The following is a 115343-nucleotide window of genomic DNA, read 5'->3' as shown; positions in this document are numbered from 1 at the left end:
CCAGGTTGCTGGACGTGTTCAACAGTTCGCCCGCCTTGTAGCCGTAGCCACGCATCAGGAAGTCGGCTTGATACAGCCGATGCTCACGCAGCAACGGCGGCGCGGCGAGCGGCACACTGGCGGGGCTGTCGGGAATCGGACTGAAGGCGGAATAGTAGACCCGCCGCAAACCATAGCCCTGGTAGAGCGACTCGGCGTTGCTCAGGATGGCATGGTCGTCGGTGGCATCCGCTCCCACGATCACCTGGGTACTCTGCCCGGCCGGCGCAAAGCGCGGCGCCCGCGGCTCGCCAGCCACCGCCTGCTGACCGTCATGGATGGTGCCCATGGCCTGACGAATCGTGATCAATTGCTTTTCCGGCGCGAGGCGCTTGAGGCTCACCTCGGAGGACAGTTCGATGTTCACACTCAGGCGATCCGCTAGCCGACCCGCCTCCTCGATCAATAGCGGATCGGCATCGGGAATGGTCTTGAGGTGAATATAGCCTCGGAATTGATGCTCCTCCCGCAGCAAGCGCGCCACGCGAACCAGTTGCTCCATGGTGTAATCGGCCGAGCGAATGATGCCGGAACTCAGGAACAGCCCGCTGATACAATTGCGACGATAGAAATCCAGCGTCAACCGCACCACTTCCTCCGGCGTAAAGCGCGCCCTCGGCACGTTGCTGGAACGACGGTTGACGCAATACTGGCAGTCGTACAGACAGAAATTGGTCAGCAGCACTTTGAGCAGCGAGACACAGCGCCCATCCGGCGTGTAGCTATGGCAGATCCCCATGCCATCCGTGGCCCCAAGCCCGTCGCGACCACGCGAACTGCGCTTGGGCGCCCCACTGCTGGCACACGACGCGTCATATTTGGCGGCGTCTGCAAGAATGCCGAGCTTGGCGATGAGCTGCATGGAGAATTCCCGAATACTGGATGCATGAACAGTATTTGGAGATACGCCGATATGCAAGCCCCGTTGGTCAATCCGTTTGCCGATGGAAGACTGAGCCCGACCGCGACATAGGCCTTGCCGGGGCGATGGGCTATAATTCGCCAACCAACGCGATTCGAGGTCCACCCCGATGGGCACTGTCAGCCTGGAAACAAAAAAGGCCTACGCGGCCAGGACTCGCCGGTCCAACTACGCGGCCAGCCTGCGCCTGGAAGGGTTCAAGGTGTCTGCGCAAGACAGCGAAGACAAGCTGCCTTCCCGTGAGGAAGTCCTGAAGACCTTCACCAAGACTCGAGCCTGATGCCCGACAAATACGGCGTCGGCGAAGACGCCTATTGTTATCCGGGCTCCACGGTCCTGCGCAATAAACTCGATATCCGCGATGAACAGACCTTGAGCGAAGCCGAACAACAGCTCTCGGCCATCGCTGCGAGCCATGTCGAATTCAACCCTCCTCCTTACAGCCTGCCTTATTTGCAGAATATTCATCGAGCGCTGTTCTCGGACCTGTTCGAATGGGCCGGAGCGCTGCGGACCGTTGGCATGGCCAAGCAAGCCACGCGTTTTTGCCAACCTGAATACATGGAAAAGGAAGCCAACAAGATATTCGCCAACCTGGCGGCGTCGAACTGGTTCGAGGGATTGAGCAGAACAGAGCTGATCATCGCCGTGGCAGATGCCTATTCCGATATCAACATCATCCACCCATTCCGCGAAGGCAACGGCCGCGCCCAGCGCATCCTGTTTGAACACCTCATCATGAATGCCGGATTCGAGATCAGTTGGTGGGGGATCGATAAGGACGAATGGATCGACGCCAATATCGCGGCTTATAACTGTGTGCTGGCCCCCATGGAGGCGGTTTTTGAGAAGTGCATTGGGGAAATGATTCAGACCTGAGCCGCGGACAGTTGCACTTCATCACTGATAAACTGCGCCGATCCGCCCTTCTGATCCAAATTCCCCAATGCCTTTACACGCCGCTCCGCTGTCCCGCCGCTTTTCTGTTGCACCCATGATGGACTGGACTGACCCCCATTGCCGCTACTTCCTGCGCATCCTCTCCAAACACGCCCTGCTCTACACCGAGATGGTCACCACCGGCGCCCTGCTCAACGGTGATCACGAGCGTTTCCTGCGTCACCACGAAACCGAGCACCCGCTGGCCCTGCAATTGGGCGGCAGCGTTCCCGCCGACTTGGCCGCCTGCGCCCGAATGGCCGAGGAACATGGCTACGATGAGGTCAACCTCAATGTAGGTTGTCCGAGCGACCGGGTGCAGAACAACATGATTGGCGCCTGCCTGATGGGCCATCCGGGGCTGGTGGCCGATTGTGTGAAAGCCATGCGTGATGCGGTGTCGATTCCAGTGACGGTGAAGCATCGGATTGGAATAAATGGTCGAGACAGCTACGAACAATTGTGCGATTTCGTCGGGACAGTGCGTGAGGCCGGGTGCGGCAGTTTTACCGTGCATGCGCGAATCGCCATTCTGGAGGGGTTGTCGCCCAAGGAAAACCGCGACATTCCACCGCTACGTTATGACGTGGTGGCGCAGCTGAAGGCTGACTTCCCTGAGCTGGAAATCGTCCTCAACGGCGGGATCAAGACGCTGGAGGCGTGTCATGAACACCTGCGGACGTTCGACGGGGTGATGCTCGGACGCGAGGCATACCACAACCCTTATCTGCTGGCCGAAGTGGACCAGCAATTGTTCGGCAGCACTGCGCCGGTCATCAGCCGCGCCGAGGCCTTGGCGCAATTGCGGCCTTATATCGCCGCCCACTTGGCGGCTGGCGGCGCCATGCATCACATCACCCGGCATGTGCTGGGGCTGGGCACGGGGTTTCCGGGGGCGCGGCGGTTCCGGCAGTTGTTGTCGGTGGACATTCACAAGACCAAGGATCCGTTGGCGCTGCTGGATCAGGCCGGGCAGTTGCTTGAAGGGCGTTAACCATCACTTGCTTTGAACCTGCGCGCTGTTTTGGCATCGTATCTACCGATAGTTGCCCCGGCCTTTCAAACAGCCGTTTCCGGGTTGTTGCCGCTGGGGCCATCGATACCTCTTCACGCCCTTGAGTGGCTGCCGGCCCTCGGGTAATGTCAACGGACCCATAGGACAGAGCACGCTCATGACTTCCAAGCTGGAACAACTCAAGCAGTTCACTACCGTCGTGGCCGATACCGGCGACTTCGAAGCCATCGCCCGCATCAAACCGGTGGACGCCACCACCAACCCTTCCCTGCTGCTCAAGGCTTCGGCCATTCACGGTTATGCCGAGCTGCTGAACGCCTGCGTGGCGGATTGCAAGGGTGACGTGGGCCTGGCCAGCGACCGTTTTGGTGTAGCGGTCGGGCAAGAAATCCTCAAGGTGATTCCGGGGCGCATCTCCACCGAAGTGGATGCACGCCTGTCGTTCGACACCGAGGCCATGTTGAAGCGCGCCCATCGCTTGGTCGACCTGTACGAAAAGGCCGGTGTGGGCCGGGATCGCGTGCTGATCAAGATCGCCTCCACCTGGGAAGGCATCCGCGCCGCCGAGCAACTGGAGCGCGAAGGCATCCAGTGCAACCTGACGCTGCTGTTCTCCTTCGCCCAGGCCGCGGCCTGCGCCGACGCCGGTGTGTTCCTGATTTCGCCATTCGTGGGCCGTATCTATGACTGGTACAAAAAGGCCAACGGCAATGACTACACCGGGGCCGACGATCCCGGCGTGCAGTCGGTGACGCGCATCTACAACTACTACAAGGCCAATGACTACAAGACCGTGGTCATGGGCGCCAGCTTCCGTAATCTCAACCAGATCGAGCAACTGGCCGGCTGCGACCGCTTGACCGTCAGCCCCGAACTGCTGGAAAAACTGGCCGCCGACGAGGGCAAGCTGGAACGCAAGCTGGCGCCTGGCCAGGCCGGGGAAGCGCGCCTGAGCCTCAATGAGGCGCAGTTCCGCTGGTTGTCCAACGAGGATGCCATGGCAACCGAGAAACTGGCTGAAGGCATTCGTCAGTTCGCTCGGGACCAGGAGAAGCTGGAAGCGTTGCTGCAAGCCAAGCTTTGAGCTGAACCGGCGGCATGCAAAAGGGCGAACCTGGATGGGTTCGCCCTTTTTTGTTCTGTTTGGCTCAAGAGATATGGCGGATCGATAAACGCCATTGCGAGCAAGCTCGCTCCCACAGTTTCTGACCGAGTCCAACCTTGATCCCTGTGGGAGCGAGCCTGCTCGCGAAGGCCTCAGCTCGGTCTACAACACCCAGGAATCAGGGCCGCTCCAACGCACTCACCAGGTCATGGAACGCTTCACGATTGGAGTCGTTCAGCCCCATGAGGATCTTGTGCGCTTCAAGCACCTTGATCCGCACGTCCTCTTCGGACTGGTCCTGATCAGGGAGATCATCCAGGCATTCCGGGCATGGCACCGGATCGCCGACGATGTTGAACACCTGATCGAAGCCCATCGACTGCAGCAAACGGGTAATGTCGTTGTGGGTGGTGACAACGGTCGGCAGCAGGCCGACCTTTTGCCGCGACAGGATCGACAATTTGGCCAGCAGGCCCAGGGTGGTGCTGTCGATGCTGCGGGTTTCGGTCAGGTCGATCACGATGGCGTTGAAGTTCAACGCGGTGAAGATCTTCTCGATTGTCGCATCCAGCGCCGAACACAAGGTCAGGCGCACTTCACCGACAAACTTCAGGACGAAGGTGCCGTCCTGCTCGGCGAACTGGATTCTACCGGTACTCATCAAAGATTCCTGCTCAACACTAACAGGGCGATATCATCCGGCATCTCCCCTAGCGTGGCTAATCCAAACACTTGCCGCAGGCCTTCCAGGCTGCCGCCCGCCGCACTTACCCGTTCAGGCAAGGCCGCTTCTTTCTCTTTGAGTGTAGGTTCCGACAAAAGGTCCAGAATGCCATCAGACATCAGCGTCAAGCTGAAAGCCGGAGGCAGTTCCAGCACGTGATCTTCATAGGTGGCCTCGTTGAACAGGCCTACCGGCAAGCCACGCCCTTCCAGGTAACGAACACTGTCAGGTGTGTACAAAACGGGCAACGGCAGGTGACCGCCGATGCTATACGTCAACAAACCAGTCTCCTCGTCGATGACTCCACCGACCATCGTGACGTGTTTGCCCAGCTTACAACTGATCAGGCCTCGGTTGATATGCCCAAGGACCTCCGAGGGCTTGAATTCGGGCAACGTACCATTGCGCTTGGATTCGAACAGCAGGCGCGTGGTCATGAACTTCAGCAGTACGGTCACGAATGCCGACGAAGCACCGTGTCCGGAAACATCCGCCAGGTAGAAAGCCACTCGGCGCTCATCGACCCGGAAATAATCGACAAAATCACCCGACAGGTACAACGACGGGATGATCTGGTGGGCAAAACGGAAACCGTCGACGGTCCAAGGGCTGACCGGCAGCATGTTCATCTGCACCTGACGCCCGGCGTTCTGGTCTTCCTGCAACAGGTTCAGGCTGGCTTCCAGCTCACGGTTGGCCGTTTCCAGCTTCTCGCGATAGCGCTGGTTCTCGACCAACAGGCGCGAGCGGTCCAGGGCTCGACGCACCGAATGCTCGAGCACGGCAAGGTCTTCGAGGGGCTTGATCAGGTAATCCGCCGCGCCCAGGCGCAATGCCTCGACCGCGTCGTTCATCACCCCCGCGCCCGACACCACGATCACCGGAGTCTGTGACGACAGCTCGGTGACCTGGCGAATGAGTTCGAGTCCGCCCATCTGCGGCATGCGCAGGTCGCAGATGACCAGGTCGGGCTTGTCCTGCTCGAATACCTGAAGACCCTGCTGGCCGTTGCTGGCCTGCAGGACGCTGAAACCACTGTCTTCCAAGTAGGCTGCGAGGCTGGCTCGCACCACTTCGTCATCATCGATTATCAGCAGCGTGGCACTGGTTTTTGGCATGTGGGCAAACGGCGCCAGAATTAGGTTGGCGTAGGGGGCTGGGCAACTGGGCCTGGCACGCACTACTGGATTCGCTTTCTAGCCTCTCTGTCGTACAGGTTTCAGGCGTTTGCCCTACACGCATATACATCAGAGGTGCCCTTCTAAGGCGCAGACGGTACTCCCATCCGCGGGGCGTTTCAAGCTCATGCAGATAGCCCGCTCGAGCTCTTTATTTGTCAAAGCACAGAGAGTTATAAGAACCGAGCGAAGCGTAACTCAATGGAAGGTTGATTCCGGCTCTGGACAAAAGCCAAAGCACGAAAGGCGGCCTTTCGGGCCGCCTTTCACATTCAACCGGCCGAAATCAGAAATCGTCTTCGACCTGACCATCCTTGACCTTGAATTCACGGTTCTGCAGGAAGGCGTTGCGCAGGAACACATACTTGTCGCCACTGACCATTTTTTCGGCCGACAACAGGCTGGCGCGGGTGTCGACGATGTTCAGGCCCCAGATCGAATTACGCACCGAGACGTTGTCGATGTAGGGGTATGGGGTGGCGTAGCTGTCGACCAGCTTGGCCGGCGCATCACGCAGAGTGCTCGGCCCCAGCAGCGGCAGCATCAGGTAGGGTCCGCTGCCCAGCCCCCAGTATCCCAGGGTCTGGCCGAAATCTTCGTCGTTGCGCTGCAGCCCCATCTGGGTGCCGACATCGAAGAAGCCCAGCAGGCCGAACGTCGTGTTGAAGATCAACCGGGCAGTATCGACCCCGGCGGCAGCCGGCTTGGCTTGCAGCACATCGTTGGCCAGGTTGCCGACGTCACCGATGTTGCGAAACACGTTGTGGATGCCGTCTTCGAGGAACTGCGGCGTCACATACTGGTACCCCTGGGCCAGCGGCTTCAGCGCGTAGGTGTCGATGGTGTCATTGAAGGTGAATATCGGACGGTTGACGCTTTCCCAAGGATCTTCTTCCGTGGCGGCGTGAGCGGCGAACGGCACCAGCAGAACGCTGGCAGATAGACACAGCTGAGCTAGACGATGGCTCCAGCGCATAGGGAAAAACTCCTTGGATTATTCAGGCAAGGGCGCCGAGCCCAGGCGGTAAGGTGGCTAGTATAAGGCGGAACGCGTGGATAGGCAGCACAGAAAAAGGAAGCTCTCCGTAGGAATTTTCCATACGGGTCGCCTTCATCCCACTGTAACCGGACTGTCATCGTGCCTCGTTAGGCTGCGGGTTATTTCAAGGACGTCCACATGCCCCGCGCCGAAACCAAGCCCCTCCCCGCCCCCAGCCTGACGGCCGTCCTGTTTGGCCTCAGCGGATGCCTGGTTGATTTCGGCTCGCGTGCTCGTCAGCCAGGGATTATGCCGGCCGAGCACACGCAACTTACACCCGGGGCGTTGGAAAGCCTGCAACGCCTGCGGCAGCTCGACATCCCCTGCGCCTGGCTTGACGAATTGCCACCCGCCATCAGCCGCGGGTTGGCGGCCTCACTGCCGGCATGGGTGAAATCTCCGCAACTTCCTGCAACAAATAATCCGTGGCCAGCGCCCCATGCCTGTTGGCAAGCCCTTATGGCGCTGGATGTCAGGCAACTGGATGGCTGCGTATTGGTCAGCGGCGAACCGAAGCTGTTGCAGTCGGGGCTAAACGCCGGTCTATGGACCATCGGGCTGGCATCCTGCGGCTCGCTGTGCGGCCTTACGCCCGCCGAATGGCAAGCCTTGAGCCAGCAGGAACGGGAAATCAAACGGGCCAAGGCCACCGTGGAGTTGTTCGGCCTGGGCGTGCATTCGGTGATCGATCACCTGGGCGAACTCGATACCTGCCTGGCCGATATCAGCCTGCGTCGCCTCAAAGGCGAGAAGCCGTGACCAGGATCATGCAGGGCGCTTGAGTGTGGATTACTCTTAAGGCAAGCCACGGACTTTTGACGCAGCGTCGCGGTCCATGGCAGTGCCTATCAATAAAGGGAGTACGCCAATGCCTGCCCGCGAATTGCAAGAACAGCTCAACAAACTGCGCGAGCAATTGGAACAGAACCCGCCGCTGTCCGAAGCCGAACGTACTGATCTGCACGCATTAATGCAGCAGATCGAGCTTGAGCTTGAACTGGAAACCAGAACACAGGACTCCAACATCGCTGACACCGTCAACCTCGCCGTCGACCGCTTCGAGCTGGAGCATCCAACGATCGCCGGAACACTGCGCAATATCGTTAACACCTTGGGCAGCATGGGGATCTAAGCCCGTCAAACGCCAAAAGCCCTGCTATCGCCAGCAGGGCTTTTTAGTATCTGCATATTGAAATGCAATCCACTGTGGGAGCGAGCCTGCTCGCGAAAGCGGTGTGAAAGTCAGCAAATGTGTTGAATGTACGGCCGCCTTCGCGAGCAGGCTCGCTCCCACAAAAGTCCTTCCACAAGAACTCTTCAGCAAGAAATTTTATTGCCGAACCAGACGCTGGTTCGGCAGTTGCACATCCTCGGTGCTGCGATACGGATTGATATCCAACCCACCCCGGCGCACATACCGCGCATATACCGTCAATTTCTCCGGCTTGAGCAAGCGTTGCAGGTCTAGGAAGATCCGCTCGACGCACTGCTCATGGAAGTCCGAATGCTGGCGGAAGCTGACGATGTAAGCCAGCAGACTGGCGTGGTCCAGCGCCGCGCCGCGATACTCCACCGCCACGCTGCCCCAGTCCGGCTGGCTGGTTACCGGGCAGTTGGACTTGAGCAGATGGCTGTGCAGGCTTTCCTCGACGATACGCGATGCATCGCAACGCAGCAGCTCCGGACGCGGGTGCTCGTAGGAGTCGACAGTGATGTCCAGGTCGTCAACGCAGACACCGGGTAATGCAACGATGCCTTCGCTCTCGACATCCTTGAGGCTGCGAATCCGCACACCTACCGGCTTGCCCGCCGCGGCGGAAAGGTCCTGGCGCAGCGTGGCTTCCAGGCTCGCGCTGTCGTTGAACGAGGTCTGGTTCAAGGAGTTCAGGTACAACTTGAAGGACTTGGATTCGATGATATTTGGCGAATCCGCCGGGATCGCGAATTCACCGATGGCGACAACCGGCTTGCCGGACGGCAGCAGCCATGACAGCTCGAAACAGTTCCAGAAATCCACGCCCTTGTACGGCAGGGTCTCGGCCGTCAGGCCCAGTTCCGCCCATTTCGCGGTTCGCGGGATCGGAAACAGCAGTGACGGCGTGTACGTGGCGATGTATTCGCTGGATTTGCCCAGCGGCGAGTGTTCGGCTGCGGGATGCATGACGGAAACCTGACTGAAGAATCAGCGGATTCTACCAGCCTTTACGGTTTCCTTGAGCGCTTGCTCCCCCAACTGGCTTGCAGTTGCATTACAACTTTGTCAGCTTGCCCCATGACACCATGCGCCACGGTATAACGCCCACGTTCAAACACAGCCTTGAGCCCGACCATGAAACTGCTGATCGTCGAAGACCAACTGAAAACCGGCCAATACTTGCGCCAAGGCTTGAGCGAAGCCGGGTTCAACGCCGATCTGGTGGCTGATGGCAGCACCGGCCAGCAACTGGCCGTGAGCGGTGAATACGCGCTGTTGATTCTTGACGTGATGCTACCCGGCCGCGATGGCTGGCAGATTCTGCAAGCGGTGCGCGGCGCCGGGCTGGACACGCCGGTGCTGTTTCTCACCGCGCGGGATGCGATAGAGGATCGTGTGCATGGCCTGGAACTGGGTGCCGATGATTACCTGATCAAGCCCTTCGCCTTTTCCGAACTGCTGGCCCGGGTGCGCAGCCTGCTGCGCCGAGGCAGTTCGGCGGCCCAGGAAACCAGCCTGCAACTGGCGGACCTGCGGCTGGACTTGATCCGGCGCCGGGTAGAACGCGGCGGCAAACGCATCGACCTGACCGCCAAGGAATTCGCCCTGCTGGAGATGCTGCTGCGGCGCCAAGGCGAGGTATTGCCAAAGTCGTTGATTGCCTCACAAGTCTGGGACATGAATTTTGACAGTGACACCAATGTCATCGAGGTGGCGATCCGGCGTCTGCGGATCAAGATCGACGACGAGTTTCCCGACAAGCTGATCCACACCGTGCGCGGCATGGGCTATGTCCTTGAAGAGCGCAACCTGTGAGTCGCCGATGGTCGCTGAGCAATCGGCTGGCGCTGCTTTTCGCCGCCTGCACCGCCATCGTGTCGTTGTTTGCCGGCGTGCTGTTCAGCCGCGGCAGCGAGGCGCACTTCATCGAACTAGACCAGCAGTTGCTCGAGGCCAAATTGACCGGCGTGCGCCGCGCCCTGCAAGATGGCCCCAACCCCGAGGCGCGCCTGGCGGACGAGTTGAGCCGCCAGCCGGACCTTGCCTTGCGCATCAAGGACCGCGATGGCGTGCGCTGGCATGACAGCTCGATCCGCCTGCCGGTCCAGGTGCCCGAACGGCCCGGCCTGTCGACCCTCAACGACACCGACAATGACTACCGCGTATTAAACGCGCCGCTGGATCCCAATCGTGCGGATTCGCCCCAACTGACACTGCTGCTGGACATCACCCACCACCAGCATTTCCTGCAACGCATGCAGCGTCTGATCTGGCTGACCGTCGGCCTCTCGGCGCTGGCGACCGCCCTGCTTGGCGCCTGGGCCGCCCGGCGTGGCTTGCGCCCCCTGCGCCGTATGGGCGCCATTGCCAGCAGCGTCTCGGCACGTTCGCTCAATGCTCGACTGCCAGAAGAACACATGCCCGCCGAACTGGCGGAACTGGCCCACAGCATCAACGACATGCTTGGACGCCTCGACGATGCCTTCCAGCGCCTCTCCGCCTTCTCCGCCGACATCGCCCATGAGCTGCGTACGCCGTTGTCGAATCTGCTGACCCATACCCAGGTCACTCTCACCCGCGAACGCTCGCTGGACGACTATCGCGAAGCCCTGCACAGCAATCTCGAAGAGCTGCAATGGATGGCACAACTGGTCAACGACATGCTTTACCTGGCCAAGGCCGACCATGGCTTGCTGGCCGTCCAGCGCGAACCGCTGGAGCTGGCGCTGGAAACGGACCTGCTGCTGGAGTTTTTCGCGCCACTGGCCGAAGACGCCGAGGTAAAGCTGAGCCGCGAAGGGAACGGACGTATCGAGGGCGACCGCAGCATGCTGCGCCGCGCGCTGTCCAATCTGCTGGACAACGCCCTGCGCTTCAGCCCCGGTGGTGGCGAGGTGCGGATACGGATTGTCGACGGGCCGCAGACTGTGCGCATCGATGTGGAAAACAGTGGCGGGGAAATTCCGGCGGCGCTGCTGCCGCGCCTGTTCGACCGTTTTTACCGCGCCGACCCGGCTCGCCAGGAAGGCAGCAGTGAACACGCCGGGCTGGGGCTGGCCATTACCCGCTCGATTATCCGCGCCCATGGCGGGGATATCCGCTGTGAATCGGCCGATGGCTGGACGCGGTTCGTGATCGAGTTGCCCAAGGATAATTAGGCCGGACTCAACCCCTGTGGCGAGGGAGCTTGCTCCCGCTGGGCTGCGCAGCAGCCCCAATCTCACTAGTGATAGGAGGAGTTTAGATTTTTGGGAGCGCTGCGCACTCCAGCGGGAGCAAGCTCCCTCGCCACGGGGGCTTCCCGCGTTATCAGGAATACCGCAACGCCTGCGCAGGTTCGATCTTCGCCGCGCGCCAGGCCGGGTATACGGTGGCGAGGAAGCTGAGGATGAACCCGGCGGAGCAGATCAGCAGCACGTCGCCACGCTGCAGTTCCGACGGCAGGTTGCTGACGAAGTACACATCGGAACTGAAAATGTGCTGGCCGCTGACCCTTTCCAGCCAACCCACCAGCGCGCTGACATTCAACGCCGCAATCACCCCCAGCACCCCGCCGATCAACGTGCCCACCACGCCGATCACCGTGCCCTGGACCATGAAAATCGCCATGATCTGCCGCGGCGTGGCGCCGATGGTACGCAGGATCGCGATGTCCGCGCCCTTGTCGTTCACCACCATGATCAACGTGGCGATGATGTTGAACGCCGCCACCGCGACGATCATCAATAGCAACAGGCCGATCATGGTTTTTTCCATTTTCATCGCACTGAACAGACTGCCCTGGGTGTGGGTCCAGTCGTCAGCCTTGTAGGCCGCGCCAAGCCCGCTGGCGATGTCACCGGAGACTTTCGGCGCTGCGTACAAATCTTTCACCGCCAGACGCACGCTCTGTACCTGGTTCGGTTGCCAATGCTGCATCTGCGCGGCGTCGGCCAAGTGAATCAGCGCCATGGAACCGTCCAGCTCGGCGCCGACCTTGAACACCCCCACCACATTCAGTCGTTGCATCCGCGGGGTGATGCCCCCCGGCGCGGTGCTGACTTCCGGCACGATCAGGGTCACCTTGTCGCCGACATTCAAGCGAAAGCGCCGCGCGGTGATCTCACCGATCACCACGCCGAACTCGCCGGGCTTCAAGGCATCGAGACGCCCCTGGACGATGTGCTGGGCGACAATCGAGACCTTGCCTTCCTGGGCCGGATCGACGCCGCTGATCTGGATCGGCTGCATCGAACCTTTATGGCTCAACATCCCTTCCATCTCGGTGAACGGCACCGCAGCCGTCACTTCAGGATTTTTTAATGCCGCGGCGGCCACCGGTTGCCAATCGTCGATCGGGTTGACGCCGACGATAGTGGCGTGAGGCACCATGCCGAGGATGCGCGAGCTCATTTCGCGCTGGAAGCCGTTCATCACCGACAACACGACAATCATCGCCAACACGCCAAGGGCGAGGCCGATCATCGAGGTCATGGAAATGAACGAGACAAAACGATTGCGGCGCTTGGCGCGGGTATAGCGCGTGCCGATGAAAATCGATAACGGTCTGAACATTCGCTGGGCACCGTATGAAATAAAAGACCCGGCGCCGTATCAGCTACCGGGTTTTGGTCGGTCAGATCGGCGTCAGGCAACCTTCCTGCAAATGCAGGACGCGGTCCATCTGTCGAGCCAGGTTCATGTCGTGGGTCACCACCAGGAACGCCGTGCGCATCGAGGTGCTGAGTTCCAGCATCAAGTCCTGGATGCCTTGCGCGGTATGGGAGTCGAGGTTGCCGGTCGGCTCGTCGAGCATCACCAGCCCAGGCTTGTTGACCAGGGCCCGGGCAATCGCCACGCGCTGGCGCTCGCCGCCGGACAGCTCGGCCGGCTTGTGCTCCAGGCGATGGCCCAGTCCCACCCGCTCCAGCAACGCCGTAGCTCGCTGGCGGGCTTCAGGAATTGCGGTGCGGCCGATCAACAGGGGCATGCAGACGTTTTCCAGCGCGGTGAACTCGGGCAGCAGATGGTGGAACTGATAGACGAAGCCCAGGGAGCGGTTACGCAACAGGCCGCGGGCCTTTTCGTTCAGCGCCGAAAGCTCTTCGCCCGCCAGCCAGACACTGCCAGCGGTCGGCGTATCGAGGCCACCGAGCAAATTCAACAAGGTACTTTTGCCCGAGCCGGAAGTCCCGACGATCGCCACGCGCTCACCGGGGTGCAGCTCCAGTTGCAGGCCCGACAACACCACCACCGATTCCGGGCCTTCCTCGTAGGACTTGCCCAGGTTGCGGCAGCTCAAGATTGCTTTTTCACTCATGCCCGACTCACTCATAACGTAACGCCTCCGCCGGCTGGGTGCGCGCGGCACGCCAGGCTGGATACAGGGTGGCGAGGAAACTCAGGATCAACGCGGCGCCGCAGACCATCAACACGTCATCGGCCTGCAACTGCGAGGGCAGGTAGTCGATGAAGTACACGTCGGCGTTGAGAAACTTGTGCCCGATCAGCCCTTCGAGGGCGGCAATCGCGGCGCTGACATTCAGTGCGGCGAACATCCCTACCAAGGCGCCTACAAACGTGCCGATGACGCCGATGACGGTGCCCTGGACCATGAAGATCCGCATGATCTGCCCCGGCGTGGCGCCGAGGGTGCGCAGGATGGCGATGTCGCCTTTCTTGTCGTTCACCACCATCACCAGCGTGGAGATAATGTTGAACGCCGCCACGGCGACGATCAGCAACAGGAGCAGGCCGATCATGGCTTTTTCCATACGGATCGCCTGATACAGGTTGCCATGGGTGCGGGTCCAGTCGCGGGCGTAATAACGGTCTTCGCCGAGCTGCTGGGCGATGTTCCACGCCACGCGCGGCGCCTGGAACAGATCATCGAACTTCAACCGCAGGCCCTGGACCTGATCCGGCTTCCAGCGATGCAGACGCGCGAGATCCTGGAGGTTGGTCACCCCCAGGTAACCGTCCAGCTCGCCGGCGCCGACATGAAAGATGCCGACCACGGTGAAGCGCTTCATGCGCGGGAACATGCCGCCTGGAGTGACAGTGACTTCCGGCGCGACAAACGTCAGCTTGTCACCGATGGCCACGCCGAGCTTGGTCGCCGCCTTGTCGCCGATCACGATACCGAAGCTGCCCGGCGCGAGGTCGTCGAGTTTGCCCTGCCGCATGAAGTTGTCGATGATCGACACCTGCCGCTCCAGCCCGGGATCGATGCCATTGAGCAAGACCTTGGAGACCTTGCCGTCGTTGGTCAGCAACCCCTGCATCTGGGTGAAAGGCGCAACGGCCAACACCTGCGGGTTCTGCTTGACCTTGGCGGCCAGGCTTGGCCAGTCGCTGATGGCTTCGCCGGTTTCGAGGGTCGCGTGGGGCACCATGCCGAGCACGCGGGTGCGCATTTCATGGTCGAAGCCGTTCATGACCGACAGCACGACGATCATCACGACCACGCCAAGGGCAAGGCCGATGATGGACGTCAGGGAAATGAACGATACGAAATGATTGCGACGCTTTGCACGGGTATAACGCGTGCCGATGAATACGAAGAGAGGTCTGAACATGTCGGGGCTTGTTCGGAGGGAAAAGGAACGTCCTTGTGGCGGGGGTCACAAACCAGCTTTACACTCAGACCACCGCCGCTACCATGGGTTCGCCATGTCGACATTAGATGAAGAAGATCGCCGCGAATACTACCGTATCGAGGACACGATCGCACTGGAAATTCGGCCCCTGTCCATTCCTGAAGCAGCCAGCCAGGAAGTGTTGCAGGATGAGTCCCCACTGTTCAACCTGCTCAGCGAGCTGCACCTGAGCGAGTTCGAATCACAACACCTGTTACGCCAGATCAGCGAGCGCGAGCGCAGCATCGCGGCCTACCTCAAGGCCATGAACAAACGCATCGACCTGCTCAGCCAGGTCATCGCCGTAACGGTGCTCGGCGAAATCGGCGATCCCCAGCCGGTGATCATTTCCGAAGGCGGCATCGATTTCCAGTACCCCAGCGCCATTGCCGTCGGCGCGCACCTTTCGGTCAAGCTGGTGCTGATGCCCCAGGCCCTGGGGCTGTTATTGCGTGCCCGCGTCACCCATTGCGACCCCAAGGGCAACGGTTATGACGTAGGCACCGAGTTTGAGCACCCGACCGACGCCCAGCGCCAATTGCTGGCCCGCTACATCCTGCAGAAGCAGGCGCAGGAACGGCGCCTGGCCCGGGAACTGAATGAATCTGGCATCGATAAGGAATAACCGTGACCCTCATTTATGGCCACCGCGGCGCCAAGGGCGAAGCACCGGAAAACACCCTCACCGGTTTCCAGGAATGCCTCAAGCACGGCGTACGCCGTTGCGAGCTGGACCTGCACCTGTCCATGGACGGCGAGTTGATGGTGATCCATGACCCGACCCTCAAGCGCACCACCGATCGCCGGGGCAAGGTGGTCGAACACACCGCTGCTGAACTGGTGACTTATGACGCGCGCAAGGGTGGCCCGGGCTGGATCAAGCCGTGCCCGATTCCACGCCTGGAAGAGTTGTTCGAGAAGTGTGATTTCGAGCACTGGCAACTGGAGGTGAAAAGCGCCTCACGCACCCGCGCCGCCGCCACCGTGCTGGGCATCCGTGAAATGGCCCAGCGCTTCGGCCTGCTGGACAAGATCACCATCACTTCCAGTTCCCGGGAAGTGCTCAAGGCCGCGCTGGATCTGACGCCGGACATTTCCCGTGGACTGGTCGCCGAATACGCCTGGCTCGACCCGTTGAAGGTCGCCCAGAGCTATGGCTGTGAGATTCTGGCGCTGAACTGGACCCTGTGCACGCCGGAACGCCTGATCAAGGCGCAGCGCCAGGGGCTGCATGTGTCGGTATGGACCGTCAACGAGCCCGCGCTCATGCGCAGGCTCGCCGACTTTGGCGCTGACAGCCTGATTACAGACTTTCCCGGTTTGGCCACCGCCACCCTCGAGAATTGCTGAAATCGGTCTCCCCGGCCGGCTCAGGCCACCGGCCGGAGCCGCTCAAAAAAGCCGGTTGAGCCCGTCGTAGGCCGCTACCCGATAGGCTTCGGCCATGGTCGGGTAGTTGAACGTGGTGTTGACGAAGTACTTCAACGTGTTCAGCTCGCCCGGCTGGTTCATGATCGCCTGGCCGATGTGGACGATTTCCGAGGCCTGGTAGCCGAAGCAGTGCACGCCCAGCACTTCCAGGGTCTCGCGGTGGAACAGGATTTTCAGCATGCCTTGCGGCTCGCCGGCGATCTGCGCCCGCGCCATGCTCTTGAAGAAGGCCTTGCCGACCTCGTAAGGCACCTTGGCCTGGGTCAGCTCCTGCTCGTTCTTGCCGATCGAGCTGATCTCCGGAATGGTGTAGATGCCGGTCGGCACGTCATTGACGAAACGCCAGCTGCCGTTGTCGACGATGCTGCCGGCGGCCGAACGGCCCTGGTCGTGGGCGGCACTGGCCAGGCTCGGCCAGCCGATCACGTCACCGGCGCCATAGATGTTCGGCACGCAGGTGCGGTAGTTCTCGTCGACCTCGATCTGGCCGCGGCTGTTGACCTTCACGCCGATGTTTTCCAGGCCCAGGGTGTCGGTGTTGCCGGTGCGGCCGTTGCACCAGAGCAAGGCGTCGGCCTTGATCTTCTTGCCGGACTTGAGGTGCAGGATCACACCGTTGTCCACGCCTTCGACGCGCTCGTAATCCTCGTTGTGGCGCACGGTGATGTTGTTGTTGCTGAAGTGGTAGCTCAGGGCCTGGGAAATTTCCGAGTCCAGGAAGCTCAGCAACTGCCCACGGTTGTCCACCAGTTCCACCAGCACGCCCAGGCCGCTGAAGATCGAGGCGTATTCGCAACCGATCACGCCGGCACCGTAGACGATAAGTTTGCGCGGGGTATGCCCCAGGCTCAGGATCGTGTCGCTATCGTAGATACGTGCGTGGTTGAAATCGATGTCCGCCGGGCGATACGGACGCGAGCCGGTGGCGATGATGATGTGCTTGGCCACCAGTTTCTCGACTACGCCATTGCCGCAGACCACTTCGACCGTTTGCTCGTCGGCGAAGCTGCCAGTGCCGAAAAACACGTCCACACGGTTACGGGCGTAGTAGCCGGTACGCGAGGCCACTTGCTTGGAAATCACCTTCTCGGCGCTCTTGAGCACGTCCGGGAAGGAGAACCAGCGCGGCTCGCCGATTGCCCGGAACATCGGGTTGGTGTTGAACTGCATGATCTGCCGGACCGAGTGACGCAAGGCCTTGGACGGGATGGTACCCAAGTGGGTGCAGTTGCCGCCAACCTGCCGACGGCTGTCGACCATCGCCACCTTGCGCCCTGCCTTGGCGGCGTTCATTGCCGCACCTTCCCCCGCCGGGCCGGAACCCAGTACCACCACGTCGTAGTTGTAGACAGCCATGCGTACTCCTCAGAACAGGCCGCGATGCCACAGTTGGCACCGACGGCTAAATCATGCCGGCCGGCGGCATGAAGGAACAATTTGGGACCGGTTCACGCGCCCGGCCACAGTCTATAGAAGCGTCAACGCCGCGCACATTACCCCTTGGTCGCGTCGTAGGCTAGTTTTGCCTGCGCTATTTCGCCACAGGTGGGCTTTCATAACCCTGTCAGCATTGCGTGACAATCATCTCAAGTTCAACTGAATCATCGTGGCGAGGGAGCTTGCTCCCGCTGGGCTGCGCAGCGGCCCCTTTTGTGAGCGCTTCGCACTCAAGCGGGAGCAAGCTCCCTCGCCACGAGTACAGCGCTGAACAAGCTCATCGTCATCATTGGGTTTTTTCGCCGGCCATCCGTTCAAACGCATCGTTTGTACGTACGACGAAACGCTCCCCATCCCGCAGCACAAAAAATACTCCGATGCCGTGCTCCTGGGCATAATCCCAACCCTCTTCGGGACCGAGAATCAGCAGCAGCGTCGATAGTCCATCGGCCAACATCGCTGAAGGATGAATTACCGTGACTGACGCCAGGTTGTGTAGGACCGGCGCCCCGGTGCGCGCATCAAAGGTGTGGGAGTAACGCTTGCCGCCCTGCTCGAAATATTTACGATAGTCGCCCGACGTTGAAACCCCGTAGCCGTTGACCTTGATGACACGCTCAGCCATTTGCCGATCGTTCCGAGGCTCTTCCAGGGCGATGCGCCAGGCCGACCCATCCGGCTTGTGCCCGACAGCCTTGAGCTCCCCGGTGGCTTCGGCCAGGTAGCTGTCGATGCCCAAAGCCTGGAGCTTCGCGGCGATGCGGTCGACGGCATAACCCGCCGCGATGCTGTTGAAATCGACTTCCACCGCGGCGTCCTTGCATAACCGGTCGCCTTCGATCCGCAAGTAGCCATGGCCAACCTGTCGTCGCGCCAGGGCCAGGGCCTCGGCGCTGGGCACCGCCTCTCGCCGGGATTGCGGGCCGAAGCCCCACAGGTTCAGCAAAGGCTCCACCGTCAGATCGAATGCGCCATGGCTTTGCGAAGATAGCTGCTCACCCACCCGGACAAGTTCAAGCACAGGTCCCGGCATGGTCAGGCAACTGCCGCCAGGCAGCGCATTGAAGCGCTCGATTTCCGAATCGCTGCGATAGGTGGAAAACAGCCGATCCACTTCAGCGAGAATTTTTTCCACCTCGGCCTGCACCACGTTCGGACCGGGCGTGGCGGCATGCCTGACGTACTGGACGGAATAACGGCTGCCCATGGTAGGGCCATTGAAGCGTTCCAGGGTATCGCCCTGGCCGCAGCCGGACACAACGCCGGCCAGCATCACAAGCCCAATCCATCGTCCAGTTAACAAATCTTCATCTCCCCACAAAACCACGCCGGCCATTATGGGCTACAGCGCATGCAAAAAACCTGTGGGAGCGAGCCTGCTCGCGAAAGCAATGGACCGATCAACGTCAAGGGGCCTGACACACCACCTTCGCGAGCAGGCTCGCTCCCACATGGATTGCAGCGCTTTCATACGAGATTGCCAGAGTGAGTACCTACACATGCCTTCCAACACGAGCAACGGCAAGGCGATTTTTCGCGTTGTCAGCGGCAACTTCCTGGAGATGTTCGACTTCATGGTCTATGGCTTCTACGCCACGGCCATCGCCAAGACGTTCTTCCCGACCGACAGTGCCTTCGCCTCGCTGATGCTGTCCCTGGCCACGTTCGGCGCCGGGTTCCTGATGCGTCCGCTGGGCGCGATCTTCCTTGGCGCCTACATCGACCGTCACGGCCGGCGCAAAGGCCTGATCATCACCCTCGCGATGATGGCCGCCGGCACGGTGCTGATCGCCTGTGTACCGGGTTACGCCACGTTGGGCGTGGCGGCGCCGCTGCTGGTATTGCTGGGCCGATTGCTGCAGGGCTTTTCCGCAGGCGTGGAACTCGGTGGGGTCTCGGTGTACCTGGCGGAAATCTCTACGCCGGGGCGCAAGGGCTTTTTTGTCAGTTGGCAGTCCGCGAGCCAACAGGCCGCCGTGGTCTTTGCCGGTCTGCTGGGGGTTGGCCTCAATCACTGGCTGAACCCGCAAGAAATGGGCGAATGGGGCTGGCGCGTGCCGTTCCTGATCGGTTGCCTGATCGTACCGGTCATTTTTGTAATTCGCCGCTCGCTGGAAGAAACGCCGGAATTCCAGGCGAGAAAACACCGCCCTACCCTGTCGGAAATCGTCCGCTCCATTGGCCAGAACTTCGGCATTGTCCTGGCCGGCATGGCACTGGTGGTGATGACTACGGTGTCGTTCTACCTGATCACGGCCTACACGCCGACATTTGGCAAGGCTGAGCTCAACCTGTCGGAGCTGGATGCGTTGCTGGTCACGGTGTGTATCGGCTTGTCGAATTTCTTCTGGCTGCCAGTCATGGGCGCGCTTTCCGACAAGATCGGGCGCAAACCCCTGCTGCTGGCTGCGACAATCCTGGCGATCCTGACCGCCTACCCGGCGCTGTCCTGGCTGGTGGCGAACCCCAGCTTCAGCCATTTACTGATCGTCGAGCTGTGGTTGTCGTTCCTGTATGGATCGTACAACGGCGCCATGGTGGTCGCCCTGACGGAAATCATGCCGGTTGAAGTGCGTACTACTGGCTTTTCCCTGGCCTATAGCCTCGCGACGGCAACGTTCGGCGGGTTCACGCCGGCGGCCTGTACCTATCTGATCCATGTGCTGGATAACAAAGCGGCGCCGGGGATCTGGCTCAGTGGTGCGGCGGTGTTGGGGTTGATTGCGACGTTGGTACTGTTCAAGGGTAATCGGCATGAACTGCGCACGGCGCAGGCCTCTGTAGTGGGCGGTGCCTGATAAATCGTCATCGTCGGATCGCCGCCCGGAGCAAGCTCGCTCCCACAGTTGACCGAGTTGTTGCTGATGTATGCGGTCCAATGTGGGAGCGAGCTTGCTCGCGATGAGGCCCGCCCAAACACAGCAAAACCCAGACAAAAAAACGCCCCGACAAGTCGGGGCGTTTTTTCACCAGCAGCTAAAGCTTTAAGGCTTAGCGCGGAAACGCAGGCGGATTCACATCAGCCATGTCTTCCATTACGCGAACTACCTGGCAGCTGTAGCCGAACTCGTTGTCATACCAGACGTACAGGACAACACGATTGTCCTGGACGATGGTCGCTTCGGCGTCGACAACGCCAGCGTGGCGCGAACCGACGAAGTCAGTGGACACCACTTCCTGCGAGTTGACGAAGTCGATCTGCTTGTGCAGGTCGGAGTGCAGCGCCATGTAGCGCAGGTACTCGTTCATCTCTTCACGGGTGGCGGCTTTCTCAAGGTTCAGGTTGAGAATGGCCATCGACACGTTCGGCGTCGGCACACGGATCGCGTTGCCGGTCAACTTGCCAGCGAGCTCAGGCAAGGCCTTGGCGGCAGCAGTGGCGGCACCGGTTTCGGTGATGACCATGTTCAACGCGGCGCTACGGCCCCGGCGATCGCCCTTGTGGAAGTTGTCGATCAGGTTCTGGTCGTTGGTGTACGAGTGAACGGTTTCGACGTGACCGTTGATGATGCCGAACTTGTCATTCACGGCTTTGAGCACCGGCACGATGGCGTTGGTGGTGCAGGAAGCGGCAGAGATGATCTTGTCGTCAGCGGTGATTTCGGTGTGGTTGATACCGTGAACGATGTTCTTCAGCTTGCCCTTGCCAGGTGCGGTCAGGACAACGCGGTCGATACCCGGGCAGGCCAGGTGCTGGCCAAGGCCATCGGCATCGCGCCATACACCGGTGTTATCCACCAGCAGGGCGTCCTTGATGCCGTACTGGGTGTAGTCCACCTCGGTCGGGTTCTTCGCGTAGATCACCTGGATCAGGTTACCGTTGGCGGTGATGGTGTTGTTTTCTTCGTCGATGGTAATGGTGCCGTTGAAGGAACCATGCACCGAGTCGCGGCGCAGCAGGCTGGCACGCTTGGTCAGGTCGTTCTCGGCGCCCTTGCGCACGACGATGGCGCGCAGGCGCAGGCCGTCGCCACCACCGGTTTTCTCGATCAGGATACGCGCCAGCAGACGGCCGATACGACCGAAGCCGTACAGGACCACGTCGGTACCTTTACGAGCCGAAGCGTTCTGCTGACCAACCACGTCAGCCATTTCTTCGCGCACGAACTGTTCGGCGCTACGGCCATTGGCTTCGTTACGGAATTTGAACGCCAGCTTGCCCAGGTCCACCGAGGCCGCGCCGAGCTTGAGCTCGCTCATCGCCTTGAGCAGGGGGAATGTTTCGTGGACGGAGAGTTCGCTGTCGTCGGAAGAACGGTGGCGAGCAAAGCGGTGGGCCTTGAGGATCGCGATGACAGACTGGTTGATCAGGCTGCGGCCATAGATCGAGCTCACCACGTTGTTATTGCGGTAGAGCTGACCGATGAGAGGGATCATCGCTTCTGCGAGTGCTTCACGATCAATCCATTCACCAAGACACTGGTCGGGCTTCTGAGTCACGGTAACCTTCCACATGTAGGGGCTGAAAAAAGGGGCTACATTATGCCGCCGAGTCATCGGCGGAGCAATGCGCGCCCGTCGCGCCGTGGTTTTGCGTTCCTGCAGCATAGTCCGCGACTGACAGAAGCCCCCTTCCCCCGCTACAATTGTCGACTTTGTCGCAACGCTGGAGCTCAACCTTCCGTGCCCGTTCTGCGTCTTCCGCTTCTCCCTGCCGCGGCAGGTAAACAGCACTGGGGCAACCTGCCCGGTGCCGCCCTGAGCCTGGCCATCGCCGAGGCTGCCAGCGCTGCAAAGCGCTTTACCCTGCTGCTGACCGCCGACAGCCAAAGCGCCGAGCGGCTGGAACAGGAGCTGGCTTTCTTCGCCCCGGATTTGCCAGTGCTGCATTTCCCGGACTGGGAAACCCTGCCCTACGACCTTTTTTCGCCGCACCAGGACATCATTTCCCAGCGCATCGCCAGCCTTTACCGGCTGCCGGAGCTCAGTCATGGCGTTTTGGTAGTGCCGATCACCACAGCCCTACATCGCCTGGCGCCGACCCAGTTCCTGCTAGGCAGCAGCCTGGTGCTGGACATCGGCCAGAAGCTCGACGTCGAGCAAATGCGCACCCGGCTTGAGGCCAGCGGCTACCGCTACGTCGATACCGTGTACGAGCACGGCGAGTTCACGGTCCGCGGCGCGTTGATCGACCTGTTCCCGATGGGCAGCAAACTGCCCTATCGCATCGACCTGTTCGATGACGAGATCGAGACCTTGCGCACCTTTGATCCGGAAAACCAGCGTTCCATCGACAAAGTGCAGTCGATCCGCCTGTTGCCGGCCAAGGAATTCCCTCTGCAAAAAGACGCGGTGACGCGTTTCAAGGCGCGGTTTCGCGAGCGCTTCGACGTAGACTTCCGGCGCTGCCCGATTTTCCAGGACCTGAGCAGCGGCATTACCCCCGCCGGCATCGAGTACTACCTGCCGCTGTTCTTCGAAGAAACCTCCACCCTGTTCGATTACCTGCCCCAGGATACCCAGGTATTTTCCCTGCCCGGCATCGAGCAAGCGGCGGAAAATTTCTGGAATGACGTGCGCAACCGCTACGAAGAGCGGCGTGTCGACCCGTCCCGTCCTCTATTGCCACCCGCCGAGTTGTTCCTGCCGGTTGAAGACTGCTTCGCCCGCCTCAAGAACTGGCCGCGCGTGGTGGCGAGCCAACAGGATGTGGAAACCGGCGTCGGTCGCGAACGCTTCCCCGCCAGAGCGCTGCCGGACCTGGCGATCGAAGCCAAGGCCACGCAACCGTTGGCGGCCCTGGCCGGTTTCCTCGACCAATTCCCTGGCCGCGTGCTGTTCACCGCCGAGTCCGCCGGCCGTCGCGAAGTATTGCTGGAGCTGCTCGAACGCCTGAAGCTGCGACCGAAGACTGTCGACAGCTGGCCGGATTTCGTCGCCGGCAAGGAGCGCCTGGCAATCACCATCGCGCCGCTCAATGACGGGCTGGTCCTGGATGATCCCGCCCTGGCGCTGGTCGCCGAGAGCCCGTTGTTCGGCCAGCGGGTGATGCAGCGTCGCCGTCGCGAGAAGCGCGCCGACGCTGCCAACGACGCGGTCATCAAGAACCTCACCGAGTTGCGCGAGGGCGCGCCGGTGGTGCACATCGACCATGGCGTGGGCCGCTACCTGGGCCTGGCGACCCTGGAGATCGAAAACCAGGTCGCCGAATTCCTCACTCTGGAATACGCCGAGGGCGCCAAACTTTATGTGCCGGTGGCGAACCTGCACCTGATCGCCCGTTACACCGGCAGCGACGATGCGCTGGCGCCGCTGCATCGCCTGGGCTCGGAAACCTGGCAGAAAGCCAAGCGCAAGGCCGCCGAACAAGTGCGCGACGTGGCCGCCGAATTGCTTGACATCTACGCCCGTCGCGCCGCGCGCGAAGGCTACGCGTTCGCCGACCCGAAAGCCGATTACGAAACCTTCAGCGCCGGCTTCCCGTTCGAGGAAACCGTCGACCAGCAGACCACCATCGAAGCCGTGCGCGCCGACATGCTCGCGCCCAAACCGATGGACCGACTGGTCTGCGGCGACGTCGGCTTCGGCAAGACCGAAGTGGCGATGCGCGCCGCGTTCATCGCCGTGCATGGCGGCAAGCAGGTGGCAATCCTGGTGCCGACCACCCTGCTCGCCCAGCAGCACTACAACAGTTTCCGCGACCGCTTCGCCGACTGGCCGGTGACTGTGGAAGTGATGAGCCGATTCAAGTCGACCAAGGAAGTGAATGCCGCCGTGGCCGACCTGGCCGAGGGCAAGATCGACATCGTCATCGGCACGCACAAACTGCTCCAGGACGACGTGAAATTCAAAAGCCTCGGGCTGGTGATCATCGACGAAGAACACCGTTTCGGCGTGCGCCAGAAAGAACAGCTCAAGGCCCTGCGCAGCGAAGTCGACATCCTGACCCTCACCGCCACGCCGATCCCGCGTACGCTGAACATGGCAGTGTCGGGCATGCGTGATCTGTCGATCATCGCCACGCCGCCGGCCCGCCGCCTGTCGGTGCGTACGTTCGTGATGGAGCAGAACAAGAGCACGGTCAAGGAAGCGCTGCTGCGGGAGTTGCTGCGCGGCGGCCAGGTCTATTACTTGCACAACGACGTGAAGACCATCGAGAAATGTGCCGCCGACCTCGCCGAGCTGGTGCCGGAAGCCCGTATCGGCATCGGCCATGGACAAATGCGCGAGCGCGAACTCGAACAGGTGATGAGCGACTTCTATCACAAGCGTTTCAACGTGCTGATCGCCTCGACCATCATCGAGACCGGCATCGACGTGCCGAGCGCCAACACCATCATCATCGAGCGCGCCGACAAGTTCGGCCTGGCCCAGTTGCACCAGTTGCGCGGCCGGGTCGGCCGTAGCCACCACCAGGCCTATGCCTACCTGCTGACGCCGCCGCGCCAGCAGATCACCCCAGACGCGGAAAAGCGCCTGGAGGCCATCGCCAACACCCAGGACCTCGGCGCCGGCTTCGTGCTGGCCACCAATGACCTGGAAATCCGTGGTGCCGGCGAATTGCTCGGCGACGGCCAGAGCGGCCAGATCCAGGCCGTCGGCTTTACGCTGTACATGGAAATGCTCGAACGCGCGGTCAAGTCGATTCGCAAGGGCGAGCAACCGAACCTCGACCAGCCTCTGGGCGGCGGGCCGGAGATCAATCTGCGGGTGCCGGCACTGATCCCGGAAGACTACCTGCCAGACGTCCATGCGCGGCTGATCCTCTACAAACGCATCGCCTCGGCCGCCGACGAGGAAGGCCTGAAGGACTTGCAGGTAGAGATGATCGACCGCTTCGGGCTGCTGCCGGAGCCGACCAAGAACCTGGTGCGCACCACGCTGCTCAAGCTCAAGGCCGAGCAACTGGGCATCAAGAAAGTCGACGGTGGGCCCAACGGCGGCCGCATCGAATTCGAAGCCCAGACGCCGGTCGATCCGCTGGTATTGATCAAGCTGATCCAGGGCCAGCCCAAACGCTACAAGTTCGAAGGCGCCACGATGTTCAAGTTCATGGTGCCCATGGAACGCCCGGAAGAGCGTTTTAATACCGTGGAGGCGCTGTTCGAGCGCCTCACTCCGACCACTGCTTGAAGGACGCCCAATGCGCCTGTTTCGCTCCTTGACGTTGTTGATGACCCTGGTCGCCCCCCTGGCCTTCGCCGACGACCTGTATCAGGTGGAAATGATCCTGGTTCGCCAGAATGCCGAGCCGGCGATTCTCAGTCGCGCCGCGCCGGAAGACTGGGACGCCGGCGCACAACGCCTGCCCCCGGACAGCCAGCGCACGCCAGCATTGGGCAATATCGTCGAAAAACTCAACGCCAGCGGCCAATACAGCGTGCTGATGCACAAGGCCTGGCAACAGAACCTGGGCGAACAGGGCAGCAAGGTCGCCGTCAGCGACGGCACCGAACAGTTCGGCCAGTTTCCCATCGAGGGCACCCTGGAACTGAAACTGGGACGCTTTACCGACGTCGACGCCGACTTCTGGGTCAACCAGATCGACGCCAATGGCCTGGTCACCGCCAGCGAACGCCTCAAGCAACAGAGCCACACCAAGAACGGCCAGCTGAATTTCCTCGATAACGGTCACCTCGGTCTGCTGATCAAGATCACCTCGCTGACCGCGCCCGCGCCACGGCAGGCGCCCGAAGCGATTCCGGACTGACCGGCGCGCCTATGCCCTCGCCCCTGAGCAAACCCCTGGCACCCTCCTGGGTCAATCGATTCAAGGAACAAAGCCTGGAGCGCGGACGCCGATACGCGCTGGAAAATCGTGTCAGGATCGTCGAGACCGGAGACAGCACCATCATCGCCAGTTGCGAAGGCTCTGGCGGCAGCGTCTATCGTCAGACCATTCGCCTCAAGGAGTCAGCCAAGGGCACGCTGATCCTGCTCGAAGCGGCCTGCTCCTGCCCGGTGCGCATCAACTGCAAACATTGCGCGGCGGTGTTGTTGCAGGTCCAGGAAACCCTGGCCTACCCAGCCGCCGAGAAAGACGCGCATCTGCTGGAAAAACTCCAGACCGTGCTCGACAACCGCAGTCCCAAGGCCCCGCCGCAGGTGCTCGTGGAAAACGTGCAACCGATGCCGCGCCTGTGGCTGGCGAGTATCGAGTTCAGCGCCTTCGAGCCGCGCAACGGCAAGATGCAGCGCTACATCCAGCACCGCGCTGCCCTGTCCTTCAGCTATCTGGACGAATACGTCAGCGGCCAGCGCAACACCGACGTACTGATTCGCCAGGAAACCCAGACGCTGCGAATCAAACGCCAGACCGATGTGGAACAGTCCTACCGCGAACAACTGCGAATCCTCGGTTTCAAGGTCGCCACCCGGCAAAGCAAGGCGCTGCCGGAAAGCGCCGGCGAGCTTTACGAGATGGTGAACGACAGTGCCTGGTTGACCTTTACCCTCAATGACCTGCCAAAACTGCGCAACCAAGGCTGGGAGCTGCAGATCGACGAAGACTTCGGCTTCGACCTGACGGCCGTGGACGAGTGGTACGCCACCGTCGAGGAAACTCCGGAGCGAGACTGGTTCGATCTGGAACTGGGGATCATCGTCAACGGCGAGCGCTTGAGCCTGCTGCCGATCCTGCTGAACCTGATGCGCTCGCACATCGAGCTGTTCAACCCGGAACGCCTGGCCCGGCGCCGCGACGACGAACTCATCCTGGTCAACCTGCCGCACCGTCCCAATTCGGAATTCGGCCCGCAGCAAGTCGCCCTGCCCTATGGACGCCTGAAGCCGGTGCTGGCGACCCTCGGCGAGTTTTACCTGCAAGAACCCGGCACCAGCAAACTGCGCCTGAACAGCGCGGACGCCCTGCGCCTGAACCCGCTGCAAGACATGCCGCTGCGCTGGGAAGGGGGCGAACACATCCGTGGCCTGGCCCAGCGGCTGCGCGACATCAAGGACTACACCGCGGCGGCACCGGAAGGCTTGAACGCAACGCTGCGGCCCTATCAGCTCGAAGGCCTGAGCTGGATGCAATCGCTACGACAACTGGAGGTTGGCGGCATTCTCGCGGATGACATGGGCCTGGGCAAAACCCTACAGACCCTGGCGCACATTCTTAGCGAAAAAAACGCCGGCCGCCTCGACAGGCCGTGCATGGTGGTGATGCCGACGAGCCTGATTCCCAACTGGCTCGATGAAGCCAGCCACTTCACCCCGCAGCTCAAGGTATTGGCCTTGTACGGTGCCGGACGCAAGAAACATTTCGAGCGGTTGGCCGATTACGACCTGATCCTGACCACCTATGCATTGCTGCCCAAGGATGTCGAGCGCCTTAAAGCGCAACCGCTGCACGTATTGATCCTGGATGAAGCCCAGTACATCAAGAACCCCACCAGCAAGGCCGCCCAGGCCGCCCGTGAGCTCGATGCCCGACAGCGGTTGTGCCTGTCCGGGACACCGCTGGAAAATCACCTGGGTGAATTGTGGTCGCTGTTTCATTTCCTGTTGCCGGGCTGGCTCGGCGACATTAAGGATTTCAACCGCGACTACCGCGTGCCGATCGAAAAACGCGGGAGCGCCGTACGATTGCAGCACCTTAACGGTCGGATAAAACCGTTTCTGCTGCGCAGGACCAAGGAACAGGTCGCAACCGAATTGCCGCCCAAGACCGAGATCATCCATTGGGTCGAACTCAGCGACGCCCAACGGGATGTCTATGAAACCATGCGCCTGGCGATGGACAAGAAGGTGCGTGACGAAATCACCCGCAAAGGCGTGGCGCGCAGCCAGATCATCATCCTCGAAGCGCTGCTCAAGCTGCGCCAGGTGTGCTGCGACCTGCGCCTGATCAGCGACGCCGCCCTGCCAGCCCGCGGCAGTGCTTCGGGCAAGCTCGACAGCCTGATGGAGATGCTCGAGGAGTTGTTTGAAGAAGGTCGGCGGGTGCTGCTGTTTTCCCAGTTCACGTCCATGCTGGCGCTGATCGAAGACGAACTGAAAAAGCGCGGTGTGGAATACGCCATCCTGACCGGCCAGACCCGGGACCGACGCACTCCGGTGAAGGAATTCCAGAGCGGCAAGCGTCAGATCTTCCTGATCAGCCTGAAGGCCGGCGGCGTGGGTCTGAACCTGACGGAAGCGGACACGGTGATTCACTACGACCCGTGGTGGAACCCGGCCACCGAAAACCAGGCGACCGACCGCGCTTATCGCATCGGCCAGGAAAAGCCGGTGTTCGTCTACAAGCTGATAGCCCGGGGAACCGTGGAAGAAAAGATTCAACTGCTGCAGAAGGAAAAATCCGACCTCGCGGCCGGCGTGCTGGATGGGCGCGTGGCCGGGGACTGGAAACTGCAGAACGAAGACATCGATGCGTTGTTCGCACCGCTGCCGGATAAGCTGGAGAAGCGCTGAGGTTCGTTTATGCCTGTGGGAGCGAGCCTGCTCGCGATGGCTACTTCACAGCCACCCTCGTAACAACGGTTAACCGCTTCGCGAGCAGGCTCGCTCCCACCCTGCGTCAAGATGGCCGGATCAGCCTGTCGCCAACACTCGCGCCAGGGTCGACTTCACCTTCCCCATCCCGTCATGCAGCGCTTGCTCGATCTCGGCCATGGTGATCACCGCCGTGGATTTGCCTGCCGCGGGATTAACCACTAGGGCCAGGCACGCATAGTCCAAATCCAGCTCGCGAGCCAATGCCGCTTCCGGCATACCTGTCATGCCGACGATGTCGCAGCCATCGCGTTCCAGGCGGGCGATTTCAGCCACCGTTTCCAGGCGCGGCCCCTGCGTGCAGGCATAGACGCCATGGCTGCTGTAGCCGCAGCGCTCGGCGGCCAGGGCGGCAATCAATTTCTGGCGCAGCGTCTCCGTGTAGGGATAGCTGAAATCGATATGGGTAACCGCTTCCAGCTCATCGGCAAAATACGTGTGCTGGCGGCCACTGGTGTAATCGATCAACTGATGGGGCACGCAGAAATGTCCGGTGCCCATCGCCGCGTGGATCCCGCCCACGGCGTTGACCGCCAGGATGGCCTCGGCACCCGCCTGCTTCAGTGCCCAGAGATTGGCGCGATAGTTGACCTGGTGCGGCGGAAAACGATGAGGATGGCCATGACGGGCCAGGAACAGCACCTCACGCCCGGCATATTCGCCAATCTGCACGTCGGCCGATGGCGCGCCATAGGGCGTTTCCACCGCCAGGGATTGGCGAATGGTCAGGCCTTCCAGCTGGGTCAGGCCAGTGCCGCCGATAATTGCGTAAACGGTCATAACAAACGTCCTTAATCGATCAGTTGGGCAGCTTTTAACGCGCCGATCGCTGTCAGCCAGCGTGGATCCTGGCGATACTCGGTACTGGCGAAGGCTTGGCCACGCATGCGGGCGATCCGCGCCGACGGCTTGATCTTCAAGCGTTGGGCGGCGCTCAATGCCAACTCTGCGGCCGCGCGATCGTTGCACACCAGGCCCATGTCGCAACCCGCCGTCAATGCGGCCTCGATACGACTCGCGGCATCACCCACCACATGGGCACCGGCCATTGACAGGTCATCACTGAAAATCACCCCGTCGAACTGCAACTCGCCCCGCAGGATGTCCTGCAGCCAACGTCGGGAAAACCCGGCCGGGCTGGCATCGACCTGCGGATAGATCACATGAGCCGGCATCACGGCGGCAAGCTGCTTGCTCAGCCTGGCAAACGGCAGCAGATCGTTGGCGCGGATCTGTTCCAGGCTGCGCTCATCATTGGGAATGGCCACATGGGAATCCGCCTCGGCCCAGCCGTGCCCAGGAAAATGCTTGCCCGTGGCGGCCATGCCCGCGGCGTTCATGCCCCGAATGAAAGCACCGGCCAACAATGCGGCGCGTTCGGGATCGCCCTCGAATGAGCGGCTGCCAACCACGGCACTGCGCTGATAATCGAGATCCAGCACCGGGGCGAAACTCAGATCGAGGCCGACCGCCAGCACCTCGGTGGCCATGATCCAGCCGCATTGTTCGGCCAGGTATTCGGCATTCGGGTTATCGGCAATGGCCCGCATCGCCGGCAGACGCACGAACCCTTGGCGCAGGCGCTGGACACGCCCCCCTTCCTGATCGACCGCCAGCAACAGGTCGGGACGAATGGCGCGGATCGCCGCACTCAGCTCGCGCACCTGGCGCGGATGCTCGATGTTGCGAGCGAAGATGATCAAGCCGCCCACTTCGGGCTGACGCAACAGATGGCGATCCTCGGCCGTCAGCCAGGTACCGGCGACGTCTACCATCAACGAGCCTTGCAGGCCAGCAGTCATAGCAATTCCTTAATAACGATGGATGCGCACGGCGACGCATGCACGATGACGCCGCCAGGCTCCAGGCCTGGCAGGTCGCGCATCGGCGATGAAATTTGATACGAACTCAAAGGCAGAATCGGCATGGGCGGCTAGCTTAGCGGATGTAAGCAGCCGCGCCCACCCGTGGCCTTACGCCTTGGCGAGCGCCGGGGCGGATTTGCTGCGAGGACGCAACTGCGCTGTCGCCATTGCCTCATCGGTGACGCCGCTTTCGGCACGCATGCCAGCAGCCAGAAACGGCACCATCAGACGCATGACCTGTTCGATGGATGTATTCACGCCGAAATCGGTTTCGGCGATGGCCCGCAGCGCCTTGATCCCAGACATGCTGAACGCAGCGGCGCCCAGCATGAAGTGCACGCGCCAGAACAGTTCGATCGGTGGTATGCGTGGCGCGGCTTCATTGACCAGCAGCATGTAGCGACGGAACACCTTGCCGTACATGTCTTCCAGATAACGCCGCAGGTGACCCTGGCTTTGACTGAATGCCAGGCCCAAAAGGCGCATGAAAATGGAAAGATCATTGCCGCTGCGGGGCTGGACCACAAGGGCCTGCTCGACCAGAATCTCGAGCAGCTCTTCCAGGGTGGGCTTGACGTCAGGCTTGGCCTGGCGACGTTCCAGTTCACGGTCGAGGCTGATACAGAACGGCCCCAGGAAACGTGAGAACACCGCCTGGATCAGCGCCTTCTTGGAACCGAAGTGATAGTTCACCGCAGCCAGGTTTACCCCGGCCTTGCTGGTGATCAGACGCAAAGAGGTTTCGGCAAAACCTTTTTCCGCGAACAACTGCTCGGCAGCATCGAGAATGCGTTCAACGGTTTCCGACTGGGCCATGGCTACTCCGCCTGACAAACACTTGTTTGAAACATACGTTTCAGCCCTGGGCTTGTCAAGCCTGCCGGGACGTTTTGCGAACGCTCGGTCAGCTATTTAACCACACCTTCATCCGGGCTGTAGCCCTGCCCTTCATAGCGGCCGAAACGACCATCGAGCGGCGCAGGAAAAAAGGGGCATTGCCAAGCGGCTCGCACTGTATATAATTCCAGTCACTGTATAAAAAGACAGAGCGATCGATATGCTAAAGCTGACGCCACGCCAAGCAGAGATTCTGGCCTTCATCAAACGTTGCCTCGAAGACAATGGCTACCCGCCAACCCGCGCGGAAATCGCTCAGGAATTGGGCTTCAAGTCGCCCAACGCGGCGGAAGAACACCTCAAGGCATTGGCCCGCAAGGGCGCGATTGAGATGACGCCCGGTGCCTCGCGAGGCATTCGCATCCCCGGCTTCGAAGCCAAGGCTGACGAAACCACCCTGCCGATCATCGGTCGTGTAGCCGCTGGTGCCCCGATCCTCGCCCAGCAGCACGTTGAGGAATCCTGCAACATCAACCCTTCGTTCTTCCACCCGCGGGCTGATTACCTTCTTCGCGTGCACGGTATGAGCATGAAGGATATCGGCATTTTCGACGGCGATCTGCTGGCTGTCCACACCACCCGCGAGGCTCGCAACGGGCAGATCGTGGTGGCGCGCATCGGCGACGAAGTCACCGTCAAGCGGTTCAAACGCGATGGCAGCAAGGTCTGGCTGATAGCCGAAAATCCCGAGTTCGCCCCCATCGAAGTGGACCTGAAAGATCAGGACCTGGTCATCGAAGGCTTGAGTGTCGGCGTCATTCGCCGCTAAAGGAGGCTTTATGCAATTCCCTCACACACCACAGCACACGCAACTTCCGCTGTTCGAGGCATTCATGGCCCAACCGCTGGTTCCAGTCCTGAAAGAGGTCATCGAATCGCCTTGGGGCATCGAGCCCGAGGCCTTCAGCGAATTGTCGTTGCGTGGTGCGGCCGGGAATTGCCTGAACCTGCTGGCACCTATTCTGCGGGAGTTGAGCCAGGACCAGGACGCTCGGTGGCTGACGCTGATCGCGCCACCCGCCAGCGTTACCCAGGCCTGGTTGCGGGATGCCGGTCTCAATCGCGAGCGGATCCTGTTATTGCAACCGCGCGGCACACAGAGCGCTCAACAATTGACGTGCGAAGCGTTGCGCCTGGGCCGCAGTCATACGGTGGTCAGCTGGCTCAACCCCCTGACCGCGACAGCTCGCCAACAGTTGATCAGCGCCGCACGCACCGGGGACGCACAAAGCCTGAATATTCGATTGGGTTAAGACAAACGCAGGGCTTCTCCAGGGCAGAGAAGCCAGAACAGCTACCAGATCTCAAAAGTCGCCGAACGGGATCAATGAAGAACCCGTGGCCCCTCTTCCTTGTTGAATTCGCCTTCAACCAGGCGGCCGGCCATCTGGACACCCACGCTCAGCATCGCCTTGGCGACCTCAACGTGTTGACCTTGCAGGAATACCTTGGCGTCCTCAGAGAAGTTCAGGGTAACCAGAGACCCCTCGTCTTCGGCCCGGCGCAGCTCGATGCGGCCATCAGGAAGCTCGACAATTTCTAGAAAGGACGTAGGCATAAAAGTCTGTTCTCCACGAAAGGCGGGAATTATATAGTCATCGGCCAGGCTTCGCTCGGGATCTTGACCAAGCGTCGTTAGCGAACGTTACGGGACGAACTGAACTCAGCACTCGTTCAACCCTTCGCGAAAGCGAATGGCCAGGTTCTTGAGATTCTGCCGCCAGCTCTCCAACTCTTCCCGATTCAGCTCTTGCTCTGGCTCTTCTTCGTCAAGATTGACCGCCACGATCAGCGGCTGGGTCACGTCGCCCTTGGGCTTGCGCGGAGCCCGTGGTGGCTGGAACAGCGCCTGGTGGGCCGCCAGCAATCTGGCCAGCCAGGTTTCCGGGTTCTGCGCCAGCTCGACCATTTCGGCCAGCTCCGGAATTGCGATGGTTTCCAGCACCTCACGAGTCAACACCAGCTCGGCCCGTGACGCATTCGCCTGGGGCAAGCGATAAAAACCGGCGATTTCGTGGCACAGGCCCAACAACGCACCGTACAGATGAAACAACGCTGATTCGCGCCCCGCCTGGACCAGCGCAGGGGAATTCATTGCACGCCCATCCTCCGCCCGCGCAAGCGCTTCAAGCGAAAGGCCGGCGAAGTAAATTTTCTGATTGGTGCGGGTATAGAGTTCGTGGGCCATGGCGGCATCTCCCCAACGAAATAAAAGCGTCACGCAGGTGCGACAGTGTCGTGGATCAACCGAGGCCACTGCAAGCCAAAAACAGCAAGGCCGCATGAAAACCCATAGGTTGTCATGCGGCCTTTTTTTGCCTGAAGTGCAGGAGGACGACCACGTCGGCGAATGAGAGCAAGCTCCTTCGCCATCAAGGCCCTTACGCCATCCCGATCAGCGCTTGTCTTCGACGGTCCACTTACCGCCGTCGTAAAACGCCTTCCAACCGGTAGGCTTGCCGTCAACCTCGGTCTGCACGTATTGCTCTTTGGTCTTGCGGCTATAGCGAATCACCGCCGGGCGGCCGTCCGGATCTTTCTGCGGTGCGTCGCAAAGGAAGTGATACTTCGGATCGATTTCGTCCTTGTGCGGAACGATCTCCATGACCAACGGCGCACGAGTTTCACGATTTTTCGGGAACTGGCTCGCCGCCAGGAACAGGCCAGAAGCACCGTCGCGCAAGATGTAGGTGTCATTGACCTTCTCGCACTTGAGCTCGGGCATCTTCACCGGGTCCATTTTTGGCGGTGCCGCATCGCCGCTCTTGAGTAGCTTGCGGGTGTTCTTGCAGGTCGGGTTCGTACAACCGAAGAACTTGCCGAAACGCCCGGTCTTCAGCTGCATCTCGCTGCCGCACTTGTCGCATTCCAGACTCGGACCTTCATAGCCCTTGATACGGTAGCTGCCCTCTTCGATCTCGTAACCGGCGCAATCCGGGTTGTTACCGCAGATGTGCAGCTTGCGCTTTTCATCCAGCAGATAAGCGTCCATTGCCGTGCTGCAGATCGGGCAACGATGCTTGCCGCGCAGCACCAGGGATTCCGATTCACCTTCGTCGTCCGCGGCGATTTCATCACCTGGCACCAGGTTGACCGTTGCCTTGCAGCGTTCCTTTGGCGGCAGGCTGTAGCCCGAGCAACCCAGGAATACACCGGTCGAAGCCGTGCGGATCTGCATCGGCCGCCCGCAAGTCAGGCACGGAATATCGGTCATTACCGGCTGGTTGGCGCGCATGCCACTGTCAGGGCTTTCGGCTACTTCGAGCTTCTTCTTGAAGTCGCCGTAGAACTCGTCGAGCACGTTTTTCCAGTCCCGCTCACCCTGGGCCACGTCATCGAGGTTCTCTTCCATGCCGGCGGTGAAGCCGTAGTCCATCAGGTTCGAGAAGCTCTCGGACAGGCGCTCGGTCACGATGTCGCCCATCTTCTCCGAATAGAAACGTCGGTTATGCAGCGCCACGTAGCCGCGATCCTGGATCGTCGAAATGATAGCCGCATAAGTCGAAGGGCGACCGATGCCACGCTTTTCCATTTCCTTGACCAGGCTGGCTTCCGAATACCGGGCCGGCGGCTTGGTGAAGTGCTGGGTCGGATCCAGCTTGAGCAGCTTCATCACGTCGCCCTGGGCCATGTCGGGCAGGACGTCGTCATCCCCTGGCTTGGCGATCTGCGGCATGACACGGGTGTAGCCGTCGAACTTCAGGATACGGCCCTTGGCACGCAGCTCGAAGTCGCCAGCACCGACGCTGACGGTGGTCGACAGGTATTGGGCCGGCAGCATCTGGCAAGCCAGGAACTGGCGCCAGATCAGCTCGTAGAGACGCTCGGCGTCGCGCTCCATGCCAGACAGCTTGCTTGGCGTGGTGTTGGCGTCGGATGGACGAATCGCTTCGTGAGCTTCCTGGGCGCCTTCCTTGCTGCTGTAGACGTTTGGCGTTTCCGGCAGGTATTTCTTGCCGAACTCGCTTTCTATATAAGTGCGCGCCATCGCCACGGCATCGACCGAGAGGTTGGTCGAGTCGGTACGCATGTAGGTGATGTAGCCCGCTTCGTACAGACGCTGGGCCATCATCATGGTTTTTTTCACGCCGAAGCCCAGGCGGTTACTCGCGGCCTGCTGCAGCGTGGACGTGATGAACGGCGCCGAAGGCTTGCTGCTGGTGGGCTTGTCTTCACGCTTGACGATGCTGTAGCTGGAAGCCTTGAGCTTTTCCAGCGCGGCCATGGCCTGCGCTTCATTGAGCGGCTTGAAGGCCTCGCCTTTCTCGCGGGCCACTTCGAAGCGCACGGTGGCGCCCTTGGCGGTACCCAGATCAGCGTGGACTTCCCAATATTCTTCAGGGATGAACGCGCGGATTTCCCGCTCGCGCTCCACTACCAGTTTCACCGCGACCGATTGCACACGTCCGGCGGACAGGCCGCGAGCGATCTTGGCCCACAGCAATGGCGAGACCATGTAGCCCACCACGCGGTCAAGGAAACGTCGCGCCTGTTGGGCGTTGACCCGATCGATATCCAGCTCGCCCGGCTGGGAGAAGGCTTCCTGGATGGCCTTCTTGGTGATTTCGTTGAACACCACACGCTTGTAGCGGCTGTCATCACCACCGATGGCTTCGCGCAGGTGCCAGGCAATGGCTTCCCCTTCGCGGTCCAAGTCCGTCGCGAGATAGATGGTGTCGGCATCCTTGGCGAGCCGGCGCAGCTCTTCGATGACCTTTTCCTTGCCCGGGAGGATCTCGTACTTGGCTTTCCAGCCGTGTTCCGGATCAACCCCCATGCGCGAGACCAACTGCTTGCGCGCCTTTTCCTTCGGCGACAACGCTGGCGCTTCGCCGGCGGCAGCCTTGCCGCGCTTGGCAGCAGGCTCTTTGCTGGCGCTAGCCGAACCGCTGGTGGGCAGGTCTCGGATATGGCCGATACTCGACTTCACCACGTATTGGTTACCCAGATACTTGTTGATGGTCTTGGCCTTAGCCGGGGATTCCACAATGACCAGCGATTTGCCCATGGATCAGAAAATTCCTGAATTCTAAAAAGTGAAAGGCGGTTGGCGCCTGACGCGGCACCGCTATATATAGTGGCTGCAAGGTGAGGTCAAGGGCAGGCTCGCCCTCATGTTGGCCTCAAGGCCTGGAAAAAATGCTCTCCTCGGCCTGCACCAAAGCAAAGCGTGGCACCTGTTCGCCGTCAACCTCGACGGACTCCTGGAACATGCTCAACGGACGCACCCAGAAACCGTAATCGCCATACAGGGCTTGATAGAAGACCACTTCTTCCTCGGTCTCGGAATGCCGCGCAATACTGAATACGCGGTACTGCGGGCCTTTGTAATGTTGGTAGAGCCCAGGTTGTATCGGCATGCTTTGGCCCTCGCTGAATCTTTCCAAAATAAAAACAAAATTTTTCTTGTTGAAAACCCAGAAAAACAAAAACCGGGGCACTTGGCCCCGGCTTCCATCGACGTGACGCTTAGATGCGCTCGAAGACGGTGGCGATGCCTTGGCCGAGGCCAATGCACATGGTGGACACCCCAAAAGTGCCGCCGTTCTGCTTCATGACGTTGAGCAGCGTGCCGGAGATACGCGCACCGGAGCAGCCAAACGGATGACCCAGGGCGATGGCGCCGCCGTGCAGGTTAACCTTCTCGTTCATCTTGTCGAGTATTTTCAGATCTTTCAGCACTGGCAGGGCCTGTGCGGCGAAAGCTTCGTTGAGCTCGAAGAAGTCGATGTCGGAGATGCTCAGGCCCGCGCGCTTCAAGGCTTTCTGCGTGGCCGGTACTGGACCATAGCCCATGATTGCGGGATCCACACCGGCGACGGCCATCGAACGAATCACCGCCATCGGCTGGATGCCCAGGTCCTGGGCACGCTGGGCCGACATCACGATCATGCACGAAGCACCATCAGTGATCTGCGATGAGGTACCGGCTGTCACGGTGCCGCCCTTTGGATTGAAGGCCGGCTTCAACGTCGCCAGGCTTTCCAGGGTGGTTTCCGGACGAATGGTCTCGTCATAGTCGAACAGCTTCAGGAAGCCGTTCTCGTCGTAACCCTGCATCGGGATGATTTCATCCTTGAACTTGCCGTCCACCGTCGCCTTGTGGGCGAGTTGGTGGGAGCGCACGCCAAAGGCGTCCTGCTGTTCGCGGGTGATGCCGTGCATCTTGCCGAGCATTTCCGCGGTCAGGCCCATCATGCCCGAAGCTTTTGCCGCGTACAGCGACATGTGCGGATTCGGATCGACGCCGTGCATCATGCTCACGTGGCCCATGTGCTCGACACCGCCGACGACGAATACATCACCGTTGCCGGTCATGATCGCCTGGGCGGCGGTGTGCAGCGCGCTCATGGACGAACCGCACAGGCGGCTGACGGTCTGGCCGGCCGCGGTGTGAGGGATCTGGGTCATCAGCGAAGCCATGCGGGCGATGTTCCAGCCCTGCTCCAGGGTCTGGTTCACACAGCCCCAGATCACGTCCTCGACCTCGTTGGGGTCGACCTTCGCGTTGCGCTCCAGCAGCTTGCTGATCAGGTGCGCCGACATGTCCTCGGCACGGGTGTTGCGGTGCATGCCGCCCTTGGAGCGGCCCATCGGCGTACGACCGAAGTCGACAATCACGACGTCTCTAGGATTCAAGCTCATAAATGTTCTCTCGCTCTAGTCGTTGGGCGCTTAACCGAAGAAACGCTGGCCGTTCTTGGCCATTTCACGCAGCTTCGCGGTCGGGTGGTACAGCGCGCCCAGATCAGCGTACTGGTCAGCCAGGGCAACGAACTCGGCGACACCGATCGAATCGATGTAGCGCAGCGCACCGCCACGGAATGGAGGGAAACCGATACCGTAGACCAGACCCATGTCGGCTTCGGCGGCGGTTTCGACAATGCCGTCTTCCAGGCAACGCACGGTTTCCAGGCACAGCGGGATCATCATCCAGTTGATGATGTCCTCGTCGGTGACTTCGCGCTGCTCGTAGACGATCGGCTTGAGCACTTCGAGCACCGACGAATCGGCGACTTTCTTCTGCTTGCCGCGCTTGTCGGTCTCGTAGGCGTAGAAGCCCTTGCCGTTCTTCTGGCCAAGGCGCTTGGCTTCATAGAGCACGTCGACAGCCGAACGGCGATCGTCCTTCATACGATCCGGGAAGCCTTCGGCCATGACATCGCGACCGTGGTGGCCGGTGTCGATGCCAACCACGTCCATCAGGTAAGCCGGGCCCATCGGCCAGCCGAATTTTTCCATGATCTTGTCGATGCGCACGAAGTCCACGCCGGCGCTGACCAGCTTGGCGAAACCGCCGAAATACGGGAACAGCACGCGGTTGACCAGAAAGCCCGGGCAGTCGTTGACCACGATCGGGTTCTTGCCCATTTTTTTCGCGTAGGCCACGGTGGTGGCGATCGCCTGCTCACTGGACTTCTCGCCACGGATGACTTCCACCAGCGGCATCATGTGCACCGGGTTGAAGAAGTGCATGCCGACGAAGTTTTCCGGACGCTTGAGGGCCTTGGCCAGCAGCGAGATGGAAATGGTCGAGGTGTTGGAGGCAAGGATCGTGTCTTCCTTTACCTTGTCTTCGACTTCAGCCAGTACCGCCTGCTTGACCTTCGGATTCTCGACAACGGCTTCGACCACCAGGTCGACATGGCCGAAATCGCCATAGGACAGCGTCGGGCGAATGCCGTTGAGCACTTCGGCCATCTTCGCGGCGGTCATGCGACCTTTGTCGACACGGCCGACCAGCAGCTTGGCAGCTTCGGCCAGGCCTTGTTCGATGCCATGTTCGTTGATGTCTTTCATCAGGATCGGCGTGCCCTTGGACGCCGACTGGTAGGCGATACCACCGCCCATGATGCCAGCACCCAACACAGCCGCCTGCTTCACGTCGCGAGCGATTTCGTCGTAGGCCTTGGCCTTTTTCTTCAGCTCCTGATCGTTGAGGAACAGGCCGATCAGGCTTTGCGCAGCCGAGGTCTTGGCCAGCTTGACGAAACCGGCGGCCTCGATTTCCAGGGCCTTGTCGCGACCGAAATTCGCGGCTTTCTGGATGGTCTTGATGGCTTCGACCGGCGCCGGGTAGTTCGGGCCAGCCTGACCGGCGACGAAGCCCTTGGCGGTTTCGAAGGCCATCATTTGTTCAATGGCGTTGAGCTTGAGCTTTTCCAGCTTCGGCTGGCGCTTGGCCTTGTAGTCGAACTCGCCGCTGATGGCGCGCTTGATCGTCTCAAGGGCCGCTTCCTGGAGCTTGCCAGGTTCGACCACGGCATCCACGGCGCCGACTTTCAGCGCGTCTTCGGCACGGTTTTCCTTGCCAGCGGCAATCCACTCGATGGCATTGTCGGCACCGATCAGGCGCGGCAGGCGCACGGTACCGCCGAAGCCCGGGTAGATGCCCAGCTTGACTTCCGGCAGGCCGATCTTGGCGGAGGTGGACATGACACGGTAATCGGCCGCCAGGCACATTTCCAGGCCGCCACCCAGGGCGATGCCGTTGATGGCCGCAACCGTTGGCACACCAAGGTCTTCGAAATCGCTGAAGATACGGTTCGCTTCGAGGTTGCCTGCGATCAGTTCGGCGTCGGGCAGCTTGAAGTTGTCGACGAATTCGGTGATGTCGGCGCCGACGATGAACACGTCCTTGCCGCTGCTGACGATCACACCCTTGATCGAAGCATCTGCCTTGATAGTGTCCACGGCCTGACGCAATTCGTTCAGGGTTAGACGGTTGAACTTGTTGACGGACTCACCCTTGAGATCGAACTTCAGTTCGACAATGCCACTTTCAAGAGCCTTAACCGTGATGGCTTTACCTTCGTAAATCATCAACTGATCTCCACGATATGGAAGCTGAACAGTACACGTTGAACGCTGACCGCTGGTTCGGCATGGACATTACCGTCGATGCTACGCCAATCCGCCAGGCACACCCGCCAACGCGATCGTCGGGTTCTGTAGGAACGTTCTGAAAATACAAACGCTCAATTCATACGCCCGTTTGATTTGGGTACGTCACCTTCACGGAATTTCCGTCAATTGTCAATCGCCCTAAACAAGCGCTTGAACGCGACTTTACGGTCATTTCCGTACCCTGCGGATCCGCAACACGACGCCGCATGGGCAGCCATTCATAGAATCAATAATTAGAAAAGTCGCCCTAATTCCGAGCGCGCCTTATTCAACCGGCTAAGCTGGTGACAAGACGTTTGAGCCGAATGAAGAAAGGACGTTCGAATGAACGTCCCGAGGAGATGGTTTACCGGCCTGCCTGGCCAACCCGCCCGATGAATCTGTCGGGCTTTTTTACGCCTCAAGCCAATGCGTTGAGCACTGCGGATATATCCTGCAAAACACTCGCCTCGCCCTTTTCGCCCCAGTACAAGGTAATCATCTGCTTGTCGGCTTCGATTTTGTACACGTTGGCGGGCAGCTTGTGGAAATGCGCCAGCAGCGACTCGTCCAGACAGGGCTCGCGCCACTGATTGACCCACACGCCAGGGGCGCTCTGCCAGTAGCTCCAGAGGGCCGGCTGCTTGCCACGTCGGGGCCGGTGGTACTGAGCGCAAGGGTTGGGCGGCGGCTGACTGAGCCAATGGGGCCACTCCTGGGAAGCCAGTTGCATGGCCAGGCCGAGGCGTCGCGCCTCCATGCGCAGGGCCATGCGACCGCTCTGAACACGCGATGGCCGCAACCATGCCAAGGGGCTCAATACCACCAACAGGATTGACACCACTATCCAGACCGTCATATCTGTACTCCCGAATTCTGATGAGCCCGTTGACCCGCATCGCCGTCAATGCGCTTGAAACCAGCCATACTTACCGTATCGCCATTCTCTGGAGTGCTTTTCATGTACTACGAACACGTCCTGGTCGCCGTCGACCTTACTGAAGAATGCGATCCTGTCGTCAAGCGAGCCCTCGCTCTCTGCGAAGGCCGGGACAACAAACTGTCGCTGGTGCATATCGTCGAGCCGATGGCCATGGCCTTCGGCGGCGACGTCCCAATGGACCTTTCCCAGTTGCAACAGCAACAATTTGACCAGGCCAAGGAACGCCTTGATCGACTGATCGTGAAATACCCGGCATTAAAAAAGGAAAACAGTCACCTGACCTACGGCCAACCGCGCCAGGAGATTCATCACCTGGCCAAGGAGCAGGGCTGCGACCTGATCGTTGTCGGCAGCCATGGCCGCCACGGCCTCGCGCTGCTGCTGGGCTCCACTGCCAACGACGTATTGCATGGCGCGCCATGCGACGTGCTGGCGGTGCACCTGGTCAAGCGCTCGTAAACGGCAAACCGGAGGGAGCGAGCCTGCTCGCTCCCACAAGGGCAAGCGTTTCGAACAAAAATCCCGGTACTCATCGCTGAGTGCCGGGATTTTTTACGTCAACGGATCAGGCGTCCAGCTCAGCCCAGCGCTCGACCAGCGCATCCAGCTCGGCCTGCAACTGCTCCAGGCGGGCAATCACCTTGGCGGTTTCGGCCGCGGGTCGCTGGTAGAAACCGGCGTCAGCCATCTCGGCCTCCACCGCTGCAATCTGCTGCTCCTTCGCCTCGATATCGCCAGGCAATGCCTCCAGCTCACGCTGCAGTTTGTAGCTGAGCTTCTTTTTCGCAGGGGCAGGCGCGGCAGTGGCGGCAACCGGAGCCGGCTCAGCCTTGACGACCGCCGAATTCAGGTCGGCCTTGCCGGATTTGCTCTCGGTCACCCCCAGGAGACGTGGCGAGCCTCCCTGGCGCAGCCAGTCCTGGTAACCTCCGACGTACTCGCGAACCAGCCCTTCGCCTTCGAAAACCAGGGTGCTGGTGACAACGTTGTCGAGGAAGGCCCGGTCGTGGCTGACCATCAGCACGGTGCCGTTAAAGGTCAGCAACACCTCTTCCAGCAGTTCGAGGGTTTCCACGTCCAGGTCGTTGGTCGGCTCGTCGAGCACCAGCAGGTTCGCCGGCTTGCTGAACAGCTTGGCCAGCAACAGACGAGCGCGCTCGCCACCCGACAACGCCTTCACCGGGGTACGGGCGCGCTGCGGGCTGAACAGGAAATCGCCGAGGTAACTCAACACGTGGCGGCTCTGGCCGTCGATATCGATGAAGTCGCGACCTTCGGCCACGTTGTCGATCACGGTTTTTTCCAGATCCAACTGGTGGCGCAACTGGTCGAAATAGGCGACATCGATTTTTGTCCCCTCTTCCACCTTGCCGCTGGTCGGCACCAGACCGCCAAGCATCAGCTTGAGCAAGGTCGTCTTGCCGGTACCGTTGGCGCCCAGCAGGCCGATCCGATCGCCGCGCTGCAGAACCATGGAGAAGTCCTTGACCAGGAACGGGCCACCCGGGTGGGCGAAGCTGACGTTCTCCAGCACCATGACCTGCTTGCCCGACTTGTCGGCGGTTTCCAGCTGGATATTCGCCTTGCCGGTGCGCTCGCGTCGCTCGCTACGCTCAACGCGCAAGGCCTTGAGGGCGCGTACGCGCCCTTCGTTACGGGTACGTCGGGCCTTGATGCCCTGGCGGATCCAGACTTCTTCCTGGGCCAGGCGCTTGTCGAACAGCGCATTGGCGGTTTCTTCCGCCGCCAGCACTGCTTCCTTGTGAACCAGGAAACTGGCGTAGTCGCCGTTCCAGTCGATCAGGCCGCCGCGATCCAGTTCGAGGATGCGGGTCGCCAGGTTCTGCAGGAAGGAACGGTCGTGAGTGATGAACAGCACCGCGCCCTGGAAATCCTTGAGGGCCTCTTCAAGCCAGGCGATGGCGCCGATGTCGAGGTGGTTGGTCGGCTCGTCGAGCAGCAGCAGGTCGGGTTCGGATACCAGGGCCTGGGCCAGCAGGACGCGGCGACGCCAGCCACCGGACAGCTCGGCCAGGGTCTTGTCGGCCGGCAGTTGCAAGCGGCTCAGCGTGCTGTCGACCAACTGCTGCAGGCGCCAGCCGTCACGGGCTTCGAGGTCGTGCTGGACATGCATCAGCTTGTCCAGGTCGGCATCGGTGACGATGTTCTGGCTCAGGTGATGATATTCGGCCAACAGCGCGCCGACACCGTCCAGGCCTTCGGCGACCACGTCGAATACCGTCCGCTCGTCGGCTACCGGCAGTTCCTGGGGCAATTCGCCGATCTTCAGGCCTGGCGCGCGCCAGACCGAGCCGTCGTCGGGCTTCTGGTCGCCCTTGACCAGCTTCATCATGCTGGACTTGCCAGTGCCGTTGCGGCCGATGATGCACACCCGCTCTCCACGGGCGATCTGCCAGGACACCTTGTCCAACAACGGCATCGCGCCGAAAGCAAGGGACACATCGCTGAATTTGAGCAGGGTCATGAGCTTCTCCAAAAACCGGGCGCGCATTCTACCTGAGAAGAGGCCTCAAAGGTCCGCCAATTTCGCCTCCGAAGCACTCTGCACAACAATTGTTGCGAACTTGCGCGAACGGCCCTGCAAAGCTTTCGCCGGTTGCTGGCAAAAGGCTAAGCTACAGGCAGTTACCCCGGGCTCCCCCCGGGCTTGTCTTGTTTTTTCTGCCCGGACGTATCATGCGCAGTCGCCTTTTCAGTGTCTTATCTTGTTTGTTTGTGTGTGCCACTGCCGTTCAGACCGCCCAGGCGGTGGATATTTCCACCCAGCGCCAGTATTACGATGAGGCCAAGCGCGCCCTGGCCAAAGGTGATTCCGGCCCCTATTTGCGCTACAGCCAGGCCCTGCGCGATTATCCGCTGGAGCCCTACCTCGCCTACGATGAGTTGACCGCTCGCCTGAAAAGCGCGAGCAATGCCGAGATCGAGAAATTCCTCGCCGAACATGGCGACCTGCCCCAGGCCAACTGGATGAAGCTGCGCTGGTTGCGCTGGCTGGCGGAGCGTGGCGACTGGGCAACCTTCGTCAAGTATTACGACCCCAAGCTCAACTTCACCGAACTCGATTGCCTCAACGCTCAATATCAACTGAGCCATGGCCTCAAGGCCGAAGGCTACGCCAACGCCGAGAAACTCTGGCTTACCGGCAAATCCCAGCCGGCGGCCTGCGATGCGCTGTTCGGCATGTGGGCGGCCCAAGGCCAACTGACTGAACAGAAACGCTGGGAGCGCGCCAAACTGGCCGCCCAGGCGCGTAACTATCCGCTGGCCAACAGCCTGGTGAGCGGCCTGACCACCCTGGCGCCTCGCGGCAGCCTGTTGATCGACGTGGCGCAGAAGCCCGAACTGCTCAACCAGCCTTCGCGCTTCGCGCCCGCCGATGAACCGATGTCCGATGTCGTGAGCCTCGGCTTGCGACGCCTGGCCCGCCAGGACCCGGAAAAAGCCATGGCGTTGCTGGACGGGTATGCCAGCACCATGCATTTCTCTCGAGACGAGAAAGTGGCAATCGCCCGGGAAATCGGTCTGACCCTGGCCAAACGCTTCGACAGCCGCGCCCTCGACGTGATGACCAAATACGACCCGGAGCTGCGCGATGACACTGTCTCGGAATGGCGTTTGCGCCTGCTGTTGCGCCTGGCCCGCTGGGAAGATGCCTATCAGTTGACCCGCCGCCTGCCCGAGTCGCTCGCCACCACCAACCGCTGGCGTTACTGGCAGGCCCGCAGCCTGGAGCTGGCTCAGCCACAGAATCCTCAAGCAGTGACGCTCTACAAGCAACTGGCCCGGGAGCGTGACTTCTATGGCTTCCTGGCGGCCGACCGCTCCCAGTCACCCTATTCGCTCAACAACAAGCCGCTGGTGATGAGCCAGGCGCTGATCAACAAAGTGCGCAACACCCCGGGCGTGCGCCGCGCGCTGGAGTTTCATGCGCGTGGACAGATCGTCGATGGCCGCCGCGAGTGGTATCACGTCAGCCGCCATTTCAACCGGGACGAAATGGTTGCCCAGGCAAAACTGGCCTATGACCTGAAATGGTACTTCCCGGCCATCCGCACCATCAGCCAGGCCAAATACTGGGACGACCTGGATATCCGCTTCCCGATGGCCCACCGCGACACCCTGGTACGCGAAGCCAAAATCCGCGGCCTGCATCCAAGCTGGGCGTTCGCCATCACCCGCCAGGAAAGCGCATTCATGGACGATGCCCGCTCCAGCGTCGGTGCCAGCGGCCTGATGCAGTTGATGCCAGGCACCGCCAAGGAAACCGCCCGCAAGTTCAACATTCCCCTGGCATCGCCTCAGCAGGTGTTCAACCCGGACAAGAACATCCAGCTCGGCGCGGCTTACCTGAGCCAGGTGCACAGCCAGTTCAACGGCAACCGGGTCCTCGCCTCCGCCGCGTACAACGCCGGCCCTGGCCGCGTGCGTCAATGGCTGCGTGGCGCTGACCACCTGAGCTTCGACGTCTGGGTCGAAAGCATCCCTTTCGACGAAACCCGCCAATACGTACAGAACGTGCTGTCCTACTCGGTGATCTACGGCCAGAAACTCAACTCGCCACAACCGTTGGTGGACTGGCACGAGCGGTATTTCGATGATCAGTGAGTATTAGCGAGAAGCTGTTCCTGAGAAGAAAAAAATGCCCGCATCGAAAGATGCGGGCATTTTTTTTTGGTCGGTTACTTGGTCGGTGCTGGACCTTGTGGGAGCGAGCTTGCTCGCGATGCCGTCGGCACCTTCAACATGGATGCAAGCTGACCCACCGCTATCGCGAGCAAGCTCACTCCCACAAGGGATTCGTGTAGACGCTGCGCTCAGTCGGCTGCCGACTCCAAGCTAACGTTGAACTGCAACGCCGCCAACCGCGCATACAGCGCATTACTCGCCACCAACTCCTGATGAGTGCCCACGGCGACCACCCTGCCCTGGTCCATCACCGCGATCCGGTCGGCATTTTTCACCGTGGCCAGGCGGTGGGCGATGACCAGGGTGGTGCGGTTTTTCATCAGGCTGGGCAGGGCTTGCTGGATGAGGTGTTCGCTTTGTGCATCGAGCGCGCTGGTGGCTTCGTCCAACAGCAGGATCGGCGCGTCGATCAGCAATGCCCGGGCGATGGCCAGGCGTTGGCGCTGGCCACCGGACAAACCCAGGCCGCCATCACCCAGATGGGTCTGGTAGCCATCCGGCATTTTCTCGATGAAGTCATGGGCGTAAGCGATCCGCGCCGCTTCGCGTACCTGTTCGTCGGTGGCTTGCGGATTGCCGTAGCGAATATTTTCTTCCACCGTGCCGAAGAACAGTGCCGGGCTCTGCGAGACCAGGGCGAAGTGACGACGCAGGTCCAACGGGTCAAGCAAGGTCAGCGGCACACCATCGAGGAATATCTGCCCCTGCACTGGATCGTAGAACCGCAGCAGCAGGTCGTACACGGTGGATTTGCCCGCCCCGGACGGACCGACCAGCGCGACGGTTTCGCCAGCGTTGACGCTCAGGTTCAGGCCATCGACCGCATAGCTTTCCGGCCGCGACGGGTAGGAAAACCGTACACCTTCAAGGCGCAGGTCGCCGCTGACCCGCTGCGGCAACGTGACAAGGCCCGTCGCCGGAGGCTGGATGATGTTCTGCGAACGCAGCAACTCGGCAATTCGCTCAGCGGCGCCAGCCGCCCGCTGCAGCTCGCCGATCACTTCGCTGAGCGTACCGAAAGCGCTCCCGACAATCAGGCTGTAGAACACGAATGCCGCCAGCTCACCACCGGAAATGCGCCCGGCGATCACGTCCATGCCGCCGACCCAGAGCATTACGCCCACCGCACCCAGTACCAGAACGATCACCAGGGTAATCAACCAGGCGCGCTGGGCGATGCGCTTGCGGGCAGTGTCGAAGGCCTGCTCCACGGTAGCAGCGAAACGGTGCTCGTCCTGGACCTGGTGGTTATAGGCCTGCACCGTCTTGATCTGGCCGAGGGTTTCGGAAACGTAACTGCCGACATCGGCGATGCGGTCCTGGCTTTCGCGGGAGAGGCTGCGCACTCGCCGGCCAAAGACCAGGATCGGCGCCAGCACCAGCGGCAGCGCAATCACCACGATGCTGGTGAGCTTGGGATTGGTGACGAACAGCAGCACGATACCTCCGACCACCATCAGCGCGTTGCGCAGAAACAGTGACAACGACGAACCGATCACCGATTGCAGCAGCGTGGTGTCGGCGGTCAGGCGTGACTGGATTTCCGAACTGCGGTTGTTTTCGTAGAACCCGGGATGCAGATACACCAGGTGGTTGAAAACCTGTCGGCGGATATCGGCCACCACCCGCTCGCCAATCCACGACACCAGGTAAAAACGGGCAAACGTACCGACCGCCAACCCCGCCACCAGGACCATGAACAACCCGATCGATTGATTGAGCAGATGCGGCGAGCGCGTCATGAAACCCTGGTCCACCAGCAACCGGATACCCTGCCCCATGGACAAGGTAATGCCGGCGGTGACGATCAGGGCCAGCAAAGCGCCAACGACCTGTTTGCGGTAAGGAGCGATGAAGCCGCTGGCCAGGCGTATGGCACGGCGTTGTCGGGAAGAAAGCATCGAGGGCATCCGATAATGCAACGGGAAAAGGAATCGGTCAGGAGCACCGAAACGCAGCGGAACCAATTTGAATCAGGATGAGTCAGGTTAGATATGACCGCCAAGATCAGGCTCTAGATGTTATCGGTCTAAAGTCTGGCTGGAAATGCGTCGGCGTTTCTGGTTGAGTGAAGCTGTCGCCGTGAACCTTCAAGGAGTGTCATGGCTCGGTCACCTGGCGACATTACTATAGGCACGCAACCTGATGAGGAGACAGGCCATGTCCTTGCAACACAGCAGCGAAGACAAGATTCAAGTGATCCGCACGCAACCGGACCAGTCCCTGGGCTGCTCGTTCATCGATGCCCAAGGGCGCGAAGTACCGATCACCGAAGACATGATCCAGAAAGCCTGCAGCGAACTGGAAAAACGACTGGTCAAACCTGCCGAACAAAAGTGATACAGCCCCGTCTTCAACTGAACCCGACCTTGATGTCGGGTTTTTTATGCCTTTGATTTGCCGGCTTGCGGGGTGAAGGAGCTTGCTCCGGCTGGACAGTTGCAGTCGGCGACTGCTTCGCAGCCGAGCGGGAGCAAGCTCCCTCGCCACAAGGCGCTCTATGCTCAAGCAATGGTGGCGCCCAGGGCTGCCACGATATTTTCCAACGTCGGCGATTGCCCTTCGATCCGCACCTTCAAGCTGTCGATTTCCCGGCGTGGCGGATAATGCTTGCGCAAGGCATCAAAGGCGCTACGTTGCTCGCTGTCGGTGCCGATAAGGCTGCGGCGAAAGTCCGCATCGTCACGGCGCGGGTCGTAAACGCTCCGGCACAACGCCGCCAGGGCCCAGGCCGGGTCGGTGGCGGCATCCAGCGTGAGGCCGGCGAGCCACGGCCGTGGCAACAGCTCGGCCAGGCTGACTTCCACCGGCCGCTGCAGGAATCCGCACAAGGCTTCATAAATCTGCGCCGTGCCACGCTGGCGACCGTCAAGGCTATAGCCGGCGATGTGCGGAGTGGCGATCACGCAGAGGTCGGCCAGATCGACGTCGACTGTCGGCTCCCGCTCCCAGACATCCAGCACCGCTTGCAGATCTTCACGCTCCAGCAGCACCTCGCGCAGCGCCGTGTTGTCGATGACCGGGCCGCGCGCGGCGTTGATCAACCAGGTCCCCGGCTTGAGGTTGTTCAATCGTTGCTCGTCGAAAAGGTGCCAGGTCGGTTGCTCGCCATCGCGGGTCAGGGGTGTGTGCAGGCTGATCACATCGCACTGCTCGATAATCTGCTCCAGGCTCAGATAATCGCCGCCTTCGGCAGCCTGACGCGGCGGATCACAGACTTTCACGACCCAGCCCAGGTCTTTGAGTACCTTGATCAATCGCCCGCCCACCTGCCCCGCGCCGACGACGCCAAAGGTGCGCTGCGCAAGATTCGCGCCTTCGATTTCCGCCAGGGTCATGAGACTGCCCAGCACATAGTCCACCACACCGCGGGCGTTACAGCCCGGGGCACTGGCCCAGCGGATGCCGGCTTCGGCGAAATATTCCAGGTCCAGGTGATCGGTGCCGATGGTGCAGGTGCCGACAAAACGCACCTTGCTGCCTTCCAGCAGCGCCCGATTGACCTGGCTGACCGAACGCACCAGCAGCACGTCAGCCTGCTCGACCAACGCCCGGTCGATGCCCCGCCCCGGCACCCGGCGGATTTCACCAAAACCTTGAAAAAACGCATCGAGCAGGGGAATGTTTTCGTCGGCAACGATCAGCATGGCAAAGCTCCTTTGGCGGGATGGGCAGTGTAGGCGTTCCGGTTGCTTCGCGCATTACCAGGAGCGAGCAGTACCATTGTGGCGAGGGAGCTTGCTCCCGCTGGCCTGCGAAGCGGGCCCAAATGCCAGCGACTGCTGCGCAGCCGAGCGGGAGCAAGCTCCCTCGCCACGAAAGCTGCCGTACTGCCCGATTACAAATCCCCAACACAGGTTTTTTCCTGACCGATGCGTCAAGGCGTAGAATTCGCCGCCTTGCGCTTAATATTTTCGGATGCTTGCCCTGTGAATCCTGCGATCGACACCGCCACCACTCTCTCCCGCCCGGCCCGGGTGCGCCTGGAGCTAAAGACCCTACTGGCCCTGGCCCTGCCGATCATGGTGGCGCAATTGGCGACCACCGCCATGGGCTTTGTCGACGCGGTGATGGCCGGCCGGGTCGGGCCGCGGGATCTCGCGGCGGTGGCGCTGGGCAACTCGATCTGGGTTCCGGTATTCCTGTTGATGACCGGCACGCTGTTGGCTACCACGCCGAAGGTGGCCCAGCGTTTCGGTGCCGGTACGTTTGAACAGATCGGTCCATTGGTGCGTCAGGCATTGTGGCTGGCACTCGCGGTGGGGCTGATCGCAACGTTGGCGCTGCTCAGCGCCGAACCGATCCTGCATGTCATGAAAGTCGATCCCGAACTGATCGGCCCTTGCATGGAATACCTGCGCGGCATCGGCAGCGGCCTCCCGGCGGTGGCGCTCTATTACGTGCTGCGCTGCTTCAGCGACGGCCTGGGGCGTACGCGACCGGCGATGGTGCTGGGGCTGTGCGGGCTGGCCCTGAACATTCCGCTCAACTACATCTTCATCTATGGACACCTGGGCGTCCCCGCCATGGGCGGTGTCGGCTGCGGCTGGGCCACGGCCATCGTGATGTGGTTCATGGCGGCGGGCATGGCCGCCTGGACACGCTGGGGCCCGATCTATCAATCGAGTCAGCTGTTCAGCCGCTTCGACTGGCCGCAATGGTCGGTCATCAAGCGCCTGCTCGGCATCGGCCTGCCGATCGGCATCGCGGTGTTTGCCGAATCGAGCATCTTCGCGGTCATCGCCCTGCTGATCGGCAGCCTCGGTGCCACGGTGGTGGCCGGACACCAGATCGCCCTGAATTTCAGCTCGCTGGTGTTCATGATCCCCTATTCCCTGGGCATGGCCGTGACCGTACGGGTCGGCCAGGCGCTGGGGCGTAGCCAGCCTCGAGAAGCGCGCTTTGCGGCGGGTGTCGGCATGGCCACGGCCCTGGCGTACGCCTGCCTGTCGGCGAGCCTGATGTTCGCGTTGCGTGGGCCTATCGCGGCGATCTATACCGCTGACCCCGTGGTGATCGAAGTGGCATCGATGCTGATCGTCTACGCGGCGCTGTTTCAGTTTTCCGATGCCATCCAGGTCACGGCGGCGGGCGCGTTGCGCGGTTACCAGGACACCCAGGTGACGATGATCCTGACGCTCTTCGCTTACTGGGGCATCGGCTTGCCGGTGGGTTACGCCCTGGGCCTGACCGACTGGCTCGGCACCGCCAGCGGCCCAAGCGGATTGTGGCAGGGTTTGATCGTGGGATTAAGCTGCGCGGCGTTGATGCTGTCGATCCGACTGACGCGCAGTGCCCGCGGGCAGATTCGCCTCAGTCGCTCGACGGGTTAGGCGAGCTTCTTGCGGATCCAGTAGCGGTAGGTGCCGTCCACTTCATCCTGGCTGACCAGTTCGTGATCGAGAAACACGCAAAACTTGGGGATATCACGGCGCGTCGACGGGTCGGTGGCAATGACTTTCAGCAGTCCGCCGGGGGCCAGGTCACGGATATGCTGATGCAGCATCATCACCGGCTCCGGACAGTTGAGGCCGGTGGCGTCCAGCGTGCCGTCGACCGGCGTTTCGTTCATTTCACTCATGTTCTACTCCTGAAACTGGCCGCTATTGTCGCGCAATGTCGGCGCTCTTAACAAATGCGCATCCAACTGTGGCGAGGGAGCTTGCTCCCGCTCGGCTGCGCAGCAGTCGTCGCTCTTGGAATCCGACAGGGCATTGGGGTCGCTTCGCAACCCAGCGGGAGCAAGCTCCCTCGCCACAAAGGCTAGCTCTTTGGCTTTAGCGAGACTTCGGCTTCCTGCTATCCAGCCGCCGCAGATGGCACGTCACTTCCTCACGGTCGTGATACAGCTGCTTGCAGCCAATCTCTACCTTGATACCCCGGGCCTTGAAACCCTCGGCGATGCGTTCGAGCAGACGCTTCACCTCGGCGTAACGCTGCTTCATCGGCAGTTTCAAGTTGACCACCGCCTCACGGCAATGCCCCTCGCCAATCCACTCTTCCAGCATCGCCGCATTGCGCGCGGGTTTTTCGACGATGTCACAGACCATCCAGTCCACCGGCTGCTTGGGCTTGAACGTGAAGCCGTCCGCCATCAAGTGCTGCACCAGGCCGGTGTCCATCAGGCTTTCAGCCATCGGACCGTTGTCGATGGCCGTCACCAGCATGCCCCGGTTGACCAATTGCCAGGTCCAGCCACCTGGCGCGGCGCCGAGGTCCACGCCGGTCATGTCGCTGTGCAGCCGCTCGTCCCATTGGTCACGGGGGATGAAATGGTGCCAGGCCTCTTCGAGTTTGAGGGTCGAGCGGCTCGGCGCTTCCCGAGGAAATTTAAGCCGCGGAATACCCATCGGCCACATTGCCGAATTGTCGGCTTCCGCCAGGCCAAGGAACACTTCGCGGCCACTCTTGAACGTCAGCAGCAGGCGCGGCTTGTGCGGGTCGTCCACCAGCTTGCCGGCGCCACTCAAGGCCTTGCGCAACGGACCTTCGAATTTCTTGCAGAAGTTCGACAGCTCTTTGCCGTCGTTGGTATCGACCACTTCCAGCCACAGGCTGCCGCACGTCGGGAAAGCCGCCAGATGGGCGAGGATGACGCTGATGCGGTCAGTCTCCGGCAACTCGATGAACGAGCCACGCGCCCATTGGCGCGGAAAAATCAGCTCGGCAAAGCGCTGTCCACGCATCAGCCGCTCGGCGCCGTCTTCTTCAGTGCAGACGAATTCGGCGCAGGCGCTGGCCGGCTTGGCCTTGGCGTAGCCGGCCACGTTCAGCCGCGCGGCATGTTCGGCGATCTCGGAACAGACCTCGCCTTCGAAGCCCGGTCGGCAGTGCATAAAAAGCGTGTTCATTGAAACTCCGTAGCAAAGCCTGTCACGAAAACCGCCGCATGATAGCGGAGTTCGGAACCGCGAACCTGTCCATAGAGTCCAGTGATTAGTCATACGCTCAAAACAGGGCTAGGTTAAAGGCTCTGTCCGTTCCGTCAGTCCGTAGCCGTGCGGACTCAAAGGAGTGATTTCAATGCCGTCCCTCGATAGCCTGAAAACCCTTAAAACATTGCAAGTCGACGCCAGGACTTATCACTATTTCAGCTTGCCGGACGCCGCGCGAAGCCTCGGTGATCTGGATAAACTGCCAATGTCCCTCAAGGTACTGCTGGAAAACCTGCTGCGCTGGGAAGATGAAAAAACCGTCACCGGCGCCGATCTCAAGGCCCTGGCCGGTTGGCTCAAGGAGCGCCGCTCCGACCGCGAAATCCAGTATCGCCCGGCACGGGTGCTGATGCAGGACTTTACCGGCGTGCCCGCCGTGGTCGACCTGGCCGCCATGCGCGCCGCCGTGGAAAAGGCCGGAGGCGATCCCCAGCGAATCAATCCGTTGTCACCGGTCGACCTGGTGATCGACCACTCGGTGATGGTGGACAAGTTCGCCAGCCGCCAGGCCTTCGAGCAGAACGTCGACATCGAAATGCAGCGCAACGGCGAACGTTATGCCTTCCTGCGCTGGGGCCAGAGTGCCTTCGACAACTTCAGCGTGGTGCCACCGGGCACCGGCATCTGCCATCAGGTGAACCTCGAATACCTCGGTCGCACCGTCTGGACCAAAGAGGAAGACGGCCGCACCTACGCCTTCCCGGACACGCTGGTCGGCACCGACTCTCACACCACCATGATCAATGGCCTCGGCGTGCTCGGCTGGGGCGTCGGCGGGATCGAGGCGGAAGCGGCGATGCTCGGCCAACCGGTATCGATGCTGATCCCCGAGGTTGTCGGCTTCAAGCTCACCGGCAAGCTGCGCGAAGGTATCACCGCGACCGACCTGGTGTTGACCGTCACGCAGATGCTGCGCAAGAAGGGTGTGGTGGGCAAATTCGTCGAGTTTTATGGCGACGGTCTCGCCGACCTGCCCCTGGCCGACCGCGCCACCATCGCCAACATGGCCCCGGAATACGGCGCCACGTGCGGTTTCTTCCCGGTGGACGATGTAACGCTGGATTACTTGCGCCTGTCCGGGCGCCCCGCGGAAACCGTGAAACTGGTGGAAGCCTATTGCAAGGCCCAGGGCCTCTGGCGTCTGCCCGGCCAGGAACCGGTGTTCACCGATACGCTGGAACTGGACATGGGCAGCGTCGAGGCCAGTCTCGCCGGCCCCAAGCGTCCCCAGGATCGGGTCTCGCTGCCGAATGTCGGCCAAGCCTTCAGTGATTTCCTCGGCTTGCAGATCAAACCCACCAGCAAGGACGAGGGCCGCCTGGAAAGCGAAGGCGGCGGAGGCGTCGCGGTAGGCAATGCCGATCAGGTAGGGGAAGCCGAGTACGAATTCGAAGGCCAGACCCATCGCCTGAAAAACGGCGCGGTGGTGATTGCCGCCATCACCTCTTGCACCAACACCTCCAACCCCAGCGTGATGATGGCCGCCGGGCTGGTGGCAAAAAAAGCCGTGGAAAAAGGCCTGACGCGCAAGCCCTGGGTCAAGAGCTCCCTGGCGCCTGGCTCCAAGGTGGTGACCGACTACTACAACGCCGCGGGCCTGACCGAGTATCTCGACAAGCTCGGCTTCGACCTGGTGGGCTACGGCTGCACAACCTGTATCGGCAACTCCGGCCCTCTGCCCGACCCCATCGAAAAAGCCATCCAGAAAGCCGACCTGACCGTGGCTTCGGTGCTGTCGGGTAACCGCAACTTCGAGGGCCGGGTGCATCCACTGGTGAAAACCAACTGGCTGGCCTCGCCGCCATTGGTGGTCGCCTACGCCCTGGCCGGCACCGTGCGCATCGATATCAGCAGCGAACCGCTGGGCAACGACCGGGACGGCAATCCGGTCTACCTGCGCGACATCTGGCCGAGCAGCAAGGAAGTAGCCGACGCCGTGGCCCAGGTCGACACCAGCATGTTCCACAAGGAATACGCCGCCGTGTTCGCCGGTGACGAACAGTGGCAAGCCATCGAAGTGCCGCAGGCGGCTACTTATGTATGGCAAGACGACTCGACCTACATCCAGCATCCGCCATTCTTCGACGACATCGGCGGGCCGCCACCGGTGGTCAGGAATGTCGAGGGCGCGCGCGTCCTTGCGCTGCTCGGAGACTCGGTGACCACCGACCATATCTCGCCAGCCGGCAATATCAAGACAGACAGCCCTGCCGGCCGTTACTTGCGCGAACAAGGCGTGGAACCGCGGGACTTCAACTCCTACGGCTCGCGACGGGGCAATCACCAGGTGATGATGCGCGGCACCTTCGCCAATATCCGTATCCGCAACGAGATGCTCGGCGGCGAAGAAGGCGGCAATACGATCTATATCCCCAACGGCGAAAGAATGTCGATCTACGATGCGGCCATGTTGTACCAGGCCACCGGCACGCCCCTGGTGGTCATTGCCGGGCAGGAATATGGCACCGGTTCGAGCCGGGACTGGGCGGCCAAGGGTACCAACCTGCTGGGCGTGAAGGCCGTGATCGCCGAAAGCTTCGAACGCATCCACCGCTCCAATCTGGTGGGCATGGGCGTGCTGCCGCTGCAATTCAAGCTCGATCAGAATCGCAAGAGCCTGAACCTCACTGGCAGGGAGACCCTTGATATCCTCGGGCTGAGCGATACCGAGCTGACGCCGCGCATGAACCTGCCGGTGGTCATGACCCGCGAGGATGGCAGCCAGGAGCGGATTGAAGTGTTGTGCCGGATCGACACCTTGAACGAAGTGGAATACTTCAAGGCTGGCGGGATCCTGCATTTTGTCCTAAGGCAAATGTTGGGAGCGTGAAAGATTCCTGACGAAATCCGGAAGGCAGCCAGGTTTTAATAAGCTGCCTTCCTTGGAATCCGACCGACGGAATCCGTCGCCCCAACTGCTGCTATAACTTCACCGAACAGGCCAGATTACCTTTGGCACAATTTTCGCTAGCTCAGTCGCGGGTTGAAAATTTCCGGGTAACTTGAAGTCAAGTTCAAGTGTGGGTTTGCACCGATGCCGGCTCAGAGGCGTTCCCAAAAATATCCAAGGCGCGAACCTCGAATAGGTGAACGCCAGCAGATAAAGGATGGTATTGCCGGTAAGTACCGCGCTGAGTATCGAGGAGCACCTTGTCGAGGTAGACGGCATAACCCCACATGCAGACGTCGTCTGTTGATTCCTCCCACGTCAGGACGGCCAATGCAGGCGCTGAAAAAGTTACACGAAAGTTGCGCGGCACACTGGGCGGAGTGACGTCTTCAGGACCACCAATGATTTTGCCAACTAATGCTGGCTCGGAGGTATTACCAAAAGCATCCACGGCCACGACTTCAAATAAATGGAAACCGGGTACCAGATCGACGGCGGTGTACTGACCAAGCGTTGTACTGTCGACATATTCATGATTGTTGTAGATGACATATCCATACATACCGATATCGTCCGTTGATTCATCCCAGGCCAGCGTAGCTGAATCGGGGGTTGAAGAAATAATCCGTAACCTGCCCGGAACGCTCGGCGGTGCAGTGTCCGTCTGCTCAAAGGTAAGAGTAGTGGGCTCGGAGAATTGTCCATTTAACCAATTTAGAGTAATCAGCGTGATTGAATACTCAGTCCCCGGAACTAAATTTTCCAGTTGCTTTTGATAGTGAGGCTCCAGAACCGGATCCAGATATTCGTCATCAACTTTGATGACCACACCCAGAACCCCGGTTCCTGCATGCTCGAATGACCAGTTGATTTCAACTGAAGTTGACGACGTGTGAACGATATTTATGTCGATCGGCGGCGTTGGGCGGGGCTTGGACGCCACCCCAGTGGTCTGGAACCAAACCTCACTTGGAACGGAGACGTTTCCAGCCTCATCCTCCGCACGCACGGTGGCGAGGTACCAGACACCGCGTTTCAGTTGGGTGAATGTTGTTGTCGTGAGCGATACGTTCTTAGTTACCAGATTGCAGCGTATCTTGTAAGCAGTTACACCTTTATTATCGCTCGACGGTGCCCACGCCAGCGTCGCCGAAGTGTCCGTTATATTACTCAACACTGGGATCCCGGGCTGATTCGGGGGAAGAATGTCGTCGACCACTGCTTCCAAATTACTCGCTTCGGAATAATTATCACCCAGCTTGGCACGAACCGAAAACTCTAAATGCAACGGGACGGGGCCTGAGGTTACCTCCGCCAGTTTGAACTTGAAACTCAAACGACCCGGACCTGTACTAAAGGCGTGGCCGCTTATGGTCCCCTCATGCGACGGAAAATTCCAGTAGTATGGAGCCCACGCCAGCCTGCCGACTCCGTTACGTTGGCTGAATTTCAGTATAGGTGGACGCAACAACGTCTTAAATTCCAAGGAGGCGAACCTGGAAGCACGCTTTGTTCCAGTCTTGATAACCGCCCCTATTCGAACGTGGTAGACAGCAAGATCCTTGAGACAAGAAATTGTGTAAGTCAGCTGTTTGGTCTCTGCTCTGAGGACGCCATTGAGATAAATCAGGTAAAAAATTTCGCCGCTGTGGCTCTCTGATGCCCCCCAACTGAGTTCTGCACTATTGTGTGTCACTCCACTAGCCTTGAACGCCCTCGGCTTGGTAGGAGGCACTCTATCGCGGGTCACAACAAGAATGGAATGCGGGGTCCCTGGTGGATTGCCGTCACCTCTGTATGGCGTGACTTGATAAACGTATTCAACCTCTGGTGTCAGGCCCCTATCAATGTATTCACATAACGTAGTATTGACCAGTTCCCGACCGGGGCAGCTAATTTCGTAGCCAAGCAGATCCGAGGAATCGACAGGAGGATCCCACGTTAACCATACCTCGCAATAAGTTTTCCCTGGGTTATGAAGGTTACGAGGTTGTGTCGGGTCTGCAACCAATGTCGCAATGGTTTCCTGAATCTTCGGTACGCCTCTCCCACGTTCAGCGCTGTGGCGTGGAAGAAAGGGACCCGCTTCGTCGGTGCTGTTCATATTTAATCTCCGCTGAGCTTGGAGTTTCCATTGCGCAAAAGCGTCCATTGCCGTCCCAGCTGACATTGCCGGAAATCCAGGCGATGCTTGACTGGCAACACCGCGCCGGCATGGTTCTCTCTTGGCTGAAGTAAGCATGCTTTTCTCGTGCATCGAAACTGTCAGAGTTGACAGTTGTGGATGCTGCCGACGAAGCTCCATATGGCAAGACTGTGATATCAAGCGCGCCAGGCATGGCCTCCGAACATTTGGGCGAGAAATCGCCCCCTACGAAAATTCCGTTACTTCAAAGTCGATGTTTTTGTACTCATCTGCTTATAAACTCCCGCCCCTGATAGCCTCTCATTGCAGAATTTTCCCTCAAGGACGTTTATGCCCGCCCTACCCTGGCCGTACCTGGCCCTTCTCTCGATCGGTTATGGCCTGGCCCTCGCGTACGGCCATCTGGCCTGGACTGCCATCATCTCGGTCGCGCTGCTGCTGTTCGCCGGGTACGCGGTTCGCCAGCGGCAGACGCCGGTCGGGCAGTTTCTCGGGCATTGCCTGTTCATCGTCCTGGCGGTCGCGTTGGCATTGCATTGGATGCCGGGTTTCTTCAACGGCCGGGCGATCGCGGCGCAACGTTTGAGCGATGACGCCGTGCGATTTGCGATGTATCTGAACCAGGACAAGCCCCTGATCGGTTTCTGGCTGTTGCTGGCGTGCCCCTGGATCGTTGGCCGCCGCTCGTTTCGTGGCGCTGTCTACGGCACGGCGCTGGGGCTTGCGCTAAGCGCGATAATGGCCTTGGGCGGGGCCATGTTGCTGGGCATGATCCATTGGGCACCGAAATGGCCGGACCAGGCCTGGATCTGGGTGCTCAACAATCTTTTAGTGGTGACCTTGGTCGAGGAAGCACTGTTTCGTGGCTACATCCAGGGCGGCCTGAGCCGACGCTTCGAACATCTGCGCCATGGCGACAACCTCGCATTGCTGCTGGCCTCGCTGCTGTTCGGCCTGGTACATGCCGGTGCCGGCTGGCAGTGGGTATTGCTGTCGGGGCTGGCCGGGATCGGTTACGGCCTGGCTTATCGGTTTGGCGGCCTGGGCGCGGCGATAGCCACACATTTCGGCCTCAACCTGCTGCATTTCGCCCTGTTTACTTACCCGATGCTGGCGGGTTGACGGCTCAATTTTCAATAGCGACGCTAGCCGTGTCCACCACCGCGATAAGCTTTCCGTACGCCTAATGGCATTTGTAACTTCATTTTTCGCAATGGCATAAGCTTTCAGGCGTGACGGGGCTCCCAAACAGCCCACGTGAAGCGCTCGCCGGGAATTTATGTGACCCTGCCCCGCTCACAGGGGCTGGCCTGCTCCCCACCAAAGGCCTGTCAAGTGAAATAACATGAATTTTACTAGATGGCACACAATGCATGAAATGGTATCCTTTCGCTGCTTGGAATTCTCCCACACTGAATGTAGGCGATTCCGAGAGTACTGGAGAATTTTCATGGCCACGGAGTGCGCTAAAGCCACACCTCTCGTCTTCTCCCCATACGCAAGCCAACGCACCGTAGCGTATTGCGGTGTGCCGTATTCGCCCGTCTACCTTTGGAATGGATATCTGATCGCCTGCCCAAGCATCGCATCCTGACATCGGTACACCGTTGTACTGTCAAGAAGTGTTCAATATGCCCCTCAAGACCCTGTCTATTTTCGGAACCCGGCCCGAAGCCATAAAAATGGCTCCCTTGGTACTCCAGCTGGCAAACGACCATCGTTTCGACTCCAAAGTCTGTGTCACCGCCCAGCACCGCGAGATGCTCGATCAGGTACTTGAACTGTTCGATCTGACGCCGGATTTTGACTTGAACCTCATGAAACCTGGGCAGACATTGACCGACGTGACGACCGCGGTCATTCAAGGTCTCAAATCCATCCTTGAAGAATTCAAGCCCGACGTGGTCCTTGTCCACGGGGACACCGCAACGACTTTCGCCGCCAGCCTCGCCGCCTATTACCAGCAGATCCCGATTGCCCACGTCGAAGCAGGCCTGCGCACCAACGATCTCTATTCTCCCTGGCCGGAAGAAGGCAATCGACGCCTGACAGGCAGTCTGGCGAAGCTTCACTTCGCGCCCACCGAGACTTCGCGTCAAAACCTGCTGAAGGAAGGAATTGCCTCCTCGGCCATTTTCGTTACCGGCAATACGGTGATTGACGCGCTGCTCAGCGTGGTCGAGCGCCTGAACAACCCGGCCTCGGCGCTGCTGGGGCAATTTGATGAGCAGTTTGCGTTCCTGCCCCCAGACAACCGCATGGTATTGATCACAGGGCATCGGCGTGAAAATTTTGGTGGCGGCTTCGAGCGCATTTGCCAGGCGCTGGCCAACACCGCCCGGAAATTTCCAGATGTCGAGTTTGTTTATCCCGTGCATTTGAACCCGAACGTTCGCGAGCCCGTGCAACGGCTGCTGGCAGATATTGGCAACGTACACCTGATCGAGCCGCTGGATTATTTGCCATTCGTGTATCTGATGACCCGCTCGTACCTGATCCTCACGGATTCTGGAGGCATCCAGGAAGAAGCCCCGGCGCTGGGCAAACCTGTCCTGGTAATGCGTGACACTACCGAGCGCCCCGAGGCCGTGGATGCCGGCACGGTCAAGCTGGTAGGGACGGAAGTCGAGTCAATTACGCATCAGCTTAGCGAACTGCTGAGCAATGAAGCGACGTACCAACAGATGAGCTTCGCTCACAACCCCTACGGCGACGGCACGGCATGTGCCCAAATTCGTGAGGCACTGATGGTTCTGGTCGTTCAACAAAACGAGACTGCTGCATGAATTTTCCACGTGTGTCTGTCATTGGGCTCGGCTATATCGGCCTGCCTACAGCGGCAATTTTTGCCTCGCGCAAGAAGCAAGTGATTGGTGTCGATGTCAATAAGCGCGCCGTTGACATCATCAACCGCGGCGAGATTCATATTGTCGAACCCGAACTGGACATGCTGGTTCACGCAGCGGTCACCGAAGGCTTTCTGCGGGCGACTACCGTCCCCGAGCCCGCCGATGCGTTTTTGATTGCCGTACCGACTCCGTTCAAGGAAAACCACGAGCCGGACCTGGGTTACATCGAAGCGGCCAGCAAATCGATTGCCAAGGTGCTGAAAAAAAACGATCTGGTTATCCTGGAATCGACCTCCCCGGTAGGAGCGACCGAGCGCATGGCCGAGTGGCTTGCCGAAGCACGCCCGGACCTGACCTTTCCCACCACGCACGGCGAAGATTCCGATATCCGCATCGCTCATTGCCCCGAACGTGTGCTGCCCGGCCACGTCCTGCGCGAACTGGTGGCCAACGACCGCATCATCGGCGGGATGACACCCAAGTGCTCACAAGCCGCAGTCCGTCTCTACCAGACCTTTGTCGAAGGCGAATGCATCATCACCGACACCCGGACGGCCGAGATGTGCAAGCTCACCGAGAACAGCTTTCGTGATGTCAATATCGCGTTCGCCAATGAACTGTCGATGATCTGCGCCGAATTGAAGATCGACCCTTGGGAACTGATTCGCCTGGCCAACCACCATCCACGAGTCAATATCCTGCAGCCCGGCCCCGGCGTGGGGGGGCACTGCATAGCAGTCGATCCGTGGTTTATCGTCAGCAAGACTCCCGAGCTGGCACGCTTGATCCGCAGCGCCCGCGAGGTCAACGACGAGAAGCCGCGATGGGTTATTCAACAAGTAAAATTGGCCGTAGCCGATTACTTGCTCCGTCATCCAGCCAAATCCGCTCGCGACATTCGTATCGCTTGTTATGGCTTGGCATTCAAACCGGACATCGACGATTTACGGGAAAGTCCGTCTCTTAATATTGCTCGGCAGTTAGGCGATGAGCTGGGTGTGGAGTTGCTGTTGATTGAGCCCAACATTGAAGAGTTGCCCGAAGACTTGAACATGCACCAATTCGTGGGTGTTGCCCACGCGCTGGACAGCGCTCATGTCCACGTGTTGCTGGTCAAGCACCGTGAATTCACAACAATGGCCAAGATGCGTGACGAGGCCGTTGTGATCGACGCCGCTGGCGTGTTTGCAGCTTGAGAAGGGAATTAGAAAGATGAATAGCGTTCAACTCCCCCCGCAGCCGGAAGGCCCTACGGCACTGGCAGACATTCACGACCGTGTCATGGAGGCTTACTACGGGAAGTTGGGCGAGCATTTCATGCGCGAAACCCAGGCGCGCATTCACTGGATCTGTGCGCAGGTCGCGGGAAAGAAAGTGCTCGACGTCGGTTGCTCACAGGGCATAGTACCGCTATTGCTGGCCCGCGAAGGCTGCGAAGTCGTTGGCGTCGACACCAGCCCTCAAGCCATTGAGGAAGCCAAGTCATACCTAGCAGCCGAGCCGACTCATGTGCAGGCCAAGATCTGCTATGTGAATGCTGACTTTCTCTCGCTGGATACTACCGAAACAGCGCCTGACACCATCGTCATCAGCGAAGTGCTGGAGCATCTGGTTCGTCCGGAGATGTTTGTGGAGAAAGCCGCAGCGCTGCTCAAGCCCGAGGGGCGACTCATTATCACCGTGCCATTTGGTGTGAATGACTTCATCGACCACAAGCACACCTTCTATCTGCTTGAGCCTTTCCGGTTGTTGAATGAATACTTGCAAATCACCGATATCAAAGTGCTGGGCAAGTGGCTAGGCATGGTCGCGATCAAGAAAAGCGATGCGACGGCTCCTCGCGAAGCGCAGTTGGATATGGCCCAGATCCGAAACCTGGAAAAAGCCTTCGAAGCCATCGAGCGCAACTTGCAGGACAGCCTGTCCAGCACGAGCAAGAACCTGGCTGAAGCCAACAGGAAGTACCGGGCTGCTACCGAGCAAATCGCCGAACTCAAGGTACAGGCGCAAAGAGTCGAGGAACTGACAAAACAGAACCGGGCGCAGGAAGCCCTTCTGTCCGAGCAGGCCGATATCAAGCTACATCTGGAGGAAGCGAATAAAAAATACCGCGCAGCCACTGAGCAAATCGTCGAACTCAAGCTACTGGCGCCAAAAGTTGAGGAACTGACAAAACAGAACCTCGCGCAGGAAGCGAGCCTTTCCAAGCTGGCCGATATCAAGTCACGCTTGGAGGACGCCAATGAAAAATACCGCGCAGCCACCGAACACGTGCAACTTCTCAAGCAGGAAGTTCAGACGCTAACCGCCCAGAACGCACTGTTACGCGAGCAAGTAGCCGAGGAGCAATCCGGCCGCCATCAGGCCGAGAACGCACGAATCAGCGCCATTCACGATGCCGAACAACAACGACATGCACACGAAGCCATTCAGACGCGTCTGGAGCAGGACATCGATACGTTGCTGATGCAGGTTGATGACCTAACCCAGCGTCATGAGCGCGAAACACAGGATCTCAACGCCCAGTTCGAAACCGAACGGGCGGCCAGGCAGCAACTGGAATTGACGCTCAACGAACTTGAGCACCAGGCTCAGGAAGCCCTGTTGCAACGAGAGGAACTTGCAGCAGTTCTGGAGCAACAGACTTCTGCCATGGCGGAGCTGAATCAGCATCCTGCAGCCTTGGAAGAGCTCCGCAAGCAGAACGCCGAACTGCAGCTTCGGGTTCAAATGGAAATATCCAGCCGCGAAGCCGCCAACCAGAAATATCGCGAAGTCGCGGGTACGCAAATCCCACGCTTGAAAGCCAACGTGGAAAAACTGCTTGAGCAAACAACCGCCCAGCGGCAGAAAATCGAAGAGCTCAGCGACAACCTGCATCGTGCCAACGCCAAGCGTCATCTGGCCGAGCAGCGCCTGATCAAAACTCGCTCAAGTATCACCTATCAACTGGGATATCAATTAAAGGCCAGCGCCAGCTCGCTGGGTGGGTTCGTACGGCTGCCAGGTACACTGTTCAAGTTATATCGCCAGGCCGGCAAAACCCGTAACGACACCACGCCGAAAGCTATCGGCTTCGACGGTCGGATAGCAACACTGCCCGCACCACAACACACCGCCCTGCCCGCCGCACTTGAGGACACCGAACATGTGCGCCACGTTCTGCTTAATCCGAAGCAGGACAACGCAACGGCATTGAAGGTTGCCTGCATCATGGACGAGTTCACCTACGGCTCGTACCGCCATGAGTGCAACCTGTTGCAACTGACACCGGAAGACTGGCAGACGCAACTGGAACAGTTCCAGCCAGAACTGCTGTTTATCGAGTCTGCCTGGCGCGGCAAGGATGCTTTGTGGGGCAGCAAGGTCGGCCACAACAGCCATGAGCTGCAAGACATCCTGATCTGGTGCAAAGGGCACAACGTGCCTTCCGTCTTCTGGAATAAAGAAGACCCGGTCCACTTCGAGACGTTTCTTTCTACCGCCAAACAGTTCGATTTCGTGTTTACCAGCGACATCGACTGCATTCATCGCTACAAAGGCGCGCTGGGCCATGAACAGGTCTACCTGCTGCCGTTCGCCTGCCAGCCCGCCGTACACAACCCGGTTGAACTGTACGAGCGCAAAGATGCGTTCTGCTTTGCGGGTGCCTATTATGCTCGATACCCCGAGCGCACCCGTGACCTGGGCAATTTTGTCAGCGAACTGCCTCGTTTTCGTCCACTGGAAATCTTTGACCGAAACTTCGGCAAGAACGACGCCAACTATCAGTTTCCTGCGCAATATCAGCCGTACATCGTCGGTACGCTGAATTTTGAGCAAATCGACCTGGCCTACAAAGGCTATCGCTACGCGATCAACCTCAACTCGATCAAACAGTCGCAGTCAATGTTCGCCCGCAGGGTGTTCGAGTTGCTAGGCTCCAACACCGTCACGGTCAGTAACTTCTCGCGCGGCATGCGCCTGCTGTTTGGCGACCTGGTGATCACCACCGACAGCGGCCCGGAAATGCTGCGGCGCTTGAATACCTTGGCCGGCAACGAGCGAGACTGCGACAAACTACGCCTGGCGGCCCTGCGCAAAGTGATGCAGGAACACACCTATGCGCACCGTCTAGGTTACGTAATGAGCAAGGTGACCGGCAAAACCCTGGAGGACAATCTGCCGCGCATCTGCGTCATCGCCAGCGCCGCCGACAGTGCCGAACTCGAAGCATTGCTCCAGCAACTGCAACGCCAGCGTTATACCAATGTGAACATGCACGTGGTCGTTGACGACAAGATCGCCAAATCCGAAGTTAAGGATCCACGCGTTAACCTGATCTCCCGCAAGCAACTGGAAAAAATCAGCCTGGGCGAACTCGCCGACGATGCGCCATTATTCGCAGCGATGGTCGGCGAAGATTATTACGGCCCGAACTACCTGCTCGATTTGGCCTTGGCGACACGTTACAACCAGGCTCAAGTGATAGGCAAAGTGGCCCATTATGTTAGCGACGAGCAGGGTATCCATCTGCAAAATCCGGGTCAGGCCTATCGCAGCCCAAGCCATATCGCCGCACGGGCCGCCCTGATCAAAACGGCGTTGATCGCCGAGCAAACAGCCGGCGAGTGGCTGGAACAGCTTCCGACGCTGAACTACGAATACGAGTACTCATTGGCGATCGATGCGTTCAACTACTGCAGAAACGGGTCAGGCGCCAACGAGCAGGACGTAATTGGGTTAGTTAACGATCTCGATCTGTATACCGGTATCAGTATTGGTGAGCTGCAACGCCATGCCGAAGCAATCATGCCCTTGGAAGTCAGCCATACCTGCGCGGAAATCTGCGGTCGTGAACTGGCGGAGATGTTCGGACCGATTCGCAGCAAGCAATTGAAAGAACACATCGACACGGATTCCTGGCAGATCACTTCTTCACTCGCCGACGGCAAGCATGAATACCATTACGCCAAGCAGGAGCTGTCTGTCGACGAGGTGGCAAAGGGAGAGCAGCTCGAACTGTTCCTTGACGCGACCCCCGGCCTGAATATCCAGTTGGTCATTTTATTCCTTGATGCTCAGAAACAACGCATTAGTCACGTCATGCAGCACGCCAATCGCAACCAGACCAGCGACATCCCGCCAGAAACCGCCTTCATTCGCCTGGGTATCCGCGCCTATGCAAACGGCTGCGCGGACATCAAGGCGCTGGTTCTGGGGCATCGTGATCTTCAGCCAACGGAAATGCTCGGCAAATCCGAATACTTGTTACTGACCAACCATTACCCGGCCTATGACGATCTGTACCGCAATGGTTTCGTCCACACTCGCGTCAAGGCCTATCGGGAGCAGGGCATCAACGTCGATGTATTTCGTCTGCGCAAACATGAGTCGGTCAGCTATCACGAATTTGAAAACATCGACGTCATGACAGGCTCTCAGGCAACCTTGTCGAAAGTGCTTGAGTCGGGAACCTACAAAACTGTCCTGGTGCACTTTCTGGACCCAGACATGTGGGAAATACTGCATCGCCACCTCGACACCACTAAGGTGATCGTTTGGGTCCATGGCGCGGAAATCCAACCGTGGTGGCGGCGCGAGTACAACTTCACTACCGACGAACAATTGGCGCTTGGCAAGCTAGACAGCGACAAGCGTATGAGCTTTTGGCGCAATCTGCTGCAACCCATGCCTGCAAACCTGAAGCTGGTGTTCGTTTCACGCTATTTTGCGGAAGAAGTGATGGAAGATCTTGGTTTCCGCCTGCCGGAAAGCCAGTACGAAATTATTCATAATCCGATCGACACCGAGCTGTTCTCCTACGTCGAAAAGCCGGAGGAACAGCGTAAGAAAATTTTGTCGATCCGACCGTACGCATCAGCAAAATACGCGAACGACCTGAGCGTCAAAGCCATCGAACTGCTGGCCGAGAAGCCCTACTTCTCCGAACTGGAATTCCACATGATCGGCGATGGGGTGCTGTTTGAAGAAACCTTGGCACCGCTGCGGAAATTCTCGAACGTGAAGATTGAAAGACGATTCATGAAACACGCGGAGATCGCAGCGCTGCACAAAGAGTATGGTTTTTTCCTCTGCCCTACCCGCATGGATGCTCAAGGCGTGTCGCGTGATGAGGCAATGGCATCGGGCTTGATTCCTGTGACGAACGGCGTAACGGCGATTCCAGAATTTGTGGATGAGACTTGCGGTGTGCTTGCCTTCGCTGACAATGCTGAGTTGATGGCGCAAGGAATTGCACGAATTATCGAATCCCCTGCTCTGTTTGCAAAACTATCAAGAGCGGCTCGTGAGCGAGTGGAGAAACAGACTTCGATGGGCACGATTATTCAACAAGAAATCACATTGATGAATAAGGCCAACGATCAATGAGTCGTATTCGGTCACGAACATCAGGCGGCATCGGTGAGCGCTAAAATTTTAATTTTCGGCAGCTGTGTCAGCCGAGACATACTCAATTATGATAAGGACAGTGCCCTCGAGCTGTCCGCTTACTACGCGCGCAGCTCGTTCGCAAGTGCGTTCGCGCCTGTGGCAACAGCGGACAAGTACAGCCATACGCTCAAATCAAAATTTCAAGCTGGCATTGTAAAGGCAGACCTGCAGAACAGCTTCAGTACTTCATTGAAAGACTTGGACTTTGACATTCTGTTAATCGACTTGATTGATGAGAGATTCAACATTGTTCTCGAAGGCAACGGTGGAATTTTCACTTTATCAAATGAGTTGATCAGCACCGGCCTCGATGCCAGCGCCGAGAATGGAATAATCGTCAAGGCCCACACCGATGAGTTCTACAGCCTATGGGAAAAGGGTTGGAGCACGTTCATAGCGCGCATCAAGTCCATGGATCGTCTGAAGGACGTGTTTATTCATAAAACATTCTGGAGCCCGACAACTCAATCGGGCGACGATTACAGCTCAATCTACAGAAAAGAGCAAATAAGCACTGCCAACAACTTTCTGCAACGGCTGTACACTCGTATCGCTTTGGACCTCCCTGCCAACCAGCTCATTGAGCCTGCCCGCGAATTTTTATATGGTGCGGACAATCATAAATGGGGAATCAGCCCATTCCATTACGTTGACGATTACTATAAATTCATGCTTGAAAAACTGAAAAACATAACCTCCAGATTCCGAAAAACCGAGCCTGAAGTTCACTATCACTCGCCGACTGTCAGTGCCAACAACGCTGACAGGGATCTAGAGAGCAGTCTACACTTCACGCACGACGTGAAAAATGAAAGCGAACGCCCTCTAGACGCGCGGCTATTCAAAGGCAACGCCACCACTACCGCAACGGAAAACGGACTGAGCTTTTTGTTTTCTGGTGATGGCGAAAATCATCAGATTCGCTTTGCAGTTCCGATTAAATTCTCGGCAAACGGATTATCCATTCGCTTTAAAATATCAGAATGGGCATCACTCAGGTATCTCGCAATCGGTTATGTGATCGGCGAACATTATCATCATGTGAAACTGGTGCATGCAGCACGAAACGCTTGGATCGACTTTTCAATCGGTTATTCCGATCTAGCTTTCGGAATACAAAACAATTGGCATACCCCAGTAACCTCTGAAGTATCAGAAATCAAACTTTATTTTAAGGGCCGTCCTTTGCCAGAGGGCTCGACCCTCGAAATTGAGTCTATATCTTGCTGGAAACAGAGTGAGAACGTCCCTCCATGGCTTCGACAGGCAGAAAATAGCGGCACCCCAAGCGAGCATCCAACCCCTCGCTTATCTGAAATTTTTATTGGAAAAATATACAGCTACTTAGAAAAATGCTTTCGCGACTCCGATCATCAAGTGGAATCATTCCTAAAGAATGGAACCTGCCCACTTTACGGCAACCAAAATCTTTCGTGGCCATCAAAGAATAAACTACCTGAAACCTTTCAAGAAGTAGGTACTTATAGATTTTCATGGCACGCACTGCACCCAGCCGCCATGTTAATGATCTACTCGCGAAATAACGATAGCCTTACGGCTCTGTTTTCAGCGCGTGAGTTCATTAGCAACTGGCTGGAGCAGAGCTACTTTTCAAATGACCTTGATAAAAAATTCTGTTGGTACGATCACGGCACCGCTGAGAGAGTGCTTACGTTCATTCTGATGTGGGACGTTGGCACTAAGTACAATTTTGACAGCCGATTTATGAATCGCTTGCGTGAAGCCACTTTCAAACATGCACAGCTTCTGTCATCCGAGATGTTTTATGCTTCACATCAAAGCTCTCGCTACCATAACCATGCCTGGTTCCAGGACATGGCGCTTTTGGCTGCCGCACTGGCAATGCCAGACTTGCCTTGCGCTAACCAATGGACGTCGACTGCCCTGACCCGTCTGGAAGATCAATTGGAAAAGTTGATCATACGTGACAGCGGCTATTCCGTATTTATCGAGAACTCAATTGGCTACCATCAAGGTGTACAGCGCCTTATCGCATTCGCGGGAGAGCTAGCCCTGTTGAGCAGTCGCGAGAGCACAATTCCCGATATCGCAGACGAACTCGTCAAATTTTCGGATCTATTAAAGTACCCTGACGGAAGATCACCGGCGCAGGGCGATACATTCCGCAGAAGCAATCCTGTAACGGCCTCGCCACGGCGCCCTGCACTCTATGAGCAAGGCTCGTTTACAATACTCCCGGAGGCTGGCTACGCTATTATAAAAGGTAATCATGACAACAGCGCTTTCATGATCTCCATGTTTTCCACATCGTTGTGCAAAACACATAAACATCAGGACAATCTGTCGTTTACACTTTTCCTGGGGGGGGTAGAGTGGCTGATTGACCCCAGCTTCTATTCTCACGAATACGCAAAACCCATTGAGAATTTTTTAAGAAGCGCGTGGGCACACAATAATCTGGCCATAAAAAATGCAAACTATACGATAGACCCTGGGCACTCGAGAATTGTCGGCAACTGCGTGGAATCATCATTCAATATACAAGGCACTCATACGGCGTATGAAGGCCATGAAGTATCAAGGTACATGAAGGGTTCTACGGAGAGATTAGACTTTTCTATAACTGATTTTTTCGTCGGTGACTTCAACGCCGAAGCCTATACTCTCTTTCACTGCGGCGAAGGCGTTATCGTCACCCCGGCAGAAAATGGTGTTACCCTTACCCACCCCACAGCAAATGAGGCCATCAGCATCATTAGCACCTACGCATATTCTGTCATTACCGGCTGGAACGAAGACCGCGCTGACAACGCGGGGTCGGGGCTGGGTTTTATGGAAAAGAGCGAAACCACCATTATTGCCTTCAAAGTTCACGCCGACACAAAAGCAACCTTCAATATTGTAGCCTATTAATCAACAAACCCATCAGCCACCCACTTAAAGACCGACACAATGAAAAACGTTTTTATCTGCTCCACTGTATTCCTTCTTTTGGCAGGATGCGATAATTCGGCTACCGACACCAAAGCAGGTATCGAGCTTCAAGGTGGCTTGAGAATTCCTTCAAGCGGCACCATGATCAAGGATTATATTGCAGAAAAAAATTCAGCCGAACGCCAGCATTATATTTTTGATTACAACAAACCAATGACTGTTGTTTCTGACGAATTGACCAAAACGCTGGAAGGCCAAGGCTACTCTCATCGCCTCAAGAGTAAAACAACAGAATTGGTTCAGTTCTACTTCAACAAGAACAACACTTCAACTGTTGTAGCGAACCTTAAGCCAAGCAAAGAAAACAGCACCCGAGTTTCTCTTTCCTGGGAGCTTGATAAATAATTCTTATACATTAAACAGCAAGCGAGCGTTTCGATGCAGACCACAAATATCAGCCCCCTACAGTCCATGCGTTGGTATTACTCCATCTCCGCAAAAATCGCTCGCATTGTTCCCGGCTACACGCTCAGCTTAATAAGCTTAACCCTTGTGTCGCAACTCAGCCTATTGGCGGCATCATTCCTGCCGTTGAAAGCGATCATTCTTATTGGTTCCCCCGGCATTCCCGAGTACTTTCCTGAAGCTTGGAAACCATTAGGACGTGAAAACTTATTCATCGGCCTTAGCGTTGCGGCGATAACGTCATATTTTTTTCATTTATTAGCGGAAAAATCAATTCGAGAGATGACCGAGGCTGGTTCCAAAATCCTGTTGGCGAACAGCAACAAGATGACGTTGTTCGAAGATCAGGAAAATATCGCCAGTCGCGCCTACCTGCGTTTCACGAGAAGCCTTGCAAGTGTCTTCTTTGTTACCGTTACCTTTTTCCTGCTCGGCACTTTATACAATGACTTGATGCTCGCAATTTTCGCGTTCTGGCTCGGATTGGCAGCTCTGTATTTTTTCATGCGGGCCACATCCAAGCTCCAGCATGAAAAGCTCCTTAAAATCATTAACGAAGCGCCAAGCACTGTCGCTTCGCTAGGTTTCCTTGCTGCTTTCGGCTTCATGATCTACGACTTTCTTGATGAAAGCCCTCCAGAGGTTTTTGCCGCGCTTATTGGCGTTTTGCTTTCCAGGCAAATAATGCATCGCGTGGCAATCTTCGCGCATGACACCCACTGCCTGATCACGCAGCATCTTCAGCTTTCCGCGCTATTTTTTCACGCTCATAAAATACATTTACATCAGGGGAGCGAAGATGCGAATTTCTGGAGCCTCTTCGACAAAGAAAATCACCCTGACGTGCTAAGCGGTTCAATTTCTGAAATAACAGGTCGAACTTTTGTTATCTGCGAGGCGCGCTGGCATCAGACTGGCGTACACGACATTGCGGCCCTTGAAGTGTCGGCAAAATGTACACAGAGCGGAAATATCGAACTTTTTCTAGTAAAAATCTTCAGTTTAAAGCGAAGCATCCTGGCCATCAATGAAGCCACTTTATTGGCTGAGTCCTCCCCCTGCAACTTACCAACACTACCTTTCATTGGAGCGGGCTCCATAAGCGAATTTCATTGCCATTTATTTCAATGGGGACAACTTAAAAAATTTGACCCACTGGAATTCAAAGCGCCCACTTATGAAATCCTCCAGCGGATGATGCTAACGACACCCCCACCCAGCTTGGTGAAGTTATTTTCCCGATCCCGCCCACTCATCTGGGACAGGCTGAGCGTGAGCAAACTATCGCACTTCACATTGGCCATCAGCACTACAAAACACAAAGACAATATGAATGCATTCCTCGCGTCTCGAGAGAACATACTCGGCGTCTTGAAATCTCTACCCTTGCAAATCACCAACATAGACATTGCCAACGATCATCTGTTATCTGATTTTGAAGGTAATACATTTGTCAGCCACTGGGGACTGTGGAGCCTTGAGCCGGTTGGTGCTGGCTGGCCCACGTCAAAAAAAGAGCTACTGAGACTTGAAAGTGTCTTTAATGAGCTCCAGCACGTGCGACCCGCCATGACAAGCGTATCTCTCCATGCCGTAAAACTATCAGCACTCATCTTCACTTTCGACAAGTTACTGACAAAGCAACATTTCATTTCTGCAAGCCAATTACTTCCAGAAATTATCGGCGCTTACGCTCAACAAAACGAATTCAGAACTCCGGAGACATTACGTTGACCCGCATAGCCATGATCGTCTGGAATGAATTCCGCAACGATGCCCGTGTATTGAAAGAGGCCCAGACGCTGCAATCCGCCGGCTATGCCGTCACCGTGTTTGCCCTGCACACGCCGGGGGTCACGTTAGAGAAAGAAACGTTGCAGAACGGCATCGATGTCGTGCGCGTCGCGCGCAGTCCGCTCTGGAAGCTGCGCAAGCCCAAGGCTGGCGCGCCCGCCGCCGCCTCGGCAGCCAACGGCGCCATAGGTCGTTTAAGCCCCATCCGACAAGTATTGCGAATTGCCGCGCGGTTATGGACACATGCCGGTCTGCTTGCGCGCATCGCCAGGCATAAGGCGGCGGTCGTTCACGCCCACGACGTCAACACTTTGCCAACGGCGTGGCTGGCGGCCAGGCTGAGCGGAGCGCACCTGGTCTATGACGCGCATGAAATCAGTACCAGCCGCGAGGGTTACAACAGTTTCCGCGGGCTGGTAGCGAAGGTCGAAAGCCTATTGATGCCTCGGGTCCAGGGCAGCATAACCACCACTGATGCGCGGGCGAAGTTTTTCGCCCGGGCCTACGGCGTCCCGCGCCCGGTGGTGCTGCAAAACCGGCCACGTCTAACCGTGAGCCCGGATAGCCAGCGGATTCGCCATGAGCTGCAGTTGCAACACCCTTGGCCCATCATTGTTTACCAGGGTGGTTTGCAACAGGGCCGTGGTCTGGAACGATTGGTACGTATCGCGGCCTCGGTAGACAACGCCTACTTCGTGTTCATCGGCGGCGGCAGGCTGACTGCGCCATTGACCGCCCTGAGCCGTGAACTCGGGCTGACTGAACGGGTGTACTTCATTCCCACGGTGTCGCTCGCCGACCTGCCCAGTTACACCGCATCCGCCGATATCGGCGTACAACCCATCGAAAACACCTGCCTCAACCATTTCACGACCGACTCTAACAAGTTGTTCGAGTACTTGATTGCCGGCCTGCCGGTCGTCGCGACAGACCTGCCGGAAATTCGCCGTGTCGTGAAAGCCTATGACATAGGTCTGCTGGTGCGTGAAAGCGATGACGAACAATTGGGCGAAGCAATCAACCGTTTGGTCAAGGATTCACAATTGCGCATGAAGTTGGCCGCCAATGCCAGCGCAGCAGCCCTGCAATTGAACTGGGAGCAACAGGAAATGCGACTGGTGGACCTTTATAGCTGCGTACTCAAGGGCCGGCCTTATAGCAATGGCGTTCACCCATGACAATGCGTGTTTTACTATTGAGTTTCTATTACCCGCCGGATCTGGCGGCGGGGTCGTTCAGAGTCGAGGCCTTGGTAAAGGCGTTGCTCTCGCAAAATGAATGCAAGCTGCACATTGATCTGATCACCACCCAACCCAATCGGTATCAGTCGTACTGCGCACCGGATGTATGCGAACCCGAGTCGCCACAGCTATCGATCAAACGCATTGCCCTGCCCCCTCATCAGAACGGCATGACTGACCAGGCCAGAGCCTTCCTCACCTATGCCTCGGGCGCTTACAAGACTGTCAGCGGCAAAGATTACGATCTGGTAGTAGCCTCCTCCTCGCGCTTGATGACTGCTGCGTTGGGTGCATTGATTTCCCTGAAGAGCAAAACGCCTCTTTATCTGGACATACGCGATATCTTCGTCGATACCTTGCCCGAATTGGTCCCGGGCGCGGCCGGCAGAGCCATGACCTTTTTTTTCTCTTGGGTGGAGCGCCTTACCATTCACCAAGCCACTCAGGTCAACCTGATTTCACCGGGATTTCTGAGTTACTTCAACGAGCGATATCCGAACAGGACTTTTTCCACCCACACAAATGGTGTCGATGAACTTTTCCTGAAACCTCCGAATGACATTGTTGCCCCAGATCCGGCAAAAACCGAGTTGAAGATTGTCTATGCAGGCAATATCGGCGCCGGCCAAGGGCTGGAATACATCGTTCCGGCGATGGCCGAACAGCTTCAGGGGATCGCTCATTTCGACATCATCGGTGATGGCGGTGCCGCCAGTAAGCTTCGACAGGCCCTGGAAAGAAAAAACATTTCAAACGTCAAGCTCATCGCTCCGACCAAACGATCGGATCTGCTTGAGCATTACCGCAAGGCAGACATTCTTTTCCTGCATCTGAATACATTCAAATCGTTTCGACGGGTCTTGCCTTCCAAGCTTTTCGAGTATGCAGCCACCGGCAAGCCCATACTGGCGGGCCTGGCGGGCTACGCAGAAAAATTCACCAAGTCCAGGATCGCCAATGCAATGGTGTTTGAACCCGGCGATATCGACGGCGCGATCACTGCACTGAATCGACTGGACTTGGCGCCTGTCAAAAGAGCCACGTTCGTCACGGATTACTCCCGGGTTTCGATCCAGCAACGCATGGCGCTGGATGTGCTGCGTACGCCTGGACTGAACGATGGACGGGCACAATGGTACCTGCGCCTGAAGCGCTGGTTGTACATCCAGATTGACTGGGTCGGAGCGACTTGCCGCTATCCTGTCGTAGCCGAGGTCCTGACGGCTTCGATGCTCGGTTGAGGTCGAGTTTTTTCCAGGCGTCTAGAGGTACTGCTCGGAAAAAGGCCAGGATCTTCCCCGGGAAAAAGCTCTTTAATAATTACCCAAGCCTGCCGACAACCTTTCAAAGCCTTGCGGACTACACCACCATGCGTAACAACCAACCTATTACACAACGCGAAAGGACCTTCCCGGCCCAGCAGAGATTGATTTCCACCACCAATACCAAGGGTGTGATCACCTACTGCAACGACGCGTTCGTTGAGATCAGTGGGTTCTCGAAGGAAGAGCTGATCCATGCGCCGCACAACCTGGTACGCCATCCCGACGTTCCGTCGGCCGTGTTCGCCCACATGTGGGACACGCTGAAACAAGGCTTGCCATGGATGGGCATCGTCAAGAACCGCTGCCAGAACGGTGACCATTACTGGGTCAACGCCTACGTCACGCCTGTATTCGAAGGCAATCAGGTGGTCGGCTATGAATCGGTACGGGTCAAACCCAGCGCCGAGCAGATCTCCCGAGCCGAAGCGCTCTATCAACGCATCAACCAGGGCAAGGCCGCGGTACCCGGCAGCGACAAATGGCTGCCGATCCTGCAGGACTGGCTGCCATTCATCCTGGTCAGCCAATTGAGCTTCGTCGTCGGCGCGTTCCTCAATTCTTCCTGGGGTTTTGCCCTGGCTGCGCTGCTGTCGGTGCCGTTGGGGTTGATGGGCCTGCAATGGCAGCAACGCGGGATCAAGCGCCTGCTGCGCCTGGCCGAGCAGACCACCTCCGATCCGTTGATCGCGCGGATGTACACCGACAGCCGTGGTGTCCAGGCACGCCTGGAGATGTCGATTCTCAGCCAGGAAGCACGTCTCAAAACCTGCCTGACCCGCCTGCAGGACACCGCCGAACATCTCAACGCGCAAGCGCGGCAATCCAATTCCCTGGCCCACGACAGTTCCACTGGCCTGGAGCGTCAGCGGGTGGAAACCGAGCAGGTGGCCACCGCCGTCAATCAGATGGCCGCGACCACCCAGGAAGTCGCCAGCCACGTGCAGCGCACCGCCGATGCCACCCAGGAGGCCAATCGCCTGACCAGTCGCGGTCGTGACATTGCCGGAGAAACCCGTGAAGCCATCGAACGCCTGTCGGTGGTAGTGGGCGAGACCGGGCAGACCGTGACCCAGCTCGCCAAGGACAGCGACGAAATCGGTGGTGTGGTCGACGTGATCAAGGGCATTGCCGACCAGACCAACCTGCTGGCGCTCAACGCCGCCATTGAAGCGGCCCGCGCCGGTGAGATGGGCCGCGGCTTTGCCGTGGTGGCCGACGAAGTGCGGCAACTGGCCCAGCGTACCAGCGAATCCACCGGGCAGATCCATGCCCTGATCGCCAAGCTTCAACAGACCGCCAACAACGCCGTACAGACCATGGACGCTGGCCATCGCCAGGCCGAAGAAGGCGTGGCGCGGGTCATGGAAGCGGACCAGGCGCTCGTCGGGATCAGCGAAGCCGTGGCCCACATCACCGACATGACCACCCAGATCGCGGCTGCCACCGAGGAGCAGAGCTCGGTGGCTGAGGAGATCAGCCGCAACATCAGCAACATCTCGGAACTGGCCGACCAGACCTCGGGACAGGCCCACAGCTCGGCGCTGCTCAGCGAAGAACTGACTCGAACGGCCAATACCCAGTATTCGTTGGTGGAGCGGTTCAACCGCTGATTTCAGTGGCAAACTGAAAACCCGGACAGCGAAAACTTCCGGGTTTTTTACGCTCTGAAAGATCGCTTTCGCGAGCAGGCTCGCTCCCACCCTGGATTTGCAGCGTTCACTCCCCTGTGGGAGCGAGCCTGCTCGCGAAGAGGCCGGAACAATCAGCATCAGTCTTGAAAAAGAAACCCAGCCACTCTCTGCGCCGCCGCCTCCAGATGCTGCTCGTGACTGAATCCCGAAGCCTTCAGCGGCTTCAAGTCATGATCCCCGGCCGCCAACCACAGCACTTCGATGCCAGGTGACAAGGCATAACCTTCGACCGCCTCACGATTACCCAGCGCATCCCGCTCGCCCTGGACAATCAGCGCCCGGGTGTTCAACGCCGCCAAATGTTCGACCCGCGGTTTCTCCGGTTTGCCCACGGCATAGAAGGGATACCCGAGGCACACCAGCGCATCGGCACCCAGCTCATCGGCCACAAGGCTTGCCATGCGCCCGCCCATGGATTTGCCGCCAATCGCCAGCCGCCCAGCGACATAGGGTCGCACCGTGGCGTAGACCTCACGCCAGCATTCCAGCAGCTTAGGCGCCGGGTTGGGTGGGCGCTTGCCGCCGTCCAGGCGCCGTTGGGCCATGTAGGGAAACTCGAAGCGCAGCACATTGACGCCTTGTGCGGCAAGGCACGCGGCCATTTCGTTCATGAAGCCGCTGTCCATCGGCGCACCCGCACCATGGGCCAAAATCAGCGTCGGCGATTCGGCACCAGCACCGGGTTTCGCGGCTGTCCACAACCAGCCGCGCTCGGTCACGCATCGCGCCCATTGATCCCCGTCAATACTGGCCTTGTGCTGTTTGTTCATGCTTGCCTCGCTTTTAGTCTGCCTATAACTCCAGGCGAAGAACGCTGCACCTGCCCTGCGCGGGCGCGCACTTCGGCTGAACCGTGGATGGGGAACCATGAACACTTCAATCAGTACCGCCTACAACTACAAGGTGGTCCGCCAATTCGCCATTATGACGGTGGTGTGGGGCATCGTCGGCATGGGCCTCGGGGTTTTTCTCGCGGCCCAATTGGTCTGGCCACAGCTCAATTTCGATTTGCCCTGGACCAGCTTCGGCCGCCTGCGCCCACTGCACACCAACGCGGTGATTTTCGCCTTTGGCGGCTGCGCCCTGTTCGCCAGTTCGTTCTACTCGGTGCAACGCACCTGCCAGACCCAGCTGTTTGCGCCGAAACTCGCCGCGTTCTGCTTCTGGGGCTGGCAACTGGTGATCCTGCTGGCGGCCATCAGCCTGCCACTGGGCTACACCAGTTCCAAGGAATATGCCGAGCTCGAGTGGCCAATCGACATTCTCATCACCATTGTCTGGGTCGCCTACGCCATCGTGTTCTTTGGCACCGTCGCCAAGCGCAACACCAAACACATCTACGTCGGCAACTGGTTTTTCGGGGGTTTCATCCTGACCGTGGCGCTCCTGCACATCGTCAACAACCTGGAACTGCCGGTGAGTCTCACCAAATCCTACTCGGTGTATGCCGGCGCCACGGACGCGATGGTGCAGTGGTGGTACGGGCACAACGCCGTGGGCTTTTTCCTCACCGCCGGTTTCCTCGGGATGATGTATTACTTCGTGCCGAAACAGGCCGAGCGCCCGGTATATTCCTATCGCCTGTCCATCGTGCACTTCTGGGCGCTGATCACCCTGTACATCTGGGCCGGCCCGCACCATCTGCACTACACCGCGCTGCCGGACTGGGCACAGTCGCTGGGCATGGTGATGTCGCTGATCCTGCTGGCGCCCAGTTGGGGCGGCATGATCAACGGCATGATGACCCTCTCGGGGGCCTGGCATAAATTGCGCAGCGACCCGATCCTGCGCTTTCTCGTGGTATCCCTCACGTTCTACGGCATGTCGACTTTCGAAGGCCCGATGATGGCGATCAAGACCGTCAACGCCCTCTCCCATTACACCGACTGGACCATCGGACACGTACACGCCGGTGCACTCGGCTGGGTGGCGATGATTTCCATCGGTGCGCTGTACCACATGATCCCGAAAGTCTTCGGCCGGGCGCAGATGCACAGCATCGGCCTGATCAACGCGCACTTCTGGCTCGCGACCATCGGTACCGTGCTGTACATCGCCTCGATGTGGGTCAACGGCATCGCCCAGGGCCTGATGTGGCGTGCGGTGAACGAGGACGGCACGCTTACCTACTCCTTCGTCGAAACCCTGGTGGCCAGCCACCCCGGCTTCATCGTGCGGTTGGCGGGTGGGGCGATCTTCCTCGCTGGCATGCTGCTGATGGCCTACAACACCTGGCGCACCGTGCGGGCCTACCAGCCTGCCGAAGCGGCCGCTGCCGCGCAGATGGCTTGAGGAGTCCGCCATGAAACACGAAACAATCGAAAAAAACGTCGGCCTGCTGATGCTGCTGATGGTCCTGGCCGTGAGTGTCGGCGGCCTGACCCAGATCGTGCCGCTGTTCTTCCAGGACGTGACCAACAAACCGGTGGACGGCATGAAGCCCTACACCGCCCTGCAGCTCGAAGGCCGCGACATCTACATCCGCGAAGGCTGCGTCGGCTGCCACTCGCAGATGATCCGTCCGTTCCGCGCCGAAACCGAACGTTACGGGCACTACTCCGTCGCCGGCGAAAGCGTCTGGGACCACCCCTTCCTGTGGGGCTCCAAGCGCACCGGACCGGACCTGGCCCGGGTCGGCGCGCGTTACTCCGATGACTGGCATCGCGCTCACCTGTACAACCCGCGCAACGTCGTCCCCGAGTCGAAAATGCCGGCCTACCCATGGTTGGTGACCCAGGCAGTCGACAGCAATCACACCGAAGACAAGCTGCGCGCCATGCGCACCCTTGGCGTGCCGTACAGCGACGACGATATCGCGGGTGCGACGGCCTCGCTCAAGGGCAAGACCGAGATGGACGCACTGGTGGCCTACCTGCAAGTGCTCGGCACTGCCATCAAGAGCAAGAGGTAAGCGCGATGTTCCTTGAAATGAGCACTGGAATGATTCGCGGCCTGGGCACGGTCGTGGTGTTCGTGGCCTTCATCGGCCTGACCCTGTGGGTGTTCAGCAGCAAGCGCGGCCCGGAATTCGCCCAGGCGCGCCTGCTGCCGTTCGCCGACGAGCCGCCCGCTGACGCTACCCCCCAAGACCCCGCACCAAGGAGTACCCGGTCATGAGCACTTTCTGGAGTACGTGGATCTGCGTACTGACCCTTGGCAGCCTCATCGGCCTGACCTGGTTGCTGATCGGCACCCGCAAGGGCGAGACCAAGGGCAGCGTCGACCAGACCATGGGCCACAGCTTCGACGGCATCGAGGAGTACGACAACCCCTTGCCGCAATGGTGGTTCCTGCTGTTTGCCGGCACCCTGGTGTTCTCCGTCGGCTACCTGATCCTGTATCCCGGCCTGGGCAACTGGAAAGGTATCCTGCCCGGCTACGAAAATGGCTGGACCGGCGCCCACGAATGGGAACGAGAAATGGCCAGGGCCGACGCCAGGTTCGGGCCGATCTTCGCCAAATTCGCCGCAATGCCGGTGGAAGAGGTCGCCAAGGACCCGCAAGCGTTGAAAATGGGGGGCCGCCTGTTCGCCTCCAACTGCTCGGTCTGCCATGGCTCGGACGCCAAGGGCGCCTTCGGCTTCCCGAACCTGGCCGACAGCAACTGGCGCTGGGGCGGCACTGCCGAGACCATCAAGGCAACCATCATGGGCGGTCGCATGGCGGCAATGCCGGCCTGGGGTGAAGTGCTGGGGGACGCCGGGGTCAGGAACGTCGCCGCCTATGTGCGCCACGATCTGGCTGGCCTGCCTCTACCGGCCGACAGCGGTGCCGACCTGCAAGCCGGCCAGCAAGCCTTCAACACCACTTGCGTGGCTTGCCACGGCGCCAACGGCCAGGGCACCGAAGCCATGGGCGCGCCGAACCTGACGCAACCGGCCGGTTTCATCTACGGCACCAGCCTGGCGCAGTTGCAGCAGACCATCCGCCATGGCCGTCAGGGCCATATGCCGGCGCAGAATGAACTGCTCGGCAACGACAAGGTGCAACTGCTCGCCGCGTATGTGTACAGTCTTTCGAAAAGTGATGAGCAGTTGAGCGACAAGCCGCAAGCTGCAAGCCTCAAGTAGTGTCAAAAGCAGCGACAAAGCTGCAAGCGACAAGTGCCTACTTGAAGCTTGCAGCTTGAAACTTGTAGCTGCTTCTTTTTGTCGCACCCCTTCCAAGGTCTTCCTTTCGGTTCGCTGCAATCGCGTCTAAGCTTGCCCCAAAGCATGTGGGCGACTGCCGGGATCTGGTCGAGCCGACCCGATGTGTTTGCCGCTCGTTCGACAAAAACCCCGCGAAGTCAGGTAGATACCGACGGTTGCGAGGACACCTGGGCACCCCCCGAACGCAGCGTTTGAACACACCCCGTTACAACCGACCCGCCCCCCTCGCCTCGTACATTTGACGCGACAATTTGTCGGGGGCGATTTTTGTCCCTACGCGGCGCATGGAAAGGCCGCAGAATCAGCGTTGGAAAGCATTGACGCAGGTCATGGCGCGTTGCAATGACCCCCCGCTTTCTCCATACTTGCGGCCGATTTTTATCCTAATAAAATACCCAAACCGTGGAACCTTAGAATGAGCACAGCAATCAGTCCGACTGCTTATAACTATAAGGTAGTCCGCCAGTTCGCCATCATGACGGTGGTCTGGGGGATCCTTGGCATGGGGCTCGGTGTCTTCATCGCCTCGCAACTGGTCTGGCCGGAGTTGAACTTCGATCTGCCATGGACGACATTTGGACGCCTGCGCCCGCTGCACACCAACCTGGTGATCTTCGCCTTCGGTGGTTGTGCGTTGTTTGCCACCTCCTACTACGTCGTGCAGCGAACCTGCCAGACGCGACTGATTTCCGACAGCCTCGCCGCCTTCACCTTCTGGGGTTGGCAAGCGGTGATCGTCGGCGCGATCGTGACCTTGCCAATGGGTTTCACCACCACCAAGGAATACGCGGAACTGGAATGGCCCCTGGCTATTCTGCTCGCCATTGTCTGGGTGACCTACGGTCTGGTGTTCTTCGGCACCATCGTCAAGCGCAAGACCAAGCACATCTACGTCGGCAACTGGTTCTACGGTGCATTCATCGTCGTGACCGCCATGCTGCACATCGTCAACCACGCGTCGCTGCCGGTCAGCTTCTTCAAGTCCTACTCGGCCTACTCGGGCGCGACCGACGCGATGATCCAGTGGTGGTACGGCCACAACGCCGTGGGCTTCTTCCTGACCACCGGCTTCCTGGGGATGATGTACTACTTCGTGCCGAAACAGGCCGAGCGTCCGATCTATTCCTACCGCCTGTCCATCGTGCACTTCTGGGCGCTGATCACCCTGTACATCTGGGCCGGTCCGCACCACCTGCACTACACCGCGCTGCCGGACTGGGCGCAATCCCTGGGCATGGCAATGTCGATCATCCTGCTGGCGCCAAGCTGGGGCGGCATGATCAACGGCATGATGACCCTGTCGGGCGCCTGGCATAAGCTGCGCACCGACCCGATCTTGCGCTTTCTGGTGGTATCCCTGGCGTTCTACGGCATGTCGACCTTCGAAGGTCCGATGATGGCGATCAAGACCGTCAACTCCCTGAGCCACTACACCGACTGGACCATCGGCCACGTACACGCCGGTGCGCTCGGCTGGGTGGCGATGATCTCCATCGGCGCCATCTACCACATGATCCCGAAACTGTTCGGTCGTGCGCAGATGCACAGCACCGGCCTGATCAACGCGCACTTCTGGCTCGCCACCATCGGTACCGTGCTCTACATCGCCTCGATGTGGGTCAACGGCATCACCCAGGGCCTGATGTGGCGCGCGATCAACGACGACGGCACCCTGACCTATTCGTTCGTCGAAGCACTGCAAGCCAGCCACCCCGGTTTCATCGTCCGTGCCCTGGGCGGCGCGTTCTTCGCCAGCGGCATGCTGCTGATGGCCTATAACGTGTATCGCACCGTTCGTGCCTCTGACCCGGTTGAAGCAGAAGCCGCCGCCAAGATCGCCGTAGTTGGAGCTCACTGATGAAGCACGAAGCAGTAGAGAAGAATATCGGCCTGCTGGCCTTCTTCATGGTCATCGCCGTCAGCATTGGCGGCCTGACCCAGATCGTTCCGCTGTTCTTCCAGGATGTCACCAACAAGCCGGTCGAAGGCATGAAGCCGCGCACCGCCCTTGAACTGGAAGGCCGCGACGTCTACATCGCCAACGGTTGTGTCGGCTGCCACTCGCAGATGATCCGTCCGTTCCGTGCTGAAACCGAACGCTACGGCCACTATTCCGTTGCTGGTGAAAGCGTCTGGGACCACCCGTTCCTGTGGGGCTCCAAGCGCACCGGTCCGGACCTGGCCCGCGTCGGTGGTCGCTACTCCGATGACTGGCAGCGTGCGCACTTGTACAACCCGCGCAACGTAGTGCCTGAATCGAAGATGCCGGCCTACCCGTTCCTAGTAGAAAACAAGCTCGACGGCAAAGACACCGCCAAGAAAATGGAAGTCCTGCGCGCCCTCGGCGTGCCCTACACCGACGAAGACATCGCCGGAGCCAGGGATGCCGTGAAAGGCAAGACTGAAATGGACGCGCTGGTGGCCTATCTGCAAGGCCTGGGCACCATCATCAAAAGCAAACGGTGATCTGGATGGATATCGGGATGATTCGTGGCCTGGGCACCGTCGTCGTGATGGTGGCCTTTATCGGCCTGGCCCTGTGGGTGTTCAGCCCCAAGCGCAAGTCGGAGTTCGAAGACGCGACCTTGCTGCCGTTCGCGGATGATCCCGAAGCCATCAAGCACGTCGAGCAAGCTTCTAGGAGTAACAAAGAATGACTACGTTCTGGAGTCTGTACGTCACAGTCCTCAGCCTGGGAACGATCTTCGCCCTGACCTGGCTGCTGCTGTCGACCCGCAAGGGCCAGCGCAGCGAAGCCACCGAGGAAACGGTTGGCCACTCCTTCGACGGGATCGAGGAGTACGACAACCCGCTGCCGAAATGGTGGTTCATGCTGTTCATCGGCACCATCGTGTTCGCCCTTGGTTACCTGGTGCTCTACCCTGGCCTGGGCAACTGGAAAGGCCTGCTGCCAGGCTATAACTACCTGGACACCGAAAAGCAGACCCCCTTCGCCAACGGCCAGACCGGCTGGACCGGCGTGCACGAATGGGAAAAGGAGATGGCCCGCTCGGATGCCAGGTTCGGTCCGATCTTCGCCAAGTTTGCCTCCATGCCGATTGAAGAAGTCGCCAAGGACCCGCAGGCCCTGAAGATGGGTGGCCGCCTGTTTGCCTCCAACTGCTCGGTCTGCCACGGCTCCGACGCCAAGGGCGCCTACGGCTTCCCTAACCTGACCGACGCCGACTGGCGCTGGGGTGGCGAGCCAGAGACCATCAAGACCACCATCATGGGCGGTCGTCATGCCGTCATGCCGGGCTGGGCTGCCGTGGTTGGCGAACAAGGCGTCGCCGACGTGGCTGCCTATTTGGTAACCAGCCTGCACAGCCGCAAACTGCCAGAAGGCGCCAAGGCCGATCCGGCCAACGGCCAGAAGCTGTTCGCCGCCAACTGCGTGGCCTGCCACGGCCCCGCCGGCAAAGGCACGCCCGCCATGGGCGCACCCGACCTGACGCACCCGGCCGGTTTCATCTACGGTTCGAGCTTCGCTCAGTTGCAGCAGACCATCCGTTACGGTCGCCAAGGCCAGATGCCGGCCCAGGCCGATCTGCAGGGCAACGACAAGGTCCACCTGCTGGCTGCCTATGTCTACAGCCTGTCCCACGGCGAAAAGGCTCCGGCTGCTGACGCTCAGTAAGGCAAGCAGCTGATACACGAAGGCCCCGCCAATCACATTGGCGGGGCCTTTTTTGTCCACTGGGAAACATGCTGCACCTGTTCACCCTTGCTTGCATCCGGCGCCGGTAGTAACGTGCCTACATTCCCACTCAATGGGGGACGCCGCCGTGTCCATCACCACCATTTCCAGCCGCGAGTTCAACCACGACACAAGCGGTGCCAAAAAAGCTACCCGAGAAGGCCCGGTCATCATCACCGACCGTGGCAAGCCGGCCCATGTGCTGCTAAGCATTGAGGAGTACCAGAAACTGACCGGCGCTGGCACCAGCATCGTCGAGTTGCTGGTCATGCCCGATGCGCCGGATATCGACTTCGATCCCGAGCGCGCCGTCATCACGCCCCGCTCGGTGGACCTGTCCTGAATGTTCCTGCTCGATACCAACGTCATCTCGGAGCTGCGCAAGCCCCAGGCCGATAAAAACGTACAAGCCTGGGCGCGCAGTGTCCCCGCTCCCAGCCTGTATGTTTCGGCCATCACCGTGTTGGAACTGGAAACCGGAGTCTTGCGCTTTGAGCGCAAGGACCCGGCGCAAGGCAGCCGTTTGCGTGCATGGCTGGATAACCACGTCATGCCCGCGTTTGCCGGCAGGATCCTCGCGATCGACCGCGCCGTGGCCCTGCGCTGCGCCCGCTTGCACGTCCCGGACCGCAGCAACGAGTGTGATGCGCTGATCGCCGCCACGGCGCTGGTCCATGGGCTGACCGTGGTAACCCGCAACGTGGCGGATTTCAGAAGCAGCGGCGTGGCGCTGATCAATCCATGGGTTAGCTAGCCAAGCAACAGATGCGCGCGCCGGAAACCATGACATGACTATAGTCAATTGATCTGGGTCATGAGTTGTTACATCCGCTACACCATTCGGCGCCGACGCCCAACGCGACCAAAGGTCGCAGCCTTGAGCCAGAGCGACAGGCGTATCATTGCGCCATTGCAACACCCTTTCTGACCGTGGTCGGCACGTACTGGCCTCGGCATTTTTCCACTGCCGTGGGATGCAATTGATGAGCAACCAGATTCCGGTACATGACGTTACCCCGCCTGCCAAGGACGCCAACAAAAGCGTCGACCTCTATGCCTCTCGGGAAAAAATCTACACCCGCGCCTTCACTGGCCTGTTTCGCAACCTGCGCATGGTCGGCGGCGCGGTTCTGTTCCTGCTGTATTTCGGTACCGTCTGGCTGAACTGGGGCGGTCATCAGGCCGTCTGGTGGAACCTGCCGGAACGTAAATTCTTTATTTTTGGCGCGACCTTCTGGCCCCAGGACTTCATCCTGCTCTCGGGGCTGCTGATCATCGCGGCCTTCGGCCTGTTTTTCATTACCGTCTATGCCGGTCGGGTCTGGTGCGGCTATACCTGCCCACAAAGCGTATGGACGTGGATTTTCATGTGGTGCGAAAAGGTCACCGAAGGCGACCGCAACCAGCGCATCAAGCTCGACAAAACGCCCATGAGCGCCAACAAATTCCTACGCAAGTTCGCCAAGCACAGCCTGTGGCTGCTGATCGGTTTTGTCACCGGCATGACCTTCGTTGGCTACTTCACCCTGATCCGTGAGCTGGTCTTCGAGTTCTTCACCGGCCAGGCCGATGGCTGGTCGTATTTCTGGGTCGGTTTCTTCACCCTCGCCACCTATGGCAACGCCGGCTGGCTGCGTGAGCAAGTGTGCATCTACATGTGCCCGTACGCCCGCTTCCAGAGCGTGATGTTCGACAAGGACACCCTGATCGTCTCCTACGACCCGCGTCGCGGCGAAGCCCGAGGCCCGCGCAAGAAAGGCATCGACTACAAGGCCCTGGGCCTGGGGGACTGCATCGATTGCACCATGTGCGTCCAGGTCTGCCCTACCGGCATCGACATCCGCGACGGCCTGCAGATCGAATGCATCGGCTGCGCAGCCTGCATTGATGCCTGCGACAACATCATGGACAAGATGGATTATCCCCGCGGCCTGATCAGCTACACCACGGAACACAACCTCTCGGGGCAGAAAACCCATAAACTGCGCCCGCGCCTGATCGGTTATGCCCTGGTGCTGCTGGCAATGATCAGCCTGTTGGTGACCGCGTTCTTCATGCGCTCGCTGGTGGGTTTCGACGTCAGCAAGGACCGCGTGCTGTACCGCGAGAACGCCGAAGGCCGGATCGAGAACGTCTACAGCCTGAAGATCATGAACAAGGACCAGCGTGACCATACCTACGTGCTGGAAGCCACCGGTTTGCCGGATCTGAAGCTACAGGGTAAACGGGAGATCAAGGTCGCGGCCGGTGATATCTACAGCCAGCCGGTAGAGCTGTCCAGCGCACCCGAACAATTGCCGTCCAGCACCAATGAGGTGACCTTCATCCTCAAGGATGCCGATGACGACAGCGTCCATGTTGAAGCCAAGAGCCGGTTCATCGGCCCACAGACTCGTTGAGAGAAATGCACATGCCTGCAGCAACCGCCACCAGCCCTTGGTACAAGCACCTCTGGCCGTGGATCATCATCGGGATCCTCGCTTGCTCGGTGACGCTGAGCCTGACCATGGTGACCATCGCGGTGAAGAACCCGGACAACCTGGTCAATGACAACTATTACGAAGCCGGCAAGGGCATCAATCGCTCGCTGGAACGCGAACTGCTGGCCCAGACCCTGCAACTACATGCCAACGTGCAACTGGACGACCTCACCGGCGAAGTGAGCCTGCGCCTGAACGGCAACAGCCGGCCCCAGACCGTGGAGCTGAGCCTGATATCCCCAACGCAGCCGGAGAAAGACCGCAAGATCGTGTTGACCCGCAACGACAGCGAACCAGGACGCTACGTCGGCCAACTGGCGGACAAGATCGAAGGTCGGCGTTTTGTCGAATTGCTGGGCGTGGAACACGATCGGACCTGGCGCTTGTTCGAAGAAGAACAGATCAGCCACGGCCAGGACATCCAGCTTGGCGACGAGCCGCTGCAAGGCGCTGAAGACCTGAAAAAGTAGACCGCTGTTGTGTGGCGAGGGAGCTTGCTCCCGCTGGGCCGCAAAGCGGCCCCGTTTTTTAATCCAGGCATTCCTCAGGCGTATTGTTGTACTCAGACTGCGACTGCTTCGCAGCCGAGCGGGAGCAAGCTCCCTCGCCACAAAAAGGTTTTCACGCGACAACATGACCACTCCACAGCCCTGCTACCACTGCGCCCTGCCCGTACCTCCCGGCAGTCGCTTCACCGCCGTTGTCCTCGGTGAGACCCGCGAGCTGTGTTGCCCCGGTTGCCAGGCGGTGGCCGAAGCGATCGTTGCCGGCGGCCTTGAGCACTATTACCAACACCGCAGCGAAGCGTCGGCCAACCCGCAAACCCTGCCCGTTCAATTGACCGACGAACTGGCGTTATACGATCGCCCCGACGTGCAGCAATCGTTCGTCCGCCATGAAGGCGAGCTGGCCGAAACGACTCTGCTGATGGAAGGCATCAGTTGCGCCGCCTGCGGCTGGCTGATCGAAAAGCAACTGCGCAGCCTGCCCGCCGTGGCCGAGGCGCGATTGAACCTGTCCAATCACCGCCTGCACGTACGCTGGGCCGACGCGCAACTGCCGCTGAGCACGCTGCTCGCCGAACTGCGCCAGATCGGTTATGCCGCGCACCCGTATCAGGCCGATCAGGCCAGCGAGCAGCTCGCCGCGCAAAACCGCCTGGCCCTGCGTCAGTTGGGCGTGGCCGGGCTGCTGTGGTTCCAGGCGATGATGGCGACCATGGCGACCTGGCCCGAATTCAACATCGACCTGAGCCCGGAGATGCACACCATCCTGCGCTGGGTCGCACTGTTTCTCACCACGCCTATCGTGTTCTACAGTTGCGCGCCCTTCTTCAAAGGTGCGCTGCGAGACTTGCGCACCCGCCACCTGACCATGGACGTTTCGGTGTCCTTGGCCATCGGCAGCGCCTATATCGCCGGGATCTGGACCTCCATCACCGGGGTGGGCGAGCTGTACTTCGATGCGGTCGGCATGTTCGCCCTGTTCCTGCTCGCCGGCCGCTACCTGGAACGCCGGGCCCGGGAGCGCACTGCTGCGGCCACCGCCCAACTGGTCAACCTGCTGCCAGCGTCGTGCCTGCGCCTGGACGAGCGCGGCCAGAGCGAACGCATCCTGCTCAGCGAACTGCGCACCGGTGACCGGGTGCTGGTCCAACCCGGAGCGATCCTGCCCGCCGATGGCACGATTCTCGACGGCCAGTCCAGCGTCGACGAATCGCTGCTGACCGGCGAATACCTGCCGCAACCGCGCCAGGCAGGCGACGCGGTAACGGCAGGCACGCTCAACGTCGAAGGCGCCCTGACGGTCGAGGTACGGGCGTTGGGACAGGACACGCGGTTATCGGCCATCGTGCGCCTGCTGGAACGGGCCCAGGCCGAAAAGCCACGACTGGCGGAAATCGCCGACCGCGCCGCCCAATGGTTCCTGCTGTTCTCCCTGGTCGCAGCGGCGGCCATCGGCCTGTTGTGGTGGCAGCTGGATGCTTCACGTGCGTTCTGGATCGTCCTGGCGATGCTGGTCGCGACCTGTCCTTGCGCGCTGTCCCTGGCGACACCAACCGCTCTGACAGCTGCCACCGGAACCCTGCACAAACTCGGCCTGCTGCTGACGCGTGGTCATGTGCTGGAAGGCCTTAACCAGATCGACACGGTGATTTTCGACAAGACCGGCACCCTCACCGAAGGCCGCCTGGCGTTACGCGCCATCCGGCCATTGGCCGCCCTCGACGGTGATCAGTGCCTGGGCTTGGCCGCGGCCCTGGAAAACCGTTCGGAACACCCCATCGCCCGAGCTTTTGGTCGCGCACCATTGGCCGCCCAGCAGGTACAAAGCAGCCCAGGGCTGGGACTCGAAGGCCTGGTCGCCGAACAACGCCTGCGCATCGGCCAGCCCGGTTTTGTCTGCGGACTGAGCGGCTCGGCCGTACCGCCGATGCCGGACGAACCCGGACAATGGCTGTTGCTGGGCGACGACATCGGGCCACTGGCCTGGTTCGTCCTCGATGACCGCCTGCGCGCTGATGCGCCGGCGCTGCTCGCCGCCTGCAAGGCGCGGGGCTGGCGTACGCTATTGCTCTCCGGCGACAGCTCGCCGATGGTGGCCAGTGTCGCCGCCGAGCTGGGCATCGACGAGGCCCGCGGCGGCTTGCGTCCGGACGACAAGCTGGCCGTGCTCCAGCAGTTGCACCAGCAGGGTCGCAAGGTGCTGATGCTCGGCGATGGCGTGAATGACGTGCCGGTGCTGGCGGCGGCGGACATCAGTGTCGCCATGGGTTCGGCCACCGACCTTGCCAAGACCAGCGCCGACGCAGTGCTGCTGTCCAACCGCCTCGATGCCCTGATTCATGCATTCGGCCTGGCCCGGCGTACCCGCCGCGTGATCATTGAGAACCTGGTCTGGGCCGGGCTGTACAATGGCCTCATGTTGCCGTTCGCCGCCCTCGGCTGGATCACGCCGGTGTGGGCCGCGGTCGGCATGTCCATCAGTTCGTTGACCGTGGTGCTGAATGCCTTGCGGCTGACCCGCCAACCGCGAGCGCAGGTTGGCGAAACCACGCCCGATACCCGTCCGCTGCCGGCCTGAGCCGCGCGGGCATGGAGTTCCGAGATGCCAGCTCTCTACGTGATGATCCCGGCCGCACTGTTGATCGTGGCCGTCGCCGTCTACATTTTCTTCTGGGCCGTGGACAGCGGCCAATACGATGACCTCGACGGTCCGGCCCATAGCATCCTGTTCGACGACCAGGACCCGAACCACAAGGCGGCCGTCGAGGAAGCCAGCAGCGCGGACCACAAACCGGACGACAAGGCGCCGCCCCATGCTTGACCTGGCGCCGATGCTGGTTTCCGCCGTCATCCTCGGCCTGCTCGGCGGCGGCCATTGCCTGGGCATGTGCGGTGGCCTGATGGGCGCCCTGACCCTGGCGATTCCCAAGGAGCAACGCAGCCGCCGCTTGCGACTATTGCTCGCGTACAACCTGGGACGCATCGTCAGCTACGCCGCGGCCGGCCTGCTGATCGGCCTGGCCGGCTGGGCCGTGGCGAACAGCCCGGCGGCGATGATCCTGCGCGTGCTGGCCGGTTTACTGATGATTGTCATGGGACTTTACCTGGCAGGCTGGTGGAGCGGCCTGACCCGTATCGAAAGCCTGGGCCGTGGTTTGTGGCGGCGTATCCAACCCATCGCCAACCGCCTGCTGCCGGTGTCGAGCCTGCCCCGGGCCCTGCTGCTCGGCGCGCTGTGGGGCTGGCTGCCCTGCGGACTGGTCTACAGCACCCTGCTGTGGTCCGCCAGCCAGGGTAACGCCCTGGACAGTGCACTGCTGATGCTCGCCTTCGGCCTGGGCACCTGGCCGGTCCTGCTCGCCACCGGCCTCGCGGCAGAGCGCGTCACGGCGCTGCTGCGCAAACGCAGCGTGCGCATGGCCGGCGGATTGCTGGTGATTGTCTTCGGCATCTGGACATTGCCGGGGCCGCATCAGCATTGGCTCATGGGGCATTGAACAAGCTCACAGACAATGAGGAATGCCCGGCAACCCTGTGGCGAGGGAGCTTGCTCCCGCTGGCCTGCGAAGCAGGCCCCAACAATCTTCAGGCAGAACGCATTTGCTGATATTGCGTCTGCTGCGCAGCCGAGCGGGAGCAAGCTCCCTCGCCACGGGTTTTGAGTTGCCTGGGCTGGCATGATCACTGACTACCCCATGCCCCGTTGACGCAAATCAACACGCCCCTTCCCTTCGCCTCATAGACTTCAAGCATGCCAGCCTAACCGGGGAACGCCCGCATGCTCGACGCCATTCGTTGGGACTCAGACCTGATCCGCCGCTACGACCTGGCGGGACCGCGCTATACCTCGTACCCGACCGCGGCCCAGTTCGCCGGCCAGGTGGGCACGTTCGACCTGCTCCATGCCCTGCGCGACAGCCGCAAGGCCCGCAGGCCTTTGTCGCTTTATGTGCACGTACCGTTTTGCGCGAACATTTGCTACTACTGCGCCTGCAACAAGGTCATCACCAAGGACCGCGGCCGCGCCCATGCCTACCTGCAACGCCTGGAGCAGGAAATCCAGCTGATCGGCTGCCACCTGGACCCGGCCCAGCGCGTGGAACAGTTGCACCTGGGCGGTGGCACGCCAACCTTCCTCAGTCACGACGAGCTGCGCCAGTTGATGGCCAGGCTGCGTGAGAGTTTCAACCTGATGGACGATGACTGCGGTGACTACGGCATCGAGATCGACCCGCGAGAGGCGGATTGGTCAACCATGGGTCTGCTGCGGGAATTGGGTTTCAACCGGGTCAGCATCGGCCTGCAGGACCTTGACCCTACCGTGCAGCGTGCCGTCAACCGCCTTCAAAGCCTGGACGAAACCCGTGCGGTGACCGAAGCCGCCCGGACCCTGCAGTTTCGCTCGATCAACATCGATCTGATCTATGGCTTGCCCAAGCAGACCCCGGAAAACTTCGCCCGTACCGTCGAGGAAGTGATCAGCCTGCAACCGGACCGTCTCTCGGTGTTCAACTACGCCCACCTGCCGGAGCGCTTCATGCCGCAGCGGCGCATCAACAGCCAGGACCTGCCGAATCCTGTGCAGAAACTGGCCATGTTACAAGGCACTATTGAACAGCTGACCGCCGCCGGTTATCGCTACATCGGCATGGACCACTTCGCCCTGCCCGATGACGAACTGGCGATCGCCCAGGAGGAAGCGACCTTGCAGCGCAACTTCCAGGGCTACACCACCCACGGCCATTGCGACCTGATCGGCCTCGGGGTCTCGGCCATCAGCCAGATCGGCGACTTGTACTGCCAGAACAGCAGTGACCTGAACCAATACCAGAACGCCCTAGCCGACGGGCAATTGGCAACCAGCCGGGGCATTGTGTGCAATGCAGACGACAGGCTGCGACGCGCGGTGATCCAACAACTGATTTGCCATTTCAGCCTGGCATTCGCCGAGATCGAGCAAGTCTTCAATATCGATTTCCGGGGGTATTTCGGCTCTATATGGCCGCAACTACAGGCGATGGACGACGACGGGCTGGTTGAACTGACGGCTACGCACATCAAGGTACTCCCTGCCGGACGTCTGTTGGTGCGTTCGGTTTGCATGGTATTCGACGCGTATCTGCAGCAGCAGAATCGGCAGCGTTTCTCCCGCGTCATCTGAGCGCGACAATTTGACGGCAATACCACACTGGCCGGTGTTTGCGTGCTGAGTTACCCTTACGGCTTATGTGTGTTTTCCCACAAGGATTTAAGAAATGTCCGAGCCAGTCAAATCGCGCGCTCATAACCAGGCCCATTGCAAGGACTGCAGCCTGGCCCCTCTGTGCCTGCCACTTTCGTTGAATCTGGAGGACATGGACGCGCTGGACGACATCGTCAAACGAGGCCGCCCGTTGAGAAAAGGCGAGTTCCTGTTCCGCCAGGGCGATGCCTTCGATTCGGTCTACGCCGTGCGCTCGGGCGCCTTGAAGACCTTCAACCTGAGCGACGGTGGCGAAGAGCAACTCACCGGTTTCCACTTGCCCAGCGAGCTGGTCGGCCTGTCGGGCATGGACACCGAGACCCATCCGGTCTCGGCCCAGGCGCTTGAGACGACCTCGGTATGCGAAATTCCGTTTGATCACCTGGACGAACTGGCCTTGCAACTGCCGCAACTGCGTCGTCAACTGATGCGGGTGATGAGCCGGGAGATCCGCGACGACCAACAGATGATGCTGCTGCTCTCGAAGAAAACCGCCGACGAGCGCATCGCGACCTTCCTGGTCAACCTCTCGGCGCGTTTCCGCGCCCGTGGCTTTTCGGCCAATCAGTTTCGCCTGAGCATGTCGCGCAACGAGATCGGCAACTACCTGGGCCTGGCGGTGGAAACCGTGTCCCGGGTGTTTACCCGTTTCCAGCAGAGCAAACTGATCGCCGCCGAGGGCAAGGAAATCCATATCCTTGACCCCATCCAGCTGTGCGCCCTGGCCGGCGGCTCGGTCGAAGGCTGATGCGCCTGCGCGGCTGAGGCTTTTGCTGCCGCCGCGCTATACTGCCGCGTTTGCAGCCAGCCAGGACACCTCGACGATGGTCTTCGACTCCTTCGACATCAAATCCCTGATCCGCCCGGTGATCGACTTCCCCAAGCCAGGCGTGATCTTTCGCGACATCACCCCACTGTTCCAGTCCCCCACCGCGCTGCGGCTGGTCATGGACAGCTTCGCCCATCGCTACGTCGAGGCCAGCTTCACGCACATCGGCGCGATGGACGCGCGCGGCTTCCTGATCGGCTCGATCCTGGCCTATCAGTTGAACAAACCGCTGGTGCTGTTCCGCAAGCAAGGTAAATTGCCGGCCGACGTGCTGGCCGAGGGTTACCAGACCGAGTACGGCGAGGCTTTTCTGGAGGTCCACGCCGATAGCCTGTGCGAGGGCGATTCGGTGGTGATGTTCGATGACCTGATCGCCACTGGCGGCACGCTGATTGCCGCCGCCAACCTGATCCGCCGCATGGGCGCCACGGTCCATGAAGCGGCCGCGATCATCGACTTGCCGGAATTGCTCGGTTCCCGGCGGCTGGAGGACATGGGAATACCGACGTTCTGCCTGACCCGGTTTTCGCTTAGCGAAAAATAACCTCAGGGCGATGAATAGCCCTGTGGGAGCGTGCTTGCTCGCGATAGCGGTAGATCAGTCGATACCTATACCGGCTGACACACCGCTATCGCGAGCAAGCTCGCTCCCACAGGGGATTTGTGTTGCGACTATAAGGCGATCGGCTTGCGCCCGGCAAACGAATGCGCCAGCGTCCCGCCATCCACCAGCTCCAGCTCGCCACCCAATGGCACGCCATGGGCGATGCGGGAGGCAACCAGGCCCTTGTTGCCCAGCAACTGAGCGATGTAATGGGCGGTAGCTTCGCCTTCCACCGTCGGGTTCGTCGCGAGGATGACTTCGGTGAACGTGCCCGCCTCTTCGATGCGCGCCATCAGTTGTGGAATGCCGATGGCCTCCGGCCCCAGGCCGTCAAGCGGCGACAAGTGCCCCTTGAGTACAAAGTAGCGGCCACGGAAACCGGTCTGCTCCACCGCGTAGACATCCATCGGCCCCTCCACCACGCAGAGCAGGCTGTCGTCCCGGCGCGGGTCGGCACACTGCGGGCAGAGGTCGTCTTCGGTGAGGGTGCGGCATAAGCGGCAATGCCCTACCCCTTCCATGGCCTGGCTCAAGGCCTGGGCCAGGCGCGACCCGCCGCTGCGATCACGCTCAAGCAATTGCAACGCCATGCGCTGGGCGGTTTTCTGACCCACACCCGGCAAGGTTCGCAGGGCATCGATCAGTTGGCGGATCAAAGGGCTGAAGCTCATGGAGGAAACGTCCGACATAACAACGAGACGCGGTTTATACCCGCGCCTCCGTTTAGCGTCAAATACTCAATCCTTCGACACGCGTATCACCAATTTGCCGAAGTTGCGCCCTTCCAGCAGCCCGATGAAAGCCTGAGGCGCGTTCTCCAGGCCATCCACCACATCTTCGCGGAACTTGACCTTGCCATCGCGCACCCACGGCGCCATCGCGCTGATGAACTCCGGCTGGCGGTCGCCGTAGTCGTCGAACACGATGAAGCCCTGGATCCGCACGCGTTTGGTCAGCAACGTGCGTTGCAGCTGCGGCAAGCGATCCGGACCGCTTGGCGGCTGATGATCGTTGTAGGCCGCGATCAAGCCGCAAAGAGGGATGCGTGCCTTGGCGTTGAGCAGCGGCACCACCGCGTCGAAGACTTTGCCACCGACGTTTTCGTAATAGATATCGATGCCCTGGTCGCAGGCCCGGGCCAGTTCGTCGGCGAAATTCGCACTCTTGTGATCGACGCAGGCGTCAAATCCCAACTCGTCGACCACGTATTTGCATTTTTCACTGCCACCGGCCACGCCCACCACCCGCAGCCCCTTGATCTTCGCCACCTGGCCGACCACCGAGCCCACGGCGCCCGATGCCGCCGCGACCACCAGGGTCTCGCCTGCCTTGGGTTGGCCGATGTCCATCAGTCCCATGTAGGCGGTCATGCCCGGCATGCCCAGTACGCCGAGCGCCATCGAGGGGCTGGGTAATCCGGACGGGATGGGGATGACGTTGCGGCCATCGCTGATGCAGTGGCTCTGCCAGCCCGTAGCGCCGACCACCAGATCACCTTCCTGGAATTTCGGGTGCATCGAGCGCTCCACACGACTGACGGCGCCACCGGTCATCACTTCGTCGATTTGCACTGGCGCTGCGTAGGAAGGCGCGTCACTCATACGCCCACGCATGTAGGGATCGAGCGAAAGGTACAGCGTCTTTAGCAGGATCTGCCCGTCCGCCAGGTCCGGCAGCGTCACGTCTTCAAGACGAAAGTTTTCCGGGGTTGGCGCACCTTGGGGGCGCGAGGCCAGGACGATGCGCTGATTGGAAATCGATGACATGGAGGCGGTCTCCTTGTTCGGTGAGTGGACACGTATAGGGAGCAGACCATTGCCGAGGGGGCGGCGTTCGATGTTTGTTCAGTTGGTCCGCAGTGGCCGCATCGCGAGCAAGCTCGCTCCCACAGGGTTCATGGGTGAACACACATCTTGTATTCATCACAATCCACTGTGGGAGCGAGCTTGCTCGCGATAGCGATCTGGCATCCACCGCTATCTCTGAAGCAGAAACAAAAATGCCAGGCGCGATGCCTGGCATTGTATGTAGCCCATCCCGAGCGGGATGGCGAATCAGAACGGCAGCTTCATGCCCGGCGGCAGTTGCATGCCGGCGGTCATGCCGGACATTTTGTCCTGGCTGTTGGCTTCGATCTTGCGCACCGCGTCATTGACGGCGGCGGCAAACAGGGCCTCGAGCATTTCCTTGTCGTCTTCGCTCAAGCCCTCGACCACGCTCGGGTCGATGCTGACGCGCTTGATGTCGTGGCGACCGGTCATGACCACGGTCACCATGTCGCCGCCGGACTTGCCGGTGACTTCGGCGTTGGCCAGCTCTTCCTGCATCTTGGCCATTTTTTCCTGCATCTGCTGCGCCTGCTTCATCAGGCCGGCCATGCCACCTTTCATCATGGGAATCACCTCGAAAGTACGTGGATAAACACAGCGCCCGGCGTTCAGGCCGGCGCTTTCAATTATGAGCCCTGGGTAACCGGGGCCTCGACAGGTTCGATAGTATCGTGACGGACCACGGCGCCGAACTGTTGCATCATCTGCTGGATGAACGGATCGTTGTGGATCGAATCCTCGGCTTCGCGCTGGCGGTCGGCACGCCGGCGGGATGCAGCCTGGGCCGGGGTTTCCTGCTCGGGCTTGATCAGCTCGATGGTCAACGTCAGGGTGCGCTGATGATATTGGTTCAGCGCATCGTTCAGGCGACGTTGCTGGGTCGCGTTGAACAGCGCGCTGTGGGCCGGATCCAGGTGCAGCAGCCAATGGTCGCCGTCCACCGAAATCAAAGTGCAGTTGGCGGCGATGCTGCCGGTCATGCCACTGATCTGCAGTTTCGGGAACAACTCCAGCCATTGCAGCGCCAGCCCGGTGGCCGGCATTGCCGCCGGTTCCGGTTCGGGCTCCGGCGCCGGCTCGGCGGCGTGCTCGCTGGCCAGGTCGTCCAGATAGCTGTAGGCCGAGTCCATGTCCGGCTCGATGTAGTCCTCATCCAACGGTGGCTCATCGTCCAGGTCGATGCCCGGCGTGGCGACAGCAACGTCAGCCACCGTCGGCTCAGGCATCGGCGCGGCCACCCACTCGGGTGCATCGGGCACCACGCTGTCAGGCGTGGGCATCGGCATCGGCGGCAGCTCAGGCTGCTCGGCGATGGTTTCCAGCACCGGTTCCACGGCAGGTTGCTGGACGATCTCCGGCTCGACCGGATCATTCCAGGGCAGGTCGATAATAGCTTCGGCGACCGGCTCGGATGGCGCCTCGACAGCCGGCTCAGGCTGCGCCTCGACGACCGGCTCGGGTGGAGCGACGACAGCTGTCGGCTCGGCTATGGGCGCCACCGCTGCCGGGGCAGAAGCCGCTGCCGACGCAACAACAGGCGTGGCAGCCACTGGCTTGGCGGAATCAGCTGTGGCCTGGCTGATCCCCACTGGCTTTAGCGCTTGTCTCGGCGCGTCCGGCGTATCGGCCGGCCGGAACGCGAGCATGCGCAGCAGGACCATTTCGAAGCCGCCGCGCGGATCCGGGGCCAAAGGCAGGTCGCGTCGACCGATCAGGCCCATCTGGTAATAGAACTGCACGTCTTCGGCCGGCAGCGCCTGGGCCAATGCCAGTACGCGATCGCGATCCCCGTGACCGTTATCGACACCCTCGGGCAAGGCCTGGGCGATGGCGACACGGTGCAGTACGTTGAGAATTTCCGAGAGTACGCCATTCCAGTCCGGCCCCTGCTCGGCCAGGTGACGCACCGCTTCAAGCAGCGCCTTTGCGTCACCTTCTATCAGCGCGTGCAACACGTCATAGACCTGGCCGTGATCGAGGGTACCGAGCATGGCGCGCACATCGGCAGCCATGACCTTGCCCTCACCAAAGGCGATCGCCTGGTCGGTCAGGCTCATGGCGTCGCGCATCGAACCATCGGCAGCGCGGCCCAGCAGCCAGAGCGCGTCGTCCTCGAAGGGTACGTTCTCGACGCCCAGGACGTGCGTCAGGTGCTCGACTACCCGTTCCGGCGTCATGTTCTTCAGAGAAAACTGCAGGCAGCGCGACAGAATCGTTGCCGGAAGTTTCTGCGGGTCGGTGGTGGCCAGGATGAATTTGACGTAGGGCGGCGGCTCTTCGAGGGTCTTGAGCAGCGCATTGAAGGAATGGCTGGAGAGCATGTGCACTTCGTCGATCAGGTAGACCTTGAAGCGCCCACGGCTCGGGGCGTATTGCACGTTGTCGAGCAGCTCGCGGGTGTCTTCGACCTTGGTGCGGCTGGCGGCGTCGATCTCGATCAGGTCGACGAAACGACCTTCGTCGATTTCCCGGCAGACCGAACATTCGCCGCAGGGCGTCGAGGTGATACCGGTTTCACAGTTCAGGCACTTGGCAATGATCCGCGCAATGGTCGTCTTGCCCACGCCACGGGTGCCGGTAAACAGGTAGGCATGGTGCAGCCGCTGGCTGTCCAAGGCATTGATCAGAGCCTTGAGCACATGGGTCTGGCCGACCATTTCGCGGAACGAGCGCGGACGCCATTTACGTGCAAGAACCTGATAACTCATCGAAAACCGTCGCAACGAAGGAACATAAGCGGCTAATGCTAGCGGAGCAGGGCCGAAATTGCATCCGGTGTGCTCGTCTAATCTGACTAAGCTTGAGTTGGGGCTCGGTTGTCGACGCGGTTTTGCACAGTCAGGAGAGTTTATGCGCTCAGCCATGGGGGCTTTGCTGTTGCTGGGTACAGGATGTTTCGCCGCCGAAGGGCCCCTGCGCTTCGCCATTACCGATGGCTGGGCCATGCCCATGGTACAGATCGAACGGGGCCGTCCGACCCAGGGCATTCTTCCGGACGTCATGACCAGCCTGGCAACTCAGGTCGGTATACCGGCACAGTTTCATGTCCTTGCCCGCGCGCGATTGGACAGCGCCATGGAACACGGCGAAATAGACATGCGATGTTACGTCTCGCCCGACTGGGTGAAGGATAAAGGGGGCGATTACCTTTGGAGCGTCCCGCTGTTCTTTCAGCGCGATGTGCTCGTTGGCTCGGCCAGCGCCCCCGCCCGAGTGACACCGGCAACACTCGCCCAGCAATCCATCGGCACAGTGCTCAGCTATCGCTACCCGACGCTGCAACCCTTGTTCGACAGCGGCCATCTGCGTCGTGACGACGCGCGCAGCCAGGACCAGGTGCTGGCGAAACTGCTGGCCGGCCGCTACCGCTATGCGGTCAGCAATCAATGGGCACTGGACTGGTTCAATCAACGGCATGGCGCCGACCGGCAACTGCATGAGGTTGCCGTCCTCCAGGAACAGCAACTGAGCTGTTATGTGCGCAATGACCCGGACATCCCGGCGCAACGCATTCTGCGCACCTTGTTAAAAATGAAAATGTCCGGGGAAATCGACGCGATCATCCAGCTTTATACCGGCCGCAACGAAGGGTCGCAGGGCGCCTCCCCTTGACTGCCCGGGTGGGCCTGCCACTGCGGCGGCGAGATGAAGTCCCTTACCCAACCCGGTATCTCGTCGGCCGGCATGGGCCGGGCGATGAAGTAACCTTGGGCCACTTCGCAGCCCAGGCGCAGCAACAATTGCCCATGTTCAAGACTGTCCAGGCCTTCCGCGACCACTTGCCGGCCGAACGCCCGGGCCAGACCGATCACTGCCTCGGTCAGTGCCAAGTCGTCCCGGTCGTCGAGGATGTCGCGCACGAACGTCTTGTCGATCTTGATGGTTTGCGTGCGCAAGTGCTTGAGGTCATTGAGCGAGCAATAACCCGTACCGAAACCGCCCAATGAAAACCCTACACCCAAGGCCTGGCACGCTTGGAGGCAAGCACTGACATGGGCCAGATTCTCCACGGCGACCGACTCGACGATCTGCAGATCGAGCATCCGCGGCGGCACCGTCGGATGCCGTTCCAGCATGCGTTGCAGCCGCTCGACGAAATCCGCCCGCTGGAAATGCCGCGCCGAAATATTGATGCTCACCGGCCAGCCCTGCCCCGCCTGCTGCCATTGCTGAAGCAGCGTCAGGACCTGGCCCATGACCCATTCGCCGATCTCGACAATCAGGTCGGTCTCTTCTACCAGTGGCAGGAATTCGCGCGGCGGCACCAGGCCTCGTTGCGGATGCTTCCAGCGCAACAAGGCTTCGAGACCGACTACCGCGCCGTTGCGCATATTGACCTTGGGCTGGAAATGCAGCCGCAACTCATCGCCGGCGAGTGCCTGCCGCACCCGATCGACAATCTGGTAAGTGGCCCGCACTTCCTTGTCCCGGGATACATCAAACAGATGAAAACGATTGCGGCCGCTCTGCTTGGCGACATACATCGCTTGATCGGCGTGGCGCAGCAACGTATCGGCGTCTTCGTTATCCCATGGCGACAACGTGACACCAATGCTGGCGAAGACGTTGATACTCTTGCCGTCGATCGCATAGGGCATGGAAACCGCAATCAGTACCCGGTTCAATGCGGCATGCAGCTCGTCCATTCCAAGCACATGACGCAGCACCAGTACGAACTCGTCGCCAGCCAGTCGCGCCACCACATCCTCGCCGCGCACAATGCTGCGCAGCCGCCGGGCGACTTCCACCAGCAGCCGGTCACCGCTGGCATGGCCATAACCGTCGTTGACGGCCTTGAAACCATCCAGATCGAGCATGCACACCGCCAGGGGCAGACTTTCCCCCCGCGAAAAGTCCAGGGCCTGGTCCAGCAGCTCGGACAGGTAGGTGCGATTGGGCAACCCGGTCAGCACGTCGTGCCCGACACGCCATTGCAACGAGTGCAACAACCGGCGCTTTTCGCTGACATCGAAGCGAATCGCCAGGTAGCGCTCGATATGCCCGCTCGTTTCGTCGGCTACCGGTACCAGGGTGGTATCGACCCAATGCAGCGTGCCGTCCTTGGCCCGATTGCAGATTTCACCTTTCCAGACATTACCCAGGGCGATGGTGCGCCACATCGCACTGAAAAATTCGCTGGGGTGCTGCCCCGAGTTGAGCAACCGGTGGTTGGATCCCAGCAGCTCATCGCGTCGGTAGCCAAACAGGGCGCAGAATTGATCGTTGACGTAGGTGATGCGCCCGCTCAAATCGGTTTCGGAAAAGATCGCGGCGGCGTCAACAGCCCTGCGGTACTTCTTATCCATCGAAGCAGTCATCCATGAGTCAGGCTCGTTTGTCGCGCGCGGTTGCACCGCCCCCGGACGGGCGAAAATCAACTAGGCTCAAATACCTTGAGAAAGCTGGAGCACGGACGCTGGCGGTGCGACCTGCATGCTCCAGGCCCCGCCTTGTGTCGCTGCAAAGAAGCGCGAGCCCCGGTCTTTTCGCACACCCGGCTTCTGAAGCAGGTCACCAAATCCCCATGCCAAAGGCTGATTCTACGAAACGCATCACATTTTGCAAAGCAAGGTGATGGAATACGCGGTTGCCTAATGCGAAAATCTATCGTTAAGTTCTTGATTCTGAATGGGAATTAAGCGATGCAAATTTCAAGTCTGGGCTCGGCCATCAGACGCTACCGCAAAGTAGCGGGGCTCACTCAGGCTGAACTCGGCGAAAAGACCGGTTTTGACCCCAAAACCATCAGCCGCTTCGAGACCGGCACCTACACTCCCAGCGTCGAAGCCTTGTTCCTGCTGGCCGACGCGCTGGACGTACAGCCCAAGGCTTTTTTCGCCGACATGGGCGAGGAAGATGAACAGCGGGCATACCTGTTCAATGTCATTCACAAAGCCACTTCGAAGGATCTTGGGAAGCTGATTGCCGCGGTTGAGCAGGCGTTGGCCAAGTCTTGAGGCGCCGTCACAGCCTCCGAAATGTATCCATCCGATCATGGAGCACACGAACAATCACAACCCCGTAGGTTGTGATTTTTAAGTAAATCATGTGCCGTTCGATACTACGCCGACGGTACCCAACTCGGATGTGGTCACATGCTGGAGCTGTTTCCGGCTGTTGCGCCAGTTCCTGGAACGCCGTTGAGATGACATCGATGTATCGATTGGCCTGCCCTACGCCCCAATGCTGGACGGTATAAGTCCAGACTTTTTCAAGATAACGCTCGGCGGCCGGTGCAAGGCGATACTCAGCCATGCGCTTCCAGCATTCTCTTTTTGAATGCATCGGGATCGAATGATTGCGGATTTCCGCTGGACTCACCCTCTTTCAGGGCTGACCGGATAGCTTCGAGTTCGGCGCTACGCTCCTGCTCGCGCCGAATCAGATCGCGGATGTATTCGCTGTCATTGGTGTAGTGTCCCGCTTCGATCTGAGACTTGATCCAGCCGTCCTGCTGGTCGGTAACGGTGATGGTTTTTCGCACGGTACCCATGAATAGCCTCCGGGGAGAATGGCCGATTCAGGCGAAATTATCATACTATTGGTGCGATATCGAGATAGCCAAGGGCTTATCCCAGCCCAAATCTGGACAATGGAAACCGCCGCCTCGATCAGACCTCGAACCGAGCAGTGAAGCAAAAAATAAGGGATTGGCAAACCTTGCGAACGAAGGCCTGGGGCGTTATGGAGGCAACCCCACCAGCCACACCCCGGCACACAATGTTCCCGCTGTGGCTGCTTCCTTCCGGATCTGACCAGGTTCACGGGTAATCGTTGCGGGGGGACCGATGGGGTCACCATAACGACGCCCGCCTGACGGCGAGCCGCGCCATTGTACCTATCTGACAAGAAGTTACAACCGTTCGTGAGGGATTAAAAACTGATTAAGCTCAAGCACTTGCTTGGGCTGATCTGCACACATCAACCCGGATGCAGGCGGGCCGGACGCTTTCGCGAGCAGGCTCGCTCCCACAGAACAGATAAGGTATCCAAAGGTGGGAGCGAGCCTGCTCGCGAAGGCGTCGGTACATTCGAGATAGGGGCAGCCTCCTTCCACAGGCTACAACAGCACCTCATCCGCGCGACCACCCTCCTCCTGAATCACCAGATGGATGAAATGCAGCTTGGTGATCACCGCCGCCGGCACGACGAACGGGTAGAAATCCGGCTGGCCCATACTGCGCGAGAGCTCGTTAAGCATGCCGGCCAGTTCGATCCAGGCGTTGACGAATGACAGGAACGCCGCGCCGCCGGTGTGCTCGGGGTCGAACAGGGTTTCGGGGGGAAATGGCTGGTAGTCGAAATCCATTTCCCGCGCGCTCATGCCAAAGCCCAGCGCCGTGTCCACCGCGTCCATCATGTGCAGGTAATGAGCCCAGGTTTCGGCCCAGTCCTCCCACGGATGCATGGTGGCGTAGGCGCTGACGTAACGGGACTGCCAGTCCACCGGCGCGCCTTGCTGGTAGTGCCGCTCCAGGGCTTCGGAATAGCTGGCGCGCTCGTCGCCGAACAGCTCGCGGAAAGGTTCCAGCCAATGGCTGTCGCCAATCAGGCGATCCCAGTAGTAATGACCCACCTCATGGCGAAAGTGCCCGAGCAAGGTGCGATACGGCTCGCGCATCTGCTGACGCACGTGTTCGCGGTGAGCATCGTCGGCCTCTTTGATATCGAGGGTGATGAGTCCACTGGCGTGCCCGGTCGTCGGCGGTTTGCCGTCGAGGTCGACGCCGATGAAATCGAAGGCCAGGCCGATATTCTCGTCGACGGTCTTCGGAAGGACCGGCAAGCCGAGGGTGATCAGTTGCGCTACCAGGCGACGCTTGGCGGTTTCGACCTTGCGCCAGCGCTCGGGATTTTCCGGGACCGACAGGTCGGGAATCGTGCGGTTCAGGCTGCAAGCGATGCACAGCGTGTCTTGCCCGTTGGCAGGCAGCAGCCAGTTACACGACGCCGGGGTATCGAGATTGGCGCAGCGACGAAACAGTCCCGCCTGCGGATCGACATCCAGGGTCCAGGTATCCGGTTGCGCGTCGGGTTGCAGGGACGACAGGCGGCTCTGCTCCGGCTGATAGCCCAGCGCCGCCAGGCAGGCCAGGCACTGGCTGTTGCGAAAGAACAATGACTGGCCGCAGCGACACGGCCAGATCTTGCTGTTGCGTGATCGGTCGCCCAGGAACGGCGCAGCGATGCGTGAGCTCAGTTGTTCGAAGAAGCGGTACATGGCGATCTCTCCCTGGAGCCTGCAAGACTAGATCACCCTGCGTGCATGATCGTTCCCACGTTCTGGCCATGGACCACAACCCGTGGCGAGGGAGCTTGCTCCCGCTCGGCGGCGCAGCCGTCGTAAACCGGCTGATGCGCTCCACCTGGAGGGTGCGTCGTTCCGGTTGGGGCGGCTGCGCCACCCAGCGGGAGCAAGCTCCCTCGCCACAAGAGCGGGCTGCCCACTCACACTGTGATGCCATGCCCCTTCAAGAAATCGACGAAGGCTTGTTCGTCGAGCACCTTGAGCCCCAGCTCATTGGCCTTGGCCAACTTCGAGCCGGCGCCCGGCCCGGCCACCACGCAATGGGTCTTTGCCGACACGGAACCGGCCACCTTGGCGCCGAGGCTTTCCAGCTTGTCCTTGGCGACGTCGCGACTCATCAATTCCAGCGAGCCGGTCAGCACCCAGGTATGCCCCGCTTCAGGCAAACCCTCGACGACTTTTTTCTCGCTCTGCCAGTGCATGCCGAAATCGCGCAATTGCTGCTCTGCGGCCACGGCCAGCTCGCGGCTGGCGGCGCTGGCGAAGTACTCCCGCACGGCGTTGGCCTGCTTTTCCGGCAATGCCTGGCGCATGTCCAGCCAGTCGGCATTCATGACCGCTTCGAGGGAGCCGAATTTGTCCGCCAGTTTTTGCGCCCCGCCCGGTCCGACCGAAGGGATGTGCAGCTTGTCGAGGAAGCCGCCCAGGGTGGTGCTGGCGGAAAACTCGGCGCCGAGTTCGCCCTGGTCCTGAATCTCCAGGCCATGACGCAGCAAATCCTTGATGACCTGGCGATTGTGCGGATCCTCAAAAAAGCTGTGGATCTCATGAGCGACTTCCAGGCCGACATCCGGCAAGTACGTCAGCACTTGGGGCAAGGCCGCCTGCACGCGCTCCAGCGAACCGAGGGAGCGGGCCAGGACCTTGGCGGTTTCCTCGCCCACGTCCGGAATGCCGAGGGCATAGATGAAGCGCGCCAGGCTCGGCTTCTTGCTGTCGACGATAGCCGCCAGCAGGTTCCTGCTCGACAACTCGGCGAAACCTTCCAGATCGACCACTTGCTCGAACGTCAGCGCGTAGAGATCGGCTGGCGAGCCCACCAGACCTTCATCCACCAACTGCTCGACGCTTTTTTCACCCAGGCCTTCGATGTCCATCGCCCGGCGCGAGACAAAGTGGATGATCGCCTGCTTGAGTTGCGCGCCGCAGGCCAGTCGACCGACGCAGCGGTACACCGCGCCTTCGCTGACGGTTTCGCGGCCCTTGCTGCGTTTGATCAGTTGCGTGCGCTCGACATGGGAACCGCAGACCGGACACTGTTCAGGCACCTGCACCGCCCGGGCGTTGTCCGGACGACGCTCGGTGACGACTTGCACCACCTGCGGAATGACGTCGCCGGCGCGGCGAATGATCACCGTATCGCCGATCATCAAGCCCAGCCGCGCTACTTCGTCCATGTTGTGCAGCGTGGCGTTGGCCACGGTCACGCCAGCCACCTTGACCGGCTTGAGCCGCGCCACGGGGGTGACGGCGCCGGTGCGGCCGACCTGGAACTCCACGTCCAGCAACTCGGTGAGTTCTTCGCTGGCGGGGAATTTATGCGCGATGGCCCAGCGCGGCTCCCGTGCCCGAAAACCCAGCTCGCGCTGCGAGGCGATGCTGTTGACCTTGAACACCACGCCGTCGATTTCGTAGGGCAGCGAATTGCGCCGCTCACCGATGTCGCGATAGTAGTCCAGGCATTCGTCGATGCCGTGGGCCAGCTTCAGCTCGCGGCTGACGGGCATGCCCCAGGCCTTGAGCTGCTTGAGGTTGCCGATGTGGGTATCGGCGATGTCCGAGGTCACCTGGCCGATACCATAGCAGCAGAACTCCAGGGGACGGTTGGCGGTGATCCTCGAATCCAGCTGGCGCAAGCTGCCCGCCGCGGCGTTGCGCGGGTTGGCGAAAGTCTTGCCGCCCGCCTCCAGTTGCGTAGCGTTGAGCCGCTCGAAACCGGCCTTGGACATGTACACCTCGCCACGCACCTCCAATACCGGTGGCCAGCCGCTGCCCTGCAGCTTGAGAGGAATATTGCGCACGGTGCGCACGTTGACACTGATGTCCTCGCCCGTGGTTCCGTCACCGCGCGTCGCCCCGCGCACCAGCATGCCGTCCTGATACAACAGGCTGACGGCCAGACCATCGAGTTTCGGTTCGCAGCTGTACTCCACCGCCGCGCCAGCGCCGAACAAATCGCCCGTGGGCAAGTCCAGACCTTCCGTCACCCGGCGGTCGAACTCACGCATGGTGTTTTCATCGAAGGCGTTGCCCAGGCTGAGCATCGGTATCTCATGACGCACCTGGCTGAACGCCGACAGCGCCACGCTGCCGACCCGCTGGGTCGGGGAATCGCTGGTCACCAGCTCCGGATGCTGCTCTTCCAGGGCCTTGAGTTCGTGGAACAGGCGATCGTACTCGGCGTCCGGGATGGTCGGTTCGTCAAGGACGTGGTAGCGATAGTTATGCTGGTCCAGCTCGGAGCGCAGCTCCAGGATGCGGGTTTCGACGGCGTTCATGGGTGTTCTCTCATAAAGCAAAAGAGCAGCCTGGGCTGCTCATTTTTCAAGAATTTTTTGGGGAGGGCTTCGCCCTCCAGCGGGAGCAAGCTCCCTCGCCACAAAAAAAGCTCCTGGCCAAAGACTGACTTCAGCGCTTCTGGGTCAGTGCCCGGCGCTCGAACTCGACGATGCGCTGGCGGTAATGCTCGATGGTCTGGGCGGTCAGCACGCTGCGCTGGTCATCCTTCAATTCACCGTTGAGTTCCTGGGCCAGCTTGCGAGCCGCGGCCACCATCACATCGAAAGCCTGTTTTGGATGGCGCGGGCCTGGCAGCCCGAGGAAGAAGCTCACCGCCGGGGTACTGAAATGATCGATGTCGTCCAGATCGAACACGCCTGGCTTGACGGCGTTGGCCATGGAAAACAGCACCTCGCCATTGCCTGCCATGCTTTCGTGGCGATGGAAAATATCCATTTCGCCGAAACGCAGGCCACTTTCGAGGATGTTCTGCAGCAGCGCCGGGCCCTTGAAGCCGGCTGGATCGCGGCAGATCACACTGATCACCAGCACTTCTTCAGCCTGGGCCTGGTCCTTGTCACCGTTGGAACCGGAGGCCTTGCTCTCGTCCGGGAAATCACCGTCGCGGCTGCTGAAGCCTGGACCGCCATCAAGATCCAGGTTCAGGTTCAGGTCGCCCTGGGACGGCTCGCTGTTGCGCTTGCCGCGCTTGGAGCCCGACTCACGTGGCTCGCGCGCCGGCGCGCTCATGGACGGCAGGTCGTGTTCGTCCAGCTGCGGCTCCTTGTGGGTATCCAGCACCCGGGGCGGGCCCAGCAGTTCGGCACTGTCATCTTCATCCGGCAGGTTCGACAGGCTGCGATCCAGGCGAAACTTGAGTTTCCCCTTGCCGCCGCGCATGCGACGCCAGCCGTCGAAAAGAATACCGGCAATGACAATGATGCCGATGACGATCAGCCACTCGCGCAGACCGATTTCCATGTAATCCCGTGCCTCTATAAAAATGCTGATAAATAAGGGGCTTAGCTATTTGCAAACCGCTTTAAAACGTGGCGCCAACTCTATGTTCTGAATGGCGTTTTGCCCACGCACACGAAAAATTGACATTAAACTAGCACGACCAAAGACAACTTTACACCGTCTGTCGCATTGGCTTATGCCCAATCTGTGAATTGAGTGACAAGCCAAAAGGGTAAAAAGGCCTACAACGCCCTACGCAAAGCGCCTACAGACATGCTTTACGCATCAACCATCGCCATGGCCTCTTCCACATCCACCGCCACCAGTCGCGAGCAACCCGGCTCGTGCATGGTGACGCCCATCAACTGATCGGCCATTTCCATGGCGATTTTGTTATGGGTGATGTAGATGAACTGCACCGTTTCAGACATTTCCTTTACCAAGCGTGCGTAACGGCCGACGTTGGCGTCGTCCAGTGGCGCATCGACTTCGTCGAGCATGCAGAACGGCGCCGGATTCAACTTGAAAATGGCAAAAACCAGGGCCAATGCGGTCAGGGCCTTTTCGCCACCGGAAAGTAAATGAATGGTGCTGTTCTTCTTGCCGGGAGGACGCGCCATGATTGTCACCCCAGTATCGAGTAGATCTTCGCCCGTCAGTTCCAAATAGGCACTGCCGCCGCCGAAAACTTTCGGGAAAAGTGCCTGCAAACCGCCGTTGATCTGATCAAAGGTATCCTTGAAGCGATTGCGGGTTTCCTTGTCGATCTTGCGAATGACGTTTTCCAAGGTCTCCAGCGCCTCCACCAGGTCATCGTTCTGGGCGTCGAGGTAGCGCTTGCGCTCGGACTGCTGCTGATACTCGTCGATGGCGGCCAGGTTGATCGCGCCCAGGCGCTGGATGCGCGCGGCGATGCGTTCGAGTTCTTCCTCGGCCTCTTTCTCGTTGGCACCTGCCACGAGGGTGGCGAGCACTCCGTTGAGGTCGTACCCGTCCTCCAGCAACTGGTCCTGCAAGGCTTTGCGGCGGACCGTCAGGGCCTGCCATTCCATGCGCTGCTGCTCCATCTGGCCGCGAATCAGCTGGGATTGCTGCTCGGCCTGGCTGCGGCGCTTCTCCGCGTCGCGCAGTTCGCGGTCGGCGTCCTCCAGCGCGATCTGCGCGGTCTTGAGTTCTTCGTCGACGCTCATGCGCTTGTCGAGCAATTCCTCGAGTTTCAGCCGCAGCTCCTCCAGCGGCGCCTCGCCCTCCTCCAGGTTGAGGCTCAGCTGTTCGCGCTTTTCGGTGAGGCGTTCGGATTGCATTTCCAAACGTTCCAACGCCTGGCGCGTGGAATCGTACTGGGCCTGGAGCGAGCCCAGGCGCACTGCCAGCTGATGGGCATGATCCTTGTGTTGGCGCGCTTCCTGGCGCACCCGATCGAGGCGTTCGCGCAGGCTGTCACGCTGGGCCAGGAGCAATTCGCGTTGTTCGGTGTCCAGCGCCATGGCGTCGAGGGCTTCCTGCAGTTGCAGGCGCGCCTCGCCGATCTGTTCGTGCTCCAGCGCTCGCTGTTCGCCCAGCTCGGCGATTTCTTCATCGAGACGGGTGCGCCGCAGGGCCAGTTGTTCAACCTTGGCCTTGCCGGCGGACAGCTGCGCCTTGAGTTCGCCCTGCTGGCGCGCCTCGTCCTGCAACAACCGGCGCAGGTGTTCGCGACCGTTTTCCTGCTGGCGCTGTTGCGCCCGCAGGTTCTGCAATTCGGTTTCCAGGGCTTCGACGCTGGCCTCGCGCTCTTCGCGCTCGGCGACCAGACGCTGGATTTCCTGGCCACGGGCGAGCATGCCGCTTTCGGCCTCGCCGGCCCGGCGCACCCGCAGGAAATGCCGGCCGAGCCAATACCCGTCACGACTGATCAGGCTCTCGCCGACGGCCAATTGACCACGCAAGGCCAGCGCCTGCTCCAGGCTATCCACGGGTTTGACCTGACCCAACCAGGGCGACAAGTCAACCTGGGCCTCGACTTTGTCCAGCAGGCTTCCAGGGATCCGCACGCCATCGCCAGCCGGACTGAGCAGGCGCAAATCGCCTTGGGCAAACCCCGAGAGATCGAAGCCGGCGAAATCGTCCACCAGCACCGCTTGCAGGTCGGCGCCCAGCACGGTTTCCACCGCCAGCTCCCAGCCCGCGTCGACTTTCAACCCCTCGGCCAGACGCGGGCGCTCGGCCAGATGTTGGTCGCGCAACCACTCGGCCGTGCCGGTGCCGGGGTCCAGCGCGGCCTGTTGCAAAGCTTCCAGCGAGGCCAGGCGGCCGTTGAGGCGTTGCAGTTCGCCCTGGGCCTGCTGCTGGTTCTGCAAGGCCATTTGCAAGGCTTGGCGCAGTTGCTCCAGCCGCTCGACCTGGGCGTCCTCGCTGGCCTGCAAATCTTCCAGGGTCGCTTCGCTGGTGGCGAGCTGCTCGCTCAGGTCGAGGATCGCCGCGTCTTCCGGATCCGCAGCGAGCAACGCCCGCTCTTCAGCCAGGCGCCGTTGCCGTTCAGCCAAACGCTCCATGCTGGTTTCGAGCTGCTGGATGCGCGACTGCTGCACCTCGGCCTGGCGCCGCGGTTCGGCGGAGGTCAAGTTGAAACTGTCCCACTGCTCCTGCCATCCGTGCATGGTCAGCTCGGCTTCTTCCAGGGCTGCCGCGGCCTCTTCGGCGGCAGCGCTGGTGATTTCCTGTTCCGGCACAAGACGGTCCAGCTCTTCACCAAGGGTCAGCAACAAGGTGCGGTCGTGGCCCAGGTGGGATTCGGTTTCCAGGCGCGCGCGCTCGGCTTCCTTCAAATCGTCCTGCAACTGGCGCAAACGCTGCTGGCCGTGCTGGATGCTCTGTTCGACCCGGGCGATGTCGCCGCCCACCGAATAGAAGCGCCCCTGCACCAGATTGAAGCGCTCGGACAGTTCGTGGTGCCCGTCGCGCAAGCGCTCGATCGCGGCATCGGCATTGCGCTGCTCGGCCACCAGTGCTTCGAAGCTGACTTCCTGGTTGCCGATGATCGCCTCACGCTGGCCGACCTGTTCGTTCAACGCCTGCCAGCGCAAGGCCGACAGTTGGGCCTTGAGCTGGCGCTCTTCGCCCTTGTATTCCTGATACTTCTTGGCGGCCTCGGCCTGGCGATGCAGTCGTTCGAGCTGACGTTCGAGCTCTTCGCGCAGGTCGGTCAGGCGCGCAAGGTTCTCGTGGGTACGGCGGATGCGGTTTTCGGTTTCGCGGCGCCGCTCCTTGTACTTGGAGATGCCGGCGGCTTCCTCGATGAAATTACGCAGGTCTTCCGGCTTGGCCTCGATCAGCTTGGAGATCATGCCCTGCTCGATGATCGAGTAGCTGCGCGGGCCCAGGCCGGTGCCGAGGAATATATCGGTGATGTCGCGGCGACGGCATTTGGTGCCGTTGAGGAAATAGCTGTTCTGGCTGTCGCGGGTCACTTTGCGACGAATGGAGATTTCCGCGTAGGCCGCGTATTCACCGATCAAAGTGCCGTCGGAGTTATCGAACACCAGTTCGATACTGGCCTGGCTCACCGGCTTGCGACTGGTGGAGCCGTTGAAGATGACGTCGGTCATCGATTCGCCGCGCAGGTTCTTGGCCGAGCTTTCGCCCATCACCCAGCGCACGGCGTCGATGATGTTCGACTTGCCGCAGCCATTGGGCCCGACCACCGCCGCCATGTTACTGGGGAAGTTCACCGTGGTCGGGTCGACGAAGGATTTGAATCCCGCCAGCTTGATGCACTTGAGCCGCACGTCAGGCAGCCGTCAGGGCCGAAACCACCAGATCGCAACTGCGCTGGGCATAGGCCGTCAGCACGATGCGGATCTGCGGCAGATCGCGGGCCAGCACCGCAACAAGCAGGCGCTGGAACAGGTCGAGGAATTCGCTCATTTCAGCCTTGCGCTGCTCAAGTGCCAGGAAATAGGCGCGGCTCATTGCCGGCTGCAGGTTCTCGACGGTCTCCTGCAAATACGGATTGTCGGCAAACGGATAGGCCGCGCGCATCACGCTGAAGCTTTCATCGACAAAGGTACGGATGTCCTGGCGCTCGTAAGCTTGCTGGAGGCGCTGCTGGATCGCCACGAACGGGGCCATGTCGGCCTGTTCCTTCCAGCCATGAGCCACCGCGTTGCCCAGCAGGATGTAGAGTTCGCTCATCAACGCGCACAGGCTGCGCACCTTGTGTTCGGTAAGCTCGGTGACGTGGGCGCCACGGCGCGGCAGGATAGCGATCAGATGACGCCGCTCGAGGATCAGCAAAGCCTCGCGGACCGAGCCGCGACTGACATTGAGCGCCAGCGTGACCTTTTGCTCCTGGATGCGCTCTCCCGGTTTCATTTCGCCGCGAATGATGCGTTCGGCGAGGTAATGGGCGATTTGCTCGGCGAGGCTGTCCGGGGCCTTGAACGTCATGGTTGTCCTTCAAACTCTTCGATCTGCACAAGCGGCGCAGTGTAGCGCACTCGATACGTCATGGCGCAGGGCCTGCACCGGGTTTTTGGCACGATATAAGCAAAAAAACCTGTAGGAGCGAGCCTGCTCGCGAAAGCGCCGTAGCAGCCGGCGAATGCTTCAACTGAACCGGCGCCTTCGCGAGCAGGCTCGCTCCCACAGAGGGACCATACTGAATACGTTGAGTATCGACAAAACAGCTTTTCTTGACCTTTAAGTCAGAAAATCGTTGACCGAAAAGTCAGAACTGCTAAATTCAGCCCACGTCGATACAACAATAATGAATCTGCGAGGCCTTCCGTGATCCAGTTTTTACTCAACCAGGAACTCCGTAGCGAGCACGCCCTGGACCCGAACCTGACCGTGCTCAACTACCTGCGCGAGCATGTAGGCAAACCCGGCACCAAGGAAGGCTGCGCCAGCGGCGACTGTGGTGCATGCACCGTGGTGGCGGGCGAACTGGAAACGGACGCGAACGGTAGCGAGCGCATCCGCTACCGCAGCCTCAATTCGTGCCTGACCTTCGTCTCGTCGCTGCACGGCAAGCAACTGATCAGCGTCGAAGACCTCAAGCACAATGGCCAGTTGCACAGCGTCCAGCAGGCGATGGTCGACTGCCACGGCTCGCAATGCGGTTTCTGCACCCCGGGCTTCGTGATGTCACTGTTCGCCCTGCAAAAGAACAGCGAACAACCCGACGCCCACAAGGCCCACGAAGCCTTGGCCGGCAACCTGTGCCGCTGCACCGGCTACCGGCCGATCCTGGCGGCGGCCGACCAGGCCTGCTGCGGCAAACAACCGGACCAGTTCGACGCCCGCGAAGCCCAGACCATCGCCCGCCTGAAAGCCATCGCCCCGACCGAAACCGGCGAGCTCAACAGCGGTGACAAGCGTTGCCTGGTGCCGCTGACCGTGGCCGATCTGGCTGACCTCTACGACGCCTATCCGCAGGCGCGGCTACTGGCTGGCGGCACCGATCTGGCGCTGGAGGTCACGCAGTTTCACCGCACCCTGCCAGTGATGATCTACGTAGGTAACGTCGCCGAACTCAAGCGCATCGAGCGTTTTGAGGACCGTTTGGAGATCGGCGCCGCCACCGCGCTTTCCGATTGCTACGAGGCATTAAAAGCCGAATACCCGGATTTCGGCGAACTGCTGCAGCGTTTCGCCTCGCTACAGATCCGCAACCAGGGCACATTGGGCGGCAACATCGGCAACGCCTCGCCCATTGGCGACTCCCCGCCTCTGCTGATCGCCCTCGGCGCGCAGATTGTGCTGTGCAAGGGCCAGACCCGCCGCACCCTGGCCCTGGAAGACTATTTCATCGACTACCGGGTAACCGCCCGCCAGGAAAGCGAATTCATCGAAAAGATCATCGTGCCCCGAGCCAGCGCCGAACAGACGTTCCGCGCCTACAAGGTTTCCAAGCGCCTGGACGATGACATTTCCGCGGTCTGCGCGGCGTTCAACCTGCGCCTTGAAAACGGTCTGGTGGAGGACGCCCGTGTCGCCTTCGGCGGCATGGCCGCAACGCCCAAGCGTGCCAGGCACTGTGAAGCCGCATTGATCGGCGCGCCGTGGAACGACAGTACCGTCGAACGCGCCTGCGCGGCCCTGGCCGAGGATTTCACGCCGCTGTCGGACTTCCGTGCCAGCAAGGAATACCGTCTGCTCAGCGCCCGCAACCTGCTGCGCAAATACTTCATCGAGCTGCAAACGCCGCACATCGAGACTCGGGTGACCGCTTATGTCTAACCATCACGCCGCAGAGAAGACCCAGGCCGAACTGGCCGAGCTGTTCGCCCGCGACCTGACCACGGGCGTGGGCCGCAGCGTCAAGCACGACAGCGCTGCCAAACACGTGTCCGGCGAAGCCCAGTACATCGATGACCGGCTGGAATTTCCCAACCAGTTGCACGTCTACGCTCGGCTGTCGGATCGCGCCCATGCGCGAATCCTGCGTATCGACACCACGCCCTGCTACGCCTTCGAAGGGGTGCGCATCGCCATTACCCATCAGGACATACCAGGCCTGAAGGACATTGGCCCGTTGTTGCCCGGCGACCCGCTGCTGGCGATCGATGACGTGCAGTTCGTCGGCCAACCGGTACTCGCCGTGGCGGCCAGGGATCTGGAGACCGCACGCCAGGCAGCCATGGCCGCGATCATTGAATATGAAGACCTCGAACCGGTGCTGGATGTGGTCGAGGCGCTGCGCAAGCGGCACTTCGTGCTCGACAGTCACACCCACCAGCGCGGCGATTCGGCCACGGCGCTGGCCACCGCCGAACATCGCATCCAAGGCTCGCTGCACATCGGCGGCCAGGAACACTTTTACCTGGAAACCCAGATTTCCTCGGTGATGCCCACCGAAGACGGCGGCATGATCGTCTACTGCTCGACCCAGAACCCCACCGAAGTGCAGAAGCTGGTGGCCGAAGTGTTGGGCGTGTCGATGAACAAGGTCGTGGTGGACATGCGCCGCATGGGCGGCGGCTTTGGCGGCAAGGAAACCCAGGCCGCCAGCCCGGCCTGCCTGTGCGCCGTCATCGCGCACCTCACCGGCCAGCCGACCAAGATGCGCCTGCCCCGGGTGGAGGACATGCTGATGACCGGCAAGCGCCATCCTTTCTATATCGAATACGACGTTGGCTTCGACGACACCGGGCGCCTGCATGGCATCGCCCTGGAACTGGCCGGCAACTGCGG

General features: G+C 60.0%; 93 protein-coding genes and 1 other RNA gene (2 of these 94 only partly in view). 53 read left to right on the top strand and 41 right to left on the bottom strand.

Annotated elements, in window-relative coordinates; all coding sequences use genetic code 11:
• Nucleotides 1-901: the 5' portion of a putative DNA modification/repair radical SAM protein gene (locus tag J3P89_RS09115; protein ID WP_434573140.1), read on the bottom strand. Its footprint begins 320 nt before the window's first position; only the first 901 of its 1221 coding nucleotides appear in the window; the start codon lies at nucleotides 899-901; the stop codon falls past the left edge of the window.
• A 169-nt stretch (nucleotides 902-1070) separates the two neighbouring features.
• Here J3P89_RS09115 and J3P89_RS09110 point away from each other — a divergent pair, with 169 nt between their 5' ends.
• The 4 genes from J3P89_RS09110 (at nucleotide 1071) to tal (ending at nucleotide 3999) form a co-directional block, all read left to right on the top strand.
• Nucleotides 1071-1241 carry a YhfG family protein gene (locus J3P89_RS09110; protein ID WP_434601288.1) on the top strand — a complete coding sequence of 57 codons (171 nt, stop codon included), beginning with the start codon at nucleotides 1071-1073 and terminating at the stop codon, nucleotides 1239-1241.
• Nucleotides 1241-1840, top strand: a complete 600-nt coding sequence (locus J3P89_RS09105) for a putative adenosine monophosphate-protein transferase Fic (RefSeq protein ID WP_434697322.1) — start codon at nucleotides 1241-1243, stop codon at nucleotides 1838-1840. The genes J3P89_RS09110 and J3P89_RS09105 overlap by 1 nt, the downstream gene beginning before the upstream one ends.
• A gap of 67 nt (nucleotides 1841-1907) precedes the next feature.
• On the top strand, nucleotides 1908-2894 hold the full coding sequence (gene dusA / locus J3P89_RS09100) for a tRNA dihydrouridine(20/20a) synthase DusA (RefSeq protein ID WP_434697321.1): 987 nt from the start codon (nucleotides 1908-1910) through the stop codon (nucleotides 2892-2894).
• A 178-nt stretch (nucleotides 2895-3072) separates the two neighbouring features.
• Nucleotides 3073-3999: a transaldolase gene (gene tal, locus J3P89_RS09095; protein ID WP_305500037.1), complete on the top strand. Its 927-nt coding sequence runs from the start codon at nucleotides 3073-3075 to the stop codon at nucleotides 3997-3999.
• 199 nt (nucleotides 4000-4198) lie between these two features.
• Here tal and rssC read toward each other — a convergent pair whose 3' ends face one another.
• The 3 genes from rssC to J3P89_RS09080 all read right to left on the bottom strand — a co-directional run bounded on the left by rssC (nucleotide 4199) and on the right by J3P89_RS09080 (nucleotide 6898).
• Nucleotides 4199-4681, bottom strand: a complete 483-nt coding sequence (gene rssC / locus J3P89_RS09090; RefSeq protein ID WP_305500035.1) for an anti-sigma factor antagonist RssC — start codon at nucleotides 4679-4681, stop codon at nucleotides 4199-4201.
• Nucleotides 4681-5862 carry a two-component system response regulator RssB gene (gene rssB / locus J3P89_RS09085; RefSeq protein WP_434573055.1) on the bottom strand — a complete coding sequence of 394 codons (1182 nt, stop codon included), beginning with the start codon at nucleotides 5860-5862 and terminating at the stop codon, nucleotides 4681-4683. The genes rssC and rssB overlap by 1 nt, the downstream gene beginning before the upstream one ends.
• 346 nt (nucleotides 5863-6208) lie before the next feature.
• The gene (locus J3P89_RS09080) at nucleotides 6209-6898 is read right to left on the bottom strand and encodes an MlaA family lipoprotein (protein ID WP_434697320.1); all 690 of its coding nucleotides are present in this window, start codon (nucleotides 6896-6898) and stop codon (nucleotides 6209-6211) included.
• 201 nt (nucleotides 6899-7099) lie between these two features.
• Here J3P89_RS09080 and J3P89_RS09075 point away from each other — a divergent pair, with 201 nt between their 5' ends.
• The gene (locus J3P89_RS09075; RefSeq protein WP_434697319.1) at nucleotides 7100-7720 is read left to right on the top strand and encodes an HAD family phosphatase; all 621 of its coding nucleotides are present in this window, start codon (nucleotides 7100-7102) and stop codon (nucleotides 7718-7720) included.
• Nucleotides 7721-7829: 109 nt separating this feature from the next.
• Nucleotides 7830-8093, top strand: coding sequence for a DUF4404 family protein (locus J3P89_RS09070; RefSeq protein WP_434697318.1), 264 nt, complete (start codon nucleotides 7830-7832; stop codon nucleotides 8091-8093).
• Between the two features lie 198 nt (nucleotides 8094-8291).
• Here J3P89_RS09070 and queF read toward each other — a convergent pair whose 3' ends face one another.
• Complete coding sequence (queF, locus tag J3P89_RS09065; protein ID WP_434697317.1) at nucleotides 8292-9122, bottom strand: NADPH-dependent 7-cyano-7-deazaguanine reductase QueF; 831 nt, start codon at nucleotides 9120-9122, stop codon at nucleotides 8292-8294.
• 168 nt (nucleotides 9123-9290) lie between these two features.
• Here queF and J3P89_RS09060 point away from each other — a divergent pair, with 168 nt between their 5' ends.
• Entirely contained in the window at nucleotides 9291-9971 is a 681-nt protein-coding gene (locus tag J3P89_RS09060; protein ID WP_434629774.1) for a heavy metal response regulator transcription factor, read from the top strand.
• Nucleotides 9968-11314 (top strand): heavy metal sensor histidine kinase, encoded by a 1347-nt coding sequence (locus tag J3P89_RS09055; protein ID WP_434697316.1) that lies wholly within the window; start codon nucleotides 9968-9970, stop codon nucleotides 11312-11314. Before J3P89_RS09060 ends, J3P89_RS09055 begins: the two co-directional genes overlap by 4 nt.
• Before the next feature lie 151 nt (nucleotides 11315-11465).
• On the opposite strand, the gene J3P89_RS09050 is transcribed toward J3P89_RS09055, so the two are convergent.
• The 3 genes from J3P89_RS09050 to J3P89_RS09040 form a co-directional block, all read right to left on the bottom strand.
• Nucleotides 11466-12710: a lipoprotein-releasing ABC transporter permease subunit gene (locus J3P89_RS09050; RefSeq protein WP_434629769.1), complete on the bottom strand. Its 1245-nt coding sequence runs from the start codon at nucleotides 12708-12710 to the stop codon at nucleotides 11466-11468.
• A 61-nt stretch (nucleotides 12711-12771) separates the two neighbouring features.
• Nucleotides 12772-13455, bottom strand: a complete 684-nt coding sequence (lolD, locus tag J3P89_RS09045) for a lipoprotein-releasing ABC transporter ATP-binding protein LolD (protein WP_162843734.1) — start codon at nucleotides 13453-13455, stop codon at nucleotides 12772-12774.
• Nucleotides 13456-13462: 7 nt separating this feature from the next.
• A complete protein-coding gene (locus J3P89_RS09040; RefSeq protein WP_305500020.1) occupies nucleotides 13463-14713 on the bottom strand; it encodes a lipoprotein-releasing ABC transporter permease subunit in 1251 nt (416 codons plus the stop codon).
• A 94-nt stretch (nucleotides 14714-14807) separates the two neighbouring features.
• Here J3P89_RS09040 and J3P89_RS09035 point away from each other — a divergent pair, with 94 nt between their 5' ends.
• Together J3P89_RS09035 and J3P89_RS09030 are read left to right on the top strand one after the other, a co-directional pair.
• Entirely contained in the window at nucleotides 14808-15398 is a 591-nt protein-coding gene (locus tag J3P89_RS09035) for a PilZ domain-containing protein (protein ID WP_305500019.1), read from the top strand.
• Nucleotides 15399-15400: 2 nt separating this feature from the next.
• On the top strand, nucleotides 15401-16123 hold the full coding sequence (locus J3P89_RS09030) for a glycerophosphodiester phosphodiesterase (protein ID WP_003199672.1): 723 nt from the start codon (nucleotides 15401-15403) through the stop codon (nucleotides 16121-16123).
• A gap of 42 nt (nucleotides 16124-16165) precedes the next feature.
• Here J3P89_RS09030 and sthA read toward each other — a convergent pair whose 3' ends face one another.
• Both sthA and J3P89_RS09020 read right to left on the bottom strand, forming a co-directional pair.
• On the bottom strand, nucleotides 16166-17560 hold the full coding sequence (gene sthA / locus J3P89_RS09025; protein WP_245142796.1) for a Si-specific NAD(P)(+) transhydrogenase: 1395 nt from the start codon (nucleotides 17558-17560) through the stop codon (nucleotides 16166-16168).
• Nucleotides 17561-17927: 367 nt separating this feature from the next.
• A complete protein-coding gene (locus J3P89_RS09020) occupies nucleotides 17928-18914 on the bottom strand; it encodes an FAD:protein FMN transferase (RefSeq protein ID WP_434697315.1) in 987 nt (328 codons plus the stop codon).
• A 226-nt stretch (nucleotides 18915-19140) separates the two neighbouring features.
• On the opposite strand from J3P89_RS09020, the gene J3P89_RS09015 reads away from it, so the two are divergent.
• Nucleotides 19141-20439, top strand: a complete 1299-nt coding sequence (locus J3P89_RS09015) for an MFS transporter (protein ID WP_434697314.1) — start codon at nucleotides 19141-19143, stop codon at nucleotides 20437-20439.
• A gap of 193 nt (nucleotides 20440-20632) precedes the next feature.
• Here J3P89_RS09015 and J3P89_RS09010 read toward each other — a convergent pair whose 3' ends face one another.
• The gene (locus J3P89_RS09010; RefSeq protein ID WP_305500011.1) at nucleotides 20633-22096 is read right to left on the bottom strand and encodes a glyceraldehyde-3-phosphate dehydrogenase; all 1464 of its coding nucleotides are present in this window, start codon (nucleotides 22094-22096) and stop codon (nucleotides 20633-20635) included.
• A gap of 168 nt (nucleotides 22097-22264) precedes the next feature.
• On the opposite strand from J3P89_RS09010, the gene mfd reads away from it, so the two are divergent.
• Genes mfd through J3P89_RS08995 form a run of 3 tightly spaced genes read left to right on the top strand, consistent with a single transcriptional unit; the run spans nucleotide 22265 to nucleotide 28996 of the window.
• Complete coding sequence (gene mfd / locus J3P89_RS09005; protein ID WP_434697313.1) at nucleotides 22265-25714, top strand: transcription-repair coupling factor; 3450 nt, start codon at nucleotides 22265-22267, stop codon at nucleotides 25712-25714.
• 10 nt (nucleotides 25715-25724) lie between these two features.
• Complete coding sequence (locus J3P89_RS09000; RefSeq protein ID WP_434656742.1) at nucleotides 25725-26291, top strand: CsiV family protein; 567 nt, start codon at nucleotides 25725-25727, stop codon at nucleotides 26289-26291.
• Between the two features lie 11 nt (nucleotides 26292-26302).
• Nucleotides 26303-28996, top strand: coding sequence for a DEAD/DEAH box helicase (locus J3P89_RS08995; RefSeq protein ID WP_434697312.1), 2694 nt, complete (start codon nucleotides 26303-26305; stop codon nucleotides 28994-28996).
• A gap of 120 nt (nucleotides 28997-29116) precedes the next feature.
• Here J3P89_RS08995 and J3P89_RS08990 read toward each other — a convergent pair whose 3' ends face one another.
• The 3 genes from J3P89_RS08990 to J3P89_RS08980 form a co-directional block, all read right to left on the bottom strand.
• Nucleotides 29117-29857, bottom strand: a complete 741-nt coding sequence (locus J3P89_RS08990) for an S-methyl-5'-thioinosine phosphorylase (protein ID WP_434697311.1) — start codon at nucleotides 29855-29857, stop codon at nucleotides 29117-29119.
• An 11-nt stretch (nucleotides 29858-29868) separates the two neighbouring features.
• Nucleotides 29869-30879, bottom strand: coding sequence for a beta-N-acetylhexosaminidase (nagZ, locus tag J3P89_RS08985; protein WP_434697310.1), 1011 nt, complete (start codon nucleotides 30877-30879; stop codon nucleotides 29869-29871).
• A gap of 171 nt (nucleotides 30880-31050) precedes the next feature.
• Nucleotides 31051-31758 carry a TetR family transcriptional regulator gene (locus J3P89_RS08980; protein ID WP_434629744.1) on the bottom strand — a complete coding sequence of 236 codons (708 nt, stop codon included), beginning with the start codon at nucleotides 31756-31758 and terminating at the stop codon, nucleotides 31051-31053.
• A 241-nt stretch (nucleotides 31759-31999) separates the two neighbouring features.
• Between J3P89_RS08980 and lexA the strand changes: the two genes are divergently transcribed.
• Nucleotides 32000-32608 carry a transcriptional repressor LexA gene (gene lexA, locus J3P89_RS08975; RefSeq protein ID WP_186609823.1) on the top strand — a complete coding sequence of 203 codons (609 nt, stop codon included), beginning with the start codon at nucleotides 32000-32002 and terminating at the stop codon, nucleotides 32606-32608.
• A gap of 10 nt (nucleotides 32609-32618) precedes the next feature.
• Complete coding sequence (gene sulA / locus J3P89_RS08970; protein WP_053120724.1) at nucleotides 32619-33092, top strand: SOS-induced cell division inhibitor SulA; 474 nt, start codon at nucleotides 32619-32621, stop codon at nucleotides 33090-33092.
• A gap of 71 nt (nucleotides 33093-33163) precedes the next feature.
• Here sulA and J3P89_RS08965 read toward each other — a convergent pair whose 3' ends face one another.
• The 7 genes from J3P89_RS08965 to J3P89_RS08935 all read right to left on the bottom strand — a co-directional run bounded on the left by J3P89_RS08965 (nucleotide 33164) and on the right by J3P89_RS08935 (nucleotide 41584).
• Nucleotides 33164-33397 carry a hypothetical protein gene (locus tag J3P89_RS08965; protein WP_003183419.1) on the bottom strand — a complete coding sequence of 78 codons (234 nt, stop codon included), beginning with the start codon at nucleotides 33395-33397 and terminating at the stop codon, nucleotides 33164-33166.
• A gap of 105 nt (nucleotides 33398-33502) precedes the next feature.
• Nucleotides 33503-34027 (bottom strand): DUF6586 family protein, encoded by a 525-nt coding sequence (locus tag J3P89_RS08960; RefSeq protein ID WP_434629741.1) that lies wholly within the window; start codon nucleotides 34025-34027, stop codon nucleotides 33503-33505.
• Between the two features lie 207 nt (nucleotides 34028-34234).
• Nucleotides 34235-36847, bottom strand: coding sequence for a type I DNA topoisomerase (gene topA / locus J3P89_RS08955; protein ID WP_434697309.1), 2613 nt, complete (start codon nucleotides 36845-36847; stop codon nucleotides 34235-34237).
• A gap of 115 nt (nucleotides 36848-36962) precedes the next feature.
• Entirely contained in the window at nucleotides 36963-37199 is a 237-nt protein-coding gene (locus J3P89_RS08950; protein ID WP_072389007.1) for a DUF1653 domain-containing protein, read from the bottom strand.
• 109 nt (nucleotides 37200-37308) lie between these two features.
• Nucleotides 37309-38484 carry an acetyl-CoA C-acyltransferase FadA gene (gene fadA / locus J3P89_RS08945; RefSeq protein ID WP_434697308.1) on the bottom strand — a complete coding sequence of 392 codons (1176 nt, stop codon included), beginning with the start codon at nucleotides 38482-38484 and terminating at the stop codon, nucleotides 37309-37311.
• A gap of 30 nt (nucleotides 38485-38514) precedes the next feature.
• On the bottom strand, nucleotides 38515-40662 hold the full coding sequence (gene fadB, locus J3P89_RS08940; RefSeq protein ID WP_434573018.1) for a fatty acid oxidation complex subunit alpha FadB: 2148 nt from the start codon (nucleotides 40660-40662) through the stop codon (nucleotides 38515-38517).
• A gap of 484 nt (nucleotides 40663-41146) precedes the next feature.
• On the bottom strand, nucleotides 41147-41584 hold the full coding sequence (locus J3P89_RS08935; RefSeq protein ID WP_305499990.1) for a hypothetical protein: 438 nt from the start codon (nucleotides 41582-41584) through the stop codon (nucleotides 41147-41149).
• A 102-nt stretch (nucleotides 41585-41686) separates the two neighbouring features.
• Here J3P89_RS08935 and J3P89_RS08930 point away from each other — a divergent pair, with 102 nt between their 5' ends.
• Entirely contained in the window at nucleotides 41687-42127 is a 441-nt protein-coding gene (locus tag J3P89_RS08930) for a universal stress protein (RefSeq protein ID WP_305499988.1), read from the top strand.
• Between the two features lie 106 nt (nucleotides 42128-42233).
• Here J3P89_RS08930 and J3P89_RS08925 read toward each other — a convergent pair whose 3' ends face one another.
• On the bottom strand, nucleotides 42234-44153 hold the full coding sequence (locus tag J3P89_RS08925) for an ATP-binding cassette domain-containing protein (protein WP_434601308.1): 1920 nt from the start codon (nucleotides 44151-44153) through the stop codon (nucleotides 42234-42236).
• Nucleotides 44154-44365: 212 nt separating this feature from the next.
• On the opposite strand from J3P89_RS08925, the gene J3P89_RS08920 reads away from it, so the two are divergent.
• Nucleotides 44366-46294 carry a transglycosylase SLT domain-containing protein gene (locus J3P89_RS08920; protein ID WP_434697307.1) on the top strand — a complete coding sequence of 643 codons (1929 nt, stop codon included), beginning with the start codon at nucleotides 44366-44368 and terminating at the stop codon, nucleotides 46292-46294.
• 209 nt (nucleotides 46295-46503) lie between these two features.
• Here J3P89_RS08920 and J3P89_RS08915 read toward each other — a convergent pair whose 3' ends face one another.
• On the bottom strand, nucleotides 46504-48285 hold the full coding sequence (locus tag J3P89_RS08915) for an ABC transporter transmembrane domain-containing protein (RefSeq protein WP_434697306.1): 1782 nt from the start codon (nucleotides 48283-48285) through the stop codon (nucleotides 46504-46506).
• Between the two features lie 250 nt (nucleotides 48286-48535).
• Here J3P89_RS08915 and J3P89_RS08910 point away from each other — a divergent pair, with 250 nt between their 5' ends.
• On the top strand, nucleotides 48536-48715 hold the full coding sequence (locus J3P89_RS08910) for a PA1571 family protein (protein WP_123341965.1): 180 nt from the start codon (nucleotides 48536-48538) through the stop codon (nucleotides 48713-48715).
• A gap of 164 nt (nucleotides 48716-48879) precedes the next feature.
• Here J3P89_RS08910 and pdxB read toward each other — a convergent pair whose 3' ends face one another.
• Nucleotides 48880-50022, bottom strand: coding sequence for a 4-phosphoerythronate dehydrogenase PdxB (gene pdxB / locus J3P89_RS08905; protein ID WP_434697305.1), 1143 nt, complete (start codon nucleotides 50020-50022; stop codon nucleotides 48880-48882).
• Nucleotides 50023-50304: 282 nt separating this feature from the next.
• Here pdxB and J3P89_RS08900 point away from each other — a divergent pair, with 282 nt between their 5' ends.
• Nucleotides 50305-51708: an MATE family efflux transporter gene (locus J3P89_RS08900; protein ID WP_434697304.1), complete on the top strand. Its 1404-nt coding sequence runs from the start codon at nucleotides 50305-50307 to the stop codon at nucleotides 51706-51708.
• Here the strand turns inward: J3P89_RS08900 and tusA are convergent.
• Both tusA and rlmM read right to left on the bottom strand, forming a co-directional pair.
• On the bottom strand, nucleotides 51705-51956 hold the full coding sequence (gene tusA, locus J3P89_RS08895; protein ID WP_305499973.1) for a sulfurtransferase TusA: 252 nt from the start codon (nucleotides 51954-51956) through the stop codon (nucleotides 51705-51707). The two genes, J3P89_RS08900 and tusA, sit on opposite strands and share 4 nt — an antisense overlap.
• Before the next feature lie 196 nt (nucleotides 51957-52152).
• A complete protein-coding gene (gene rlmM / locus J3P89_RS08890) occupies nucleotides 52153-53226 on the bottom strand; it encodes a 23S rRNA (cytidine(2498)-2'-O)-methyltransferase RlmM (protein ID WP_434697303.1) in 1074 nt (357 codons plus the stop codon).
• Between the two features lie 172 nt (nucleotides 53227-53398).
• Here rlmM and acnA point away from each other — a divergent pair, with 172 nt between their 5' ends.
• Complete coding sequence (gene acnA / locus J3P89_RS08885; protein ID WP_434697302.1) at nucleotides 53399-56140, top strand: aconitate hydratase AcnA; 2742 nt, start codon at nucleotides 53399-53401, stop codon at nucleotides 56138-56140.
• Between the two features lie 184 nt (nucleotides 56141-56324).
• Here acnA and J3P89_RS08880 read toward each other — a convergent pair whose 3' ends face one another.
• Nucleotides 56325-58304 carry a fibronectin type III domain-containing protein gene (locus tag J3P89_RS08880; protein WP_434697301.1) on the bottom strand — a complete coding sequence of 660 codons (1980 nt, stop codon included), beginning with the start codon at nucleotides 58302-58304 and terminating at the stop codon, nucleotides 56325-56327.
• A 372-nt stretch (nucleotides 58305-58676) separates the two neighbouring features.
• On the opposite strand from J3P89_RS08880, the gene J3P89_RS08875 reads away from it, so the two are divergent.
• From J3P89_RS08875 to J3P89_RS08830, 10 genes are all read left to right on the top strand, one after another.
• Entirely contained in the window at nucleotides 58677-59468 is a 792-nt protein-coding gene (locus J3P89_RS08875; RefSeq protein WP_434697300.1) for a lysostaphin resistance A-like protein, read from the top strand.
• Nucleotides 59469-59977: 509 nt separating this feature from the next.
• Nucleotides 59978-61132: a non-hydrolyzing UDP-N-acetylglucosamine 2-epimerase gene (gene wecB / locus J3P89_RS08870; RefSeq protein WP_434697299.1), complete on the top strand. Its 1155-nt coding sequence runs from the start codon at nucleotides 59978-59980 to the stop codon at nucleotides 61130-61132.
• Nucleotides 61129-62391 carry a UDP-N-acetyl-D-mannosamine dehydrogenase gene (gene wecC / locus J3P89_RS08865; protein ID WP_434601318.1) on the top strand — a complete coding sequence of 421 codons (1263 nt, stop codon included), beginning with the start codon at nucleotides 61129-61131 and terminating at the stop codon, nucleotides 62389-62391. The genes wecB and wecC overlap by 4 nt, the downstream gene beginning before the upstream one ends.
• Before the next feature lie 16 nt (nucleotides 62392-62407).
• The gene (locus tag J3P89_RS08860; protein WP_434697297.1) at nucleotides 62408-67567 is read left to right on the top strand and encodes a methyltransferase domain-containing protein; all 5160 of its coding nucleotides are present in this window, start codon (nucleotides 62408-62410) and stop codon (nucleotides 67565-67567) included.
• Between the two features lie 33 nt (nucleotides 67568-67600).
• A complete protein-coding gene (locus J3P89_RS08855; protein WP_434697296.1) occupies nucleotides 67601-70525 on the top strand; it encodes a DUF6270 domain-containing protein in 2925 nt (974 codons plus the stop codon).
• A gap of 39 nt (nucleotides 70526-70564) precedes the next feature.
• The gene (locus J3P89_RS08850; protein ID WP_434697295.1) at nucleotides 70565-70951 is read left to right on the top strand and encodes a hypothetical protein; all 387 of its coding nucleotides are present in this window, start codon (nucleotides 70565-70567) and stop codon (nucleotides 70949-70951) included.
• 33 nt (nucleotides 70952-70984) lie between these two features.
• Entirely contained in the window at nucleotides 70985-72745 is a 1761-nt protein-coding gene (locus J3P89_RS08845) for a hypothetical protein (RefSeq protein ID WP_434697294.1), read from the top strand.
• Entirely contained in the window at nucleotides 72742-73983 is a 1242-nt protein-coding gene (locus J3P89_RS08840; protein ID WP_434697293.1) for a glycosyltransferase family 4 protein, read from the top strand. The genes J3P89_RS08845 and J3P89_RS08840 overlap by 4 nt, the downstream gene beginning before the upstream one ends.
• A complete protein-coding gene (locus J3P89_RS08835; RefSeq protein WP_434697292.1) occupies nucleotides 73980-75287 on the top strand; it encodes a glycosyltransferase family 4 protein in 1308 nt (435 codons plus the stop codon). Before J3P89_RS08840 ends, J3P89_RS08835 begins: the two co-directional genes overlap by 4 nt.
• 128 nt (nucleotides 75288-75415) lie before the next feature.
• Nucleotides 75416-76981 (top strand): methyl-accepting chemotaxis protein, encoded by a 1566-nt coding sequence (locus tag J3P89_RS08830; RefSeq protein WP_434573002.1) that lies wholly within the window; start codon nucleotides 75416-75418, stop codon nucleotides 76979-76981.
• Nucleotides 76982-77139: 158 nt separating this feature from the next.
• Here the strand turns inward: J3P89_RS08830 and J3P89_RS08825 are convergent, their stop codons facing one another.
• Nucleotides 77140-77832 (bottom strand): alpha/beta family hydrolase, encoded by a 693-nt coding sequence (locus J3P89_RS08825; RefSeq protein ID WP_434697291.1) that lies wholly within the window; start codon nucleotides 77830-77832, stop codon nucleotides 77140-77142.
• A gap of 97 nt (nucleotides 77833-77929) precedes the next feature.
• Between J3P89_RS08825 and ccoN (J3P89_RS08820) the strand changes: the two genes are divergently transcribed.
• The 18 genes from ccoN (J3P89_RS08820) (at nucleotide 77930) to J3P89_RS08735 (ending at nucleotide 94511) form a co-directional block, all read left to right on the top strand.
• Nucleotides 77930-79354 carry a cytochrome-c oxidase, cbb3-type subunit I gene (gene ccoN / locus J3P89_RS08820; RefSeq protein WP_434697290.1) on the top strand — a complete coding sequence of 475 codons (1425 nt, stop codon included), beginning with the start codon at nucleotides 77930-77932 and terminating at the stop codon, nucleotides 79352-79354.
• Nucleotides 79355-79364: 10 nt separating this feature from the next.
• The gene (gene ccoO / locus J3P89_RS08815) at nucleotides 79365-79973 is read left to right on the top strand and encodes a cytochrome-c oxidase, cbb3-type subunit II (protein ID WP_434697289.1); all 609 of its coding nucleotides are present in this window, start codon (nucleotides 79365-79367) and stop codon (nucleotides 79971-79973) included.
• Between the two features lie 5 nt (nucleotides 79974-79978).
• The gene (locus J3P89_RS08810) at nucleotides 79979-80179 is read left to right on the top strand and encodes a cbb3-type cytochrome oxidase subunit 3 (RefSeq protein ID WP_305499961.1); all 201 of its coding nucleotides are present in this window, start codon (nucleotides 79979-79981) and stop codon (nucleotides 80177-80179) included.
• Entirely contained in the window at nucleotides 80176-81132 is a 957-nt protein-coding gene (ccoP, locus tag J3P89_RS08805; protein WP_434697288.1) for a cytochrome-c oxidase, cbb3-type subunit III, read from the top strand. Before J3P89_RS08810 ends, ccoP (J3P89_RS08805) begins: the two co-directional genes overlap by 4 nt.
• Before the next feature lie 496 nt (nucleotides 81133-81628).
• Nucleotides 81629-83071, top strand: a complete 1443-nt coding sequence (gene ccoN / locus J3P89_RS08800; RefSeq protein WP_186636610.1) for a cytochrome-c oxidase, cbb3-type subunit I — start codon at nucleotides 81629-81631, stop codon at nucleotides 83069-83071.
• Nucleotides 83071-83679 (top strand): cytochrome-c oxidase, cbb3-type subunit II, encoded by a 609-nt coding sequence (gene ccoO, locus J3P89_RS08795; RefSeq protein WP_305499959.1) that lies wholly within the window; start codon nucleotides 83071-83073, stop codon nucleotides 83677-83679. The genes ccoN (J3P89_RS08800) and ccoO (J3P89_RS08795) overlap by 1 nt, the downstream gene beginning before the upstream one ends.
• A 5-nt stretch (nucleotides 83680-83684) precedes the next feature.
• Nucleotides 83685-83870 (top strand): CcoQ/FixQ family Cbb3-type cytochrome c oxidase assembly chaperone, encoded by a 186-nt coding sequence (locus tag J3P89_RS08790; RefSeq protein ID WP_003175465.1) that lies wholly within the window; start codon nucleotides 83685-83687, stop codon nucleotides 83868-83870.
• A complete protein-coding gene (gene ccoP / locus J3P89_RS08785; protein WP_434697287.1) occupies nucleotides 83867-84850 on the top strand; it encodes a cytochrome-c oxidase, cbb3-type subunit III in 984 nt (327 codons plus the stop codon). The genes J3P89_RS08790 and ccoP (J3P89_RS08785) overlap by 4 nt, the downstream gene beginning before the upstream one ends.
• A 148-nt stretch (nucleotides 84851-84998) precedes the next feature.
• Complete coding sequence (locus J3P89_RS08780) at nucleotides 84999-85253, top strand: type II toxin-antitoxin system Phd/YefM family antitoxin (RefSeq protein ID WP_434631250.1); 255 nt, start codon at nucleotides 84999-85001, stop codon at nucleotides 85251-85253.
• Complete coding sequence (locus J3P89_RS08775) at nucleotides 85254-85664, top strand: type II toxin-antitoxin system VapC family toxin (RefSeq protein WP_434697285.1); 411 nt, start codon at nucleotides 85254-85256, stop codon at nucleotides 85662-85664. It begins immediately after the preceding gene.
• A 229-nt stretch (nucleotides 85665-85893) separates the two neighbouring features.
• Nucleotides 85894-87309, top strand: coding sequence for a cytochrome c oxidase accessory protein CcoG (gene ccoG, locus J3P89_RS08770; RefSeq protein WP_434697284.1), 1416 nt, complete (start codon nucleotides 85894-85896; stop codon nucleotides 87307-87309).
• An 11-nt stretch (nucleotides 87310-87320) separates the two neighbouring features.
• Nucleotides 87321-87860 (top strand): FixH family protein, encoded by a 540-nt coding sequence (locus J3P89_RS08765; protein WP_434672436.1) that lies wholly within the window; start codon nucleotides 87321-87323, stop codon nucleotides 87858-87860.
• Nucleotides 87861-88023: 163 nt separating this feature from the next.
• Nucleotides 88024-90474: a heavy metal translocating P-type ATPase gene (locus tag J3P89_RS08760; RefSeq protein WP_434697283.1), complete on the top strand. Its 2451-nt coding sequence runs from the start codon at nucleotides 88024-88026 to the stop codon at nucleotides 90472-90474.
• Between the two features lie 24 nt (nucleotides 90475-90498).
• Nucleotides 90499-90717: a cbb3-type cytochrome oxidase assembly protein CcoS gene (ccoS, locus tag J3P89_RS08755; protein WP_434572984.1), complete on the top strand. Its 219-nt coding sequence runs from the start codon at nucleotides 90499-90501 to the stop codon at nucleotides 90715-90717.
• Nucleotides 90710-91393 (top strand): sulfite exporter TauE/SafE family protein, encoded by a 684-nt coding sequence (locus J3P89_RS08750; protein ID WP_434572982.1) that lies wholly within the window; start codon nucleotides 90710-90712, stop codon nucleotides 91391-91393. The genes ccoS and J3P89_RS08750 overlap by 8 nt, the downstream gene beginning before the upstream one ends.
• Before the next feature lie 281 nt (nucleotides 91394-91674).
• On the top strand, nucleotides 91675-93057 hold the full coding sequence (hemN, locus tag J3P89_RS08745) for an oxygen-independent coproporphyrinogen III oxidase (RefSeq protein WP_434697282.1): 1383 nt from the start codon (nucleotides 91675-91677) through the stop codon (nucleotides 93055-93057).
• Between the two features lie 94 nt (nucleotides 93058-93151).
• A complete protein-coding gene (fnr, locus tag J3P89_RS08740) occupies nucleotides 93152-93886 on the top strand; it encodes a fumarate/nitrate reduction transcriptional regulator Fnr (protein WP_434697280.1) in 735 nt (244 codons plus the stop codon).
• Nucleotides 93887-93962: 76 nt separating this feature from the next.
• Complete coding sequence (locus J3P89_RS08735) at nucleotides 93963-94511, top strand: adenine phosphoribosyltransferase (protein WP_305499944.1); 549 nt, start codon at nucleotides 93963-93965, stop codon at nucleotides 94509-94511.
• A gap of 128 nt (nucleotides 94512-94639) precedes the next feature.
• Here the strand turns inward: J3P89_RS08735 and recR are convergent, their stop codons facing one another.
• The 4 genes from recR to dnaX all read right to left on the bottom strand — a co-directional run bounded on the left by recR (nucleotide 94640) and on the right by dnaX (nucleotide 99108).
• Nucleotides 94640-95242 (bottom strand): recombination mediator RecR, encoded by a 603-nt coding sequence (recR, locus tag J3P89_RS08730; RefSeq protein WP_305499942.1) that lies wholly within the window; start codon nucleotides 95240-95242, stop codon nucleotides 94640-94642.
• A 66-nt stretch (nucleotides 95243-95308) separates the two neighbouring features.
• Complete coding sequence (locus J3P89_RS08725) at nucleotides 95309-96337, bottom strand: NADP-dependent oxidoreductase (protein ID WP_434697279.1); 1029 nt, start codon at nucleotides 96335-96337, stop codon at nucleotides 95309-95311.
• 288 nt (nucleotides 96338-96625) lie between these two features.
• Nucleotides 96626-96964: a YbaB/EbfC family nucleoid-associated protein gene (locus J3P89_RS08720; protein ID WP_003183512.1), complete on the bottom strand. Its 339-nt coding sequence runs from the start codon at nucleotides 96962-96964 to the stop codon at nucleotides 96626-96628.
• A gap of 62 nt (nucleotides 96965-97026) precedes the next feature.
• Entirely contained in the window at nucleotides 97027-99108 is a 2082-nt protein-coding gene (gene dnaX / locus J3P89_RS08715) for a DNA polymerase III subunit gamma/tau (protein WP_434697278.1), read from the bottom strand.
• Between the two features lie 142 nt (nucleotides 99109-99250).
• Here dnaX and J3P89_RS08710 point away from each other — a divergent pair, with 142 nt between their 5' ends.
• Nucleotides 99251-100012: a substrate-binding periplasmic protein gene (locus J3P89_RS08710; RefSeq protein ID WP_434697277.1), complete on the top strand. Its 762-nt coding sequence runs from the start codon at nucleotides 99251-99253 to the stop codon at nucleotides 100010-100012.
• Here the strand turns inward: J3P89_RS08710 and J3P89_RS08705 are convergent.
• Nucleotides 99970-101706, bottom strand: a complete 1737-nt coding sequence (locus tag J3P89_RS08705) for a putative bifunctional diguanylate cyclase/phosphodiesterase (protein WP_434697276.1) — start codon at nucleotides 101704-101706, stop codon at nucleotides 99970-99972. The two genes, J3P89_RS08710 and J3P89_RS08705, sit on opposite strands and share 43 nt — an antisense overlap.
• A 336-nt stretch (nucleotides 101707-102042) precedes the next feature.
• Between J3P89_RS08705 and J3P89_RS08700 the strand changes: the two genes are divergently transcribed.
• Entirely contained in the window at nucleotides 102043-102357 is a 315-nt protein-coding gene (locus tag J3P89_RS08700; protein ID WP_434697275.1) for a helix-turn-helix domain-containing protein, read from the top strand.
• A gap of 7 nt (nucleotides 102358-102364) precedes the next feature.
• On the opposite strand, the gene J3P89_RS08695 is transcribed toward J3P89_RS08700, so the two are convergent.
• The 8 genes from J3P89_RS08695 to J3P89_RS08660 all read right to left on the bottom strand — a co-directional run bounded on the left by J3P89_RS08695 (nucleotide 102365) and on the right by J3P89_RS08660 (nucleotide 112595).
• Complete coding sequence (locus J3P89_RS08695) at nucleotides 102365-102655, bottom strand: type II toxin-antitoxin system RelE/ParE family toxin (RefSeq protein WP_434697274.1); 291 nt, start codon at nucleotides 102653-102655, stop codon at nucleotides 102365-102367.
• A complete protein-coding gene (locus tag J3P89_RS08690; protein WP_434572966.1) occupies nucleotides 102648-102893 on the bottom strand; it encodes a type II toxin-antitoxin system ParD family antitoxin in 246 nt (81 codons plus the stop codon). The genes J3P89_RS08695 and J3P89_RS08690 overlap by 8 nt, the downstream gene beginning before the upstream one ends.
• A gap of 201 nt (nucleotides 102894-103094) precedes the next feature.
• An RNA gene (gene ffs / locus J3P89_RS08685) (signal recognition particle sRNA small type) lies at nucleotides 103095-103191 on the bottom strand.
• Between the two features lie 269 nt (nucleotides 103192-103460).
• The gene (locus tag J3P89_RS08680) at nucleotides 103461-104621 is read right to left on the bottom strand and encodes a zinc-binding metallopeptidase family protein (protein WP_434697273.1); all 1161 of its coding nucleotides are present in this window, start codon (nucleotides 104619-104621) and stop codon (nucleotides 103461-103463) included.
• A gap of 227 nt (nucleotides 104622-104848) precedes the next feature.
• The gene (gene ligA / locus J3P89_RS08675; protein ID WP_434697272.1) at nucleotides 104849-107206 is read right to left on the bottom strand and encodes an NAD-dependent DNA ligase LigA; all 2358 of its coding nucleotides are present in this window, start codon (nucleotides 107204-107206) and stop codon (nucleotides 104849-104851) included.
• Between the two features lie 130 nt (nucleotides 107207-107336).
• Nucleotides 107337-108188, bottom strand: a complete 852-nt coding sequence (gene zipA, locus J3P89_RS08670) for a cell division protein ZipA (RefSeq protein WP_434572960.1) — start codon at nucleotides 108186-108188, stop codon at nucleotides 107337-107339.
• Nucleotides 108189-108445: 257 nt separating this feature from the next.
• Nucleotides 108446-111934 carry a chromosome segregation protein SMC gene (gene smc / locus J3P89_RS08665; RefSeq protein ID WP_434697271.1) on the bottom strand — a complete coding sequence of 1163 codons (3489 nt, stop codon included), beginning with the start codon at nucleotides 111932-111934 and terminating at the stop codon, nucleotides 108446-108448.
• A 1-nt stretch (nucleotide 111935) separates the two neighbouring features.
• Nucleotides 111936-112595 carry a GntR family transcriptional regulator gene (locus J3P89_RS08660; protein ID WP_305499923.1) on the bottom strand — a complete coding sequence of 220 codons (660 nt, stop codon included), beginning with the start codon at nucleotides 112593-112595 and terminating at the stop codon, nucleotides 111936-111938.
• A 339-nt stretch (nucleotides 112596-112934) separates the two neighbouring features.
• Here J3P89_RS08660 and xdhA point away from each other — a divergent pair, with 339 nt between their 5' ends.
• Both xdhA and xdhB read left to right on the top strand, forming a co-directional pair.
• Nucleotides 112935-114389: a xanthine dehydrogenase small subunit gene (gene xdhA / locus J3P89_RS08655; protein ID WP_434697270.1), complete on the top strand. Its 1455-nt coding sequence runs from the start codon at nucleotides 112935-112937 to the stop codon at nucleotides 114387-114389.
• Nucleotides 114382-115343, top strand: the 5' portion of a protein-coding gene (xdhB, locus tag J3P89_RS08650) for a xanthine dehydrogenase molybdopterin binding subunit (RefSeq protein ID WP_434697269.1). It continues 1438 nt past the right edge of the window; the window shows 962 of its 2400 coding nt (coding positions 1-962); its start codon is at nucleotides 114382-114384; the stop codon falls past the right edge of the window. The genes xdhA and xdhB overlap by 8 nt, the downstream gene beginning before the upstream one ends.

Origin of the sequence: Pseudomonas sp. Z1-14, from assembly GCF_051132005.1 — a bacterium.
Taxonomy (GTDB): domain Bacteria; phylum Pseudomonadota; class Gammaproteobacteria; order Pseudomonadales; family Pseudomonadaceae; genus Aquipseudomonas.
The sequence above is the reverse complement of the archived record's forward strand: the minus strand, read 5'-3'. Positions and strand labels throughout refer to the sequence as shown.

What these genes read in the sequence shown, in the direction of transcription:
- J3P89_RS09110 (WP_434601288.1), top strand. Translation starts at nt 1,071, where the DNA reads ATGGGCACTGTCAGCCTGGAAACAAAAAAGGCCTACGCGGCCAGGACT.
- J3P89_RS09105 (WP_434697322.1), top strand. Translation starts at nt 1,241, where the DNA reads ATGCCCGACAAATACGGCGTCGGCGAAGACGCCTATTGTTATCCGGGC.
- dusA (WP_434697321.1), top strand. Translation starts at nt 1,908, where the DNA reads ATGCCTTTACACGCCGCTCCGCTGTCCCGCCGCTTTTCTGTTGCACCC.
- tal (WP_305500037.1), top strand. Translation starts at nt 3,073, where the DNA reads ATGACTTCCAAGCTGGAACAACTCAAGCAGTTCACTACCGTCGTGGCC.
- rssC (WP_305500035.1), bottom strand. Translation starts at nt 4,681, where the DNA reads ATGAGTACCGGTAGAATCCAGTTCGCCGAGCAGGACGGCACCTTCGTC.
- rssB (WP_434573055.1), bottom strand. Translation starts at nt 5,862, where the DNA reads ATGCCAAAAACCAGTGCCACGCTGCTGATAATCGATGATGACGAAGTG.
- J3P89_RS09080 (WP_434697320.1), bottom strand. Translation starts at nt 6,898, where the DNA reads ATGCGCTGGAGCCATCGTCTAGCTCAGCTGTGTCTATCTGCCAGCGTT.
- J3P89_RS09075 (WP_434697319.1), top strand. Translation starts at nt 7,100, where the DNA reads ATGCCCCGCGCCGAAACCAAGCCCCTCCCCGCCCCCAGCCTGACGGCC.
- J3P89_RS09070 (WP_434697318.1), top strand. Translation starts at nt 7,830, where the DNA reads ATGCCTGCCCGCGAATTGCAAGAACAGCTCAACAAACTGCGCGAGCAA.
- queF (WP_434697317.1), bottom strand. Translation starts at nt 9,122, where the DNA reads ATGCATCCCGCAGCCGAACACTCGCCGCTGGGCAAATCCAGCGAATAC.
- J3P89_RS09060 (WP_434629774.1), top strand. Translation starts at nt 9,291, where the DNA reads ATGAAACTGCTGATCGTCGAAGACCAACTGAAAACCGGCCAATACTTG.
- J3P89_RS09050 (WP_434629769.1), bottom strand. Translation starts at nt 12,710, where the DNA reads ATGTTCAGACCGTTATCGATTTTCATCGGCACGCGCTATACCCGCGCC.
- lolD (WP_162843734.1), bottom strand. Translation starts at nt 13,455, where the DNA reads ATGAGTGAAAAAGCAATCTTGAGCTGCCGCAACCTGGGCAAGTCCTAC.
- J3P89_RS09040 (WP_305500020.1), bottom strand. Translation starts at nt 14,713, where the DNA reads ATGTTCAGACCTCTCTTCGTATTCATCGGCACGCGTTATACCCGTGCA.
- J3P89_RS09035 (WP_305500019.1), top strand. Translation starts at nt 14,808, where the DNA reads ATGTCGACATTAGATGAAGAAGATCGCCGCGAATACTACCGTATCGAG.
- sthA (WP_245142796.1), bottom strand. Translation starts at nt 17,560, where the DNA reads ATGGCTGTCTACAACTACGACGTGGTGGTACTGGGTTCCGGCCCGGCG.
- J3P89_RS09020 (WP_434697315.1), bottom strand. Translation starts at nt 18,914, where the DNA reads ATGCTGGCCGGCGTTGTGTCCGGCTGCGGCCAGGGCGATACCCTGGAA.
- J3P89_RS09015 (WP_434697314.1), top strand. Translation starts at nt 19,141, where the DNA reads ATGCCTTCCAACACGAGCAACGGCAAGGCGATTTTTCGCGTTGTCAGC.
- J3P89_RS09010 (WP_305500011.1), bottom strand. Translation starts at nt 22,096, where the DNA reads ATGTGGAAGGTTACCGTGACTCAGAAGCCCGACCAGTGTCTTGGTGAA.
- J3P89_RS09000 (WP_434656742.1), top strand. Translation starts at nt 25,725, where the DNA reads ATGCGCCTGTTTCGCTCCTTGACGTTGTTGATGACCCTGGTCGCCCCC.
- J3P89_RS08995 (WP_434697312.1), top strand. Translation starts at nt 26,303, where the DNA reads ATGCCCTCGCCCCTGAGCAAACCCCTGGCACCCTCCTGGGTCAATCGA.
- J3P89_RS08990 (WP_434697311.1), bottom strand. Translation starts at nt 29,857, where the DNA reads ATGACCGTTTACGCAATTATCGGCGGCACTGGCCTGACCCAGCTGGAA.
- nagZ (WP_434697310.1), bottom strand. Translation starts at nt 30,879, where the DNA reads ATGACTGCTGGCCTGCAAGGCTCGTTGATGGTAGACGTCGCCGGTACC.
- J3P89_RS08980 (WP_434629744.1), bottom strand. Translation starts at nt 31,758, where the DNA reads ATGGCCCAGTCGGAAACCGTTGAACGCATTCTCGATGCTGCCGAGCAG.
- lexA (WP_186609823.1), top strand. Translation starts at nt 32,000, where the DNA reads ATGCTAAAGCTGACGCCACGCCAAGCAGAGATTCTGGCCTTCATCAAA.
- sulA (WP_053120724.1), top strand. Translation starts at nt 32,619, where the DNA reads ATGCAATTCCCTCACACACCACAGCACACGCAACTTCCGCTGTTCGAG.
- J3P89_RS08965 (WP_003183419.1), bottom strand. Translation starts at nt 33,397, where the DNA reads ATGCCTACGTCCTTTCTAGAAATTGTCGAGCTTCCTGATGGCCGCATC.
- J3P89_RS08960 (WP_434629741.1), bottom strand. Translation starts at nt 34,027, where the DNA reads ATGGCCCACGAACTCTATACCCGCACCAATCAGAAAATTTACTTCGCC.
- topA (WP_434697309.1), bottom strand. Translation starts at nt 36,847, where the DNA reads ATGGGCAAATCGCTGGTCATTGTGGAATCCCCGGCTAAGGCCAAGACC.
- J3P89_RS08950 (WP_072389007.1), bottom strand. Translation starts at nt 37,199, where the DNA reads ATGCCGATACAACCTGGGCTCTACCAACATTACAAAGGCCCGCAGTAC.
- fadA (WP_434697308.1), bottom strand. Translation starts at nt 38,484, where the DNA reads ATGAGCTTGAATCCTAGAGACGTCGTGATTGTCGACTTCGGTCGTACG.
- fadB (WP_434573018.1), bottom strand. Translation starts at nt 40,662, where the DNA reads ATGATTTACGAAGGTAAAGCCATCACGGTTAAGGCTCTTGAAAGTGGC.
- J3P89_RS08935 (WP_305499990.1), bottom strand. Translation starts at nt 41,584, where the DNA reads ATGACGGTCTGGATAGTGGTGTCAATCCTGTTGGTGGTATTGAGCCCC.
- J3P89_RS08930 (WP_305499988.1), top strand. Translation starts at nt 41,687, where the DNA reads ATGTACTACGAACACGTCCTGGTCGCCGTCGACCTTACTGAAGAATGC.
- J3P89_RS08925 (WP_434601308.1), bottom strand. Translation starts at nt 44,153, where the DNA reads ATGACCCTGCTCAAATTCAGCGATGTGTCCCTTGCTTTCGGCGCGATG.
- J3P89_RS08920 (WP_434697307.1), top strand. Translation starts at nt 44,366, where the DNA reads ATGCGCAGTCGCCTTTTCAGTGTCTTATCTTGTTTGTTTGTGTGTGCC.
- J3P89_RS08915 (WP_434697306.1), bottom strand. Translation starts at nt 48,285, where the DNA reads ATGCCCTCGATGCTTTCTTCCCGACAACGCCGTGCCATACGCCTGGCC.
- J3P89_RS08910 (WP_123341965.1), top strand. Translation starts at nt 48,536, where the DNA reads ATGTCCTTGCAACACAGCAGCGAAGACAAGATTCAAGTGATCCGCACG.
- pdxB (WP_434697305.1), bottom strand. Translation starts at nt 50,022, where the DNA reads ATGCTGATCGTTGCCGACGAAAACATTCCCCTGCTCGATGCGTTTTTT.
- tusA (WP_305499973.1), bottom strand. Translation starts at nt 51,956, where the DNA reads ATGAGTGAAATGAACGAAACGCCGGTCGACGGCACGCTGGACGCCACC.
- rlmM (WP_434697303.1), bottom strand. Translation starts at nt 53,226, where the DNA reads ATGAACACGCTTTTTATGCACTGCCGACCGGGCTTCGAAGGCGAGGTC.
- acnA (WP_434697302.1), top strand. Translation starts at nt 53,399, where the DNA reads ATGCCGTCCCTCGATAGCCTGAAAACCCTTAAAACATTGCAAGTCGAC.
- J3P89_RS08880 (WP_434697301.1), bottom strand. Translation starts at nt 58,304, where the DNA reads ATGAACAGCACCGACGAAGCGGGTCCCTTTCTTCCACGCCACAGCGCT.
- J3P89_RS08875 (WP_434697300.1), top strand. Translation starts at nt 58,677, where the DNA reads ATGCCCGCCCTACCCTGGCCGTACCTGGCCCTTCTCTCGATCGGTTAT.
- wecB (WP_434697299.1), top strand. Translation starts at nt 59,978, where the DNA reads ATGCCCCTCAAGACCCTGTCTATTTTCGGAACCCGGCCCGAAGCCATA.
- wecC (WP_434601318.1), top strand. Translation starts at nt 61,129, where the DNA reads ATGAATTTTCCACGTGTGTCTGTCATTGGGCTCGGCTATATCGGCCTG.
- J3P89_RS08860 (WP_434697297.1), top strand. Translation starts at nt 62,408, where the DNA reads ATGAATAGCGTTCAACTCCCCCCGCAGCCGGAAGGCCCTACGGCACTG.
- J3P89_RS08850 (WP_434697295.1), top strand. Translation starts at nt 70,565, where the DNA reads ATGAAAAACGTTTTTATCTGCTCCACTGTATTCCTTCTTTTGGCAGGA.
- J3P89_RS08845 (WP_434697294.1), top strand. Translation starts at nt 70,985, where the DNA reads ATGCAGACCACAAATATCAGCCCCCTACAGTCCATGCGTTGGTATTAC.
- J3P89_RS08835 (WP_434697292.1), top strand. Translation starts at nt 73,980, where the DNA reads ATGACAATGCGTGTTTTACTATTGAGTTTCTATTACCCGCCGGATCTG.
- J3P89_RS08830 (WP_434573002.1), top strand. Translation starts at nt 75,416, where the DNA reads ATGCGTAACAACCAACCTATTACACAACGCGAAAGGACCTTCCCGGCC.
- J3P89_RS08825 (WP_434697291.1), bottom strand. Translation starts at nt 77,832, where the DNA reads ATGAACAAACAGCACAAGGCCAGTATTGACGGGGATCAATGGGCGCGA.
- ccoN (WP_434697290.1), top strand. Translation starts at nt 77,930, where the DNA reads ATGAACACTTCAATCAGTACCGCCTACAACTACAAGGTGGTCCGCCAA.
- ccoO (WP_434697289.1), top strand. Translation starts at nt 79,365, where the DNA reads ATGAAACACGAAACAATCGAAAAAAACGTCGGCCTGCTGATGCTGCTG.
- J3P89_RS08810 (WP_305499961.1), top strand. Translation starts at nt 79,979, where the DNA reads ATGTTCCTTGAAATGAGCACTGGAATGATTCGCGGCCTGGGCACGGTC.
- ccoP (WP_434697288.1), top strand. Translation starts at nt 80,176, where the DNA reads ATGAGCACTTTCTGGAGTACGTGGATCTGCGTACTGACCCTTGGCAGC.
- ccoN (WP_186636610.1), top strand. Translation starts at nt 81,629, where the DNA reads ATGAGCACAGCAATCAGTCCGACTGCTTATAACTATAAGGTAGTCCGC.
- ccoO (WP_305499959.1), top strand. Translation starts at nt 83,071, where the DNA reads ATGAAGCACGAAGCAGTAGAGAAGAATATCGGCCTGCTGGCCTTCTTC.
- J3P89_RS08790 (WP_003175465.1), top strand. Translation starts at nt 83,685, where the DNA reads ATGGATATCGGGATGATTCGTGGCCTGGGCACCGTCGTCGTGATGGTG.
- ccoP (WP_434697287.1), top strand. Translation starts at nt 83,867, where the DNA reads ATGACTACGTTCTGGAGTCTGTACGTCACAGTCCTCAGCCTGGGAACG.
- J3P89_RS08775 (WP_434697285.1), top strand. Translation starts at nt 85,254, where the DNA reads ATGTTCCTGCTCGATACCAACGTCATCTCGGAGCTGCGCAAGCCCCAG.
- ccoG (WP_434697284.1), top strand. Translation starts at nt 85,894, where the DNA reads ATGAGCAACCAGATTCCGGTACATGACGTTACCCCGCCTGCCAAGGAC.
- J3P89_RS08765 (WP_434672436.1), top strand. Translation starts at nt 87,321, where the DNA reads ATGCCTGCAGCAACCGCCACCAGCCCTTGGTACAAGCACCTCTGGCCG.
- J3P89_RS08760 (WP_434697283.1), top strand. Translation starts at nt 88,024, where the DNA reads ATGACCACTCCACAGCCCTGCTACCACTGCGCCCTGCCCGTACCTCCC.
- ccoS (WP_434572984.1), top strand. Translation starts at nt 90,499, where the DNA reads ATGCCAGCTCTCTACGTGATGATCCCGGCCGCACTGTTGATCGTGGCC.
- J3P89_RS08750 (WP_434572982.1), top strand. Translation starts at nt 90,710, where the DNA reads ATGCTTGACCTGGCGCCGATGCTGGTTTCCGCCGTCATCCTCGGCCTG.
- hemN (WP_434697282.1), top strand. Translation starts at nt 91,675, where the DNA reads ATGCTCGACGCCATTCGTTGGGACTCAGACCTGATCCGCCGCTACGAC.
- fnr (WP_434697280.1), top strand. Translation starts at nt 93,152, where the DNA reads ATGTCCGAGCCAGTCAAATCGCGCGCTCATAACCAGGCCCATTGCAAG.
- J3P89_RS08735 (WP_305499944.1), top strand. Translation starts at nt 93,963, where the DNA reads ATGGTCTTCGACTCCTTCGACATCAAATCCCTGATCCGCCCGGTGATC.
- recR (WP_305499942.1), bottom strand. Translation starts at nt 95,242, where the DNA reads ATGAGCTTCAGCCCTTTGATCCGCCAACTGATCGATGCCCTGCGAACC.
- J3P89_RS08725 (WP_434697279.1), bottom strand. Translation starts at nt 96,337, where the DNA reads ATGTCATCGATTTCCAATCAGCGCATCGTCCTGGCCTCGCGCCCCCAA.
- J3P89_RS08720 (WP_003183512.1), bottom strand. Translation starts at nt 96,964, where the DNA reads ATGATGAAAGGTGGCATGGCCGGCCTGATGAAGCAGGCGCAGCAGATG.
- dnaX (WP_434697278.1), bottom strand. Translation starts at nt 99,108, where the DNA reads ATGAGTTATCAGGTTCTTGCACGTAAATGGCGTCCGCGCTCGTTCCGC.
- J3P89_RS08710 (WP_434697277.1), top strand. Translation starts at nt 99,251, where the DNA reads ATGCGCTCAGCCATGGGGGCTTTGCTGTTGCTGGGTACAGGATGTTTC.
- J3P89_RS08705 (WP_434697276.1), bottom strand. Translation starts at nt 101,706, where the DNA reads ATGGATAAGAAGTACCGCAGGGCTGTTGACGCCGCCGCGATCTTTTCC.
- J3P89_RS08700 (WP_434697275.1), top strand. Translation starts at nt 102,043, where the DNA reads ATGCAAATTTCAAGTCTGGGCTCGGCCATCAGACGCTACCGCAAAGTA.
- J3P89_RS08695 (WP_434697274.1), bottom strand. Translation starts at nt 102,655, where the DNA reads ATGGCTGAGTATCGCCTTGCACCGGCCGCCGAGCGTTATCTTGAAAAA.
- J3P89_RS08690 (WP_434572966.1), bottom strand. Translation starts at nt 102,893, where the DNA reads ATGGGTACCGTGCGAAAAACCATCACCGTTACCGACCAGCAGGACGGC.
- J3P89_RS08680 (WP_434697273.1), bottom strand. Translation starts at nt 104,621, where the DNA reads ATGTACCGCTTCTTCGAACAACTGAGCTCACGCATCGCTGCGCCGTTC.
- ligA (WP_434697272.1), bottom strand. Translation starts at nt 107,206, where the DNA reads ATGAACGCCGTCGAAACCCGCATCCTGGAGCTGCGCTCCGAGCTGGAC.
- zipA (WP_434572960.1), bottom strand. Translation starts at nt 108,188, where the DNA reads ATGGAAATCGGTCTGCGCGAGTGGCTGATCGTCATCGGCATCATTGTC.
- J3P89_RS08660 (WP_305499923.1), bottom strand. Translation starts at nt 112,595, where the DNA reads ATGACGTTCAAGGCCCCGGACAGCCTCGCCGAGCAAATCGCCCATTAC.